The 82,303-nt window shown below is 52.3% G+C and carries 56 protein-coding genes; 18 read left to right on the forward strand and 38 right to left on the reverse strand.

The window, feature by feature from the left end; genetic code table 11:
- The 4 genes from KIH86_RS24485 to KIH86_RS24500 all read right to left on the reverse strand — a co-directional run.
- Window positions 1-766: HTH domain-containing protein (locus KIH86_RS24485; protein ID WP_223110717.1), on the reverse strand; the 766-nt coding region annotated here is incomplete at its 3' end.
- Window positions 767-883: 117 nt separating this feature from the next.
- The gene (locus KIH86_RS24490; protein WP_235775582.1) at window positions 884-4,255 is read right to left on the reverse strand and encodes a carbohydrate binding domain-containing protein; all 3,372 of its coding nucleotides are present in this window, start codon (window positions 4,253-4,255) and stop codon (window positions 884-886) included.
- 590 nt (window positions 4,256-4,845) lie between these two features.
- A complete protein-coding gene (locus KIH86_RS24495) occupies window positions 4,846-7,758 on the reverse strand; it encodes a glycoside hydrolase family 3 protein (RefSeq protein WP_223083557.1) in 2,913 nt (970 codons plus the stop codon).
- A 282-nt stretch (window positions 7,759-8,040) separates the two neighbouring features.
- Window positions 8,041-9,300 (reverse strand): hypothetical protein, encoded by a 1,260-nt coding sequence (locus KIH86_RS24500; protein ID WP_223083558.1) that lies wholly within the window; start codon window positions 9,298-9,300, stop codon window positions 8,041-8,043.
- Here KIH86_RS24500 and KIH86_RS29900 point away from each other — a divergent pair.
- Window positions 9,299-9,433, forward strand: a complete 135-nt coding sequence (locus KIH86_RS29900; RefSeq protein ID WP_268964239.1) for a hypothetical protein — start codon at window positions 9,299-9,301, stop codon at window positions 9,431-9,433. The genes KIH86_RS24500 and KIH86_RS29900 overlap by 2 nt on opposite strands.
- A gap of 154 nt (window positions 9,434-9,587) precedes the next feature.
- On the opposite strand, the gene KIH86_RS24505 is transcribed toward KIH86_RS29900, so the two are convergent.
- From KIH86_RS24505 to KIH86_RS24535, 7 genes are all read right to left on the reverse strand, one after another.
- On the reverse strand, window positions 9,588-11,231 hold the full coding sequence (locus KIH86_RS24505) for a hypothetical protein (RefSeq protein WP_223110719.1): 1,644 nt from the start codon (window positions 11,229-11,231) through the stop codon (window positions 9,588-9,590).
- A 1-nt stretch (window position 11,232) separates the two neighbouring features.
- Complete coding sequence (locus tag KIH86_RS24510) at window positions 11,233-12,432, reverse strand: MFS transporter (protein ID WP_223083560.1); 1,200 nt, start codon at window positions 12,430-12,432, stop codon at window positions 11,233-11,235.
- Window positions 12,433-12,458: 26 nt separating this feature from the next.
- Complete coding sequence (locus KIH86_RS24515; protein WP_038693741.1) at window positions 12,459-13,331, reverse strand: carbohydrate ABC transporter permease; 873 nt, start codon at window positions 13,329-13,331, stop codon at window positions 12,459-12,461.
- Between the two features lie 33 nt (window positions 13,332-13,364).
- Window positions 13,365-14,222 carry an ABC transporter permease gene (locus tag KIH86_RS24520; RefSeq protein WP_262416435.1) on the reverse strand — a complete coding sequence of 286 codons (858 nt, stop codon included), beginning with the start codon at window positions 14,220-14,222 and terminating at the stop codon, window positions 13,365-13,367.
- Window positions 14,223-14,365: 143 nt separating this feature from the next.
- A complete protein-coding gene (locus KIH86_RS24525; RefSeq protein ID WP_223083562.1) occupies window positions 14,366-15,976 on the reverse strand; it encodes an extracellular solute-binding protein in 1,611 nt (536 codons plus the stop codon).
- A gap of 301 nt (window positions 15,977-16,277) precedes the next feature.
- Entirely contained in the window at window positions 16,278-18,506 is a 2,229-nt protein-coding gene (locus tag KIH86_RS24530) for an AraC family transcriptional regulator (RefSeq protein ID WP_223083563.1), read from the reverse strand.
- A 135-nt stretch (window positions 18,507-18,641) separates the two neighbouring features.
- Window positions 18,642-19,637 carry a GGDEF domain-containing protein gene (locus KIH86_RS24535; protein ID WP_223083564.1) on the reverse strand — a complete coding sequence of 332 codons (996 nt, stop codon included), beginning with the start codon at window positions 19,635-19,637 and terminating at the stop codon, window positions 18,642-18,644.
- Window positions 19,638-20,059: 422 nt separating this feature from the next.
- On the opposite strand from KIH86_RS24535, the gene KIH86_RS24540 reads away from it, so the two are divergent.
- The 5 genes from KIH86_RS24540 (at window position 20,060) to KIH86_RS24560 (ending at window position 26,573) form a co-directional block, all read left to right on the forward strand.
- On the forward strand, window positions 20,060-20,719 hold the full coding sequence (locus KIH86_RS24540) for a hypothetical protein (RefSeq protein ID WP_223083565.1): 660 nt from the start codon (window positions 20,060-20,062) through the stop codon (window positions 20,717-20,719).
- Window positions 20,712-22,436: a GMC family oxidoreductase N-terminal domain-containing protein gene (locus KIH86_RS24545; RefSeq protein ID WP_223083566.1), complete on the forward strand. Its 1,725-nt coding sequence runs from the start codon at window positions 20,712-20,714 to the stop codon at window positions 22,434-22,436. Before KIH86_RS24540 ends, KIH86_RS24545 begins: the two co-directional genes overlap by 8 nt.
- Window positions 22,437-22,724: 288 nt before the next feature.
- On the forward strand, window positions 22,725-24,239 hold the full coding sequence (locus KIH86_RS24550; protein WP_223083567.1) for a spore germination protein: 1,515 nt from the start codon (window positions 22,725-22,727) through the stop codon (window positions 24,237-24,239).
- A gap of 9 nt (window positions 24,240-24,248) precedes the next feature.
- Window positions 24,249-25,424: a Ger(x)C family spore germination protein gene (locus KIH86_RS24555; RefSeq protein WP_223083568.1), complete on the forward strand. Its 1,176-nt coding sequence runs from the start codon at window positions 24,249-24,251 to the stop codon at window positions 25,422-25,424.
- Between the two features lie 27 nt (window positions 25,425-25,451).
- Window positions 25,452-26,573, forward strand: a complete 1,122-nt coding sequence (locus KIH86_RS24560) for a GerAB/ArcD/ProY family transporter (protein ID WP_223083569.1) — start codon at window positions 25,452-25,454, stop codon at window positions 26,571-26,573.
- 102 nt (window positions 26,574-26,675) lie between these two features.
- On the opposite strand, the gene KIH86_RS24565 is transcribed toward KIH86_RS24560, so the two are convergent.
- From KIH86_RS24565 to KIH86_RS24575, 3 genes are all read right to left on the reverse strand, one after another.
- A complete protein-coding gene (locus KIH86_RS24565) occupies window positions 26,676-27,515 on the reverse strand; it encodes an aldo/keto reductase (protein WP_223083570.1) in 840 nt (279 codons plus the stop codon).
- A 75-nt stretch (window positions 27,516-27,590) separates the two neighbouring features.
- Window positions 27,591-28,373, reverse strand: coding sequence for a nucleotidyltransferase domain-containing protein (locus KIH86_RS24570; RefSeq protein WP_223083571.1), 783 nt, complete (start codon window positions 28,371-28,373; stop codon window positions 27,591-27,593).
- A gap of 33 nt (window positions 28,374-28,406) precedes the next feature.
- Entirely contained in the window at window positions 28,407-29,906 is a 1,500-nt protein-coding gene (locus KIH86_RS24575; RefSeq protein ID WP_223083572.1) for a TROVE domain-containing protein, read from the reverse strand.
- Window positions 29,907-30,363: 457 nt separating this feature from the next.
- Between KIH86_RS24575 and KIH86_RS24580 the strand changes: the two genes are divergently transcribed.
- The 5 genes from KIH86_RS24580 to KIH86_RS24600 all read left to right on the forward strand — a co-directional run bounded on the left by KIH86_RS24580 (window position 30,364) and on the right by KIH86_RS24600 (window position 34,387).
- A complete protein-coding gene (locus KIH86_RS24580; RefSeq protein WP_223083573.1) occupies window positions 30,364-31,674 on the forward strand; it encodes a helix-turn-helix transcriptional regulator in 1,311 nt (436 codons plus the stop codon).
- The gene (locus tag KIH86_RS24585) at window positions 31,661-32,485 is read left to right on the forward strand and encodes a WYL domain-containing protein (RefSeq protein ID WP_223083574.1); all 825 of its coding nucleotides are present in this window, start codon (window positions 31,661-31,663) and stop codon (window positions 32,483-32,485) included. The genes KIH86_RS24580 and KIH86_RS24585 overlap by 14 nt, the downstream gene beginning before the upstream one ends.
- A 36-nt stretch (window positions 32,486-32,521) precedes the next feature.
- Window positions 32,522-33,520 carry a serine hydrolase domain-containing protein gene (locus tag KIH86_RS24590; protein ID WP_223083575.1) on the forward strand — a complete coding sequence of 333 codons (999 nt, stop codon included), beginning with the start codon at window positions 32,522-32,524 and terminating at the stop codon, window positions 33,518-33,520.
- 158 nt (window positions 33,521-33,678) lie between these two features.
- Entirely contained in the window at window positions 33,679-34,161 is a 483-nt protein-coding gene (locus KIH86_RS24595) for a DUF2975 domain-containing protein (protein ID WP_223083576.1), read from the forward strand.
- A gap of 10 nt (window positions 34,162-34,171) precedes the next feature.
- The gene (locus KIH86_RS24600; RefSeq protein WP_223083577.1) at window positions 34,172-34,387 is read left to right on the forward strand and encodes a helix-turn-helix domain-containing protein; all 216 of its coding nucleotides are present in this window, start codon (window positions 34,172-34,174) and stop codon (window positions 34,385-34,387) included.
- 185 nt (window positions 34,388-34,572) lie between these two features.
- On the opposite strand, the gene KIH86_RS24605 is transcribed toward KIH86_RS24600, so the two are convergent.
- The gene (locus KIH86_RS24605) at window positions 34,573-35,457 is read right to left on the reverse strand and encodes an ADP-ribosylglycohydrolase family protein (protein WP_223083578.1); all 885 of its coding nucleotides are present in this window, start codon (window positions 35,455-35,457) and stop codon (window positions 34,573-34,575) included.
- Window positions 35,458-35,492: 35 nt separating this feature from the next.
- Window positions 35,493-36,398: an ATP-grasp domain-containing protein gene (locus tag KIH86_RS24610; RefSeq protein WP_223083579.1), complete on the reverse strand. Its 906-nt coding sequence runs from the start codon at window positions 36,396-36,398 to the stop codon at window positions 35,493-35,495.
- Between the two features lie 198 nt (window positions 36,399-36,596).
- On the opposite strand from KIH86_RS24610, the gene KIH86_RS24615 reads away from it, so the two are divergent.
- Window positions 36,597-36,884, forward strand: a complete 288-nt coding sequence (locus tag KIH86_RS24615) for a hypothetical protein (RefSeq protein ID WP_223083580.1) — start codon at window positions 36,597-36,599, stop codon at window positions 36,882-36,884.
- A gap of 41 nt (window positions 36,885-36,925) precedes the next feature.
- Here the strand turns inward: KIH86_RS24615 and KIH86_RS24620 are convergent, their stop codons facing one another.
- The 4 genes from KIH86_RS24620 to KIH86_RS24635 form a co-directional block, all read right to left on the reverse strand.
- Window positions 36,926-38,170, reverse strand: coding sequence for a hypothetical protein (locus KIH86_RS24620; RefSeq protein ID WP_223083581.1), 1,245 nt, complete (start codon window positions 38,168-38,170; stop codon window positions 36,926-36,928).
- A 10-nt stretch (window positions 38,171-38,180) separates the two neighbouring features.
- On the reverse strand, window positions 38,181-38,735 hold the full coding sequence (locus KIH86_RS24625) for an RNA 2'-phosphotransferase (protein WP_223083607.1): 555 nt from the start codon (window positions 38,733-38,735) through the stop codon (window positions 38,181-38,183).
- 75 nt (window positions 38,736-38,810) lie between these two features.
- Window positions 38,811-41,396 carry a metallophosphoesterase gene (locus KIH86_RS24630; RefSeq protein WP_223083582.1) on the reverse strand — a complete coding sequence of 862 codons (2,586 nt, stop codon included), beginning with the start codon at window positions 41,394-41,396 and terminating at the stop codon, window positions 38,811-38,813.
- A 3-nt stretch (window positions 41,397-41,399) separates the two neighbouring features.
- Window positions 41,400-42,665: a class I SAM-dependent methyltransferase gene (locus tag KIH86_RS24635; RefSeq protein ID WP_223083583.1), complete on the reverse strand. Its 1,266-nt coding sequence runs from the start codon at window positions 42,663-42,665 to the stop codon at window positions 41,400-41,402.
- Window positions 42,666-42,836: 171 nt separating this feature from the next.
- On the opposite strand from KIH86_RS24635, the gene KIH86_RS24640 reads away from it, so the two are divergent.
- From KIH86_RS24640 to KIH86_RS24650, 3 genes are all read left to right on the forward strand, one after another.
- Window positions 42,837-43,898 carry an AAA family ATPase gene (locus KIH86_RS24640; RefSeq protein WP_223083584.1) on the forward strand — a complete coding sequence of 354 codons (1,062 nt, stop codon included), beginning with the start codon at window positions 42,837-42,839 and terminating at the stop codon, window positions 43,896-43,898.
- A 2-nt stretch (window positions 43,899-43,900) separates the two neighbouring features.
- Window positions 43,901-45,712 carry a DUF2201 family putative metallopeptidase gene (locus KIH86_RS24645; RefSeq protein WP_223083585.1) on the forward strand — a complete coding sequence of 604 codons (1,812 nt, stop codon included), beginning with the start codon at window positions 43,901-43,903 and terminating at the stop codon, window positions 45,710-45,712.
- 233 nt (window positions 45,713-45,945) lie between these two features.
- Window positions 45,946-46,068, forward strand: coding sequence for a putative holin-like toxin (locus tag KIH86_RS24650; protein WP_235775583.1), 123 nt, complete (start codon window positions 45,946-45,948; stop codon window positions 46,066-46,068).
- A 203-nt stretch (window positions 46,069-46,271) separates the two neighbouring features.
- Here the strand turns inward: KIH86_RS24650 and KIH86_RS24655 are convergent, their stop codons facing one another.
- The 6 genes from KIH86_RS24655 to KIH86_RS24680 form a co-directional block, all read right to left on the reverse strand.
- Entirely contained in the window at window positions 46,272-47,498 is a 1,227-nt protein-coding gene (locus tag KIH86_RS24655; protein ID WP_223083586.1) for an RtcB family protein, read from the reverse strand.
- A 49-nt stretch (window positions 47,499-47,547) separates the two neighbouring features.
- Window positions 47,548-49,110: a limonene hydroxylase gene (locus KIH86_RS24660; protein ID WP_223083587.1), complete on the reverse strand. Its 1,563-nt coding sequence runs from the start codon at window positions 49,108-49,110 to the stop codon at window positions 47,548-47,550.
- A 21-nt stretch (window positions 49,111-49,131) separates the two neighbouring features.
- Window positions 49,132-50,247: a slipin family protein gene (locus KIH86_RS24665; protein WP_223083588.1), complete on the reverse strand. Its 1,116-nt coding sequence runs from the start codon at window positions 50,245-50,247 to the stop codon at window positions 49,132-49,134.
- Between the two features lie 768 nt (window positions 50,248-51,015).
- Window positions 51,016-51,759: a formylglycine-generating enzyme family protein gene (locus KIH86_RS24670; RefSeq protein ID WP_223083589.1), complete on the reverse strand. Its 744-nt coding sequence runs from the start codon at window positions 51,757-51,759 to the stop codon at window positions 51,016-51,018.
- A 146-nt stretch (window positions 51,760-51,905) separates the two neighbouring features.
- Entirely contained in the window at window positions 51,906-53,081 is a 1,176-nt protein-coding gene (locus KIH86_RS24675; protein WP_223083590.1) for a HupE/UreJ family protein, read from the reverse strand.
- An 87-nt stretch (window positions 53,082-53,168) separates the two neighbouring features.
- Window positions 53,169-59,822 carry an S-layer homology domain-containing protein gene (locus KIH86_RS24680; RefSeq protein WP_223083591.1) on the reverse strand — a complete coding sequence of 2,218 codons (6,654 nt, stop codon included), beginning with the start codon at window positions 59,820-59,822 and terminating at the stop codon, window positions 53,169-53,171.
- Between the two features lie 328 nt (window positions 59,823-60,150).
- Here KIH86_RS24680 and KIH86_RS24685 point away from each other — a divergent pair, with 328 nt between their 5' ends.
- On the forward strand, window positions 60,151-62,415 hold the full coding sequence (locus KIH86_RS24685) for a helix-turn-helix domain-containing protein (protein ID WP_223083592.1): 2,265 nt from the start codon (window positions 60,151-60,153) through the stop codon (window positions 62,413-62,415).
- A gap of 220 nt (window positions 62,416-62,635) precedes the next feature.
- Here the strand turns inward: KIH86_RS24685 and KIH86_RS24690 are convergent, their stop codons facing one another.
- Window positions 62,636-67,054 (reverse strand): S-layer homology domain-containing protein, encoded by a 4,419-nt coding sequence (locus KIH86_RS24690; RefSeq protein ID WP_223083593.1) that lies wholly within the window; start codon window positions 67,052-67,054, stop codon window positions 62,636-62,638.
- A 308-nt stretch (window positions 67,055-67,362) separates the two neighbouring features.
- Between KIH86_RS24690 and KIH86_RS24695 the strand changes: the two genes are divergently transcribed.
- Complete coding sequence (locus tag KIH86_RS24695) at window positions 67,363-67,839, forward strand: MGMT family protein (protein ID WP_223083594.1); 477 nt, start codon at window positions 67,363-67,365, stop codon at window positions 67,837-67,839.
- Between the two features lie 80 nt (window positions 67,840-67,919).
- On the opposite strand, the gene KIH86_RS24700 is transcribed toward KIH86_RS24695, so the two are convergent.
- From KIH86_RS24700 to KIH86_RS24750, 11 genes are all read right to left on the reverse strand, one after another.
- A complete protein-coding gene (locus tag KIH86_RS24700; RefSeq protein WP_223083595.1) occupies window positions 67,920-68,201 on the reverse strand; it encodes a YciI family protein in 282 nt (93 codons plus the stop codon).
- Between the two features lie 194 nt (window positions 68,202-68,395).
- On the reverse strand, window positions 68,396-68,728 hold the full coding sequence (locus tag KIH86_RS24705; protein WP_235775584.1) for a hypothetical protein: 333 nt from the start codon (window positions 68,726-68,728) through the stop codon (window positions 68,396-68,398).
- Between the two features lie 51 nt (window positions 68,729-68,779).
- Window positions 68,780-69,268: an NUDIX hydrolase gene (locus tag KIH86_RS24710; RefSeq protein ID WP_223083597.1), complete on the reverse strand. Its 489-nt coding sequence runs from the start codon at window positions 69,266-69,268 to the stop codon at window positions 68,780-68,782.
- Between the two features lie 90 nt (window positions 69,269-69,358).
- Window positions 69,359-70,072, reverse strand: a complete 714-nt coding sequence (locus KIH86_RS24715; protein ID WP_223083598.1) for a type 1 glutamine amidotransferase domain-containing protein — start codon at window positions 70,070-70,072, stop codon at window positions 69,359-69,361.
- A 318-nt stretch (window positions 70,073-70,390) separates the two neighbouring features.
- On the reverse strand, window positions 70,391-71,557 hold the full coding sequence (locus KIH86_RS24720) for a DUF4317 domain-containing protein (protein ID WP_223083599.1): 1,167 nt from the start codon (window positions 71,555-71,557) through the stop codon (window positions 70,391-70,393).
- 164 nt (window positions 71,558-71,721) lie between these two features.
- On the reverse strand, window positions 71,722-72,459 hold the full coding sequence (locus KIH86_RS24725; protein WP_223083600.1) for a hypothetical protein: 738 nt from the start codon (window positions 72,457-72,459) through the stop codon (window positions 71,722-71,724).
- 60 nt (window positions 72,460-72,519) lie between these two features.
- Window positions 72,520-74,625, reverse strand: a complete 2,106-nt coding sequence (locus KIH86_RS24730) for a CAP and S-layer homology domain-containing protein (RefSeq protein WP_223083601.1) — start codon at window positions 74,623-74,625, stop codon at window positions 72,520-72,522.
- Between the two features lie 425 nt (window positions 74,626-75,050).
- Window positions 75,051-76,256 (reverse strand): S-layer homology domain-containing protein, encoded by a 1,206-nt coding sequence (locus KIH86_RS24735; protein WP_223110723.1) that lies wholly within the window; start codon window positions 76,254-76,256, stop codon window positions 75,051-75,053.
- Window positions 76,148-78,214: a cadherin-like beta sandwich domain-containing protein gene (locus KIH86_RS24740; RefSeq protein WP_456094026.1), complete on the reverse strand. Its 2,067-nt coding sequence runs from the start codon at window positions 78,212-78,214 to the stop codon at window positions 76,148-76,150. The genes KIH86_RS24735 and KIH86_RS24740 overlap by 109 nt, the downstream gene beginning before the upstream one ends.
- A 531-nt stretch (window positions 78,215-78,745) precedes the next feature.
- Window positions 78,746-79,438, reverse strand: coding sequence for a response regulator transcription factor (locus tag KIH86_RS24745; RefSeq protein ID WP_223083603.1), 693 nt, complete (start codon window positions 79,436-79,438; stop codon window positions 78,746-78,748).
- Window positions 79,438-81,525, reverse strand: a complete 2,088-nt coding sequence (locus tag KIH86_RS24750) for an ATP-binding protein (RefSeq protein WP_235775585.1) — start codon at window positions 81,523-81,525, stop codon at window positions 79,438-79,440. The genes KIH86_RS24745 and KIH86_RS24750 overlap by 1 nt, the downstream gene beginning before the upstream one ends.
- 522 nt (window positions 81,526-82,047) lie before the next feature.
- Between KIH86_RS24750 and KIH86_RS24755 the strand changes: the two genes are divergently transcribed.
- A partial coding sequence (locus KIH86_RS24755; RefSeq protein WP_223110727.1) for a LysR family transcriptional regulator occupies window positions 82,048-82,303 on the forward strand: 256 nt, incomplete at its 3' end.

Raw genomic sequence — 82,303 nt, forward strand, 5'->3', positions numbered from 1 at the left:
TTTGCCGGTAAGGATTGGGTTTTCGGTGAGGACAAACGAGGTTTAGATTCCGCATGTGGCGGCGAATCCGTTTCCGGTTATAGATGATGTCGAAGTCATTTTCCAGGACCATTTTGATTGAACGAGCGCCCTTTTTAAAGCCTCTTCTACAGAACGCCTTCTTGACTAACTCGCCCACCTCTGCGTCCAATCGGGCTCGCTTTATGCGGGAATCTGCGGCCTTAAGATAGCTGTAGTACCCCGAGCGTGAGACGTTAAGCAGCTCGCATAGATAATGCGTCATTCGCTTGAATCCTTGCTCTACGGCGTCATGAATAAGTTCAAACAGCTTATTCTTGCTTAGGTTTCTTCCCTTGGCTACCAGCCACCTTTCTTTCGTGTCGGCTTTTTTTAACAGTTCAAGTTGAGATTCCAGAAGTTTAATTCGTGCATCCTGCTTCGCGATGATCTCTTCTGGTGTCCTTTCTCGACTAAGCGAACGTCCTGAGGATTCTTTACGGGAATCCGCCAGACCAATGATTCCGCCCCGTTCATAAGCTTTTTTCCAACGGTCCGCACTCTGTTCGACACGCTTCATTCCTAGAATTTCTACATCGAACCCTTGGGCTATGAAAATCTCTCTTGGCGTCTTGCCCTCCATATATTGGTCTATGAATAACCGTTTGAACTCATCTGAGTAAGTAACGGCTTTGTCGCTTATTTTCGTGATGTACTTGTTCTTTGAGAGTTGATCTTGTTCTGCCTTGGAAAAAAGTTTTTTACTCATAGTGCCCTCCCTTGATGCTAATACCAGTATACAAAATGGCCCCCACAGCCTAAACACTTTTTTTCAAGTGTCCAGTCTATGGGGACCAGTTTAACAGTCCGGCCTTTTTTATTCTCCTTATAGATCCTTCCAACGAGCAACCGTAACCTGAATGGTCTGCGGACCGCCGGACGGCGTCAGTGTCCGGTTCGAGATGTCCGCTCCGCTGGACGTCGCTTCCACACTCGTCCACGAGCCTCTCGTGAATTTGTATGTTACTGCCGTTCCCGCCGGCAAGTTCAGCGTAATGCTGTAAACACCGTCACTGCCTTTAGTCAGCTGGTAGGCGCTATCTGCCACGTTCCAGCTGTTAAAGCTGCCTGAGATATACACCGGACCGCTGGCGGGCGTATTCGACGGCACCGTCACCCGGAACGTTACGCTGTCCGCTTGCGGCTCTCCCGTGTACAGATTGCCGCTCACCAAGCTGGATGCGCCGGTGCCAAAGTGATAGTTGTTGCTGCTGTTGTTATCCCATGTACCGCTGCCGTTGTTGAACGCCGCCGTCAGACCCGTCGCCGTGCCGAGTTGAATCGTGGCTACGCTGTAACCGGCGTACGAGGACGAGTTCATCTGAACACCCGGCGATGTCGTCCAGGTCGAAGCTCCGTCCAGCTTGTAATGAATGTACTTCGAGGCGAACGAATCATTCTTGTAATAGATCGTCGCCGTACTGCCAGCCGAAGTCGTGGCTGTTGCCGCTCCACTCGCCGCGGACAGGTTACCCGCTGCATCGTACGCCTTCACTGTGTAAGTGTAGGTCGTACTTGCAGCCAAGCCCGTATCCGTGTAGCTCGTTGTAGCCGTAGTTCCGACCTTGGTGCCGTCGCGGTACACTTCATAACCGGTCACCGCCACGTTGTCCGTCGATGCGGTCCATGTGATCGTTGCTGATGAAGCTGAAGACGAGGTCGCGGTTACGTTCTGAGGTACGCTTGGTGCGGTCGTGTCGACGTTCGGCTTACCTGACACGATGCTGCCTGTCGGGGTGTATGTCCATGTGCCGACTCCAAACAGGTAGTTGCTGCCGTTATTGCTATCCCATGTACCGCTGCCGTTGTTGAAGCATGCTTCGAGCTGCGTTGCTGTGCCGATGTTGATCGTGATCTTGTTGTATCCGGTATATTCGGAAGCCGGAATCGGCACGCCCGGAGCAGTCGTCCATGTTCCTCCTGCCGGACGGTAGTGAATATATGGCGTCGTGTAACCTTGCTTGTAATAGATCGTTACATTATTGCCTGCCGCTGTCGTGGCCAAAGCCGCCGCGCTAAATGCCGACAGATTGCCGGCTGCGTCGTAGGCCTTCACTGTATACGAGTATGACGTACTCGCCGCAAGCCCCGTATCCGTATACGAAGTCGTCGCGGTCGTACCGACCTTGACGCCATCCCGGTACACTTCATAGCCCGTCACCGCAACGTTGTCTGTCGATCCGCTCCATGTGACCGTTGCTGATGAAGATGAAGACGATGTCGCGGTTACATTCTGCGGTACACTCGGCGCTTCCGTATCCGGGGTTAAAGTGGTCCCCGTTGCCGCCGGCGAACTCGCCGCAGATTTATTGCCCGCCACATCATAAGCCTTCACCGTATAGGAATAAGTTGTATTGGCCGTAAGATTGCTGTCCGTATACGAGGTGCTGCTCGTTGTGCCTACAAGTGTTCCGTTGCGATACACTTCATAACCGGTGACCGCGACGTTGTCCGTCGATGCCGTCCAGTTCACCTTCAAGCTGGAAGCGCTAAGTGCAGTTACCGCAACATTCGCCGGCACGGATGGAGCTGTCGTGTCCGCCAATGCCTTCGCATAGATTTTAGCCGCATTTGCTCCGACGCTTACCGTAATTTGCTTGCCTGTTGTGCCTCCGGAAGCAACGGTTACTGTATCCGAAGGATTCAGCTGGTTCACGAGAACCGTACCCACCGGCAGCGTGCTTTCCGTGCGAAGCGGGATCGTGACCGTCTGCGTACCGCTGGAAGCATTGCTGAATACGGAGATGACTTCCTGTCCAGCATTCGTTCCGCTGTCCACCCGGCGGGAGAATGCGTACAGGTTCTGCGCCGACCACATCTCACGCTGGGTTCCTTTGCGCAGAGCCTCGTAGTTTTTGCGAATTTGATTCAGCTTGGCGACGTATTGATAGGTGTCCGTATTCTCATTGAAGTAGTTCTGAATGACGTTGCCGTTCGCGTCACGCTTCACCATTGACCAGCGGTTCCAGGTGTCGGCGATGCCGCCGCTGATAATGGAGCCGTTGCCGTTGCCTTTGTCCTGCTCCGTGCCTTGGAAGACAACGGGCACACCGCGAACCGTAAAGATGAAGGTCAGGGCGTTTTGCAGTTTAGCTACGCTTCCACCTGCTTCGGTCAGGAACCGGTTGCGGTCGTGGTTGTCGATGAATGTGACCATGTGGTTGGCATTGCCGTTATAGTAGGAGTCCAAAGCCAGTGTGCTCTTGATGTTCGAATCGAATGATTGACCATAAGCGAAGCTGTTCAAGACAGAGAAGAACAGCGGGAAGTCGAGCATACCCCATTCCTTGTTCGCACCAACCCAGCGCGAGACAAATTCCGCGTTGCCGTCGAAGTTCTCCCCGAACGTGTTCACGCCGAGCAGATTCTGCAGATCGCCGATGTCGGTCGGCTTCATCAGCTTGGCTGCATCGACGCGGGCGCCATCGGCTCCCGTGTAATCAAACCAGCCCTTGATCGAGCTGAAGATTGCAGACTTCGCTGCAGGAACGTCGAAGTCGATATCGTCGAGTCCGGCCAAGTCGTGATTCTCCATATAATCCTGAGCCCACTGCGTGTAGTTGCCGTCGACCAGAGACCAATTAATGTCCCCGTTGTGGTGGTACCAGGACGGGTTGTTGAACGGTGCGGCCGGTTGCAGGCTGAAGATATCGTAGTAAGCTTGGGTCCCCAGCATGTAATCGCCGATATGGTTGGGAACAACGTCAATGACGACTTTGATGCCGAGCGCATGCGCACTGTCTACAAGCTCCTTCAGCTTCTCCTTTGTGCCGAAGTAAGGGTTCGCAGCGTTCGGGTCCTTCACGTTATAGCCGTGATAGGCCGTGTTGCGGCCAGTGCCGTTGTTATCGCGGTTCGTCACCTGCGGCTCAGCGACAGGCGAGATCCAGATCGCTGTATAGCCCATGTCGTGGATGTAGGGAAGTTTGTCGATAACGCCTTGCCAGTCTCCGCCTTTCATATAGCGGAAATCTTCTTCGGAGTCCTCTGCGTACCGGATGGCGGAGCCAGTCGCATTGTTCGACGGATCGCCGTCGTAGAACCGGTCGACCATAATCTGGTAGATCGTGTCGTTCTCGTCCACAGTGCCGATACTTGCCGCTTGCACCTGCTTCGGCGGAATGATGAAGACGTTCATGATGATAGACAAAAACATGACGGCACTAAGGATTTGCGATAACCAACGCTTGCGAATCATCAATTCAATTCCTCCTTATTTTTATTTTGAAGCGCTTACATTAAGTTGGCTTCTTTACTGCCGCTTGGCCTCTTGCCTATGCCTGTCCTCCTTGCTGCTGCTCGTCCCCCTTTCGCCCCTGGTTTCTTACGAACCTGCTTCTGTCTGCCCGTCTTCTCCGGCTTGCCTGCTTAAGATCGTGACCGTGCCGCCAGCATTCAGTACCTTCCCAACTAAATACTCCGCCATAGGGAAACCGGTTTTCCAACAAGAAAATATCATGCTTTGAAAACCTTGTCAATATATGGGTGAAAAAATATTTTTACCGAACAGACCTGGCTTATGAGCGAATGTGAGGCTGCTCCATCAGTGCAGGTGTCTCTCTATGTTGCTCTAGTGCTAATTAATAGAATCGTTCAGCTTAAGTGCAGAGGAACCGAGACATTTGCTGAAGCCTGCCCGGATCGCCCGGCTCTCCAAAGCTCATACGAAAAACCGCTTCCGGAGATCGCCGGAAGCGGCTTACAGGTCTGACTTATTGCGCTAGAGCCACTTTACCATTTAGGAAAGGACAAGCAAATTTCAACCGTATCAAACGAGCTGGAACCGCATCAGGCGAACTGGAACCGGCTGATCGCAGCGGCGCCGGATACAACGAGATACACATTCTGCCGCCCGCTTACGCCGCTCAGCTCGCAGCTGTAGTCGCGCCATTCCTGGGCGCCGCCGGCTTTCAAGGCCGTCCGTCCCGCGAGCGGACCTTCCGGAGACCCCAGCCGGACCTCGATCACGGCATCCGCCGTGCTTGCCGCGCGGACCTGCAGAGTGCCTGCGCCGTCTTCAAATTCCGCGTCCGCGAAGCCGATCCAGCCGCTGCGATCCTTCACTTCGGCTGCGCTGCCGCCTTCGGCGCATTCTCCGATCAGCATGCCTTCATAGCTGTCGTAATTAATCGCTTTGGTCGTCTGCTTCAGGTCGCGCGGCGGAATGGTCTCGCCCGCAACGTCCAGCGCGGCCGCAAGCGGCAGGTTCTCCGAGGAGGCGCCAGCCATGATCGTGTAAAAGCCGTTCTCGATGCAGTAGCGCTCGCGGGTCACGTCCCACATCGCCAGCTGTGCCAGCGGGAGGGTGAACTCCACGTCAGCCGACTCGCCCGGCTGCAGCAGCACCCGCCGGAAAGCCAGCAGTTGCTTCCGCGGACGCTTCACGCGGGATTGCTCTGCGCGTCCGTAGAGCTGCACCACTTCTTCGCCCGGCAGGCTGCCGCTGTTGGTTACCCGGCAGGTTAGGTTGATCTCCTGATCTGCGCCGGCCGACAGATGATCCTCGGCAAGGCGAAGCTCATCATAGCGGAAAGAGGTGTAGGATAAGCCGTGTCCGAACGGATACAGGACCTCGCCTTCAAAATATTGATACGTTCTGCCGTTCTTGATAATATCGTAATCCATAAAGTCCGGCAGTTGGTTAACGGATTTATACCACGTCATGTTGAGGCGTCCAGCAGGGTTCGCATCACCGAACAGCACATCGGCCAGCGCATGGCCAAGCTCCTGGCCGACATGGGTCGTATACAGAACGGCCGGCACATTGGCGTCCACCCAGTTCAGGGCATACGGATAGCTGCCCACGACCACGACAACCGTATTCGGGTTGGCGGCATACACTTCCTGAATCAACTTCTCCTGTGATTCAGGAAGCGTGATATCCGGCCGGTCAATCGTCTCCTTGCCGTTAATCAGCGGGTGGTTGCCGACGAATACGACCGCCAGATCCGCTTCGCCCGCTGCTTCCTTCGCGGCTTCCAGCTTGTTCGTGATCATTTCGACTTCGAACACTTCGGCGCCGATCGCCTTCTCTTCCTCGCCTGACACTTCGGCGGCCCCCGCCACGTTAATCTCGTTCGCCGTCTCCGCTGCCTGGCCGTCGCCGACCAGCAGCTCGCCCGATTCGGCATTCACCGTCACCGGAGTTCCATTCCACGTCGAGAAGGTTACGCTCTGCGGCTCGCCTTCAGCAGGCTGCACCAGGAAGACTTCCTTCGTGAACCACTCCCAAATCTGATCCGCCGACGCTTTCACGACACGATCGTCGGTTGTGAGGTAGCGACCGTTCTCTTCAGCGATCAGTGTATGGCTGCCCCAGCCCCAATCCGTCATCTCAAATACTGAAGCTTCTTCCGCATTCTCCGCCGCAGCGGCCAATGCCGCCTGCTCCCCTGCCTGAATCCGCACATACTTGCCGGTCTTTTTCGACTTCAACCGGATGCGGTCTGTACCGCCGGCGAAGAGCGTCTTCCCTGCTGTGCCGGCTCCATCCAGCTTCTCCTGGATGCCTTGAAGCGGCGTTACTGCATACGGCAGCGAGCCGCTGTACCAGTCGCGGTATACGATGCCGCCGAGCGGCCCGATGACGGCGACCTTGTTAAGCTTGTCCGCCTGAAGCGGAAGCAGCCCGCTGTCATTCTTCAGCAGCACCGCCGCTTTGCGGGCGGCTTCCCGGGACAGCTCGGCATGCTCCGGACGCAAGATGGCGGACTCATCGATCGCCGCATAAGGATTGCCTTCCTCGGGGTCGAACTCGCCGAGGCGGAAGCGGACGCGGAACGTGTTGCGAAGCGCCACGTCCAGGTCACTCTCTTCCAGCTGTCCTTCTTCAAGCGCTTCACGCAGCGCCTGCTTGATTACTTCCGAATCGTCCGTAATGCTGTCGATGCCGCCTTCCTTGACCGAGCGGGCAACCGCTTCCTGTAACGAATCGAGATAGCCATGGTCGCGCACCGTGCCCGTTACGTCAAAGGCGTCGCTCACGACGAAGCCGTCCATGCCCCATTCCTGCTTCACGATCGCCTTCACATCCGTACTCAAGTTGGCCGGCACGCCGTTGATGGCATTGTACGCCGTCATCATCGACTGGGCGCCGCCTTCCTTGAACGGAATTTCAAATGCTCTCAAATAATATTCGCGCATATTGCGGGGATCGATGCTGACCGAAGCGTCGCCCCGGCCGACCTCGTTGTTGTTCGCTATAAAGTGCTTCAGCGTGGCAACCGCTTTCAAGTAAACGGGATGTTCGCCCTGGATACCCTGAACGAGTGCGGATGCCAGCTTGCCGGTCAGGATCGGATCTTCGCCATACGCTTCTTCCGTGCGTCCCCAGCGCGGATCGCGCTCCAGATCCACCGTCGGCGCCCACAGCGTCAGTCCGTTGATCTCCGGATTGCGCCGGTAGAAGCCGCGCGCCTCATCGCCGATCACGCTGCCAATGCGCTTCATCAGCTCCGTGTCCCAGGTGCATCCAAGACCGATCGGCTGCGGGAATCCCGTAGCCTCTCCGAGCCAGGCCATGCCGTGTGCCGCTTCCGTTCCATGTTTATACGCTTTCACACCAAGCCGCTCGACAGCAGCCTGATATTGAACCATCAGCTCTACCTTTTCCTCCAGCGTGAAGCGGGAGACCAGGTCATTTACCCGCTCTTCGAGCGGCAGAGAAGTATTCTGAAATGGGTATTCGATTAATGCGGACATCGTTATCATCTCCTTCAGGCGCATTGTAAGCTATAACGGACCGAGGGGATACCCGTAAAATTAGAGGCGTTTTCATATAGAATTCGACATAAAAAGTAATAAGTCGACGCAGCCAAAGAAAGCGGTGGCATTTCGGTAAGATAACCCTATAAAGCCCTCCGCCATTGAAAGCTGCTATGCGGCGGAGAGCGGTGTTGGGGTACATCTCTAATTAAGAATAGAGGCTGATTTCGCCTATGCAGTAATCCAATTCCATTACCGCGAACTAAAAATGACTTGTTGTCATTTCAGTTTCGCCAGTTCGTCCATGAAAGCCGGACGTTTGCCATACTCCGTCCTAAATTGATGAATGATCTCAGTTTGACTCTCCTTACCCGCAATCCTCCCATATCGGCGCAGCATGGAGCATACACGCTTATAGCTGCTTCTGTTGGACGATAATCGCGCCGCCCGCTGGATATACTGGTTATAAATCTGCCTGATCTCCTCCGGATAATTTGTTGACAAGCGCTCGGCATATTCTTCGATTGCATCCGGGTTGGCCCTCACATAATCCAGCATTTCTGCCTGGTCGTTCTTCTCGTGTATGAGCTTAAGATAGACATCTCTCGCTCTCCAATTCCTTGCAGCCTTCAATTCCACAAGCATACTGTGGTAAAACTCGTCCTTATCTCCTTCGGTCAGAGACTCCAATTCCAAATAATAGCTATATTCACCATCTAACAAAAGTTCCTTGGCAAGCGCTGCCTGATCACGTCTCAAGGACAATTCTCTATACGCGTCGTATCTTGCCTTTTTCCACTTGAGAACCAGTCCCGGAAATTCCTTGTCCAGTAGTTCTCCCGACTCCGCCAATTCGAGTGCATGACCGAAATCTCCGCGCTCCATACTCTCTTCTATAGCCCAATTTCTAAAGAAGGTGTAATGGAGATGGTCCTCTACAAACTTGTCCGCCTGTTCTTGCGGTTCATATTGCTGTACAAGGCGAAACAAAATTTTCAGCAGACCTTCATTGGCATAGTCTGTGTAAGCTTCTCCTTGATTAGCGGCAAGCCGACTCTCAATCGCAGCTCTAAGCTGAATCCGGAGCGGTTCCATATCGGCAAATTCGGCACAGATGTTGAACAGGTTGATGCGCCATTCTTCCCATCCCTGAAAAACAGGGCTACTCCCCATCATTAACAAGCGCTTAAACACAAGTTTCCGGTCAGTTGCTTCCTCTTGATCAAGACTATTCACAATTTCCCACACGCTATCTAAAGTCTGCTGAATCAGTATTCCGATTTCGCCGTCTGAATCATCAGCATATTGAAACGCCTCAAATGCCTCCTCCAGAATAACCAACGTCATTTCCAGCTTCTCTTCGGTCTTTTTGACTTCATTCGCATCCCCCAGCAAACCGAGCATATCTTCCGTGAATCCATAAGTATCTCTGTAACCTATAAGACCCTCCGGTCCAGAATGCTTCTTCACAACCGAAGTAATCAGCTTCTTGAAGGATTGGATCTGCTTCGAAAGACTGCTTGTTGCATATTTGAACATGAGCGCGTTCTTCAGCACCTTGTCCTCGCCGGCAGCCTGGACAATTATGCCGATGAGTTCATCTTTGGACAAGCTGTTCAATACGATTTCCAATTCGGATTTTCTCGCCATTTGGCTCACACTCCAGATTTAAACGGATAGGGATGATTCCAAGGCCGCTGCCGATCGCCGTTCGGGTATACTCTTCCAGTTTAACTGATTTTGGAGTTAGATGCCGGGACTTTATAATGCTAATAAGGCATGAACGTCATATTAGAACGTCCATGCCTTACTAAATCAAGTTACTGCTACCCCTCAAACCTCAACACAAACCTCATCTTCTCCCATACCCGTTCCCCGGTATGCACGGGATAGACGATCTCCGCCTTCGTGCCGGTATGCAGCAGCACCGGCTCGGGGGCATCGGCCTCGACGGAGACCGTGAGGCCGGGCAGATTCCACCGGCCCGGCGCGATCTCCACGCCGCTGACGTCCTCGCCGCCGATCTCGAAGACGAGCTCGACCGGGGTCTCGCTGTGGAATTCCGCGGCGATGTCGAGCCGCCGCTCCGAGGCCTCCGCGTTAAAGGCCATGCCGCGCAGATGCGAGTTCCAGGTCTCGCCGACAGCCCGGCGGACCATGCGCAGCGTATATCGCTTGCCGTCGCCCGCGAGCCAATGGGCGGTGGCGTTGTGCATCTGCCCGTTCGTGTTCCGGCTGCCGGACATGCCGCCGATCATCAGCGCCGGGGTGATCCAGGCGCTCGCCGCGCAGACATGGCGGTTATGGCCGGGCAGATCCCGCTCGCACAGCTCCTTGAACCTTCTGAAGATGGAACGCTCCCCTTGGGAGGCGCTCAGCTTCATGCGCACGGCCTCCGGCACATCGGTGCCGACCAGGGCGATCATCGGATCATGGCTTGTCTCGCAATTCACCCCGGTCAAATGCCGGTAATCCTCCCCGAGCGCCAAATACAGGAACACTCCGATGGAGCTGTGCTCGGTGATCTCATTCTCATAGCTGCGGGCAAAGGGACCGCAGAGATTCTCCAGATTCGGCTCGTAGAAATCGGCGATATCCTCCCACAGGCCATGCTCCATCTCCTGCCCGATTCCCTTGAAGGAATCGGTCCGGCTGTACCGCCGCCACATCCCCAGCACGGTCAGGTCGACGCCGTAATACGTGCTGGAGTTAAACTCGGCGAACGAGTGAAACTCCCGGTAATCCTGCAGCAGCCGCATGGCGCCGAGCTCGGCATGCACTGTCCATTCCAGCGACTCATACCGGTGTCCGTAGTAATGCGAGATGAACAGATGCATCAGCTCGATATTGGTATTCGTAGGAATCGACTGCGACAGGAATCGTTCGAGCGAGGCCGAGACCGTCCGCTGCATGGCACGGTCGATCTCCTCCACCTGCTCCTTCGGCAGCTTCTCCTCAAAATGCTCCAGAATCAGCGCGAACGTGCATGCAATGAACTCCCGCCAGTTCGGGTCGAAGCTTCTCCACACTCTGGGATAGACTTCATCCGCCGCTCTGCGGAACAACTCGAAGAGCTCCGGTTCCTTGAGGCCCGCATACTCAGCAAAACGCCGGTACACCTCATCCATCGCATCCGGATTGGCATACCCGTAACCCGGCGGGAAGACTCCCCAGGCCGTATAGCCGGCGGGAGGCCGGGGCCGCTGCGGGGACTGAACGAACGTGCCGTCATAGATTTCACCGTCGGCCGTAAGCTGCATGTCCAGCACGCGATCTATGACTTTGACGGCGGTCTCCGCATCCTTCCCTTCATCTCGCAGCAGCAGGCCCAGAGCGTAATGGGCGCTTTCTCTTGTCGCATGACACCACTCGCCCTTCACCTCTTCGCAGACCATATATCCTTCCCGGTCAAAATGGGCGTCCATTTCCTTCATCGCCTGACTGACAAGATACAGCTGTTGTTCCGTCATCTCAAGACGGGGATTGCTTGGCATCGGTCATCGCCCCTTTCCTTGTTCTTGTAATGACAAGCAGCAGCAGCGCGCCTAGCGCGGCGCTGATCGTACAGGACAGGTTCATGGCGGACGGTCCGCCCGCTTCCAGCAAATAGCCGTTCAGCAAATTGCCGAGCATGCCGGCAAGTCCGGAGAAGACGATCGACAGAATGCTCTGCCCGGTCGTGCGCAATTCCTCCGGCACGATCCGCACCATGAATTCCACCGCCGTCACGTACAGGAGACCGAAGGACAGGCCTTGCAGCACCTGCACGCCTACCATCACGGACGGAACCGGGAACATGAACTGGATGCCCCAACGCAAAATATAGGCGAGTGCTCCGAGAAGCATCGTTTTTTCCACACCGAAGAGCCTGATGATATACGCCGACAGGAACATGGAGGGAACATTGGAGAAAGCGGCAATCATCAGGGCGATGCCCGACCATTGGTAGCTGCCGCCTGCCATCTGGAATACCACCACAAAATAGGTGTTAAACGCAGTCAACGTTTGATTGATGAGCAGGCAGGCGAGCAGAAACAGCAGCACCGTCTTATTGTACAGCAGCCCGGACAGTCCGCCGGAGAAGCTCTTGGTCTTGACCTTGATCTCCGACTGCTTGGGAAAGCCGAGAATGATGAGAATTCCAATTACGGTGAACAAGAGAAACGGGATGCCCAGATATTTCGGCGCATAGGCCGCAACGAACGACCCTGCGATATAACCTCCGAACGCGTTCCCGATGCTCTGGAAGCAGCGGATCGTTCCATAAGATGAGCCTGCGGCATAAGCCGCCGTTACAGCGTAGGCGTCACTCACCGGGGCTAGCGGCGCGGTAAAAGCAATATAGATCATATAGCTCATAATCATCAGCGTAACTGACGGCAATTGGAACAGCAGAGCGGCGATAGCCGGAACACCCAGACTCAATATGAGAATCAGCTTGGTCATGCGGTACTTGTCCGCCATTCTTCCCCAGAACAACTGGGCGGCGATAACAAGAAACGAGGAGACCGCCATAATCATGCCCACCCGGTCCCGGTTCAAGCCCTGATCGATAAAAATGGTGCTGATATACGGATTCAGCAGGCCTCCGGCCAACCCGGTCAGCAGATAAAATCCCCGCAGGCGAAACAAAACGCTAGTTAAGCCTTTCAGCCGTGTCGGCCTTGTCATTATGCACACCTTCTATTTGACATTCATTATCCTTTCACTGCGCCAACCATAGTTCCGTTCACGAAGTAACGCTGCAGCCACGGATACACAAGCAGAATCGGAATGGTTGCAAAGATAACGCTTGCCGCTTTAATCCCTTCCGGCAAAACCTTGAACATGCCGACCCCTTCGCTGCGCATCAGATCGCTGGCCTGGGCATTGCTCACAATCTGGTACAGCTTCAGCTGCAGCGGATACAGCTCGGGCTTCGTGATGTACATGAGCGTATCCTGAAATCCGTTCCACCGGTTCACGGCATAGAACAGGCTGAGCGTGGCCAGTACCGGAGCGGACAGCGGAAGGATGACGTTCCACAGCGTTCTGAAGTGATTGCTTCCATCGATTTCGGCCGCTTCCTCCAGCGATTCCGGAATGCCTTTGAAGAAGGTAATCAGAATGATGAGGTAGAACGGGCTGATCAGATTCGGCAGTACGAGCGACCAGGTGGTGTTGACCAGTCCCAGATCACGGATGAGCAAATATTCCGGAATCATGCCGCCGCTGAAGAACATCGTAATGACGATAATGAGCATGAACAGGCTTTTCCAGCGCAGACTCGATTTCGCAAGCGGGTATGCCGCCAGAATCGTCATCAGCATACTGGAAACGGTTGTGACCAGCGTAAGGAAGATCGTGTAGGCGAGCGAGCGCAGCATGGAGCTGTCGCCGAATACCTGCTTGTACGCTTCAAAGGTAATCTCCATCGGGAACAGCGTGACTTTGCCCGACATGATCGACCGGGATGAACTGAGGGATATTGCAATAATATGGAAGAAAGGTGCAATGCAAATCACTACGGCCAACGTAATGAGTACGATATTCGAAATATCGAATAGGCGATTGGCATGTTTTTCACTCATGAATCCCACTCCCTGTATCTCTATTAGCTGTCTTTAGATAATGCCGTCGCCCGTCAGTCTCTTCGACGCGAAGTTCGCGATCAGCAGGAAGATCAGCCCGACAACCGCCTGGAACAAGCCGACAACCGTCGCAATCGTATACTGTCCGGACTCGATGCCCATTCGGTACACAAAGGTGCTGAGAACATCCGAATAGTCGCGAACCGCCATATTGCCGATAACGTAAGGACGTTCGAAGCCGATGCTGATCATGTTACCAAGCTGGATAATGAGCAGAGTCACAATCGTGGTCTTCAATCCCGGAATCGAGATGTTCCAGATGCGCTGGAAGCGGTTCGCGCCGTCGATCTCGGCCGCTTCGAACAATTCGCGGTTAATGCCGGTCAGAGCGGCCAGATACAGAATGGTTCCCCAGCCTGCGCTCTGCCAGACGCCTGTGATGAGATAGGTGACCAGCCAGCTCTGTTTTTCCGTGAGAAAAGGAATGGCATCCATGCCAAACGCTCCAAGCAGATTGTTGATCATGCCGGATTGGGTGCCGAACACCTGATAGACGATACCGCCGATGATCACCCAGGAAATAAAGTGCGGAATGTACAGAATGGTCTGCGACAGACGCTTGAACCAGTTGATATTCAGTTCATAGAGCATAATGGCGAGGATCAACGGGGCCGGAAAGGAAACCAGCAGATCCAGAAAGTTCAGCATCAGCGTATTGCGCAGTGTTTTGAAGAACTCCTGATTGTTAAATACTTCACGGAATCCGTCCAGGCCGATCCACTTGCTGCCGGAAATGCCCTGGAAGAAGTTGAAATCCTTGAACGCGATCTGCACGCCGTACATCGGGCCGTATTTGAAGATGAAGAAATAAATCAGGGGGAACAGCAGCATGGCATACAGCCGCCAGTATCTCTTGTAGTAAATGCTCGCTCTCACGGGGGACGCCTCCTTCTTGAACGGTCCTTAAGGGCTGACTGCCTGATTCGCGGGCGCCAGCCCCGCCGGACTTGAACTTTAGAACTTTAGATCATTCCTTACTTCTTAATCATTTCGTTGTAGACTTTCGTGCGCTCATCCTGGATGGCCTGTCCGCCGCCCGCCATGTATTCCTTCATCAGCGAGTCGTAGGTGCTGTCAAATTTGTCGGTGCTGACCATGGTCGCCTTGACGACGATTTCTTTATATTTGCTCTCGAGGCCGCTGCCGTACTTCGATTCGGCTTCGATCGGCACCGGCATAACGACCGGCTCGATCTTGTTCGTGTTGGAGATTTCGACAGACGTTCTCATCAGATCCTGATATTCTTCCGGAACCTGGCGGATATAGGCTTCGGCATTGCTCTTGTCATCGCCGATATATTTGCCGTTCACGATGATCGCCATATCGCCGTAGTTGTACAACCGGTCGGAAATTTCCTGCGGGGCATCGGCCTTCGCTACCGGGATACCGTCAACCATGGTGTAGTTCTCGCCTTCCACGCCATTTTGCATGAAGAACAGGTTGTTGCCCGAGGCCATCCAGTCGAGATATTTGATCGCCTCTACCGCATGCTTGCTCGATTTCGGGATCATGATGTACATAGCATTCGGCGTGTAGCCTGGCTTAGCCGTTACTCCTTCGGAATTTGTATAGAGATCGATCGGCGTCAGCTTCGCACCTGCCACATTCGTCTCAAGGTTCTTGTTCGTGTTGTTGTATTCAAAATACAGCTCGCCCGCATCTTCCGTATAAGCGCCGACCAGTCCGTTCTGCACGTCCTGCCACAGCTGCTTCTTGTCTTCATCGAGCGCAAAATCCTTGCTGATCAATCCTGCGTTGTACAGTTTATTCATATAGCGCAGGCCTTCCTTGAAGCCGGGCAGCAGAATCGGATCGTCGCCTGAGCCGAGCTTCTGCGTCAAGGTATATTTCTGTTCCTCGGTAAGCGGCTCAATGAAGGACCAGAGCAGCGGCTCGAACTGCGCCGGAGCGATGCTCATGCCGAGCGGAATGACTTTGCCGCCCGTCTTGCCGGGGTCTTTCTCCTTGAACGCTACGAGCGTGTTGTACAGCTCTTCAGCCGTCTTCGGCACCGGCAGATTCAATGCGTCCAGCCAGTCCTGACGGATGTAGGAAGCATATTTGCCAAGCACGAGGCGTCTTCCGGGAATCGACAGCTGAGCGCCGTCCACCTGGCCGTAAGCCAGCGTGTCTTCGCCCAGGAACTTCTTCAGATTGGGGCCGTACTCATCGAGCAGCTTCGTCACATCCGTCAACCCGCCTTGGGTCGCATAGCGGTAGAACGTACCGGAATCATAGGTGAACACAATGTCGGGAACGTCGTTGGCGCTCGCCATCATCACGTTCAGCTTCTGCGTCTCTTCGGAGCGGGGAACCGGTACATACTCCACATCGATGTTGTTCGGGGTGCCGAATTTCTCCTGCACGTAGTTCGTCATATAGTTGTCGCTGATCGTCATCCCCGAAGGAGAGTTGCCCCGGTCGAAGACTTCTACTTTCAGCTTAACCTTCTCCGACGAACCGCCGTTGGCTTCAGTCGCCGAATCCTCCGACTTGGAACACGCGGATAATAATAAGGATGCGCTCAAAGTCAAAGGAACCATCATCTTCGTAACCTGCTTGAACCTGCTCTTGCGTTGTACCATGCCACTACACTCCCCTATCCGATTGTTTGTTTGTCTGTCTGTCCCGGCTGCCGCCTGTCACGGCGCATTCGGAATATCCACAGTATGGAGTCTCACATGAAAAAGGATCAATAAACTTGTTTTCCGCCGCTAAACCGGAATGAACGTCACTATTCATGACGCAATAAATCGATTTTAAGCAATAAACCGAAAAAAATCGCATAATCACGCGGTTTTTTTCGGTTTATGTAATATTATATAACATGATAATGAGAGGGTTATCCGGGCTTATTAGCTGAAATCCGTCTCCGATTCAAGGCGGTTAACCGGCATTTTGCCTCCGGAATTCGCCCGGCGTCATGCCTGTCACACGCTTGAACATCCGTCCGAACGTAATGGAGTTGGAGTAGCCCACAAGCGTAGCAATCTCCTGCTGCTGCATTTCGGACTCTACAAGCAGGCGCTTCGCCTTTCCGATTCGCAGCTGCTGAACGAAGTCGCCGAAGTTCTCGCCGAATGCCTCCTTGAAGAGCTGGCTTACATTTTTCCCGCTCAACTGGAACCGGTCGCTTAAGTGCTTCAAAGACAAATCCGGGTCATCGAAATGCGCCATGATATATTCGCGGATTTCAAGCATGGTCGAATGGAAGCCGCCGCCCTCATAGATCGCGACATACTCCCCATAGGCGGCATGTAAAATCTCCTGCACCTCATCCTGCAGCGCAGTCAGATTGTCGAACTTCAGCCGGGCTCCCGGTTCGCTACCGCCGTTCCACAGGGATGAGGTATCGTCCAGAACGAGTATCCCTTCCCCCGCTTTCTTCTGAATCCATTTCATCAGCGATCCGATCATCATATAGATCGTCTGGTCGTTCATGCTCTGCGATTGGAACTGCTCGAAGAGGAGCTCCACCTTGCCGGACCAGCCTTCATTGCGCAGCTGGAACATTTCCGCAATCTCCGTGACCGCCGGCCAGAGCTGCACCCACTTCTGGTCCGCTTCTTCTTGAATGCGGTCTGCGAAAATGACGGTCGCACTGCGCCGGGTCAGCCGGTAATCCAGCGCTTCCTTGGCTGCCTGGTAGGAACGCGGAACGTCCCGCCACTGCTGGAAGGCATACCCTGCCCCGAACGTGAAGGCAAGATCAAACTGGCCCTTCACCCAGTCATGGCATTTACCGGTCAGCGCAATAATGCCGGCTTCCGAATACGGGCTGCTTCCGGTCGGAGCAATAATGCCCAGACGGTTCCCGTAAATCCATTCGCACCAGGAAGGCGACTCCTCGCTGCTGAAGAAGTCCAGCAGCATATTTTGCAGCGCAAGCCGGACCAGGGATTGTCCCTCCGCATCCAGATTCAAGCTCTCAAGCTCGATATCCGCAACGAGGAACAGCTTGTACTGGTCTACGCTCTCCTCCTGAAGCAGAGGAATCTGCTCCCGCCAGAAGTCATCGAACTCGGTGACGGAGCCTTCGATCAGATCGATCAAGAGCTGCCGCTTCCTCGTCAGCAGATTGTCTCGGCTCTCCCGCTCATACTGCTTCATCTGGTCGGTCAAATCCTCCAGCGCATGCTCGATGAACCGTACATCGCCTTCCTCCGTCTTGTTCAGGGCGGACTTCAGCTGGATCGTCTCGAGCTTGTTCAGAATGAGGGCGATCGGCTTGTAATTCCGTTTGGAGATATACACGACGTAAATTGTGCTGAGCACAACCACCGCCACACCGACCACGATCCAGGTGTAGGAGATCAGCTCGAACCACTGAAAGAACTGCCCGGATTTGATGCCGCTGCGGATCGTCCAGCTTGTATTGTCAATCGGTTGCTGCGCGAGAAAGACAATCTTGCTCCGGTCCTCTTCACTCTGCACGGTCTTCTCTGACGTCAGCACGACCCGCCCGTCCCGGTCCACAACATCCAGATAAGTGAGATTCCGGTTCTTGCCCATCTGGATATCATTCGCGAAGCCTTCGACATTCACATTGATGACGGCGAGGCCGTCCTGGCCGAACGGAATCGGCAGACGCTTCACCAGCGAAATCACCGGGATCTGCCGGTCATCGTAGTAGCTCGGAACAGTGCGGACTTCCGACCACTCTTCCGTATTCAGGGAACCGGCCAGTTGGCGCTTCAGAAAGTCGCGGTCGTAGAACTGGCTGATCTCGGATTTGCCGTCCGACATAATAACCAGTCCGTCGCTGGCCCGGTACAAATAGATCGATTGAATGAGAGAATAATCATTCTTCAGCGAGCGGAGGGAGGAGGCGACTTCATACAGCTGGATATCCTCCTGCCGCGAGGTTGACTTGCCGTCCAGAAAGTCCATAACGCCGTCATTCAGCGTGAACTCCTTCAGGAACGCCTGCTCCACCTCATCGAGGGAGCCGACGATCATCTCCGAAATGTATTTGGCAAAAATCTCATTGGCCCGCTCGGTCTCCCGCCGGGAAATGTCCGAAACCGTGACCATCCCGATCAGCACGATCACCGTGATCGTTAACAGAAAAATCGGAAAATAGGACAGAAGCTGTTTTTGATACCAATTTTTCACCCGTTCCACCTCTGTCAGTTCATCTGTTTAATGGTTAAATATTTAGAAACAATGATAAAGGGATTGCCCGGTTTGGGCAATCCCTCTTTGTCGATCCTTTTTCCCCCAGAAGCATAGGGAGACATGGAAATCATCCTAACCCTGGAATTCACAGGAAGCGCCGCCGCCTTTTCTCCTGTTCTTGTCTTCGTACATTCTCCGGTCCGCTTCGGCATAAAGAGCCTCCATACGGCCGACGGATACTTCGCTGAGCGCGAAACCGACAGACAGCCGGAGCGGAATGTCCCTTCCTTCATTGTAATCGGACAAATCCCGGACCAAGTCCTGCAGCCATTCCTCCAGCTCCTCCCGTCCGGTATCCGTAATCATGAAGGCGAACTCATCCCCGCCGATTCTTGCCGCTTGAACTTTTTCCGAAGAATAGGCCTCCATGAACGCAGCAGCCGCCTTAAGCAGGGTGTCCCCCGTACGGTGACCATGCGTGTCGTTCACAATCTTCAGGTTATCCAGATCAATGATGACAAGAGCCACTGCGGTAACCTCATTCTTGTCGTAGGTATCCTTCCATTTCTCAAAATAATCCCGGTTATACAGCCCGGTCAGCGTATCATGCGAGATGCGGTACTCAAGCTGTTTCTGGAGCTCATGCTTCTCGGTAATATCGCGCAGAATCCCCTGGATCGCCACCAGTTCTCCATCCTGATAGACTGGAGTCGTATATTCCTCAAACAAGGTATACTCGCCGTTCCGGGCCGCCTCATTACCCATTGCCACCCGATAGATGATTGGCAGATTATAATCCACCTCGCCTCGCAGTTTCTTCAGCAGCGCGTCCCGGTCATCCGGATGCACCCGTTCCAAGGCCATTTTGGGATGATCATACACCAGCTTTCCCTGCTCATCGCCATATGTCTGCTCAAACGGAGGATAGGCATAGCGGTACCGCCATTTGGGCTGAAGCTCTAAATAATAAATACCGTCTTTCGTATTCTCCACCAGGCCGAGCAGCCGTTTCTCGTTCTCATCAGCAGGGATCGCCGCCTGCCGCCGGCTGCCTCCGTTGATCGAGTAACGGAAAAGGGCATAAGCCAGCACCGTCCCCGCCAGTATTCCCGCAATAAACTCGATCATCTTGATCCCTCCCCAATGCCCACTCAAAGGCTACTCAAACTTATGTACCAATTTTACCATGACTATAGGACTATTCAATATAGATATATTAAAAAAAGATGAAACTAAAGGCGCATTCTCCACCGGTCGTTTTCGGATGCCTTTGACCGAGCAGCTCGCCACATTCTCCCTCAGACCGCGTTATTGCTGGAAAATGAGACGGTCAGTGCAAAGATGGATCAATTGGAGCCAAATATTGTGCTAGGCAAAATACAACCCCCTCCCAATGTTATCTTTCGCATTCGCGAAGAAGTCCGAGCCTCATAGTTGCAACCGAATACCATGCTTTTCTGCACCGTCTGTTTCCCCCACTAACCGAATAGATATGAGTAATCAGGCACCGCAGACTGGCAGCATACAGATTCCCAAGGAGGAATGCTCTTATGAAATCCGCACCATCCGATTGTACCGCTCCCGATGCCCGGGTCCTTGCAACATTCCGGGCACTGGTTGAGGCGATCGTTCCTAACACCCCGGCGCTTGCTGCGTACGGAAGCTGGCAAACCTATGGCGCTGCTGATTTATGTATTCATGAATATATGATCTGGGAATTGGACCACAATCTTTCCCTTATGAATGGACTTTATCTGACCATCATTCCGCTGTCCGCTCCCACCGCCGGAATGCTGAACGCAGCAGCCGTTCAATTCATTGCCATGGGGCAGGCACAGCATGCCCCCGATTGTCCGGATCGGGAGATCAGCCCGTTCTCCTCGCTGTCTCCGGCTGACCGTATCCGTGTGCTCGAGAGGCTGGAAGAATTGAACGTGGATCTTGGAGCCTTGCCGCCGCCCTATCGGAACAATGGCGGAATGGTCCGGTTTATGGTGAATTTTCTGAACAGGCAGACGATATTCGGCCATTATTCCGAATGGTCAGCTTACGGCACGACCAGGCTCAGAACACCTGTCGAACGCAGCCTGGAATATTTTCCGATCGGCTGGTGTCAGGCAGGGTACCCGGGAGTGGTTCCCGGATATCGCGCTCTGCTCGGGTATAAGCTGACGATCGTAAGGGAAGGAGGGAAATCTGCCGTTGTATAATGCAGAAGCAGGATTTGACGCGGACGTCATAGTCATTGGCTCCGGCGGAGGTGGCGGCGTCGTGGCTAAGGAGCTTGGGGAAGCCGGGCTGAAGGTTCTCGTATTGGAAGCCGGGCCCTGGTATGGCAACAAGCAATGGCAGCATCCGAACAGCGAACGCGGCGGGGAATGGAGCGGCGATTATAACGACCTGGATGTGGGCATTTACAAACGGATCTACAATGCGTACGAGAACAATATGAACGATGTGGTATCCGGCGTGTTCCGTTTCGGGCCTGCCGATCGCCGCCGTGCGCCCTGGAACCGGGTTATGCCCCAGAAAGGCGCCATCTGGCAGGCATCCGGAGTCGGCGGGACGACCCAGCACTATTGGACCCAATCGCCGCGCGCTTATCCCGCTGCAATTGACGGTATTTGGCCGATCAGCTATCAGGAGCTAGTTCCGTATTACGAAAAAGTCGAAGCGACCCTGCCCGTACAGTTCTCGCCTACAACACCCAAGGAAGAGCTGTTTTATTACGGCGCTCAAAAAGCCGGCTGGCCGCTCCTTAAGACGCTTGACATCACCACTCCGGGGTATCGTCCAAATCCGAACGCCATATTGCCGCCTAATGAGCATTTGATGGACCCCCGTTACCCACTGGAGCAATTGTCCAATATGGAAGGGTGTACGCTGAAAGGAAATTGTGTCAACGGATGTACATCGGGTCCTTCAGTCGATAAAATAGCCAAGCGGAGCACCCTGGTCAGCTATGTTCCGCTTGCGCTAAAAACCTGCAACGTCGCAATCCGGCCTAATTCCTTCGCTATCAAAATTTTAACAGCGCAGGACCCGAAGGAAGGCCTGCGCGCGATCGGTGTGCAATTCCGGGATACGTGGACAGGGGAAGTCGGTGAATTAACGGCCAGGACTGTTGTGATGGCCGCCGGCTGTATCGAATCACCGCGTCTGTGGCTGAACTCGGGGCTTCCGCAGAACGCATGGGTCGGGAGAGGACTGACCAATCATTGCTTCGACTGGGTCGCCGGTGTCTTTGATGAGAAGACTCTGATGAATATCCTGGGCATGCCTGCCGCCTACCCCTATGTCGGCCACACTTCCGGAGCCCGGGTTGAAATTCCCGGGACCGGGATATTCCAGGTTTCTTGCTTGAGCCCCGGATTAATGTCCTACTTAACTTATGGATTCAGCGAAGCCGGATATGACGCTCTGAATCCGCCGCAGCCGGGAGAACCCTGGCAGATTCGCGGCCGTGCCGCAGGTCCTCAGCTCAAAGAGCTGATGATGAACTATTCCCGGACGATGAGCATGCTGCTTCTCACGGATGACGAGACGCTCTATCGAAACCGGGTTGAAGTCGATCCGCTGCTGAAGGACGAGAACGGTCCGGTTCCTGTCATCCATTATACGCCTAGCCCCAAGACGCTGAAGAGGCGCGATCAACTGGCCAGACATGCTTCCGAGACGCTCCGGCAAGCCGGGGCAACGACGATTATCCGTTCCGATACCCCCTTCTCCTTCTTGCTTCATCTCGAAAGCACGATGCGGATGGGGTATGTTATCGATACCAACTGCGAAGCTTATCAAGTAAAGCGCTTGTTTATTGCGGATAACAGCGTACATGTTAACGGAATCGGCGGCCCGAATCCGACACTCACGACTCAAGCATTGGCTACCCGGACCGCAGAGAAAATCGCGATCAAGTACTTCACTTAGCCGCCTGTCGAGACCGCATAATAAAGGACGAATCCGGATATAGCCACGATCACCAAGAAGGCGGCAGCCTTACCGATAATCTTCATCGTCTACCCCCGCTCCCTTTCACTTGTATTCGTTCCCTATGCAAGCAGTATGCTCAGAGATTCCGGTCATATTCTCCCGTCATCACCCGAAGAGGCGAACCCCCAAGGTCAGGCATAACCTTGGGAGTCCGCCTCTTAAGCCTTACCCTTTGAATATTTTGACAATGAATGGGTATGGTAATTTTGGAAAGGAGTGGAGGGTATGAAGGAGAAAGCGGGAGCCTCCGGTCTTCTCGACAAAAAGCTGAAGAACCTTGAGCCTGATATTGAATCCAAGATTTCCGGCAAGCTGGACGACAATTTATATGCCATTCAGCAAATTTTCGCCAAATGCTCCGATCTTGTCGTACGCAAACTCCAATGCTTCGGCTCCATGCCCGGCGTAGCCGTCTATCTCGACGAACTGATTGACAAGCAGCTGTGGGACACGGGCTTTCTGGAGCCTGTTATGCTGTATGAATTCGATCCTGCCGATACCTCAGCGCAGCTATATGAAATGCTGCAATATAAATTGGCATCCATCGTACAACCCAGAATCGTCTCGGATATGAATGAAATTGTGCAGGGGATCGTCAGGGGAGACATTGCCTTATTCATTGACAACTTCACGGAAGCCTTCACCTTTCAAATTAAAGACAAGCTGCAGCGCCAGCTGGAGGAGCCGACCACCGAGGCGATCATTCGCGGTCCGCGATACGGCTTCATCGAGAAGCTCGACATCAACATGGCGATCATCCGCCATCGGCTCCGGACGCCCCGGCTGAAGGTGGAGAAGCTATGTGCGGGTAAGCTATCGCAGACCGATATTGCGGTTATCTACATTGAGGATATCGCTCAGCCCAGCGTGGTAGAAGAGGTGAAGCGACGAATATCAGGAATCGACATGGATAGTGTGCTCGAATCCGGCTATATCGAGGAATTGATCAGCGATCATCCTTACTCGCCTTTTCCCGTCATGCAATCAACCCAACGTCCCGATATGATTACAGGTTCCTTGATCGAAGGCAAGATTGCCATCCTCATAGACGGTTCGCCGATGGCACTCGTCCTGCCCATTACTTTCTGGTTCGGGTTTCAGACGGCCGAGGACTATTACATGAATTTCATTTTCGCGACGCTGCTGCGATGGCTGAGATATCTGTTCGCTTTCCTGGCGATGGCGCTCCCGTCCATCTATATTGCGGTCACGACCTTCCAGCAGGAGATGATCCCGACCAGCCTGGCGCTCAGCCTCGCGGCCGCTCGGGAAGTTGTTCCCTTTCCGGTTATGGCGGAAGCCTTGATCATGGAGGTCACATTCGAGGCGCTTCGCGAAGCCGGAATCCGTCTGCCTCGTCCCGTTGGTCAAACGATCAGCATTGTAGGCGCCCTTGTTATCGGACAAGCCGCTGTTCAAGCAGGCATCATCTCGGCTCCCATTATCATTATTGTTGCTACTACGGGAATCGCTTCATTCCTCATCCCCAACCCGGGCATGAGCCAGGCCATCAGCCTGATACGGTTCCCGCTCATGCTCCTCGGCGCAACTTTCGGATTATATGGCGTGGGGGTTGGTATGCTTGCCATCCTGATCCATCTGGCGAATCTATCCTCCTTCGGCGTGCCCTATATGACGCCTATTGCACCATTCAGCTTCAGCGGACTGGCAGATTCATTATTAAGAGCCCCGTGGAGGCTCTTGAGGAGACGGCAGCATACCAAGCGTCGACTGGAGTGAAAGAAACCCATGACCATAACACACAAGGCTTTCGGGTTCCTTATCGTTCTCGTGATCCTCGGATTGACGACCGGCTGCTGGGACCGCCAGGAGATGGACGACCTTGCCCTGGTCATGGCTACCGGTCTTGACCTTGCGGATGACGGACAGCTTGAGATCTCGCTGCAGATTGCTCTTCCCACGGGAATTCCAAGTGCCGTAACCTCCGGAAGCAGCGGCAAGAAATCACATCTTGTCATTTCCGCCAAAGGTAAAAGCACATCGGATATTATGGGCAAATTGCAGCAGCAATTGTCTCGCAGCCTCTATTTCGGTCACAGGGGAGTCATTATTATCGGGGAGCAGTATGCCCGGCATGGAATCAACCAGGCACTGGATTCATTAATCCGGTCACCCGAGCACCGCTTCAATAGCTATGTGATCACAGCCTCTGGATCAACAGCCCAAGACATCCTGAATACGCCTTATCAGCTTGAGCTAATTCCGGGGATTGGCATCACCAAAATTCAAGCCGGGAAATGGAGCTATCCGGTCAAAATCGATGAGTTTCTGGATGCCATATCCTCGCGAGGGAGAGAGCCAACTACCGCTGCCATTCGAATCGTCACGAATAAAGATGGCAAGAAAACATTCTTGATCGACCAGCTTGCCGTATACCGGGGCAATAAACTGCTTGAATACCTGATTCCTAATGAAATGAAGCTGCTGCGATGGTGGATGGGTCACATTTATCAGATGAGCTATACGGTGCAGTTGGAACCGGAAAATGAAAGGTACAAGGGAACTGCTGGTGTAGACCTTCTGCATAAAACAGTAAGCATACACACCAAGATCAAGAACGGGCGGCCTGAAGTGGGGATCAAGCTCGCTGCTACTGTCCGGGCCGTCGACAACGACACCGATCTTGATCTAAGCAAGAGTCCGAACATGAAACGTCTGGAAACGCTGGTATCTCAGCAAATTCACAAGGATGCGAAGAGCCTGCTCGCGCATACCCAAGAGCTGGGGGCGGACATTCTCGGCATTGGGGAAGAAATCCATATCCAGCACCCCTATGCATGGAAAAAAATAAAAAACACTTGGATCGACATCTACCCCACTGTTCCCATTAACGTTGAGGTAGACATCAAGGTGACACGAACAGGGAAAACACAACAACCCGTGTATATCCATAGTACAGATTGACCCTCTATTGAAAGAGAGTTGTTCAAGATGAAAATGAAATTATCGGGCATACAGGCATTCTGGATCATCATGATCATGAACCTCGGGATGACGCTTGTTGTGACGGTCACCCCGAGCCTGCAAGCCGCAAAGCAGGATGCCTGGATCTCCATCATCGCGGCCGGCTGCATCGCCATGCTGATTGCATTGCTGGTGACACAAGTCGCGCAGCTCTACCCGAATCAGACCTTGATTGAATCCTGTCAGACGATTCTGGGAGCATGGCTGGGGAAAGTGATCATCTTCATCTATTTGGTCGAATGGTATACGATTACCCCGATCATTCTTCACCAATTCACCGATGTGGTCCAAATCATGCTGCTGCATCGGACGCCCAAGGAAGCAATCATGCTTCTGATGATTTGCTTAATTGTATACGTCACCTATGTTGGGGGAATCGAAGGCATTGGGCGCTGTGGCGAATTTCTGGGTCCCATTATTCTGCTCATGGTCGCGCTTGTCCTGATCGCTAACATAACCAACGTCAATGTGAAGAACCTCCTGCCGGTATATGCGGACAGCGGTTTGACGCGAATACTGGGCGGCTCGCTGGCTCCAGCCTCGTACCTCGGGCACTCTATTGAATATCTGATGTTCGCATCATTCTTGAATGAGACCCGCAAAGGAACCCCATATGTATTCAGTGCGGTCCTCACTGCATTTACTATGGTGCTGTTAACCACGATGATGATCATCGTCACCATCGGAACGAATCTGTCCCCTGACATCTGGTATCCTTTTATCGAGATGGCCAAAAAAATCTCGCTGTTCGGTTTTATCGATAATATCGACGCAGTCCCGATCGTCATCTGGATCACCAGTGTATTTATTAAACTGGCTGTGTATCTCTTCATCATGAGCTATGGAACCGCTCAATTCCTGAATGTCCGCAACTGGAGGAAGATGATCTGGCTGGTTGCTCCGGTCATTTTTATCTTTGCGTTGATTCCGCAAGATGTTACCCAAGCGTCCACTCATTATTTGCAAAAATACTTGGTTCCGATTGCTCTGCCCGTCAATATGCTCGGACTGCCTCTGCTCCTGCTTATTGTTGGGAAGCTGCGACAACGGAAAAATCCGGCATCTGCGGCGCCGGCGGATAACGCATAACCAGCTCCCTAACGCGGAACAAGTGAGCCTCCAGGCAATCGGTCACAACAAAAAGCCCCCGGTTCATGAAGCCATGAACCGGAGGCCATGAATTAGGCTCCCTTAAAACTCTTCGTATACTGCCGGGTCCTGATCGTTGATGCGGCCCGATGCGCGGCTCAGCCCGTTGATGCGCTCCACCTCGTCCGCCGACAAGGCAAAGTCAAAAATATTCAGATTATCCCGCTGATGCCCTGCGGAAGATGCCTTCGGAATCGGAATCGCGCCGAGCTGCACATGCCAGCGCAGCACAACCTGCGACACGCTCTTGTTGTGGGCCTTGGCAATGTCGGACAGAATCTCCTGTCCCAGCAAATCGGTGTTGCGGCCAAGCGGACTCCACGATTCCACCGTGATGCCCTGCCTGGCATCCCACTCACGCTGCTCCCGCTGGTTAAAGTACGGATGCAGCTCAATCTGGTTGATGCTCGGCTTGACGCCCGTCTCGCGGATCAGCGTCTCCGTATGCTCCGGCAGGAAGTTGCAGACGCCGATCGAGCGCAGCAGACCCCGCTTCCGGGCTTCAACCATCGCCTCCCACGCCTCCACATATTGGCCGACCCGGGGATTGGGCCAATGAATCAAATACAGATCGTAATAGTCCAAGCCTGCGCGGTAGACCGACTCCTCAATGGTCTCCAGAGCCTCCCGGTAAGCATGGCGGCGTCCCGGCAGCTTCGAGGTGATGATCAACTCGTCCCGCGGCACGCTGCTCTGCCGGACTGCCTCGCCGACAGCGCCTTCGTTCTCGTAATTGAACGCTGTATCCAACAGCCGGTAACCGAGATCAATGGCTCCTGCGATGGATTTGGCTCCTTCCGATCCCTTGAGCGAATACGTTCCAAACCCGATGGCAGGCAGCTTCAGCCCGTCGTTCAATGTGACCAATTCCACAGTATGCACACTCCTCGTTATGTCTGGTTGGGCTTTTCCCTACCTAATAATCATAGAAGAGTCTAATTTGGAATACAAATTTGCTCAACCCCATACGTCATGGAGCACGGACCGGAACAAATCGTCAAGCCGCTGATCCTGATCTCCGTCACCAGGCCGCATTCCGGGTGCCGTCCGCTCGTAATACGCGATCCTTTCTTCCAAATATTCATTGATCGGATTAATTCGGGGCTCAAAGTCCATCTCGTCACCCGCTCTTTTACGGACCAAAAGTTCGTCTATAACCGCTCTCAGGTCACTTCCCGCCGCCACCAGCTCCTCGACAAGCCGGTCAAATTCGATTGGAGGCATGGCGTCGTACTTCTCAATCCATTCACAGGCCAGGATCGGACGGAGAACGTAGAAATACTTTTTGATCTTGACCTGATCCCCTTGCAGGTAGTCGCGGTAGTTCCCCTTTGCCATATGCAGATAATGATGGATACACGATTTTGGAGAAAAAGTTAAGGGCGAGATTTCCCGGATTTGTTCGGTTATCAGACGGTTCTCCTTATACACGATCGGCGATTGAAGCCATTCCAGCAGCGGCGGGTTCGACTTGCGGAACAGGCTGAGCGCCTTTCTCAAATCCCATCCGTTGATATCGAGCATATCGCTGATAGGCCGTTCAATCACATCCCGTTTATCAAAAATGGATAGATACCAATCTACTGGCCGGATATAAATAAATCTGACGTCGTAGTCGCTGTCCTTGGAGGGGAACCCCCATGCGCGGCTGCCCGATTCACAGGCATACAGAATCCGAACCCCTTCTTCCTCTTCGATGCTTCTTAACTCTTCCAGAATGACCTGGTTTATATCGGACATGGGTGTCCTCCTCCTTATCCATCTATTTTTCCCTTAATCGTCTAAACGAAGCCCTTCAATCCGCTCAACCAGAGAAGAATAACCCTGCACGGACTGCGCGATATAGCCAAGCACGGTGTCGCTCCAGCCATAAATATAGAAGGTCTGAGGGTCTTGATCCGGGACCATCGCATGCCGGTAAGGGGCAAGGTCGATGATAAAAGCCTTTACGTCTCTGTTCACCTTCGAACGGTACCGTCTTAATTCTGCATAAAAGGGACTTCCGCTGTTCTGCTGCTCATCCGTGATCATAATAATCTGGTCGACTTTCTTCCGCTCCGTGATGAGCTTCCGTACAGGCGCTCCCGTATCGGTTCCCCCGCGGGTATGAATCCGTGCCGCTTGAGTCAGGATGCTGTCTTTCCGGGACGGCTTCGCGTCCTCTACTTCCGTATCGAAGAGCCAGAACAGCGAGTTCCCCTGCGTCTTCTTGTACAGCGCCAGCGCGAACACGGAGCCAATCTCCAGATACTGGCCGCTCATCGAGCCGGATATATCAAGGAAGATTGCCGTGCGCTCTCCGAGATCGGGAAGGTTGTGGAATGTAAGCTCGGCAGCCTCACGCAGCGCATCCCGCAGCTCCGGCTGCTCAACCTGGCGGAAAGCCGACGCTAACCGGAACGGCAGGATTTTGGCTTTCTTGAGCGCCTGTTCATCGCACAGACGGCTCGCAACATAGTCGAGATTCCGCTTGTTCTCCAGAACTCCGGCCCGCTGCAGCGCATTCAGATGACGCAGCAGAGCAAATGTCGGCATCTGGTGCAGGATGGCCTCCCATACCGCAAGAGTCGGCTTGACCGAGCCGGTTACCGTTTCATACGGAAGCTTGCCGCGCTCAATCCATGCAATCTGCTCTTCCTCGGTTGAAGCGAGCTTCAGCCGCTCCATGGCTTCCACTTGAGGCAGCAGGGCCAGATTGGTCTCAAGCCCGCGCAAATACCGGAACAAAGCCTGCTGCTTGAGGTCCTCCGGCTTCGGGTGACAGGTTGCGATGGCATCCCCCAGGCTGTACCTGCGCCCGCGTCCGTTATACTTGATCGCCCAGTACTGGGATACGCCCGCCAGGAACCGGTTCACCTGCCGCTTGACGGCACGGCCGCCCTCACCGCGTCCAAGCCCGTTCATTATCGTCATGAAATCGGACAGGTCGGATGGAATCCGGACGACCTGCAGGAAGATTTTGGCAAACAAATCCGGATGAACCAGCGAAAGAATAGCCAGGCCGAACAAAGGCTGCAGTCTCATTAGCCCTTCGTTGCGGGCAAACACAATGGCTTTCGCCATGAAGACCGGATTGCGGTCCGCCATCTCGCGATGGAGGCGCTCCGCATCGCTGAATAACTCCTGTTGATCCGCATAGAACGTATTCCCCATCGTATTGGTTAGCAACGTCTGCACATATTGTTCCTCGACTGATCGCACAAACGCCGGATATTGATCTTTATTGGATGTATTCGGCCTAATTGCTCCGAACAGCTTCTTTGCCATGCTCATGAATGGAATCCTCCTTAAATGAAACCCTGTGAGGAAGAGGCGGGATAGGTACGCTGCAGGAGTCGAACCTGCCGTATTGCCCGGGTATTGCCATTGGTCGATCAGCTCGAAGTAACCCATCCCTGCGCCTCACAGGATTATCATTGCAATAGACCACCGAGGAAGAAAGATTCGAAAAGGTACAATGCTGCTCTACCAACTGAGCTATTCCCCCACACGGAGGAAGTTGGATTCGAACCAACGACAAGCCGATTAGAAGTCGAAGTAACCCTTTCATGCGCCTCGGATGATCTTATAGCCAGCCGCCGCATCCGCGCCGGCTTTCTGTGTCTATCTTCGCTCATTATGGAGACGGCGAACATGGCGTAAGTATTACGACACTGAACTAAAGTTTTCCATTCCGCCCAAATCCCGCCCCTGTTACAATGAAGAGAGAGGTCTGGAACGGGGGATTAGTGTGGCTAAAGAGAGCTTTGATAAAGAAATTCAATTCCTGCGCATGCTTGTGCTGACAAGCGGGGCATTCAGCAGGCAGCAGTTCGCCGAGCGATTGGGCATATCCGTACATACCTTTGACAAAACGATCCGGCGGCTCAAGGACGTCGTCAGCTCCGTTCAGCAGCATCTGCCGCAAGAGCAAAGCGCCGAACTATCCGAGACGATCCGCTTCAGCTACTACGATTCCACCGATCCGCTGCTGCTGTTTCTGTTCCGGGCCAAATCGGTCAAAGAAACCGAAAGCCAGCGAATCTCGCTGCTGCTCGGGGCGATGAGCGACCAGGCCAGAACGGCCATGGATCTGCTGGATATGTGCTGCGACAGCCTGTCTCCGGGGCTTCCAATGCCTGATGAGAAGACCATCCGGTCGGACCTGAAATATCTGGAAGAGGTCGGTGTTATCCTGAAAGAGCCGGGGCCCCGCCCCTACCGCTACCGCATTCAGGATGATCTGATCCGCAGCTTGTCGGATGAGGAGCTGATCGATCTATACGATTTCGTGGATGTCATGGCGAATACGCAGGTTCCTTCCGTTCAGGGCTATTTGCTGCGGGACGGACTCAAGAAGCATCTGCTGCGGGGGGATTTCGAGCAGCACGCCATTGAACCTTTTTTATATAAATATCATTATTACTCCCGGATTCTGGATGAGGCCCATCTGTTCACGCTGCTTCATGCCATCCGCCACCGCCGCAAAGTCCGGTTCCTCTATTTCTCGCCCAAATCCGACAAGAGCTATGCCTCCAAGAACACTAACCCCTTATTCGAAAAAGAGACGAAGGCCAAGGCGGAGAAGACACTCCCTCTAAAAATCGTCTACGACCATCAGTATGGACGGTGGTATTTGCTATCCCACGGAAGAGAGGGAATCCGGAAGTACCGGATGGAAGGCATTACGCAGATTGAGGAAGATGAATCGGTGCCGGAGGACTGGCATGAGGAGAAGAAGCGCGGACTGGAAGAGAAGCTCCGCTACAGCTGGCTGATCGATACGGGCAACCCGGTGACGGTGCGGGTGAGATTTTACAATCCAGGCGAGTCGCAGCCCAACTTTGTCAGAGAACGGGTGCTGCTGCAGGGACAGTGGGGGCGGATTGTCTTTGAGGACGAAGATTCGTTCATTTACGAAATTACAGTCAACGGGACGACCGAGATCAAGCCGTGGCTGCGGAGCTTCGGGTCCAGCTGTGAGGTGCTAGAGCCCATTCGGTTCCGCCGGGAAATGATCGCTGAATGGAAGGAGATCCAGTCCTACTATGAATCTGTTTGAGAAAGTTTTTAATCACCAGATCATGTCCCGCCTGGAGGATTCCGGAACCTTCATGGTCAGCTCGCATGAGCGGGCATGGCTGAAGACGATGCTTGCGCATCCGGCAGCTGCCGAGGCTTTTACCCCGGATACCTTGAACAAGCTGCGCGCAATTCTGGAGCCCGACCCGATGATGGATACCTCCAGCCACCTGATTGAAAAAGCCCGCAGCATGGAGAAGCAGGTCTATCACCCGCTCCTGCGCACGCTGCGGCGGCATATTTGGAGCAAATCCGGGGTACGTTTAACCTATAGGATTAAGAGCGGACGCGTGAACAGCGATCAACCGGGCGTTCCGTACAAGCTGGAATATTCCATGGTCAAAAGAGAGTGGTATCTGCTCTGGTATCATCTCCGCCATCGCGCCTTCATGACGACCAGACTGAAGAACATTCACTCAGTCACTGCGGAGCCTATTGAAGCGTCGATGGTGGATGGTATTTGCCGGAAGATCGGCAGAATGCTGGATTCCCGCAAGTCGGTGGCGGTTATTGAAATCGTCCGCAAATATAACGAAGAGCTGTCCCGAATTCTGTACGCCTTCTCCAGCTTCGAGAAAGAAGTGGAGTACGATTCGGAGCAGGATACATACCGGGTCAAGGTGTGCTTGCTCGGAGATGACTTCGAGTACCTGCTCTCCAAAATCCGTTTTCTGGGCAAGCGGGTACGGGTGGTGGAAGGCGATTATTTGAAAAAAAGGATGCTGGAGGCTTCGACGAAAGCATTGGAGCGGTATGGGGTCGATGCGGAGAGTGAGGAACTGTCCTCGTAATTCACCTATGACTAACTACAAGGAGGGCCGCTACGAATGAATCTGAATCTGCCCGGATTATCTGCCGCCATCGCCCCGCTCGATTTGCGCAGCTGCCTGATCGGCCGCGGCGGTCGGCTGCTGCTGGAGCATTACCGGGATGACCGCATAGGCGGGGAGCTTGCCCGCATCAATTCCTGCACGAAGAGCATCCTGTCCGCTTCCATCTGCATCGCGATGGACAAGGGCATCGTCCCGCCCGCACATACGAGGCTGGGTGATTTCTTCCCTCAGCTCACACGGGACCGCGATCCCCGCAAAGCGGAGATTACGCTTGCGCATCTGCTGACGATGACCGCAGGCTGGGGCTGGGATGAGTTCGGCGGGCGGAAGTCTTTTCCCAGGATGACCCGCTCTCCCCACTGGGTTCAGTATGTACTCGGGCAGCCACTGGAGGATGATCCCGGTACGCGCATGGTGTACAACTCCGGCAACTCGCAGCTGCTGTCCGCGATTCTCGCCCTATGCTCCGGCATGAGCACCGCGCGGTTCACGGAGCAGCATTTGCTGCATCCGCTCGGCATCGAAGAATATGAATGGGAGAAAGACCCGCAGGGCGTTCATACCGGAGGCTTCGGCATGAAGCTGCGGCCGATCGATCTGTGGCGCTTCGGTCAGCTATACCTGCAGCAGGGCTTGTGGGAAGGACGGCAGCTGATCTCGCGGGAGCTGGTGCGGCGGTCTGTCAGCCCTGCCGTCGGCACCGAGCCGCCCCGGCGCGGCCGCTACGGCTGGCATTGGTGGACCGACCTCTTTCCGGACCATTCGCCGGATGCGGCTTCGGTTGCGCTTTCGGACGCAGCCGCGGATGCCGCGAATGCTGCGGATGCTGATGCCGTGGAGTATTTCTATGCCCGCGGCTACGGCGGGCAATTCGTCTACTGTCTCCCCGGGCTGAACACCGTCGTTGTCCTCACCCAGGATCAGCAGCGTCACAAGCGGAATCCCATCGACGAATTCCGCGAGAAGATTGCGCCCATGCTTGTGCAGAACTGAAGCATGGGCCGCAAAATAAGGCTGTGCCAAAGGACCCTCATGGTCCTTTGGCACAGCCTTTTGCCTTCACAACATGACGACAAACGATATTATTTTATTGTAAAACAATAAATCGTGTGTTAAAGTCATTTTACAATTAAATTAGTGAGGTGCTCTTTATGAAACGGGGAACAACACTCTTTTTGAAGATGGCTGTTATTCTCATTGGAATCCCAATTCTTGCTTTGTGCATATTTTTAGTGCCTAAGATCGGGAGTTTTGCTGGAGAATTGTATCCAGATATCGCTTATATGAAACCCCTCGTTTTAATCGATATGTACGCGGCGGCGATCCCTTTTTACTTTGCTCTGTATCAAGCTTTTAAACTTCTAAGCTATATTGATAAGAACCAAGCATTCTCGGAATTATCCGTAACGGCATTAAAGAATATAAAATACTGTGCCATCACAATCAGTACCTTGTACCTGCTAGGTATGCCGCTCTACTATCTCATGTCGCAGAAAATTGACCCTCCAAGCTTTATGCCAATCGGATTGATCATTATTTTCGCCTCTATCGTGATCGCCGTTTTTGCTGCTGTTCTCCAAAGACTTTTACAAGAAGCTATCCATATAAAATCAGAAAATGATTTAACGATCTGAGGTGAATATTATGGCGATTATCATCAATATTGATGTGATGCTGGCAAAAAGGAAAATGAGCGTAACTGAGCTTTCGGAGAGCGTTGGAATTACTATGGCGAATCTTTCTATTCTAAAAAATGGGAAAGCAAAAGCGGTTCGTTTATCAACATTAGAGGCGATATGCAGGACTTTGAATTGTCAGCCGGGAGATATTTTAGAGTACAGAAGCGACGAAGACACTTGATAAAAACAGACAGCAGCGACCCGATCCATTCGCCCATCGGGCTCTGCTTCAGTCCGGTCCATTGTCCGTTGAAGCCCAAGCCCTGCTCTCTCCCCTGCTGTTGTATGTTGCTCGCTTCCCGGCTGCTGCACAATCCCAAATCGAACACGATCAGCTTAACCCTAGCTCATCGGCTTCCGGCCTGGTTACTCCCCACTCCGCAGCCGGTACAGCCGCAGCGACACAGCGTCCAGCCGATCCCGGATCAATATCGCCTTCGAATACTCCGTGGGAATTCCCTCATAACCGGCGTATATCCCTGCAAGTCCTCCCGCAATTGCACCGATAGTGTCGGAATCTCCGCCCAAATTGGCGGCCTCCTGCACAACCTCGCTGAAATCCGCAGCGCGAAGCAGCAGATGCAGCACCCACCTGAAGGTATGTACGACATAGCCACTCGGCTCGCAGTCCGGTTTCTCTTCTACATGACCTTCATATTCCGTCCCTGATATTTCAGCCCGGACCGCGCTCCGAAGCTCCTCACCACGAAGAAGCCGGCCTCCGATACGATTATAGATGAGGCATGCTTCGCGGCATTTTTTATCATAGTGGGTCATATCGGATTGCAATGCAGTTACCCGCTCGACCTCGGACAAATCGGAATATGCCAACGCAGCGGGAAGACATCTCATCAAGGTGCCGTTCCCTCCGCTCCGGCCCAGCTCCTGATGCGTCCTTGCAGCCGCTGCGAACCAATCTCCCTTGTAATGCTCAAATACGCGGCGGATAATATTGCCGATATCCTTGGGATTCGTATCATACCACTCCATAAACCTGCGCCCGATCGGCTCCAGCGGAGCCGCCGGATTCTCCAGAATGCCTTCCGCCACAGCAAGAGTCATCATCGTATCATCCGTGACCTCTCCCGGTTCCAGCCGCCACACTCCGCCGCCGATGATTTCTCTCAGGTAGCCGTGCCTGGCCCGGATTTCCGGCGGGGTCATAAATTCCGTCGTCCCGCCCAGAGCGTCGCCGACGGCAACTCCGTACAATCCGCCTTTGATGCGATCGAATAATCGGTTATCTTTCACTTCTGATCCCTCGCTTTGCTGTTATTCCAGCCCTCTTAATCAGCTTCATTATTTAATATCGAGTGATAAAAATGCTCCACATCCGCATGGCTCGGAAGCCCCGACACCTGTCCGTCCCCGACTTCAATAACCTTCCATTCTCCGTTCGCCGTTCTGGCAATGTCCATCGTAAAAAATCGGCTGTCCACTCCCCTGGCCAGCTCTTGAAATGAATCAAGTCCGGAAATCTCCCGTTGATAGACCGCCTCGTCCCAATATTCCGTACACTCGATCAGCTTATGGTTTAAGAAAAACAACCGGTACTCATTCGACAAAGGCATGCCGCTAATCGGATGCACACCGAGTTGCTCCAACTGTATAAACTCACGGATCACAATGCCTCCATTAAGCTCCGAGCCTTGACGATCCATGAAATTCCGAATAACCGTTTGAGCGTGTTGCGGGTCGGAGGCGTCCGGTATATAGCAGGCATCCTCCCACTCATGCTTTCTGGACTTGACGTAATCCTTAACGATAACCGGTTTGTTACCGAATACGTGCATTTTCTCGAACAGAGCGCCAAAGCCATTTGAGAGTTCCCCAACCTCAAGCCAAATGCTCTTTGGAGTTGCCTGCTCAATCGCCTCATAAGAACAAGGAAAGTAATGTCCATTTCTATATTCCGAGGGAGAGTTGATCAGGAACGCATTTTTCCGCTTCAATTCGTTGTATAGCTGTTCGTAAACATGCGGTTTGAGCATCCAGCCTCTGTAGATGAAGCTTTGGGGCGTTTCAAATGCCGGAACCCGTTTGACTGCTGAAGCAGGCTCCCCGTCTATGAGGGACTCCAGCGAGATCAAATAGACATCCATTCCCAGCTTCCGGGCACAATGATATTCCTGTTCATATTCCTGATCCGCAGCCTTGTTATTTAAAGGATCCGAGCAAAACAAAACCTTCATATGCGCTCCCCCAGTAAATCATCTTAACCAAACTGTACCATATCCTGGTTACAAATAACGGTCTATGCCCCTAAATTCAAGGAACCTATTTAACTCTTCTGCGTCTATATCTTTTAGACAGCAACAAAACTCTAATAAGAGGTGAATGATGAAACACTTAGACGGTCTCTAGCTTCCCCCAAGGAGGTTAGAGAGCTTATGAGCAGAAGTGTCAAAAAAACACCAGCATGCACAGATCATAGCACCCCGGGCTCGCGCTGGTGCAAACAACAGGCCAGCAAAGCCGTACGCCGCTATACAGACGATGTCCCGCACGGCAAATGGTACCGGAAATTGTACTGTTCTTGGATTATTTGCGATTACCGTTTCTTTAAAACAAGACAGCAGGCGATTGAGGAATGGGAGACGTCATCTTATCCGCGTATTCGTGCCTTAACCCGGGCTGAAGTCATTAACGATTGGGAACAGTGCTTTAGAAGAAAATAACCAAAAAAGCCGGACAGGGAAGCCCGGCTTTTTTGGTGTTTTTACCGTAATGCGCGAATCGCCGGGTTGCAATCATACTGCATTTCACCCCGAATGGTTAACGGCAGCACATGACTCGACAGCATGATTTGGACGAATTTCTTGCGGCATATAGAGCAGCAGCCCTTTCTATACAGTTCAACAAGAATGTTCTGACATAAAGGAGATGGATGCTCGGTAAAGATATCCTCAATACTAGAGCCAATACTATGAAATGAATCTTTGCTGCGCTTCTTGAATACCACATGTTCCAGCAGTGGCAAGTCTTTTTCCCGGTAATAGTGTATGAACAGCTCAAGCGCCTCAATTTCAGTATATGGCTGACGGATAAGCTCAATGCCTAGCTGACGAATGCGTTCGTCCTTCACCTTGATCTTGCTTAGAGCACGAATGGCCGATGAGCGCAGCCGCTTGTTACCCGACCTCGCCAGCTCCATCATTTTTTGCGGATCATGTGGAAAAGCCCTGGTTCTAAAGATTTGCAAATAAGCCTCCAGCCTCCTAGGGTCCTGTTCATCCAGCAGATCATCAGCCGCCTTTACCAGGTCTGCCTCGGAAGCTTTCCTACCCCATCTGAAGTACGAATAATGCGGTCCCGGTTTGGCCTTAATAGATAACTTCAATTCAGCATAGGAGACCTCATCAGGTTGCGATGGAACATGGCTCTTCTCAACGGAGGAGGATTGCATAAAAGCTTGAATGTTCGCGTCACGAATGCCCTCCAGCAGAGCGGCTACTTTGACCTCTCCCAAGAATTCATAGGCATGCTTCAACAGAAACCCAAACTCTTCATAATCGGAAGAACGTATTTTCCTTCCAATTTGCTCCGCTACAAATAAGAAGCCCTGCTCCCCTCCAGCATCTATAATTTCTTCTCCTCCGACGAAACTGTTCCATTCCTTGTCATAACGAAATCCTTTTTTCATAGCTGCTAATGCATTTGGGTTGCCATTCAAGGCAAACAGCTTCGCCAGCCGATATACCTGCAACAGATCCCATCCCTCTTGGGTCCCCAATGCCAGGATTATTCGTTCTTGCAGCAGAGCTGATGCCCCGGACAGCTGAATTATCTCCCAGAGATAATCTTCTCTGCTTGTTTCGCACTGAGGATCATATGCAGTGTTCTTGATGCAGGCATCGTATATGGCGTCAATGTGCTTCTCCGTAAGTGCCGGAGACTGCTTCAGATAGAGAATGATGCTCCCTAGTCCACGCGCCAAATCATAGCGAAATTGCCGGATTAACAATATATCCCCCCTACTCCTCCATCACTGCCAAGCTCTCCATCGGCACCCGGTCAGCCAGCCATACTTCATTCCCCGCATAGTAAAAGGTGGCCCCCATCTGCCTCGCAGACGGCGTATCGACCTTGAGAATCACCAGCTCTCCCCTGCGGCTCCCCGCCAGCTCTGCGAAATGGGTGCCTTCCGACAAATGCACATACTGCCGGCTCATCGGACTCAAGCCTTCCTTCAGGATCGTTGGGAGAGCCTTTTTGTTCGTCCCGTGATACAGAATGGCCGGAGGCTCGCCCGGAGTATACCCAACCTTGTCATGACTGTGACCGTATCTGGCCCGAATACGGCCATCCCCGATTTCAAAACGCTGCTTCTCCGAATTCCGGACCACCTGCTCGATATCTTCCTGACTCACCCAAGCCCACTTGGGCTGGGCCTGAATAGCTTCTAGTAAAACCCCCACAGGGCAAGAACCATCCCCGGAGTCCAAGTCAACTCCGAACTCCTCGGGCGTATGCCGGAGAATCATGGTCATCATTTTGCTTAAGCTTTTTTCCATAGCCTGATTTAGCATGTCGTTCACTTCCTAATCCTCATTTCGATCTTCCATTCCCGAATCCACAACAGAAATCAGACACCTGCTCTAAATTTACAGCCGCGGATCGATTTCCCGCTCTTTCGCTACTTCAAACAGCAGATTGGCCGCGATTTCCTTATAAGCATCATGCTCCGGCTCAATCTGATCGAACGGAACCGCCAGCATTCGCATGCCAAGCTGATATTCGTTCAACGAGGTGCGCAGCTTCTGGTTCACGTTCTTCTGCTTAAGCAGCTTCCGGTATTTATGCGGGAACTTGTAGTCATAGCCATAGATGATGGAGAGATAATCCGGATTACGCACCTTCATGTAAGGCACTGTCGATCCGTCCCAAACCTCCGGCTTGATAACAATCCCTTCCATCCCGTTCTCTAACGTCAGTCTGGAAAAATACGACTCGGCCTTCTCCAGAGGGTCCGGCTCGGACAGATCGAGCGCAAGCGCTTCGTCCTCCGACAGGAACCCGTAAATCTCCGAGGTCTTCCAGTCCGGAATTTCCTCATGTCCGTCCTCATATACGAGCTTCAGCAAGGCAAACGGCTTATACACCATGTCTTCGTCCTGCGCGTAGAGCTCCAGCTGTTGTTGATACGTGTGATAGGCTTCCATATGCTCGGCCAGCGGCACATAGCTCCCCTGAATGTCGTGAATATGCTTGTAGTTCTGGTATATGCTTGAACCGTACTTGTCGCTAAGAGCCGATTTGGACAGATGATACTGGTCCTTCTCGAACCCGCTCGCCTCATATTCGGCAATAAGCTTGTTATACGCGTCTTCAAAGCCATTGTCCTGCAAAAAAGCCAGCTCCGTCTCCAGCGCCTTCTCGATCGGCTTGAACTGCTTCCCGATCAATCCTTCGCCAAGCGCCTTCCACGGAAGAAGCTCGCCGTCCAGCACCATCTTGGAAATGTTCCGGTCCGCCATATATCCGCCGAATTGATCCAGCAGCCTCCCGTAAATTTCCGACAGCTCCACATGATTGATCTTGTAGCCGTTGCGGCTGACCGCGAAGCACTGCCAGGGGTCACGGTGCAGATACACATTGCATCTCGAACCCATGTATTTGGGCTGGAGAACAACCTGTGAGACGCCCCGTTCCTTGAAATAGCCAAGCCCCCGCTTCAGGGATTCCAGTTCATTCGTCGCTTCATTCTTGTCAGCCGGGGACATGGTGCCCGAGATGAAATTGATTCGATGGCGGGAGATGTAATGAAGCCGGCGCAGCTCATCCTCGCCAAGCTCCCGTACAGATACCTTGCGCTCTTGCTTGAACAGCGTCGGCAGCTCTTCGGCGATCACCACCTGGCTAGACTTATGCGCCTTGAAGTACGGTTTGTTCGAAAGAGTAACCGAAGTCAGCGCATTTCCATTCACACAGCCGGTATCGATATGAATTTTGTTGCCGATCCGGAACGCCCGACTGGCTGCAATATGTCCGAATACATGATACGGGTGATTGCTGACTGCTTCCTCTTTCAAATAAGCCAGCTGCGCCTCCGCAGGCGCTTCCCGGTCAAGGCGGAACACCCGCTGGTGCCGGGCCGAATTTTTGTCGAGCTTCCCGATGTATTTGTTCCGGCACGGCGCATGGGTAACATAGAACGACGATCCTGAGACGCCTATATAGCGGTAAAAAGGCTTCGCCTTCGCCACAAGAGCCTGAAACTTCTCCAGCAGCTCCGGGTCGCTCTTCAGCACTTGCGTAGAGTCGAAATAGGAATGCAGAAGCTCGGGGTCCACACCGTCCACTTCGCCTTTCATATATTTGCTCACGAAGTTCTCGTGGTTGCCCAGCACGAAATAGAAATGCTCCTGATTCTCGTACAGAAATTCGATGATCTCCTTCGTCTGTCTGCCTTTGTCAATCCAGTCGCCCGCCAGCACCAGCCTCGTCTGCCGCAGCTTCTCGCCCGCAGCCAGCCTGCCCGCTTCAATCTTGTAGCCATAGTCCATCAGCAGGCCTTTCAGATCGTCTACACATTCATGTACGTCGCCGATCAGAATATACCGCTGGTCCTGCGGAAGAATGGTCGCCAGGTAGGCGTCTCGGTCCTCAATGATGACGCGGTACTCCGGATTGGCTTTCTTTTCCTCAGGCAGATAGAAATCCTTGGCCCGCAGCTTGTGAATCTTGGCATAGCCTTCACGGGGAAGCGCGCCGAGCACCTCTTTTTTCAGCCGGTTAATATGATTGGAGATCAGCTTCTTCGATCGCTCAGACGCGTAGTAATCCTCCCGCTTCCGGTAATCGAAGACAATAACCTCAAGGTTATAGTTGTTCTGAAAAGCAATCTCCTTCACCTGGGCCCGGAAATCCTCGGACAGCCCAGTTGTATCCACGACCACAAACTCCGCGTTAATCGGAAAAGAGGTCGCCATCTTCAGCCGTTCGAACAGCAGGTGAAAAGCCTGCCCGCTCGCTTCCAGCATCACCCGGTCATACTTGTCGTACTCATAGCCCAGCACTTCCTGGCGGGTTTGGTCGGAGGACAAGTATTGGACGTTGGCACGGACACCATGCTCCGCGGCTTCAAACCGCAGCCCTGGAATCAGAACCTCTCTGGCAAAGGTCGTCTTCCCGCATTCCGTTGACCCGACCAGCATAAAAATGGTGTGTATTTTCGTCTGGATATCCATGGCTTACGCCCCCTTTTTCCCAAGAATGACGCCCTGTGTCGTCCGGATGTCATTAACGCCGTCCCCGACGGCTATAAATTCGGCATCCAGCCCGGCTTCCGCGATCACCTCATGCATCCATTGGCGGAAAGAGGCTTCACCCATCTCCCACTTGTGGTCGTCGTGACGGAAATCGTCCAGCTCATAATAGCGGTTAAAATCGGCGTTCGGCGTCGTAATAATGAACTTGTCAAAATCAACTTCCCCGCAAATCCGGAGTATCAGCTGTCTAGCCTCATCCTCGGGCATATGTTCAATGACCTCGGTCAGAATGACATCGACCCGCTCCCCGTTATAGCTGTCCAGGAACTGATCAATCGAGCCGAATGCGGCCATATTGTCGATCTCTTTGGCGTCGGCCTTGCGCTTCATTTTCTCCAGCACCTCTTCATTGATGTCGATCGCATAGTAGGTGCCTTCGATTTTTCCGGCAAAAGGAATGGCATAGAAGCCCTCCCCGCAGCCCACATCCAGGATCGACTTATCAAAAGCCAGCGCGCTCCCGATATGGTTTCTCCGCTGCATCGCTGTACTCCCGTAAGCGAACTGGATCGGATAGCGGTCAGTCCGCTCAAGCTCTTCCTTGTATTTCCGGAACCGGTCTCTGGACGACAGGAAGTTCCGCACGAACAGGCTGCGAATATAGAACGGCGCGTCAATCACATTGACGCTCTTAATGTACTTGTCGAGCACATTTTCCGAAATATCGATATATTCGTTGCCGAACATCGAGAGGAATAAACACAGTACGCTTACCGTGTGCAGAAGGTGATACAGACTCTTCTTCGTCTTGATGGACAGCGAATAGCTCTTATGCGCCAGATGCACCGTTTCGAAGGAGAACTCCGGCAAATGCTTCCCGAACAGCTCAATATACCGGATCAGCTCGATATGAATCATATTGATAAACAAGGTATGCTCATAGCCTTCCGCATCCCGGTCATCCTGCGCCTTAAGGGGTGCGGAGAAAAATTCGTTAATGGCATTCAGCGGGAACAAAGGCGTGTTGTACCTCGATACATTCAAATACTCAAAGTCTTCCTGTGCATGCTGCTTATAGGAAATTTCATTATCCGCGTCCTTAAAATACACATTGTAGGTCTGTTCATTCGTGTACCAGCCGTAGGCCATGCCTTTGCGGACCGAGCGCAGCTGCATGCCGGAATTCGGATTCTTCTTGATCAAAAAAGAGAACTGCGGATTAGTGGAGCTCACCTGGACAATCGCCATCTCTATCTACTCCTAAGCTTCATATTGCGAATCATTATTTCTGTTTGTATTTTCGCAAAAAATGGAAGCTCCGAACAGGGCAAAAGTATTACAAATCCCGAAAATATTCCAAACACCCCATAAATCTATGATATGATTTCCTTAACGTTAACTTATGGAAGGAATCGATGAATGAATTTATCCGCTTCAGTAACCTCTAAGCAATTGATGGATGTGCTGCTCAACATTGCAGTGATGCGTCCGGTTTTTATTTGGGGCCCGCCGGGAATCGGCAAATCTTCGCTCGTGCAGCAGTTCGCCGACCAAGTGGGGTTGCCCTGCGTCTCCTTGCTAGGCAGCCAATTAGCCCCGGAAGACCTCATCGGGGTCCCGCAAATTATTGATGGAACCAGCCGGTTCTGTCCCCCCAGCATGATTGCCCGAACCGAGCCCTACTGTCTGTTCCTGGATGAACTGAATGCGTGTACGCATGAGGTGCAGAAGGCTTTTTACAGTCTGATTCTCGAAAAACGCATCGGGGAATACGTCCTCCCCGCTGGCTCCGTCGTCATTGGCGCAGGGAACCGGGCGCAGGACAGCGCCATCGTGAAACCCATGTCGTCCGCGCTGATCAACCGCATGTTCCACGTCCAGTTAAGAGTCTCCCACCGGGAATGGCTGGAATGGGCCTACGACAATGATATCCATCCCCTGGTGATCTCCTATATCGAAACTCGCCCGGACCATCTGTGGGTGCAGCCGCCGAAGCATGAAGAGTCCTTCTCCACTCCCCGCTCCTGGCATATGCTAAGCGATGCTCTCAAGGAATACGGCGACCGGCTTCAGCCCGAGACGCTGGATGTTCTCGCAACCGGATGCCTGTCTCCCCATCATGCGGGGCAGTTCAAAGCCTTCTATAAGCAGACTACCCATAAATATAAGCTGAAAGCGATTCTGGAGGGCGAGACGGGATGGCCGCATGAGCCGGAGGATCGAGATGTGCTGTACTTTATGGCGCAGTCTTTCCGTGCGCAGCTTATCAAGGAACTGCCCGAGACCAAGGATCATCTGACAGAACAGCACAAAAGACTGGCCCACCGCGCCAAAGCCCTGATCAAAAGCTTAAGCACCATCAGTCTTGAAATCGCCCAGCTCTCCGTTGCGAAGAGCGAATCCGGCGACAGTCTTCCTGATTGGTTCCTCGTCGAGATTGTTCGGGATCTGCCGCGATTAGTGCAGAAGAAGGAAGCGTGATTATGGCTAAAACGAAATCCAGAGAAGCCGATCCCGCCACCAAAGCCTATACGGAGGGTATGGAATATATCTGCAAGCACCCAATGTTCGCTCCCCTTGCCCATCATACGCAGTTTATCAGGCGGGAGGGGAATCTGTGTCCAGAGAATGGCTGGGCCGTGACGACAAGCCATGGCTTTATTCATGTGCATCCCAAACGAAGAGGATTGCCGGAAGAGTGGGTCTATATTTTAGCGCATGGCCTGCTTCATCTCGGCTTCGGCCATTTCCGGACCATGGAGCGGCAGGATCTGTGGAATGCGGCATGCGACGCTTATATCGCCAAATTCCTGTATGATATGAGGCTCGGGCAGCCGCCTGCGGATATGGATGGCCGCGCGGAGCTTGCCGCCAAGAGCGAGGAGGAACTGTACCGGAGCTTCATGGAGAGAGGGCTTCCGGCTGCGCTGCATAACCTGGGCACAGCCGGACACGGCTTCCAGGATATGATCCTGAATCCCCGGGAATCCGTCCCTTCCTACTGGAATAACAACAACGTGAATTGGCAGGACTGCCTCGGCAAGGGCTTGACCCTGGCTGTAACGAGCGCCGTCAATGTGACGGCGGGCTATGAGGACTATCTGGGGGCTAACCCGGATGTTCTGACACCGGCCGTCAAAGCCCGCAACTGGTTCATCAGCAGCTATCCGCTGATGGGTGCGATGGCGGCCGATTTCCGTATCATTGAGGACCCCTTGCTGTGCAACCGGCTCTCGATTTCGGTCGCCGCTGTCGACGCCGAGGCCAAAGAAATCTTCATGAACCCGGCGGCCGGCCTCGACGAGCAGGAATGCCGGTTTGTGCTTGCTCATGAATTTCTGCATGTGGGCTTAAGGCATCATGCCCGCGCCGAGGGACGCGACCCGTACCTGTGGAATGTCGCCTGCGATTATGTCATCAATCAGTGGCTGATGGAAATGGGACTGGGGGCGTTTCCGAGGATCGGAGGACTTCATGATCCGGAGATGAAGGGATTGTCGGCGGAATCGGTCTATGACCGCATCGTTACCGATATGCGGCTGTACCGCAAGGTCGCCACCTTCCGGGGAGTCGGCATGGGCGATATTTTACCCCCGCGCGTTCCTGATTGGTGGGAGCGGAGTGACGGCCTGACACTTGATGAATTTTACCGAAACTGCTTAAGCCAGGGACTCGATTACCATTACGACCAGAATCGCGGCTTCCTTCCCGCTGGCCTGATTGAAGAAATCCGGGCGCTCTCCCAGCCGCCGATTCTCTGGGATGTGGAGCTGGCGAAATGGTTCGATCACTACTTCTCGCCGCTGGAGAAGGTCCGCACCTATTCGCGGATCAGCCGCAGGCAATCCTCCACGCCGGATATCCCGCGCCCCCGATGGATGCCGGATTACGGCGACGAAGACGGACGCACCTTCGGCGTCGTCCTGGACACCTCCGGCTCCATGGACACCAAGCTGCTGAGCAAGGCCCTCGGGGCCATTGCCAGCTACAGCATGGCCAGGGATGTCCCGCTGGTGCGCGTCATCTTCTGCGACGCGGCTGTGTATGACCAGGGCTATATCGCCCCGGAGGTCATCGCGGACCGCGTGTCCGTCAAGGGCCGGGGCGGCACCATCCTCCAGCCGGCCATCGACCTGTTGGAACATGCCGGGGACTTTCCAAAGTCCGGCCCGTTATTGATCATAACGGACGGCTATTGCGACCGGCTGCGCATCCGCCGGGAGCATGCGTTCCTGATCCCCAAGGGCCAGCACCTGCCGTTCGTGCCGAAGGGGAAGGTGTTTCGGATGGATTGAGGGCGGGGGCAGAGGGAGCGGCTTTAATCCTTCCGCTTTTGCTCTTTGCGCTCAAAGTGATGATGCAGACGGTACAGGCAGATTTCTTCCGTCCAGCGGTATAGGATGAAAAGGTGTTAACACAGAGAATCTTGATACCAGTCTATCATAGCAGCATAAGGAGGGCGTGAATGTTATAAATATCAGCGCGCTCTCTATCATGCTATAATCTAGAAAGCAATAGAAAGGCTGATATGGGCGGTCGGCTAGTCTCCCAGGAGGGAGGTGATGCCATGGAGGTCTATCAAGCGTTGTCCCTGATGTTCATGTTCGGCATGTTCATTCTGGCTCTGCTAACTTACCTCAAAAAGAAATAGACCGCCCTGCTCAAGGGAAGCGGTCTATTTCTGACATCTTGCCTGTTCGAAGCCGCCGCCCTTAAAAGCGGCTATTGCGCGGAGAGTCGTGTTACCAGCACGACTCTCTTCGCATTGTTCGCCATTTCTGAGTTCATTATACCACGACAGGGGGATTTTTCAACGAACGAACCAGTGACTTAGACTATTCAGCCGGAACCCTACTAGTCCTTATACGGATCGAACTCATCCGCCCCAGCCATGCAGACACCAATCGGTTTCAGCACATGCAAGACCTCAATCGTTTCCGCATGCGCATCCAGCACTTCCTGGAGCTTCCGATATACAAAAGGACTCTCGTCCGTCCCTGCGCCGCGCAGCTCAACACCGAAATCCCGGACGGCATTCATCATTTGCGCTGTGCTGATTTGACCGCCGCTGCGGGTACGGGTTTTCCAGTTCATTTTGCCTGCCGCTTGGGTCCGGCTCATGATGCGTCCCGCTCCATGAACGGTGCTGTAGTAAGAATCCTTGTTCTCTATGCTGTCCTTCCCTTTAACGATAACGGATATATCCCCCATACTGCCGCCGATAAAACCAACCTGACCGGGGGCGGACGGGGTCGCCCCTTTGCGGACGACAACGACTTCTTTACCGTTATGCGTCTCTTTCCAAGCATAGTTATGATGGTTATGCACTTCAAGGTCCGCTTCCGTTCCCAGAATGGCTAATACTTGCCGAATCACATAATCCCTTCCGGCATAAGCATAACGTCCAGCCAGCCTCATCGCTCTGTAATACATCTCGCCAAGCTCGCTGTCCAGATCGAGCAGTACTGGCGGCTGGTCCATTTTCTCGCCCGGGGCGTTTGCGAGGAACTGTCTGCCGGCAGCCAGGTTGATAAAACCGCTTGCCGTCTTATGCCCGAAGCCCCGGCTCCCAAAATGATTCGCGATCCACAAACGGCCGGTTCCCGCCTCTTCAAACAGGTCGACGAAGTGATTGCCGCTGCCGACCGTGCCGAGCTGGCTTTGCGCCAATACTCTCAGCTTGTCATGCTCCTGCTTGCCTATCGCCTTGAACACAGCCCAATCCGGATCATCGAAGAGGTCATGGTCGACCTTTTCCTTATTGACCCGCCCCACCCCGAAGGAGATTTTGCGGGCAATCTTATCCATAATCTTCGCCAATCCTGGCTTTATGTCTTCGGCAGACAAACTGGTTCTTACTGCTTTATTTCCGCATGCGATATCATAACCAACGCCGGAGGGCGAGATTTGCCCGTCATACACAACAACCCCGCCGATCGGCTGACTGTACCCTTTATGATGATCCGCCATCAGCAGGGTTTGAACCACATTGCCGGTTTCCGCACAGGTTCTCGCTTGAGCAAGCGCGCCGCTGTCAGGATTGCCCCAGACACGTACGCCATCTATATTTTGATAAGCCATTAGGTCATTCAACTCCTATAATAATAAATACATGTTCCCCAACCAGAACCTAGATCCCTTTGGCCTCCCGCAGCTTCTGAAGCTCTTCTCGCACCGAGTCGTTCGGCTCAATCTGCGATAAATGCTTAACCGCTCCAACCAGCTGATCTCCCCATGAGGCAACGTTCCAGCCCTCCAATGCTTTGATCGCCATATTCCGGTTTCGGATTACGGGACTGTTCAGACCGGTAAGTATCAGCTCCCCGCCAATTCCCTCGAATTGATACAGACTCTGTAAAATGGTATCCAAAGCCCTGTGAGCCGCATATTCCGTGCCCAGCCCCATCTCTTCTCCGGGTCCAGTGGCGATTTGCTGGAGGGGGAGATGCTCGGCAGCGAACTGGACCAATGTCCGAATCCGGTCCGGGTCATCCGATTTCATGAGCTGGAAGATGTAAACATCCCCCATCGGGTTTTTAGCGAGCTGATCAAAGAGAATATCCCAAACATCGATGCCGAGCTGTTCCGCACAAGCTGAGCCATTGTAACAATCCGGCAAATTTCCGGAGCCAACGGCTTTCATAATGATGTCCTCCCATTTGGAGTCGGCCGTGATCGATTGACAAGCAACCTGAATATCCATTCTTAACTGCCCGGTCCACCCCGCCGACATACGGCCGGCCCATTTCTCCTCATCCTGAGACAGGAATCTGCGAATTTCCAGCATGACCGAAAGATGCCTTGCGGTTGAAGCCATCTCCCGGGCCAGCCTCACGTAATCGGACAATACATGCGGCGCATCCTCATAATCATCCATGTCCTCAGCCGGCCCGCCATTCAATAACGCTTGTATAATATCGGTTGCTCCATCAAATAATGCGTTATCTACCCGTTCAGCCGAGAGCGCCTCCCGCAAACCGCCGTTTCTCGCACAGGTACAAGCTAAATATTCGTTCATAACGCTGTTGCGGCAGCCTTGCCGCAGCAGCCAGTCTCTGATCTCCTGATTAGACGGCTCAAGTCGCTCAACAATATGAATTTTACCCCAGCCCTCAACTTGCTTGGCTAATTCAAACAAAACCGGGTTGCTGTCCTCCATCCCATTAAGAATGGCAACCGCAGCATACAGCGTAAATTCCTCATGTCTTCCCAGCGTCAGAAGCAGGTCCTGCACTTCTTCGTTCTGATACAGACCCAGCAGCGCGATTCCGAATTTGACGACATTGCGATGCGCCGCATGCTCGGCCAGCCATTTCGCCTCCTGGAACAGTGAAGCCGGCTGTACACCAGGCTGCTTGCGCACCTCCTCCAGAAGCAGATCGATACTGCCCATATCCATTTTTACCAGCTTGGCATATACAGCCTTCCGCATGGAGTTCTTCGGCTTCCTGGACAGCTTCGCCAGCAGACGGACCAGCTCGCGGGCCTCATCCGTTATCTTGCCAGGCGCTGCATGATGCCCGAAAGCTCCATCCAGACCGCCCGCTACCCATCTTATTTTACTGCCGGCCCAGAATTCTTCATCATCCGGCAGGGAGTCGCCCACGGATTCGCCTTGCTCCCGAATGTACGAATAGATGGAGACCTTACCTTCCCAAGGAGGCTGAGCAGCTTTATTGAAGAATAGTATCATCGTTTCATCACCTTTTTCCCATTACTGGCCTGATGCTTTCTTCTCCCCAATGAGAGAACTCAACCTCTCCAGCAAATCTCCGCCGCCCGTTACCGAGATGGACCCGATTTTCTCGCATATTTTCTCAAGGAACTCGAGCTCCTTCAGCCGGAACAGCGTCTGATTCTCGTCCATCAGCTTCGCGGTATTCAGCAGACTTCGGGTCGAAGCCGTTTCCTCCCGGCGGGTGATCAGATTGGCCTGGGCCTTCTTCTCCGCAAGCAGGACGGTATTCAGGATATCTTTCATTTCTCCCGGCAAAATGACATCCTTAACCCCCGCACCCAGGAACTGAACGCCGAACTCTTCAGCTTTCTCACGCAAACGGGACAGGATGAACGATGCCGCGTCCTCTTTCCGTTTCAACAGATCGTCCAGTTTAAGCGTTCCGACATATTCCCGGAGCATGAGCTGGAGCTGGATGTGGATTTGCTCGTCGAATGATTTCATTTCCAGAACGCGCCACGGATTTACGATCTTGTATTGGCAGACGAAGTTCAAGCGCAGCGTAACCTTGTCTTCCGTCATGATTTCCTGGCCGATGAGATCCATTTGTTGTTGTCTTAAATCAATTGTCTTGACCACAACTGAAACGGGACCCTTCCAGAAGCAGTACTTGCCGGGAGAAAGCTCCCGCTGCAGCACATGATCATAGAACAAAAAGCCGGATTCGTAACTCGCAATCTCGCAGGACTGCACATGGACCGCAAGCTTCGGTACAATCGAACGCTCTATCTCGGCAGGCAATTCAGGCTGTCTGATATCCGCATGCACAAAGGTATGTTTCTTCAGCATATTCCAGTAAGCGTAGACGCCCGGCTTAAGCAGCTGCACGAATTGGCCGTCCTCGTAATGCAGCACGTATTCATGATCTTGCACCCGTACGACATCGAGCTCCCGCACGAGTTCCTCATCCTGAAGAAACAGCTGCAAGTCTTTGCCCTCAACAGCGAACGGCTTGGCGATATTCAACACCACAACAGTCGTTTGCGACCACAACAAAAAGCGATAGGTCCCCGGAGCGAGCTTTTTCACATAGCTGCCTTTATGAAAGAGCAGACCGCGCTGGTCAGCTTGAATGGTTATTTTTTTAAACATACTCATTACCCCCTTAGTGGTTCGACCACTGGAATTAGAATCCCTCTGCGGTATGGGCGGAATCGCGTTTTAGATCAGCGGGCTGCCGGGGATTTCCAGGGACATTCGAGTTAGAAGGTTGACTCTGTTTCAGCCATCCCTCTTCCTCTTCCGTCCCAAGGATAAACGCCTTACGGCGTCCTTAGACGCATGCGTTTACCGAGAAATAGAAGGCTGTGATAAGCGCGTAGCCTATACATTCTTACTATTTAGAAAAGCCTCCGGAATTTCGCATCATCGGTATCCACGGATTGCAAAGCCTTTCCTACAGTGCGCATAAGTAGCCGCCAGGGATTCTATCCTTTGGTCTTTTGATCTTTTTTCGCTCGATTGAAAGTCGAGTGCTCTACCAGAATCGCTCCCAAGGCGATTAGGGAATCGAACCCTAAATAGCGGATTCTTACCGATCCGATCGTACAGGATACCGCAACCTAACAGGCACGGCACTGCGGGATAAACCGATATCCCTGCCTCGTTACGACCGTCCGCATAAGAACCGATGTATGATGAACGCCACCAGCGTCTACCATCTTGCATAGTGCAACTTACAGGTTCTATAATCGCTCATTTCAGGCAGATCGAACATGGTGAAAGTATTACGACCGGTATAAAATCTTCCATGCCACCCAGGTCCCTCCGCCTCTGCAATGGAAGGAGCATAACAAAAAAGGGCGCAGCCATAAATCAGCTAGACCCTTTTTCCCATCAATAATATGCACTCCACATGTCTTAGATCGATTTAGCTAAACGGAATCCCAAGTCATCAATGCAAAACGACGGATGACCACGACGACGGCATGTAGCCCCGCATCCTCTGGCTGATTCGGACCAGCTTCCACCACGAAAAATCCGGTATTGACCATATGTTGCTTCATCATATAAATCCCAGCACCATTCCCATGCATTCCCTAACATATCGTATAACCCCCATTTATTGGGGGCTTTTTGGCCCACCTTGTGAATCGCGCCCTCCGAATTCTCATCATACCAGGCAATATCCTTAATATCTCCATATCTGTATCCGGTTGATCCCGCTTTACATGCATACTGCCACTCGGCATCAGTTGGCAGTCTGTAACCGGTGGCATTCCGATCGCAACATACACTATTGTCATTATGGTCAAAAGTATAACACTCTGTTAATCCACATTCGTCTGAAAGCAGATTGCAAAATAAAATAGCATCATACCAAGATACATTTACCATTGGAATAGAGTCCAGCTCTACATCGATCAGTGCTTTTTGAGTTATTGCTTCATACAGACCTTTTGTCACGGGATATTTAGCTAAAGAAAAAGGCTTTATTTCGACTGTTCTTTCTGTTTCTGTCAAATTGCCTTTTAGCCCAGGTATGCTCATTTGGGAATTTGAACTGATCCATTTCTGCTTATCCCGAAAATCTCTTAAATGCTCGATACCGCCAGGAATAGATACCATAAGGCTATCCAGATAATCTTTTATTTTATCATCCATAAATGAACTCCCGTATTATGCTATTCCATAATTATACTTTATCTTATTCGTCCTTTTCCATAAAATAGCTACGCCAATCTGCATCGGAGTTGTTCCAGCAGCTAAAAGAAACCCCGCTTCTTGCGAAGCGAGGCGCACATGGACAGTCAGAGCAGCCGCGTGACGAACCAATACATCCCGATCAGACCAATGACCGCGGACAGGCCGAAGCTGATCCTTCTATAAGACTTGAACCTCGCCGCCCACAGCAGCAGCGGCAGCAGAACGGCCAGGACGGCCAGCTGCCCCAGCTCTACTCCGAGATTGAAGGAGAACAGTGAGAGCAAATAGCGATCACCAAGCGTACCGCGCATCACCTGGGCAAAGCCGAAGCCGTGAATCAAGCCGAAGCCGAGGGCCACGATCCAGCGCCAGCGCACTTCCTTGAGCCAGATGTTCTCGAAGGCTACATAAGCGATACTGAGCGCGATGACCGGCTCGACGAAAGATGCAGGCAGATTGAAAATATCCAGCGCCGCGAGAGCGATGGTGATGCTGTGTCCGACCGTGAAGGCAGTCAGCACTTTGATGTATCCCCATTTGCGCTGCCTTGCGAGCACTAGTGCGGTGATGAAGAGCAGATGATCGATGCCGGTCCAGATATGCTCAATGCCGAGCTTCGTATAGTCCCACAGGGTGACAAGCCAGGACGGCACGGATATGGTCTTACGGTCGCCTTCGGCAGCAGTACCATCCGACTCGAGCTGGCCTGCGGCCTCGTGATTCCCCTTCGTAAAGATAACGTCCTTCGAACCGCCTCCGACTGTGCGGATCGTCGCATAATTTTGATGACCGGGGTCCTCCTCGAAGAAAACCCGGTAATCGATGTCATAATCCGAGGCGCCGGAAGGCCATACGTAGCGAAGGCTCATCTTCAGGTACGAGGTTCCTCCTCGCGACTCGATGCTCGTCCCCTCAATGACAGGGGCGACTTCATCACCCGATGTCTTCACGGACAGCGATTCTTCCAGGAGCGGCATCAACTCGTCATTTGTCCACAGCACCTTGTCAGGGTCGGCCTGTGCGTCCGTCGAAGCATTGGGATCGAGTACGAAAATACCGTCCGAGCGCAGATCCATCCATTGGGACACTTCCCGCGGATCGAGATACAGATCGTAAGTGAGCTGATCGCGGCTGATATTGATATCGGAGTAGCCATACGTATTCAGATGCGCCATGGCTGGTCTGGTTCCTATCAGCAAGCAGCCGATCAGCGTCAGCAGGAACACTGCCGCGATCAGGCATCGCCGGGATGAGGTCATGCGAGTGTATGTAGTCAACATGTCTTAGCAACCGCCTTTGATTCAATAATAGGACAGAAGCGCCGCCGGAGCCCCGGGGCGCTTCCTTCAAACACTAAGTCCAACCGATCAGGATTTATCGCCTGTCAGTCCGAGCAGAAGATAGATGATCTTGGCCGTCTCGGATCTCGTCGCATATTTCTGTGGCGCGAACTTGCCGTCTCCCTGGCCGTTCAGCAGGCCGAGCGCGGTAGCTTGGGTGACCGCACCCTTCGCCCAGCTGCTGATTGAGCCGCTGTCCGTGTAGGAGGAAGCTGAGCTGCTTGCCGTCTGCTGCTGTGCCGTTCCTTGAAGATAGGTCAGCGCGCGCATCATCATCACGGCCATTTGCTCACGGGTGATTTCGCTGTTCGGCGCAAATTTGCTGTCGTTAACGCCGGTGACGATGCCTGCCTGGACCGCCGCCGTGACAGCATCCGTATACCAGGCGTCCTTCTTCACGTCATCGAAACGGACCGAGTTCGAAGCCGGAGCAAGATTCAGCGCTCTTGCGAGCAATGTGACGAACTCCGCTCTCGTAGTCGGCTTGGCGGCGCCGAATGTATCTGCGCTGATCCCCTTCACGATGTTCCTGAAGGACAGCTCCTGCACATAGTCATAAGCCCAGTTGCCGAGCATCAGATCGTTGAAAGGCTTCGTGTACTCCATCACGAGATATTGTCCGGAACGGTCGGCGGTTATGGTGTAGCTGCCGTTCGCGTATTGCCCGCCAATCCATTCGGCTGTTCCATCCGCCGACACGCGATAGATGCCAGCCAAATTGACGTTGCGAATGCCGTCCGCCTTGATCGTCAGCGTGACCGGCTTCGCGAATCCCGAGATCGCTGCTGTCTTGCCCTGTGCATCCTTCTTGGCCACAGACAGGTTCAACGATCCTTTGATATCGAGCGTCGCATCCAGCTTGGCGCCCGTGCTCGTCTTGGCCTGCGCGGCAGCCGCTGCTGACACCACTTCAGCCGAGAGAATCAGCGATTCCCCCTTGCCAACTTGTCCCGCAAGAGCCACAACATCAACTGAAGGAATCGTGATGCTCGATCCGGATGAAGTGCGGAGTACGATGTCGCGCTCCCCGACCTTCGCGAGAACCTCGTTCGACAGGCTCACGCCCGTCTCGCCTTGTCCGATATTCAGCTCTACAGGCGCTGTACCCGCAGGGATCGTACCCGGTTCCACGTTGCGGATGCCGCTGGCCGATCCGGTGCTGCCGTTATTGCCCGTATTACCACCGCTATTGCCGGTGTTGGTTCCGTTGCTGTTGCTTCCGTTACCGTTGTTTCCGTTATCAGTTCCATTTCCATTACCGTTTCCATTATCCGTACCATTACCGTTGCCGTTTCCATTACCGTTGCCATTTCCGCTATCGACCAATCCGGTCGTGAAGCTCCAGATATCGGATACGGTTCGGCCTCCCGACGGATCGGTCGCCGCCGCATACCACCGGTATCTGGTATTGGAAGCCAGTCCGCTCCAAGCCGTGCCGGCCCGCTCCCCGCTCTTCACATCCTTGCTCGTGCCGATAACTGCACTGCCGTAGACGTTCACGCCAATGTAGTCGGTCGCGACGCGCTTGGCAGGGTCCTGCGCCTTGTACGGCAGGTCGAATTCGTCTTTGGCGTCATCGAAGTAGTTCCAGTCATCCATATAAGCCGAGTAGGTGCTGACATGGATCTTGCCCTCAGCTACGTTGAAGCTCAGGAAACGCATGTAGCCCTGGCCGCCCTGCGGGCCCGACTGGTAGTCTGCCAGCATCTCGACGACCGTGCGCTCGCCGACATGCTTCACGTTATATGCGACACCGTGCAAGTGTCCGCACAGCACCATCTGCACATTGTCGTTCAACGCTACGATCTTATTCCAGATCATCTCGCCTTGACCCGAATATGCACCCGTCGGAGAGATGTATTCATGCGTTGCGATGATAACGTACCGGTTCGGATACTTCTTCAACACCTCATTTGCCCACTCAACTGTGCCGTCCTGTACGTTCCAGCCGAGGTACATGATCAGGAAGTCTTGTCCCTTGGCCGATACGAGATCGTAGTGATCCCGATTGTTGTTCAGGTCGTCGCCATAAGTGGGTTGGTTCTCGAAGCGATCGCGGCCGAAGTACTTCCAATACTCCGTGTAGTTGCCTGCAGCATGATTGACGTCATGGTTGCCGGTGACAACCCCGTACGGGATGCCCGCGTCTTCCAGATGCTTCAAGCTGTTGCTGGCTACCGCCCACTCGTCCGGACGATCCCAGTCGTCGACAAGGTCGCCGGTATGGATGCCGTATACGATATTTTTCTCGTCCTTCATATCGGCAATATATTTCATTTCCTTGTCGAAAATCTCAGGATACGAATCTGCGTAATACTGTGTATCGCTGGCCCAGGCGAATGTGAAGTCATTGCCGTCTTCCGAGCTTGGAACCAGGTCCTGAATGAGCACATGAATGGTCTTGTCCTTGACCATATCGGCTACGGCGACATTCGCCGCCAAGCGGAAGTCAAGCTCGCCCCGCCCCGAAGCCGCTGCCACCCATTTGCCGGTGTTGTAGTTCCAGGTGTACATCGTTACCTGACGATCAGGCAGCGAGTGTCCTTCCCAGACAACCTCGACCTGCGAGATTGCATCCGGCTCCTGATTCAGCTTGAAGTCGTAGCGCTGATAAGGGAACTTGCCCTCTGCATCCGTGACATAGTAGGAGCCGTCCTTCGCAGACACCTGCTTCACAGCTTCGGCGGTGAATGCCGTCTCGCCTTCTGGATTCAGCTCCAGCGGCGGTTCGCGATCCGTCGCGTTGGAGTGGGCTTCAATCTCTGAATTGCTTGCAAAGTCATACCGATATGCCGGGCCGAAGGTAACATCGAGCGCATCGCCGTCCGGGTCGCTCACCTTCACGCTCAGATTGGCGGCAGCTTCGACCTGATTCTTGCCGTCGGCAGGACTCGGATCGGTCGGCTTATCGGGACTGCCGTTCTTCGTGGTGAAGGCCGCTGTCTTCACGGCGGTATTGCCCGCTTTATCCTTCGCGGTCACCGTGAACGTATGGTCGCCGTCCTTGAGCGTCGCTGCATTGACCGACCAAGGCAGCGAAATTTCCTTGCCGTCCAGCGTTGCGGCGGCCGACTCCAGACCCGAAGTCGCATCCTCGGCGGCGGCATTGAATTCGATCTTACCGCTGTAGGTCTTGCCAGCTTCAATCGAGAATGCGGTGAATTCAGGGGCCGTGTTATCTATGATCGCACGCAGCGTCTTCGTCAGACCGCCTGCGCTGCTAAGCTCGAATGTATGCTCGCCGTCCGTCAGCTTGGTCGTATCGACATCGGCTGTAATGCCATGGAATGCGCTCTCCGGCATCGTGATCGTCAATTCCAGATACTCGTAGTAGCCGGAGCTGTCGCCTACCTTATGACGGTCGAGCGGGCTCAGGTTCTCCGTGAATGTATCCTTGTCGAGATTCTTGCCGCGCATGGACACGATCGGCTGCTCCGCGCCGTCGCCAAGCAGAATATGGATATCCTCAATGCGGAAGTCGTCATTATTGCCTTCCGTGTCCATCGGCGACTTGCCGTTGCCTGCCGTGATCCAGATTTGATTGTTCCCCGGCTTCAGCAGATGCTTCGGAATCTGTACATATTTGAGATCAAGATTCGCGCTGTTCGGCAGCAGCGTCGCGAGTGTCCCGTTGACATACAGTCCGTCCATCAGCGAGGAGGACTGCAAGTCGTCCGCCCGGTAAGAGATATAAGCCTCCTCGCTGACATCCGGCTTCACAGACAGCGCTTTGCCGTCAAGCTTCAGGCCGAGCGGCAGTGCGGATTCCGCAGCGGCATTGCCCTGTACGGCTGCTGCCTGGCCGCGAAGCAGCGCTCCGTCCGCCAAATCGAACCACAGATCGCCCTGCTTCGTGAATGTCAGCCTGGTTGGTGCCGAACCTCCGTCCGTTGTACGAACGACGTTCTCACCGTCGGTGGCTTCAATGTAATAGTCCACATACGAGGCTCCCAGCAGGAGCTCTTGAGGAATCGTGCCAACGAAGGTGCTGCTGCCTGCGGATACCGGCACCATACGCACTTCCGTGTAGCTTGCATCCTGGTTCCGCTTGAACATCACCGAGACGCGCTTCAGCCCTTGGTCGTCCGTCACATTCGCTGTGACCGGCACAGCCCCAAAAGGCTGCTCGGCGGACGGCTGCAGCTCGATGACCGGTGCGATCGAGTCCTTCTCCTTGGCGATTGGCTGTTCAGGTACTTGGCCGGGAATCAGCGTACCCGGGGTTGCCGTTTGACGGACCGCCCGCTTGTACATTTTATTCGTGCCGTCTTTCGGATACTCGTAGACGACGCTCGTGCCCGTATCGTCCACTTCGTCGACACCAACGTTGTACCAGGCCTGGGCGATCGCATTGCGCTGATGATCAACCGGATTGGCTGCATCAGACGCAATCAGAATCCGGCCTTCGTCGCTGTTGCTCATGCCTATCGCATAGAGCGAGGTCACTTGAGCATCGGTCAAATTCGTCTTCCAATGCGTATTGAAGTCAGAAACCGGCTTGCCCTTGCTCAGATTGGACTGCACCCAGACAAGCGCCGTATGCTGTCCTTCGAGCGGGAAGTCCTGCGTCAGATCCCAGCGGATCGCCCCACCGTGATAGAACTCGTAGACGATCTGGTAATCCTTCAGGTTCACCGTACGATCGGTGTTGTTGTATACCTCGATATATTCGTAGGCGTCGCTGCCCTTGTTGTCCGGTACGAGCTCGGTGATCAGCAGCTCGGGAATGTCCGAGCTCTCCGAGTCGAAGATGCGGATGTCATAGGGCGATTGATCGGAAGTCGGGTAACGGACAGTATTCGTGCCATCCGTCGCCTCGAAATAATAGTAGAGATGAGTCGCGCCTTCGAGCGCAGCCTTTGGCACCAGCGCATCATACGTATCGCCGGTGCCATGGATCATGGCAATGGAATCGTACTCGGTCTGCTTGTCGGTGCGATAATACAGCTTGGCCCCTTGTACCGCTTGATCATCCGTGATCTCGGCGGAGAGCTTGATATCCTTGGCAGTCGTGGAGCCGACTGCCGGATTATGCACAATGATCGGCTTCAGAAAGTCCGCCGGCAGATGCACCGGCTCGCCTGGCGCCTGTCCGTTCACGAGTTTGCCCGGAGTAGGCGACACCTTGCTGCCAATCTTCTTCATCAGGATCGAGCCGTCTTCGGGTGCCCCATACAGAACCGCCGTCGCGTTCAAATTGTCCGCTCCCGAGGAGGCTTCATTGTATTGCGCAGAGACGATCCGGTCGCCGGATTGCGTCAAAATCGTGATTTTGCGCGCAGCATCGTTGACGAGATTGCCCGAGCCAACAAATTGAACGGCGTCTGCTTCGGTCAATCCGGGCGAGAGCTTGTATCCTTCGTTGAACCGGTCCAGCGTGCCATCCGGACTGTCGGTCACACCACGGACCACGATCGTCTGGCCAGGAGCCAGCGACTTGTTCTCGCTGAACGTCCAGGCATTTACGAGCTTATCCTGCAGATCTGTGTATTCAATCCGATAATTGCCGAGCTGCAGCGTCTTGTCGCTGTTATTATACAGCTCGAAATATTCCCAGGCGGTTACGTCGCCCCCGTTAATGTTCGGGCTGTTGAACACGACCTCCGTGAGAAGCAAATACGGCAGCTTGTTCGAAGCGCCATCCGGCAAAATCTGCAGCTCGTAAGTCGAGCCAGCACCTGCCGGACTGCGCGTTGCTCCGCTTGGGCTGCTTGCGTCCAGGTAGTAGAGCAGCTTGTCCGTCCCTGTCATCGCAGATTTCGGGATCGATGCGGTCAGCACCGAGTTTCCTTCGACCGGCGCGCCAATGTTCATGGACACCGAAGTGAAATCGGTATCTTCGATCTTCTTGTAGTGCAGTGTAGCCGCATCAAGATACGTGGAACTGTATACCGATGCCGTAACCGCAAAATCCTTCGGTACGGTCGATGTCACCGCCGGCGTATAGCTGAGCAGGGGCTTGTCCGGCACCTGCCCAGGGACCAGACTTCCCGGCGTCGGCGTCGCCTTGGAAGCGAGCTTCACCATGGAAGTGCCGCCGGCCGGATCATACGCATATGTAACGCTCTTGCCATTGGCGTCGTCTCCGTTGTCTTTAGAGGCATCCGGGTTGCCCGTACTGTTGTAACGTGCGGACACGATCGTCGGATCGGCCGCCGGATTCAGGACGGCATCCGCCTTCTTCTTAATAGAAACGGTGTACGTGCCGGTATTCGGCAGATTGCCGCCGCCGCTCTGATCCATAGTCGCTGCCTGATCTTCGTTCAATCCGGGCTGCAGACTGTATGCGGTGTTGAATGCAGTCAGCTGCCCATTCTCGCCATCTGTCTTCCCGCGCAGCACCATCGTCGCGCCCGGTTGCAGCACCTTGCCACTCTCGATCGGCCATTGGTAATTGGTGCTGGAGCTGTAATTTTCCCGATATACATAATAATCGCTCAAGGCAATCGGATCGTTGCCGCTATTGTAGATCTCTACATATTCCCAAGCGTTAACGTCTGCCGCATTATAATTGGGCGAATTGAATACAATTTCCGTTATCAGCAGCTCCGGGATCGAACCCGCGCTTCCTGCTTCGGCTTTGGCTTCGCCTGAGCCAATAGCGGTCAAACCGCTTGTGCCTAGCAGAACCGCCAGCAATCCGGCGACGAACCGGTTTGCATGTCGTGTCTTTCTTTTCATCTGTCCTCTCATCTCCCGCTCCGAATAAATTTCATAGGCTATGCCACAGACAATAATAGTAGCAAGATTCGACAATGCCTATTGACACCTATTTGGATTGCTGTCCTTTCTTTGGATCAGCACGGTATCCCCGGATTTTTCTTAAATGAAGACATAAATCCAATCGAAGGACACCTGCGCCTTAACATTGCTCTAACAGCTTATTGATTCGAATTTAACAGTATAGAGTTACTCTGTTCAGTAATGCCAAATTCTTGGTCGTCCGTATAGCATTACCAAGCAGCAAGTTTGTGATCGATTTGATTTAGCGAATGGAGGACAGTCAGCGGTGAAACATCTTATTACGAAGCAGCTTTTCCAATCGCGGGAGACGATCGCACGCCGGGTATTTCGTTGCTTTCTCGCAGTCGCGGCGCTATTTTCCTTCTTCTATCTGACCCTTATGTCCCTCTATCATTCCTCGATGGTAAAACAAGCAGACCGCTCCAACCGGATTGCGCTGCAGCATACAGCAGACCGGTTCGCGGATCGTCTGGCCCGGGTCCGAACGCTCCTGACCGAGCTCAGCCAGGACGCCGATCTCATCGCGTCGGGCGGGAAGGCAGCGAGCGGAACCGATCTCGCTCCTGATTCTCCGGCAGCAGTGGACGCCGTTGACAGGATCGAATCCGACATGCGGCTGGCGCAAGCCGATCTGGACAATATATGGGTATTGTTCCCAGATACCTCGCTCGCCATGACATCCCAGGGAATCTTCGACGCCCGCGATCTGAGCGACCAGGTCTACGCGAATGAAACGTATACATACAATTATTGGAAAGGTTTAATGGCCGATTCCGCCGAGTGGTCCATCCTGCCCGCAGCCGTCTTCCGCGTAGCCGAACAAAAACGTATGCTGCTCCCCATCGTATATGGAAAGCCGGATAGCAGCGGTCTTATCGTAGCCTTGTTGGATATGGATCGTTCCGGGGAGATTATCGGTGATAACGGGATCATGGAGAGCCTGTCGATATGGGACGGAGAAGGAAAGCTGCTTTATAAGGCCGTGGAGGACGCGGACGAAATCGTTCCGGCCGCTATTCCTTCGAACGGTCACCGCAAGATCGATGGCCGTATGGTTTATAGCCATACAGACCTGCTGGGCAACACTTATCTCTCGATGTTGTCTGGCAATGAACTTGTTCAAGATGCGTATTGTGCTCATCGAACAGCGATCGCCCTGCTCGCCGCCGCGCTGGTGACGGTGCTGGCTGCTGCTGTTCTGTTCAGCCTTCGCATTCAGGCTCCCGCTCGCGCCTTGCTGGCCTCCATGCATCGCATGCTGCCTGCTCCCGCTAAGGGCAGGTTCACCGAATATCGACTCATTCAGGATAAACTTAATACATGGTACGGCATGCGCGAACATGCGGAGAATCGGCTTCGCCTTCAACAGTCTGCGCTCCTTGATTACCGGTATATGGATCTCCTGCGGGGAACGGACAATGATGAAATCGGACAGTTGGCCTTTTCCCCGGTAGAGGATCGGCCTTTTATGCTTGTCTTGTATTCACTGAGGCCTTGGCAATCGAGTCAAGTGAACCACGCCGAAGACAACTCGTTGTCCATAAAGCGCATCCTCGGCATTATTCAGCCCTATCTCTCGCAAAGATACCCTGACTCTCGTACATTCCAAATGGAGCATGACCAAATAATCTCGGTTATCCCTGGCGAAGAGCGCGGCGGCGTTGTGGCTATGCTGCAAGATGAGTTATTGGACGCCCTTCAGCCCGAGCGGTGTGGATGCGTCGCAACTGTCTCGGTCAGTTACCGCTACACTGAAGCGGACAAATACAACGAAGCCTATCTCGAAGTCCTAGAGATCAACAGGTCGGCGCCGCTATCCGACGAGAGCATCCTTATATCGGAGCGTTATGCACCTCCTCCACTGCGCCTTACCCCTCGCAAGGAGCAAGAGCTGAACGCGGCCTTAAAATCGGGAAATGCGGACAACGCGCTGCGCATTGCGGATCATGCTCTGGCGCAGCTCGCCAGCACTCAGGCAGGCATCGCTCACTACAGTGAACTAGCCTTACAGTTATTAGAAAGATTCCGTACCGCATTCGCCTCTATGTCTCATGATGACAATGAAGCCGGCATGTTCGCCCGGTTGGAGACCAAGCTGAACCAATGCCGGGAGCCGGCGGCTTACCAGGAGGCAATAGCCGAGCTGATCCGCTTCATTTGCGACCTGCGGCCGCAGGAGACAGTTAAGCAGGACCCCGTTGCGGCCCTTGTCCTGGACATCCTGAACACCCGATACGACCAGGATTTATCGCTCTCCAAAATCGCGGACAAGCTGAATATGTCAAGCGCCTATTTGTCCGTCTACATCAAAGAAAAGACAGGGACCAATTTCAGCGACCACCTGAACGACATCCGCTTGCGCAAAGCGATGGACCTCCTTGTCTGTACGGACCAGAGCGTAACCGCTGTCAGCAAGCAGGTAGGCTACGCGAACTTCACCTCTTTTAACCGAATGTTCAAAAGGCAAACCGGCATGTCCCCGGGCGAGTACCGCAAAAGCCAGATCACTAAGATCCACAAAGCCAGGTGAGCTGGAATACCGGAAGGTGTCTTTTTACCAACACTGATTTCGATATGCCAATTCTCTTGACCGCAGCTTTGTCGTCAATATGACCATTCATAGTCTCCTTGGAGAGCTATAAACATAAAATGCCCCCCTCACTGCAGCAGGTTTTGATTATTTCACCTGTCTGCCGTAAGGGGAGCATATCTTTGTCTTACGCCTGCTGAGTTCAGAAGCTATCTCAATTTTAACCCAGCAAGTTATTAATGGTCGGATCTTGTCTCAGCATGCGCATTATAACAGTCAAGGCTTCCGCTCTCGTAAGGTTATCCTCCGGTGCGAAGTGGTTCTGGTCCTTGCCCTGAATAATTCCGGCATTTGTAGCTTCTTCAATGATCTTGTTAGCCCAATGCTGAGGTGCTACATCAACGAATGTATGGGCTTCGCCAGACTTGCTGTCTTGTAAAATCAAGATTTTCGAAATCATGGCAACCATCTCGGCGCGTGTAATCTTGCGATCTGCGCGGAACGTTCCATCGGAATAGCCATTGATGACTCCATAGGAAGCAAGAATTTCAATAGACTCTCGCGCCCAAGAGGTCTGGATATCCCGGAACGAATTCGTTCCGCTTCCTAAGCGTAAGGCGAACGCTTTGACGACCAGTGTGCTGAACTCGGCTCTCGTAATTGAGGCATCCGGTCTGAAACTGCCGTCTGGATAGCCGTTGATTATGCCTAACTTGGCAGCAGACGAAATATCTTTGGAAGCCCAATGGGACGCTGCATCCTGGAACGTTGCGGATTTCCCGGCAGCCAAGGCGTCTTGTATAAAAGCTGCGAGTCGATTGCTATCAACGAGATCGTAAAAAGCCTTTGTCTCCTGAGCCGGAGGCGTTGGAGTGCCCGGATTGGCCGGATTGGCCGGAGGAGATACAGTCCCCGAAGTTGTAGTTCCGGTTACCGTCACGCTTATATCCGTCGATTGGGTTCCATAGACAGCAGTGACGACAGTGCTGCCTGCCTGGAGACCTGTAATTGTCCCGCCGGAGACGCTGGCGATTGCGGGATTTTGAACGGACCAGGTTACCGATGTGGTCACATCCGTCTGGGACAGATCTGAATACATGGCCGTAATGGCTGCGGAAGCCGTTTCCCCGGTCAGAACGCTTAACGTATTCGGACTAGCGCTTAAGCTGCTTAATGACTTCAAGGTAATGCTCTTCGTCGCGCTGTTGCTGTTATTCGTACCATCGTTTACGGTGAAGCTGATCGTGCGCGTTGCCGTATTCGGGGTGACGGCCGTATTGTTATAGGTGACCGCGTGCAGAGCGTTTTGCCACTGCTCCAATGTGGCCGTTGTGCCCGCAGATGTCAGCGTCAGCTCGCCGCTTGCGCTCAAATAACTGGCCGTAATATTGCCGTATGTGGCCTCGCTGACGTTGGTGAATGCCAGAACATCTTCTCCAGCATTGAAGTTGCTCGTGATAGCAATCGTTGCACTTGCCAAAGTTGTATTGTCCAGGTCTGATATCGTCAGACCGTTGTCAATTGCAACCGGAGTCGAAGTTGTTCGATCCCCGGATGTGAAATGGATCGAACCTACGCTTGTGGTCACGACCGGTGTCTGGTTTGTCGCCGTCACCGTCACTGTTCGCGTAACTGTATTGCTTGTATTGCCTGCGCCGTCAATTACATTGAAGCTGATTGTCCGTGTTGCCGTATTCGGCGTTACGGCCGTATTCGTATAAGTAATCGAACCCAAGGCGCTTTGCCACTGCGCCAATGTCGCTGTTGCGCCCGAAGACGTCAGCGTCAGCACGCCCGTGGCTGGATCATAGCTGGCCGCAATATTGCCCATGGTCGCTCCGTCATTGGTGAAGACCAACACATCTTCTCCGGCATGAAAATTGCTCGTAATGGCTGCTGCTGCGCTTGCGAGTGTAGTGCTGCTATCATCGGCCACCGTTATCCCGGAATCGATAACGACCGGCGTCGAGGCCGTGTTATCTCCGGCCACGAATGAAGCCGAACCGCCGCTCGCGGTCAGACTCGGAGGCAGGGTCACAGTCACATCTACTATATGTGTAGCAGCGGCGCTGGTCTTCGTGCCGTCGCTTACGGCGTAGCTAATCGTACGGTTCCCTGGCGTGGTGCTCGTGCTCGAGAAGGTAATCGCGCTCAAGGAATTTGACCACTGCCCCAAGGTGGCTGTTGCACCCACAGATATCAGCGTCAGTACACCTGTTGCGGCATCATAACTGGCCGTAATATTCCCCATGGTCGCCCCGTCATTGGTGAAAGCCAGTACATCCCCAGAATGAAAGCCGCTCGAGATAGATACCATCGCGCTTGCCTGCGTTGTGTTATCCAGATCGGATACGCTAACGCCGGAATCCAATGCGATTCCCGTTGTGCCGGCTGCGTAGGCGCTCGAACCGCCGCTTGTGCTCACGATCGGTGTCTGGTCCGTCGCCGTCACCGTTACGGTTCGCGTTGCTGTATTGCTTGTATTGCTTGCGCCGTCAATCACAGTGAAGCTAATCGTACGCGTTGCCGTATTCGGCGAGATCGCTGTATCCGTATAAGCAATCGATCTCAACGCGCTTTGCCACTGCGCCAATGTCGCTGCTGCGCCCACAGACGTCAGCGTCAGCACGCCCGTGGCTGCATCATAACTGGCTGTAACATTGCCCATGGTCGCTCCGTCATTGGTGAAAGCCAGTACATCTTCTCCTGCATGAAAGTTGCCCGTGATCGCTGCTGTTGCGCTTGCCAGCGTTGTGCTGCTTCCATCGGTTACCGTTATACCGGAGTCGATAATGACCGGAGTCGAGGCCATGTTATCTCCGGCAACAAATGAAGCCGAACCGCCGCTCGTGGTCAAACTCGGGGCCCCGATCACATTTACTGCTTTTGCAGCTGCAGCGCTTGTTTTCGTACCGTCATTTACAACGTAGCTAATGATGCGGTTCACTGGCGTGGCGCTGGTGCTCGAGAACGCAATCCCCCTCAACGCACTCTGCCACTGTGCCAAGGTGGCCGTTGCACCTGAGGATGTCAGTGTCAGTATACCAGTGCCTGAGTTATAACTTGCGACAATGTTGCCGTATAGGACTGAGCTTGTATTGATATAACTGAGTGCATCTCCAGAATGAAAGCCACTCGTGATGGATACCGTCGCGCTCGCCAGCGTTGTGTTATCCAAATCGGATAATGTCACTCCGGAATCAACTGTAATTGCCATTGTACCGGCTACATAGTCAGTCGAACCGCCGCTCGTGGTCACGATCGGTGTCTGGTCCGTATCCGTCACCGTTACTGTACGCGTTGCCGTATTGCTTGTATTGCTTGCGCCGTCAGTCGCAGTGAAGCTGATCGTACGCGTTGCTGTATTCGGCGTGATCGCTGTATCCGTATAAGCGATCGATCTCAACGCGCTTTGCCACTGCGCCACAGTCGCTGCTGCGCCCGATGACGTCAGTATCAGCACGCCAGTGAGTGCATTATAACTGGCCGTAATATTCCCCATGGTCAAGCCGTCATTGACGAAAAGCAGCACATCTTCTCCGGAATGAAGATTGCCCGTGATTGCCACTACTGCACTTTCAAGCGTAGCGCTGTTTCCATTGGTTACCGTTATGCCAGAGTCGATAACGACCGGAGTCGAGGCCGTGTTATCTCCGGCCACGAATGAAGCCGAACCGCCGCTCGTGGTCAAGCTCGGAGGACCGTTCATCACATTCACTGTATTTGCAGCAGCAGCGCTTGTTTTCGTACCGTCATTTACAGCGTAGCTAATGATGCGGTTCCCTGGCGTCGCGCTCGTGCTCGAGAACGTAACCGCGCTCAACGCACTCTGCCACTGCGCCAAGGTGGCCGTTGCACCTGAGGACGACAGTGTCAATACGCCGGTGCTTGAGTTATAACTTGCGACAATATTGCCGTATAGGACCGAGCTGGTATTGGTATAGCTAAGTGTATCGCCGGGTTGAAATCCGCTCGTAATAGATACGATCGCACTCGCCAGCGTTGCATTATCCAAATCGGATATTGTCACCCCGGAGTCTATTGCGATTCCCGCTGTGCCGGCTATGTAGGTAGTCGAACCGCCGCTCGTTGTTACAATGGGTGTCTGGTCCGTATCCGTCACCGTTACGGTTCGCGTTGCTGTATTGCTTATAGCACTTGCGCCGTTAGTCGCAGTGAAGCTGATCGTACGCGTTGCCGTATCCGGCGTGATCGCCGTATCCGTATACGTAATCGATCTCAACGCGCTTTGCCACTGCGCCAAAGCCGCTGACGTGCCCGCTGATGTCAGCGTCAGTACGCCAGTGGCTGCATCATAGCTGGCCGAAATATTCCCCATGGTCGCCCCGTCATTGACGAACATCAGCACATCTTCTCCAGCATGAAAATTGCCCGTAATCGCTACTGTTGCGCTTGCAAACGTAGTGCTGCTATCATCGGTTACCGTTATTGCGGAGTCGATAGCGACCGGAGTCGAGACCATGTTATCTCCGGCCACGAATGATGCCGAACCTGTATCTGTGGACAACTCAGGACCCGAGGCTGCGAAGGTTGTTGTCGTCATGTAATTTCCCAGCCCCATCTGAAGGATCAGTACAATAGCAATCATAATCTTCGATTTTCGCAATAAGTTCTTCATCGGCCTCTTCCCCATCATTTTGAATTTTAAAACTTAAAATTGTATTTTTAAATTACTTTATATAACGGTAAGTTGGTCAATTTAATGAAGAGAAGGAAACACTCAAAAGTCTATAATACCTCATGATAATCATGCGGCTGTTTGATAACTTCAAATGGAGGTCATTGAATATGGAACGAGTATGGATTAAAGCGGGTGCATAGCGAGGGCTGAGCAATCAACCAAATAAATATAATCTATTTCAAAACTGCCTCATTGCATCCTGGGGTTAACATCACTTATTCTGTGCTCATAGGAGGTGTAAGAACATGGCCAATGAACAGAACAAAGATTTCAATGCCATGCTGCAAAATAAGAAAGACATGCCGAAAGTACAAGTGATTACGGATAAGAAAAGCATTGAAAAGTATGGCGGCGTGCGGATGTTTTTTGCACCGCCTGTGGATTACGACCGGGTAATGAAAGCCGTGCCATTAGGCAAGGTTATTACAACGGGGCAAATCAGGGATGCTTTCGCCAAGGCAAACCATGCGGATTTTACCGATCCGATCACCGCAGGAATCTTTGTTTCCATTGCAGCATGGGCAAGTGAGCAAAGGAATGACGATAAAACACCGTACTGGAGGACGCTTAAAGCGGACGGTGAGCTAAATCCAAAATATCCAGGCGGTGTTGGGAAGCAAAAGCAGAAGCTTGAGGCAGAAGGCCACACCATCATTCAGCGCGGAAGAAGCAACGTTCGATATTATGTGCAGAATTACCAGGATAGCTTATATCCGCTGTAACAGCAGCCCCGCGCATAACTCCATGTGCCTCCGTTTCTTGTCGCCCCAATAATCTTGGAGGATAGGCGCCCAGTTCTGTGTCATTCTTCCAATAGGTAATTATTTTCCTCATTGGCTGGCTCTATCGTTCTGATTTCAAAAGATTTACATCCTGAAGCAATGAAAGGATCTGACTTTGCAATATTCATTGCTTCCTCCATATCTTCAGCCAAAAAGATGACCATTCCTCCGGGGTAATCCGTAAAAGGTCCGCAGAATACGAGTTTGCCTTGATTCTTTAATTCTTTTAAGTGTTCCACATGGCTCTTGATGAGTTCCTTATTTATTGGCTTTACATTGTTCATCAAATAGATATACGTCATTGTTCAGCCTCCTCGGATTTAATGTACAACAAAAAATGCAAGCTTTCGGTATATGTTTCCCTTGACTGCTCAGCGCGGTCCTATGCAAAAAAACTCCGCCGCAGAGGTGGAGTCTATTAAAATCAGCATAATTATTTTATCTTCCGCTGCGGTTCCAGTAAACATTCTCACGTTTGTGCTTGATCCCGTATACCTTATACCTTCGCTTGTAGATATTCGAGTCCGGCTTCCTTCCCATAGATACGCCCTCGTTTGCGGTTCTCGCGGCTTTGTTGTACTTGTCGAATCAAATCCAAGTCCTCTTCCAGAAAGGAAAGGTCCGGTAGCTCCTGAGCAACTTTTTCCCGCTTCATATTCAAATATCCAATAAAATCATATACCTGCACTGCGTCTTGCTCCGGTATCTGATCAATCAGCTTTTTTAATTCTTCCCGGTCTATCCCCATCCTCTTCACCGCCTTATCCGTAATCCCAAAGGGAAGCTTTGAGCTCATTATATCATACACAGGCATTAACAATGCACTCATGGAAACTAAGCTAAAGCCGCATCCTTTGGGTTAGCAAGTCTGATCTCCATTTCACTGCTCCTTGTAGACAAAGTGCCTCACTTCAGAACTGTAGTGCTTCAACAAATCCTTGGCGTTGACCGGGTACAATTCAAGCTCTGCAATCCGGTCCAGCTTGATCCAGGAGAACTCCAGCTCAGCCTCCTCATTGTCCCATTCATCCACGGCAAAAAAACTGCGGTCAAGTGGAATCTGCGACTCATCCTTTAAGGAAACCTCGTAATACAGGCAAATCTGATGACAGGGCTTGTCTCCCCAAGGAAAAAAGATCTCGCCAACCCATCTCAGCCCGTTCACGGTAATGTCCGCAGCCAGTTCTTCCCGGAATTCCCGAATAAGAGTTTCTTCATTGGTTTCGCCGAAGCCGACATGCCCACCGGGAAAAGCATATCCGGTATCATTGGCAGGCTTTTGCAAGAGAACGCTTCCATTTCTGATCAAGATACCGGCAACTCTGTAACTGAACACATGCTCATCTGTTTTAAAAAGAATGTCCGCCATTGTACGGTTACCCTCCGTTCATTTATGCCTGACTAAAACCCGCCAAACCTTGCTATTACAGCTTTCTTTAAAACCATCTTTATGGCTTGTTCATTCCAATTTACGGATTAAAGTCTGTGCAAAAAGATGAGCATCGAGGGGCCATCTCGCAGTAATCAGATTCCCATCCTCCACGACGAATGGTTTATATTGCGAAGGTCCTTGTGTAAACTGATGTTTCTCTTTAAGCTGACGGGTGATTTCATCCTGAACATACTCCGGGTAGGTCCGGTAATACTTGCCGTGCTTCCAAAACGTGAGGTAGTAAGCGATTCGCTCCAATGCTTTGGGAAGCGCGGTTATTCGTTTATTGTATATAACGCTCTTGCCAGTAACAGGTTCTATGGTTCGCGCCAGCACAATGGGACCGTGGCAGATAGCTCCGATTATTTTGTTCAGCCGGAAAAAGTCGAGCACTTTACGCTGCAATTCCTCATTTTCCAGATAAGGGCGCATCCCTTTGGCATGCCCGCCTGGCAACAACAATGCATCGTACTTTGAAGCGTCAATCTGATCGTACCTGATCGGGTTCAGAAAATGTGGATCATTCTCCAGCTTCCGATAGGCTCGAATCGCATCCGGCTTGGCACCGAGCTGACCGAAGATAACACCTTTAATCAAGAGAGGATCTGTCGCGCCCGGCATCCCTTGCTCGGTGCTGAACGTGACGTGGAATCCTTGTTTGACAAAATGCATCCATGGAACAGCGACTTCTGTCAAATCGAAATCGCAATTGGGCAGCGGGATACATATTTGTTTGGGCATTTGCTGTCTCCTTTCAGACTATATTTTTATTTATAAGTTACCATAAATTTCATAGAATAGATCCAACTTGAGAAAAGAGGGCATACCGCTGCGACCGGTCACCGCTTTTGGAGCAGACCGTGGAGACCAACGTCAGCTTCTGCACCTGAAGCGAAATTTGAGCGATGCCATCCACTGTCCACTTCGCTTCGCTGTGCAGAAACGTTTAGCGTATAAACCGGCCCAAAAAAAGAATACTTGGTGAAGCAGACGGGCAATTGCCGACAGAAGTGCCGCGCTCTATTCTTGCCTCATCCTTTGTTAAGCCTCCGGGCCAACCTACAATATTTCCGTACTCAGCGTGAAGCCCTCAATCACGATATCCTCGTCCACCTCGATCATGATGCAGCGTTTCCCCTGATAGTTCACCTGCTTCACATACCGCAGGTCCTGCGGGCTGACGGAAATGGTGGCCACCTTCGTCTCGATCTTGATCGACTTCGAGGTAAATTTCGGGATCACGCTGCTTGCCTTCATTTCATAGTTGCGGTCATCAAGGATCGTTTCGAACGCCCGCTCCACCTTCTCGGCCGTCACATTCTCTACTCCGCTCACCTGCAGGACGCGTTCTACATCCTTGAAATCAAGCGTAGGCGGCTCTTCCTCCCCTGCTCCATCTTCGATGACCTGCTGGATCTGCTCATACACCTGGGCAATCGTCGTCGTATCGAGCTGTTCGCCCGCCAATTCCTTCACGATGTCCTCAAAATAGGATCTCTCCTCCAGGGCCGTTACCGACGTCTCTGCATTCAAGACCTGCTCGATGAACCGCGCATCGGGATAATTCGATTTGCCCGTACAATACAAAATGCGGTTCACATCGGAATAGTTGTCGGTCACACTTGGATAGAAGAACCCCTGCTCTGGCGAGCTTAGCTTAACAATCGGATCGACGATGACATTATACTTGAATTCCCGCTCTACATAATCGAACATAAGGTTCTTCCGCTGCTGCTCCGTGGAGTTCACACTGCACAGGATGAATTGATGCGCATACGTCTCGTTCTTCTCACTCTCTTCCGATTCTTCGCTCCTAGCCTTCGTCGGCCGGTGATACTGCCCGCGAACGAAGGTAATAACCGTATCCTTTTCATATTTGGTATCAACCAGCATCTTGTCCACCAGCATCAGCATCAGGTCCTGCCATTCCTCAGGGTCGCCGGTCACTAAGCCTTGGTGCAGCATGACCTTCGTCGGCTCCTCGGCTTCCTCCTGAAACTTCAGCTCGAACAGCTTATGATCAAGCTCGCCGGTCAGCAGTTTTTTGAAATTGCCCATATACAGCTCTTGCTTCTCTCGGTCCACGAGGCCAAACGGCAGACGCTCCCAATGATAGATCTCGCTGCTGTCCTTCATAATATACACATTCAGAATGTCGTATAGGTTCAGCAAATCATGGTCCAGCTTAAACTGCTTGCGTATGTGTGCTACTTCTTTTTTATTCATAATGGGTTCGGCGGCTCCTTCGATGAATTGTGCTTCATCCAGTATAAAGGACGGGGCGGGATTTGGTAAGTTTATTGCCGATGGTACAATGCAAAATGCCCGTAACGAATCGTTACAGGCATCTGCCGGTTAATGAAGCGGTTAGGCTGCGCCACTTGTCAGCCTTACAGCTTCTCAACATACTGCTTCGCCTCGCCCAGAGACAAATCGGTATGCTGGCGGACGAGCTTGATTGCCGGAATCAGCTTTCCGTCTTTCTTCAGTTGGCGGACACTGTCCAGAATATCTTCAGGGGGAATTAGCCGGACATTGCCTGCTTCCCTTCTGCGTTTCAGCTCAGCAGCGACTTGCCGCTCTTGTTCTGCCGTCAGAGATTCTTCAGCTACAGTCTGGATTAACGGTATTCGCTGCTGTGGCAACAATCTGATAAGGGCGCCAAGAATGGTCCCGACAATGGAATACAATACCAGATATTGGCCGAACCGGTACAGATACAGCCATACGGTGCTGAGCTTCAGAACCTCGCCGTTCGGTTTCAGAATGGTTAGACTATCCGTAATCGCATATTCACCGGGCGCATAATTATTTACATTCCGCAGAACCTGCAGCTCTCCAACAGGCGAAACGATAAATTCAAGCGGCTTGTTCGTTATGGGATTGCCTGACGTATCGATCATCATACTGAACAGGGTGAATACAGCAATGACATAGACAATATGATTTCTCCACGTAAAGCGTTTCGCAAGCACCACAATACTAAAAATCAGCAGCAACGATATTCCCTTTATGTATGTATTGTAGAGATAATACTGGAACACGACAGGCAGGACCCAGCCGAACAACATCACCATGACGACTGTAAACAGAGCAACATAGAATAGAACCTTGGCATTTTTCTTCATAGACATAAGCCTCCTTTCTCCCGGTCCAGGGGAGTACAGATGCTGATACGCTACCGAAACTTATGCGTTGTATGAACTGGAGTACTTCGTGTAATTCATCGTCTTATATTGGATATTCAAATAAAACCTGCCTTTAGGCGTTACCAGATACAGATTCAGCGCCTCCTGTTCGTAAGGCCCGCAGTCGATCTGGAACTTCCCTTCACTGTCCAAGGTTACACTCACATTGTCTATCACTTTAAGAGGCTTGATGCCTGTTTGCACCTGCAGTTTGAGCGTTTGGCCGGCAAATTGTGTGAATTTCCCTTTAATCGTGAGTTTATGATCTTCATTGAATTTCGCAAAGAATGTCCGGTCTTCGAGCGTTAACGGCTCAACATACACTTGTTTGGGAGGAAGTGCCGGTAGACTTGAGCTTGGTGTTGCACTAACCGGACGTCCCCGCAATTCAGTAAGCTTAGGCCGCAAATACTGAAGAATCTGTGCAGCCTCGGCACGGGTAATCCATTTTCCACCCTGATAACCTGATATTGAAAGCTCCGTTTCACATCTTACATAATCCTTGCCAAGGACGAGCTTCACAGCATCATTATTCTTGACGTTCAGCCCGTCTGCTGCAGCTATAATCTCAGCGATCTTCAACCGCGTGATCCGGCTATCTCTAGCACTCACATTGGATAATCCATTAAGCGGGAAGTTGCGGTCCTTGGCGATCAGATAGGCGGTGTCTGCCCAATGCCTTATTTTGGCAGGCTGATAAGCTTCAATATTAACATTATACGCTCTTAGGAGCATGGTCCAGAATTCAGCCTCGCTTACTGCTGCCTCAGGTTTGAAAAGCCCCTTGCTGGCTTCGGTCATGACGCCTGTCTTCAGCGCCCATTCAATGGCTGGCAGAGCCTTGTTCCCCTTAATGTCTGTCAGCTTGCCCGGGTCGGTCGCAGGATAGACCTTTGTTTTTAATTTTGGATACACCTTTACTTTTACTTGTGAAGATACAGACCCTGAAGATACCGTAAGAAGATAATCCCCTGATTTGTCTCCCGATATCGTTCCGGTGGATGAGACCGTTAGACCCTTATTCTGCTTAACCGCATACTTAACCTCACTGCCCGGCAGCAATTCTGTCGTTCCATCATCATAGCCGCCTTCTACCTGCAGCTGGAATTGCCCGCCTTCATTCAGCACAATTTCCGTGTAAGCTGGCGTCAGCCCAGTTAGAGCATGCCCTTTTCCGGTTGTGAATGACCATACCTTCTTCAGGCTGTCCGCAGAACCTTCTACCTGATATTCCAGAGATACGGTGTACCTGTGATTACCCTTTAATATAGGCTTGGGAAAAATATATAGATCATCGCCCTTTACTTCTTCATAATATGGAATTTCCGTTCCCGTCTCATCGGTTATTTTCGCTGTATGCGAGGTCAGGTCCTTATCCGTATGGGCAGATATAATATAACCTGAGTGTTCGATAGCAAACTGGCTAAGCGGGTCCGGAATTTCGCCTCCATAGAACCCGACAGGAACATTGGTCTGCTGATCGTAGGGGTACACAGTGATCCCCACTTTGGCCTGCTGGCTCTCCCCAGGACCTCCGGCATCCAGGACTGCCGTTCCCCCAACTATTGCAATTCCAATCTCAGTGAAGCCGGGGTCTAGAATAATAGAACGGTGATAGGCTGTATCGAGCCAAGCTTGAATAGCTGCTTTACCGCTCGTCTGACCAAAATACATAACCTCTCCGTAGCTGTACCCCCGTGCACCTGATACCCAGCCCGCCGCCGTCATTCGTTCGAATGCCGACTTGCCCGTATAGCCGGGCCTTCCTGAAATTTCAGAGTGAGCACTGAGACCTGGAAGATCCGACTTATTGGTATTATAAAATTCAGCATGCGCAATTGCCGCCTTGGTAATGGTCGCGCTCAATTGAACGGACGGAACACCGGCGCGGCTGCGCACCTCGTTGAGAAAGTTTAGAGCTTCCAATTGGTCTGAAGTATACCCTGCACCCTCACTGGCCGCATCTGCTGCAACAATAGTGCCGGTTGCACTGAATAACCCTGAGCTTACAATTCCGGTGAGCAGGGCAAAGACCACGGCATACCGTAACAAGCGTACACCTTGGCTGCGAACTGCCTGATTTCGATTTTTTCTGACAAATAGCATGATTATCCCCCTTCTATAAATATATGATTCGACATTTTTCAATATTCTCCCTTTAAATAAGTTGAAGTGTTTGGGGAGGTTCAGGTAGATCAAGGGAAGCAGCGAAAAATCAAGAGCTTGGCAAGCAGCGGGGTGGTAAGCTGTTCGCAGTGAACGATTATGAAATGGGTGTGTGCGAACTTGAGTTCAATCGTCAGCCACCCGCTTAATAAAAAACGCCTCAGAGATAGTCTCTGAAGCGTGATTAGTTGCAATATATATTTATCATCAACTTTTCTTGATAAAAGACTAGGCAAAAAAGAGAGGTTCTGCACACCTCTTTGCTTCCGCCAATACATCTCAATAACAATTAATGGGGATGCCTACACCCTTCAGTTAGCCTAAGTTTCGAATAAAGCAGTCGAACCCAAGCAGTCATTTCATGGCTAGATAAGTGAATTCAACAATGTTTTCAACTCTGGATTAAGCTTTAGTACATTTAAGATGATCTGCAATGCTTCTGCACGTGTGGCATTACTTTTGGGATCGAATCTACCATCCCCTTTACCACTAATGATACCCGCTTGCGCTTCCGCTTTGATCTCGTTTATAGCGTAAGAATTATTCAGGTCATTGAAATTCCCTTTTGTAGTATCCTTTTCTACGCTGTTAAGGTTTACGATGCGGGAAAGCATAATGACCATTTCTTCACGTGTAATAGTGTTGTCTGGTCTGAATGTACCGTCCAAGTAGCCTCTGATTACCCCTGCTGCTACAAGGTTCTCAATCGTCTCTTTCGCCCAGTGATGACCAATATCCCCCAATACAACATTTGTACTGCTGTCACTTTGGATGTCAAATGCACGGCTCAGAATCACACCAAACTCAGCGCGTGTGATATGGCCTTCTGGCCTAAAAGTGCCATCCTCATAGCCCGTAACCAGGTGTAGTCTCACAAAAATGTCAATAGTCTGCTCCGCCCAATTCCCTTTAATGTCAGAAAAACTTACTGTCGCAGGAGTTTCCTTAGCTTCCTGAATCCGAGTTTTGATATTCGTTACAATATGAGCATCACTCTTTACTACATTTGGGTTAAACAAATCTGTTACAGAATCGGATTTCGGGTCCGGTGCCTGTTCAGGTGCAGGAGTTGGAGTCGGAATACTAGGAATAGAACTGCCACTAGAAGGTCTGTTGTAAATCGTAACGATTTTTCTTCCTATAACACCAGAGTCATCAAGAGCAGTTGCCTGAACTGTAATAGAACCCGCTTTAGTTGCCACGAGCAAACCGTCGGCACTAATAGTTGCTTCTCCGGCATCCGGAACTACCGACCAGTTCACTGTCTTATCCATTGCGTTGTCAGGGGTTATAATTGCACTGAATTGAAGAGAATCTCCGACGTACATCGTATCACTAGCACTAGATACTGCAATAGAAGTAACCAGTTGGGGTTCCCGTTCCCGTGTAACATGAACCGTATAGATTTGCGTCGTTCCATCCTGCGCGGTAACAATAACGCTAATAATAGTAGCGCCCACGCTCAAAGGAACTGGATTGCTAACTGAAGCACCATCAACCCGTACATCCGCAGTTGCATTACTGTCAGCGGTATTGTAGGTGACTGAGGTGACGGATACTTCATTAGGCACANAATAACGCTAATGGTAGTAGCGCCCACGCTCAAAGGAACTGGATTGCTAACTGAAGCACCATCAACCCGTACATCCGCAGTTGCATTACTGTCAGTGGTATTGTAGGTAACTGAGGTGACGGATACTTCATTAGGCACAGTCGCCGTGTAGGCGTAGACACTTCCGCCAAATGTTTGATCGAACGTGATTCCGCTTAAGTTCAGCGAGCTTAATGCCGCATTATTTGTAGCCGCTCGTGTCACGACCACGGTGTACGTCTGCTTCGTTCCATCCTGCGCGGTCACAATAACGCTAATGGTAGTAGCGCCCACGCTCAAAGGAACTGGATTGCTAACTGAAGCACCATCAACCCGTACATCCGCAGTTGCATTACTGTCAGTGGTATTGTAGGTAACTGAGGTGACGGATACCTCATTAGGCACAGTCGCCGTGTAGGCGTAGACACTTCCGCCAAATGTTTGATCGAACGTGATTCCGCTTAAGTTCAGCGAGCTTAATGCCGCATTATTTGTAGCCGCTCGTGTCACGACCACGGTGTACGTCTGCTTCGTTCCATCCTGCGCGGTCACCACAACCGTAATCGTGTTGTCTCCCACGTTCAGGTTAATCGCGTCCGACGCTAAACCGCTCGTCACAGGCGTTCCATCTACTGTCATTGTCGCCGTGGTGTCCGCTGCCGTCGGCGTAACCTTAACGCTGCTCACACTGTTCGCCACGTTCGCCGTATAGCTCGTCGTCCCCGAGTCAAATACCGGACCTAGGATGCTGCCGCCTGATAACGTCAATTCACTTAAGTCCGCATTGTCAGATGCCACCTTCAACATCCGAATCCGGTGGTTTCCCGTATCCGCTATATACAGATTACCGCTGTCGTCCAATGCTACTCCCCACGGCGTTATCAAGCCGGTCGAGGTTGCAACTTCTCCCTCTCCCGAGTACTCTCCAGTACTATTACCTGCTACCGTGACGATATTCCCCAATGTATCTACCATCCGAATCCGGTTGTTTCCCGTATCCGCAATATACAAATTGTCATTCCCATCCACGGTTATTCCTGAAGGACCACTTAGTTGAGCCAATGTGGCAGACCCTCCATCTCCCGAAAAACCTGCACTGCCAGTGCCTGCCACCGTGCTAATTATGCCCGATGTATCTACCATCCGAATCCGGTTGTTTCCCGCATCCGCTATATACAGATTACCTCCGCTATCCACCGCTACTCTAATGGGGTTGTTTAGTTGAGCAGCCGTTGCCGCGCCACCATCTCCCGAATAGCCTAAATATCCATTTCCCGCTACCGTGCTGATCGTCCCCGATGTATCGACTTTCCGAATTCTATTGTTATATAGATCGGCTATATACAAATTACCATTTCCGTCCAGTGCCACATCAGAAGGGCTGTATAGTGAAGCATTTCGTGCATCTCCGCCGTCTCCAGAGAAATGATCAAATCCATTGCCTGCCACCGTGCTGATAATGCCTGATGAATCTACTTTTCGAACGACGTTATTATTCTGGTCGGCAAAATACAGATTGTCACTTGCATCCACCGCAGATCCTGTAGGTGTTCCTAATTGAGCTAACGTTGCAGGTACGTTGTCTCCGAAGAAACCTCGAACGCCATTGCCCGCCACTGTAGTAATCTCCCCCGATACGTCAACTTTCCGAATCCTGCTGTTAAGCATATCGGTAATATACATGTTCCCCTTACTATCGAATACTACATCCATTGGATTATTAATCCGGGTCGACGTCGCAGCTACTCCGTCTTCCAGGTAACCTGCAACGCCATTGCCCGCCACTGTGGTGAGGGTGTAGGTGCTCCCAGCATAAGCTTTGCTGCCGGACATTTCGGGCAGCAGTGCCGCAATCAGTAGAAATGCCAACACACCGGCCATAACCGACTTCAATTTTGTAGTCATTCGTGTTTCCTCCCATTTGTCTACGATCATCATTCAATCAAATTGAACCTTCACAAACCCTTCACAACAAAAAATGCATCCAAAGACGCGAAAACCTTGTCCTCACATATTAATCGAGGGACGCTACCGTTACAGATGACACAAGGCGGCGACAATTCAATATGCCCCCAATTCACATGACTACCTTTTATACGAATATCAGCAACATTCATTTGCTAGGTAGCTTATTTTATCATAGTAGTTTAGCTCATTAATGAAACTCAAAGAAAACTTTAAGTTAGGAGATATGAGATTACTTGTTTTCTATTTTATGGAATTATATGCAAAAGATAGTAACAGATAGAGAAGGACGGGGATCGAAGACTATGTCGAAGAGATTGAAAAGCTGGCAACGGCCATTAAAGAAACCATTGCCAAGCAAAGACCGGTGGATGTTGGATTTGAAACGAAATACTCCTGGACATGGACGAGCGCATTGTAGAACCAGTCCGTTCTCTCGCTCAAAAGTAAAGTTCACGTTCGAATGATTCGTTTGTGCTCTAGGAACGAACCCGGGGTACACACTTACAACGCACTGCTGGCAACCAGCATATATCCGCTCCCCCGAATTGTAATGATTCTCTCAGGGTTGGCAGGGTCAGACTCAATTTTTTTGCGTAAATTACTGATGTGTACAGCGACCGTTCTCGTGTCCTCCAGACTCTCCATTCCCCAGACGAGATGAAACAACGTATCGACAGTGACGACACGATTAACGTTTTGTGCCATATAGGATAGTAGACTAAACTCTTTTTTCGATAAAAAGATTGTGTTACTACCCATGTTGACGGACTGTGCGTAGAAATCCAGCGACAATCCCGGTAACTCCAGCAGTTGTTCCCTCCTGCCCGTCGACACTCTGCGAAGGTGAGCTTTGATCTTGGCCATGAGTACTCCCGGACTGAACGGCTTGGTCACATAATCGTCGCCGCCATAAGATAATGCGCTGATCTTCACGTCGTCTTCCTCATGACTGCTCAGAAACACGATCGGCGCATTCGTGTAGCTACGTGCGTTCCTGCACCAGTCAATGCCGTTCTCATTAGCCAGCAGTACATCCAGTACAATCAAATCCGGATTAAACGAGGTAAGCAGCAGCATGGCTTCAGTCCCGCTGTGGCTATACGAGGATACAAAGCCTTCCCGTTCGCAATACGCCTGAACAATCTCACATATATGGGGATCATCATCGACGATCATAATTTTGTACGTATCCATCAAGTCGTCACCTCCCTGCTTCTCGAATACAAAGGCAACGATACATAGAATATCGACCCCGTCTTGCCGTCGCTCTCCGCTCGAACTGTCCCGCCATGCGCTTGTACGATTTCCCTGCAAATCGCCAGCCCAAGCCCGTTGCCCTCTATTACCTTGTCCATGCCCGATTGATCATACCTGTAATTGCGGTCGAAGATTTGCTCGAGCTGTTCTGGGGGAATACCCGTACCAGAGTCTTGTACGCTAATTATCGCACAGCGGGTATCCTTCACCTCGTCCAAGGTTAGAGCAAGACGCACCACCCCACCACTAGAGGTGAACTTCATCGCATTCGACACCAGATTAAACAACGCCTGCTCTAATCTTTGCGCATCCATCCGGGCAACAGGCAAGCCAGGTCCTTGATCTTCCGTATTTCCGATATCCAGTATGAACCCCAGCCCTGCGTCTCGCACAACCAGCTCATATTGTTCAAAAAAAACGCGCAAAAAGTGAATCACCTGGACCGGCTCCATCCGGTATGCTACTTGCCCCGTCTCCAGATGCGACAAGAAGGACAACTCCCCGATCATGCGATTAATCCTTACCGTGTTATCCCGGATATACTTCAGGTACTGTTCGTTGCGTTCCGGCTTAACCATGTCAAGCACAGCTTCGACATAACCAAGCATGCTGGACAGCGGCAAACGCAGATCATGTGTAATGTAGGCAAGCAGCTTCTTCCTCCCTTGCTCCGAGTGAAGTAATCGCTCATACGACATGCGGAGATCTTCGTGAGCTGCGGATAAGGCGTGTGTACGCTCCATTACAATCTGCTCCAAATTGGAATTCATTTCAGTCAGCTTTCTATTAGCTTCATACAGCTCATGTGCAATTCTCTCTTCGTTCGTTACCGCCCTCGTATATCTTGAAGAAAGCAGAATCATCTGTGCGATCGTAAATATGAGCAGTCCAAGCGGAGATGTATTTCCGATCAGCGACCATCCATTATAATACAAAAAATCGTTGATGACCGTAACTAAAGTAAACACCGACACCAGCAGGAAGAGCAACGCTCCCTCCATACGCCGCACAGCCGCTTGAACCAGTCCAACCATCAGATAAACCATATGTAGAACAACCATCACGCCGATCATCAGTAATAATTTTGTATATATAAGTGCAGGGGTTACTACAATAAGGATACAGAACGCACCGGTTGCGATCCGGCTAACAAGACGAAACCATCGCGACACATAATTCGGGAAAATGCATTCAAAATACATTGTGATGAAATAACCACTGCTGCAAAGAATCAGATACTCGATCTTGAACTCCAATTCCCAAGGAAAATGAGGAAACAATTGCGTAATCATGAGCTCGCCGCCCAGCAAGGACCGGATCCCGAACAACACGGTGAACAGACCAAAGTACAACGGCGCCCTGTCCTTGCGTCGCAGCACGAACAACAACAGATTATACATACCAATCACCAGCAGGCTTGCGGTTATGAATATCTCTGCGGCAATCTTCAGATTGGTCTTGACCGTTAACACGTCACTGCCACCCAGCTCGATATACTTGGTGATGCCGCCTCGCTTATGAACGAAGTTAGCTACTTGCATAACCAGCTCTACCTTGTCGTTTTTCGGCTGGAAGAACACCAGCTTCGTTGCCAGATGTGGGGTCGCGCTGCTCTTGTCCTGGCCAACCGTACCCACTTGTGCCAGCAGTTCGCCATTAACCCATAATTTGTACGCATTAAAAATAGTAGGCAGCCGCAAAGCAAGCCGCTCATTCCTATCCTGCTCGCTTAGCTCAATGATCACCCGGAAGGTGGCATACCCTGTACCGCTCAGCCGCTGACCATCTAATCGATAACCTAGCCAGGAGCTCGGGATGCTGATCCAGTGGTCATTATTTCCGTCCCTTTCCGAACGGATCCGGATGTCCTCAGGCGACAACAGCTCTTGCCAGTAGAACGTCCACTCCCCTGTTAACTTTTGCGGATTCACACCGACATCAACCTGCGTCAAATCCAGAATACCTTCTTCACTTTGGAACTTAGGAGTGTCCGGTGCAAAGATGACGACATAGCTTGCAATCAAGCCAACAACAATGGCAGCAGCTATATGAAGCCAGATCGTACGAGAACGTAATCGGAGAATCCCCCTCATTATGAATCCAACCCCAATCTACAAGAACGCAATAAATAAGTTGATCATCCAAATAATATCATCATTACAGGGGAATGTACCTGCAAATTTCTAGAAGGTGTTGAGAACAAACATCACGATAAGGTCCTTTGTCAACATAAGAAAAACCGTCCCCCCGGACGGTTCATCAACTTGCAACGAAGCAGACTCAACGATACAGATCACAGCGGTAGATTCTGCCACCATTTTCTTCCCCCAAAATGTGGCGTCTTGCCTCGAAGATACCCCTGATTTTGCGGGAGGGCCTGTAGCATCCGCCACTTCCGTTCGACCCGTCAGGCCACCACAATCGGATAGGAGCTTATCCATTCCGAGCACCACCTCTATTAGCAATCTAATAGCTGAAATGTTAAAGTATATGCAAAAAGTTAAGATCGAAGGTATGTTCATTGTATCTGATTTATTACCTGACATATGGCTTACTTTCACGAGAAAAAACGGTTAAGAAGGGAGTTGAGTGAGATAACAATTCGACATTTAAAAATATTTGTGACCGTATATGACGAAAGAAGCATGACTGCTGCCGGGAGAAAATTGTTTATATCACAGCCGACAGTAAGCCAAGCCATCCACGAACTTGAATCCATGTATAAAGTTGTTCTGTTTGAACGTTTATCTCGAAAGCTATACCCTACTTCAACGGGAGAGAAATTATATCAATACGCTAACC

This window comes from Paenibacillus sinensis (genome assembly GCF_019904155.1).
Classification (GTDB): Bacteria; Bacillota; Bacilli; order Paenibacillales; family Paenibacillaceae; genus Paenibacillus_AQ; species Paenibacillus_AQ sinensis.

Coding starts and splice junctions, on each gene's coding strand:
- KIH86_RS24490 (WP_235775582.1), bottom strand. CDS start 4,255: ATGATTCGCAAGCGTTGGTTATCGCAAATCCTTAGTGCCGTCATGTTT.
- KIH86_RS24495 (WP_223083557.1), bottom strand. CDS start 7,758: ATGTCCGCATTAATCGAATACCCATTTCAGAATACTTCTCTGCCGCTC.
- KIH86_RS29900 (WP_268964239.1), top strand. CDS start 9,299: ATGAGCGCGTTCTTCAGCACCTTGTCCTCGCCGGCAGCCTGGACAATT.
- KIH86_RS24500 (WP_223083558.1), bottom strand. CDS start 9,300: ATGTTCAAATATGCAACAAGCAGTCTTTCGAAGCAGATCCAATCCTTC.
- KIH86_RS24505 (WP_223110719.1), bottom strand. CDS start 11,231: ATGACGGAACAACAGCTGTATCTTGTCAGTCAGGCGATGAAGGAAATG.
- KIH86_RS24510 (WP_223083560.1), bottom strand. CDS start 12,432: ATGACAAGGCCGACACGGCTGAAAGGCTTAACTAGCGTTTTGTTTCGC.
- KIH86_RS24515 (WP_038693741.1), bottom strand. CDS start 13,331: ATGAGTGAAAAACATGCCAATCGCCTATTCGATATTTCGAATATCGTA.
- KIH86_RS24520 (WP_262416435.1), bottom strand. CDS start 14,222: ATGCTGCTGTTCCCCCTGATTTATTTCTTCATCTTCAAATACGGCCCG.
- KIH86_RS24525 (WP_223083562.1), bottom strand. CDS start 15,976: ATGGTACAACGCAAGAGCAGGTTCAAGCAGGTTACGAAGATGATGGTT.
- KIH86_RS24535 (WP_223083564.1), bottom strand. CDS start 19,637: ATGATCGAGTTTATTGCGGGAATACTGGCGGGGACGGTGCTGGCTTAT.
- KIH86_RS24540 (WP_223083565.1), top strand. CDS start 20,060: ATGAAATCCGCACCATCCGATTGTACCGCTCCCGATGCCCGGGTCCTT.
- KIH86_RS24550 (WP_223083567.1), top strand. CDS start 22,725: ATGAAGGAGAAAGCGGGAGCCTCCGGTCTTCTCGACAAAAAGCTGAAG.
- KIH86_RS24555 (WP_223083568.1), top strand. CDS start 24,249: ATGACCATAACACACAAGGCTTTCGGGTTCCTTATCGTTCTCGTGATC.
- KIH86_RS24560 (WP_223083569.1), top strand. CDS start 25,452: ATGAAAATGAAATTATCGGGCATACAGGCATTCTGGATCATCATGATC.
- KIH86_RS24570 (WP_223083571.1), bottom strand. CDS start 28,373: ATGTCCGATATAAACCAGGTCATTCTGGAAGAGTTAAGAAGCATCGAA.
- KIH86_RS24575 (WP_223083572.1), bottom strand. CDS start 29,906: ATGAGCATGGCAAAGAAGCTGTTCGGAGCAATTAGGCCGAATACATCC.
- KIH86_RS24585 (WP_223083574.1), top strand. CDS start 31,661: ATGAATCTGTTTGAGAAAGTTTTTAATCACCAGATCATGTCCCGCCTG.
- KIH86_RS24590 (WP_223083575.1), top strand. CDS start 32,522: ATGAATCTGAATCTGCCCGGATTATCTGCCGCCATCGCCCCGCTCGAT.
- KIH86_RS24595 (WP_223083576.1), top strand. CDS start 33,679: ATGAAACGGGGAACAACACTCTTTTTGAAGATGGCTGTTATTCTCATT.
- KIH86_RS24600 (WP_223083577.1), top strand. CDS start 34,172: ATGGCGATTATCATCAATATTGATGTGATGCTGGCAAAAAGGAAAATG.
- KIH86_RS24610 (WP_223083579.1), bottom strand. CDS start 36,398: ATGAAGGTTTTGTTTTGCTCGGATCCTTTAAATAACAAGGCTGCGGAT.
- KIH86_RS24615 (WP_223083580.1), top strand. CDS start 36,597: ATGAGCAGAAGTGTCAAAAAAACACCAGCATGCACAGATCATAGCACC.
- KIH86_RS24625 (WP_223083607.1), bottom strand. CDS start 38,735: ATGCTAAATCAGGCTATGGAAAAAAGCTTAAGCAAAATGATGACCATG.
- KIH86_RS24630 (WP_223083582.1), bottom strand. CDS start 41,396: ATGGATATCCAGACGAAAATACACACCATTTTTATGCTGGTCGGGTCA.
- KIH86_RS24635 (WP_223083583.1), bottom strand. CDS start 42,665: ATGGCGATTGTCCAGGTGAGCTCCACTAATCCGCAGTTCTCTTTTTTG.
- KIH86_RS24640 (WP_223083584.1), top strand. CDS start 42,837: ATGAATTTATCCGCTTCAGTAACCTCTAAGCAATTGATGGATGTGCTG.
- KIH86_RS24645 (WP_223083585.1), top strand. CDS start 43,901: ATGGCTAAAACGAAATCCAGAGAAGCCGATCCCGCCACCAAAGCCTAT.
- KIH86_RS24650 (WP_235775583.1), top strand. CDS start 45,946: ATGGGCGGTCGGCTAGTCTCCCAGGAGGGAGGTGATGCCATGGAGGTC.
- KIH86_RS24655 (WP_223083586.1), bottom strand. CDS start 47,498: ATGGCTTATCAAAATATAGATGGCGTACGTGTCTGGGGCAATCCTGAC.
- KIH86_RS24660 (WP_223083587.1), bottom strand. CDS start 49,110: ATGATACTATTCTTCAATAAAGCTGCTCAGCCTCCTTGGGAAGGTAAG.
- KIH86_RS24665 (WP_223083588.1), bottom strand. CDS start 50,247: ATGTTTAAAAAAATAACCATTCAAGCTGACCAGCGCGGTCTGCTCTTT.
- KIH86_RS24670 (WP_223083589.1), bottom strand. CDS start 51,759: ATGGATGATAAAATAAAAGATTATCTGGATAGCCTTATGGTATCTATT.
- KIH86_RS24675 (WP_223083590.1), bottom strand. CDS start 53,081: ATGTTGACTACATACACTCGCATGACCTCATCCCGGCGATGCCTGATC.
- KIH86_RS24680 (WP_223083591.1), bottom strand. CDS start 59,822: ATGAAAAGAAAGACACGACATGCAAACCGGTTCGTCGCCGGATTGCTG.
- KIH86_RS24690 (WP_223083593.1), bottom strand. CDS start 67,054: ATGAAGAACTTATTGCGAAAATCGAAGATTATGATTGCTATTGTACTG.
- KIH86_RS24695 (WP_223083594.1), top strand. CDS start 67,363: ATGGCCAATGAACAGAACAAAGATTTCAATGCCATGCTGCAAAATAAG.
- KIH86_RS24700 (WP_223083595.1), bottom strand. CDS start 68,201: ATGACGTATATCTATTTGATGAACAATGTAAAGCCAATAAATAAGGAA.
- KIH86_RS24705 (WP_235775584.1), bottom strand. CDS start 68,728: ATGAGTGCATTGTTAATGCCTGTGTATGATATAATGAGCTCAAAGCTT.
- KIH86_RS24710 (WP_223083597.1), bottom strand. CDS start 69,268: ATGGCGGACATTCTTTTTAAAACAGATGAGCATGTGTTCAGTTACAGA.
- KIH86_RS24715 (WP_223083598.1), bottom strand. CDS start 70,072: ATGCCCAAACAAATATGTATCCCGCTGCCCAATTGCGATTTCGATTTG.
- KIH86_RS24720 (WP_223083599.1), bottom strand. CDS start 71,557: ATGAATAAAAAAGAAGTAGCACACATACGCAAGCAGTTTAAGCTGGAC.
- KIH86_RS24725 (WP_223083600.1), bottom strand. CDS start 72,459: ATGAAGAAAAATGCCAAGGTTCTATTCTATGTTGCTCTGTTTACAGTC.
- KIH86_RS24730 (WP_223083601.1), bottom strand. CDS start 74,625: ATGCTATTTGTCAGAAAAAATCGAAATCAGGCAGTTCGCAGCCAAGGT.
- KIH86_RS24745 (WP_223083603.1), bottom strand. CDS start 79,438: ATGGATACGTACAAAATTATGATCGTCGATGATGATCCCCATATATGT.